The 115,343-nt window shown below is 34.3% G+C and carries 121 protein-coding genes and 1 other RNA gene (2 of these 122 running past the window's edge); 64 read left to right on the top strand and 58 right to left on the bottom strand.

Translation table 11 applies throughout. From position 1 onward, the window contains the following. Together QSV08_RS04355 and QSV08_RS04350 are read right to left on the bottom strand one after the other, a co-directional pair. Positions 1–447, bottom strand: the 5' end (the start) of a protein-coding gene (locus QSV08_RS04355; RefSeq protein WP_324026908.1) for a hypothetical protein. Its footprint begins 678 nt before the window's first position; 447 of the gene's 1,125 nt are visible here — the first part of the coding sequence; the start codon lies at positions 445–447; its stop codon lies off the left edge, out of view. A 32-nt stretch (positions 448–479) separates the two neighbouring features. After that, on the bottom strand, positions 480–2,102 hold the full coding sequence (locus QSV08_RS04350) for an ABC-F family ATP-binding cassette domain-containing protein (protein WP_324026906.1): 1,623 nt from the start codon (positions 2,100–2,102) through the stop codon (positions 480–482). Positions 2,103–2,281: 179 nt separating this feature from the next. Between QSV08_RS04350 and QSV08_RS04345 the strand changes: the two genes are divergently transcribed. Next, positions 2,282–3,664, top strand: a complete 1,383-nt coding sequence (locus QSV08_RS04345; RefSeq protein WP_324026904.1) for a transaldolase — start codon at positions 2,282–2,284, stop codon at positions 3,662–3,664. Between the two features lie 37 nt (positions 3,665–3,701). On the opposite strand, the gene QSV08_RS04340 is transcribed toward QSV08_RS04345, so the two are convergent. Next, the gene (locus QSV08_RS04340; RefSeq protein WP_324026902.1) at positions 3,702–4,508 is read right to left on the bottom strand and encodes an SDR family oxidoreductase; all 807 of its coding nucleotides are present in this window, start codon (positions 4,506–4,508) and stop codon (positions 3,702–3,704) included. Between the two features lie 90 nt (positions 4,509–4,598). Beyond that, an RNA gene (gene ffs, locus QSV08_RS04335) (signal recognition particle sRNA small type) lies at positions 4,599–4,697 on the bottom strand. Positions 4,698–4,830: 133 nt separating this feature from the next. Between ffs and QSV08_RS04330 the strand changes: the two genes are divergently transcribed. The 8 genes from QSV08_RS04330 to QSV08_RS04295 all read left to right on the top strand — a co-directional run bounded on the left by QSV08_RS04330 (position 4,831) and on the right by QSV08_RS04295 (position 12,712). Continuing rightward, positions 4,831–5,886 carry a glutaminyl-peptide cyclotransferase gene (locus QSV08_RS04330; protein WP_324026900.1) on the top strand — a complete coding sequence of 352 codons (1,056 nt, stop codon included), beginning with the start codon at positions 4,831–4,833 and terminating at the stop codon, positions 5,884–5,886. A gap of 4 nt (positions 5,887–5,890) precedes the next feature. Further along, complete coding sequence (locus tag QSV08_RS04325; RefSeq protein WP_282050000.1) at positions 5,891–6,277, top strand: acyl-CoA thioesterase; 387 nt, start codon at positions 5,891–5,893, stop codon at positions 6,275–6,277. A 26-nt stretch (positions 6,278–6,303) separates the two neighbouring features. Then, positions 6,304–7,848, top strand: a complete 1,545-nt coding sequence (locus QSV08_RS04320; protein ID WP_324026898.1) for a hypothetical protein — start codon at positions 6,304–6,306, stop codon at positions 7,846–7,848. A 144-nt stretch (positions 7,849–7,992) separates the two neighbouring features. Beyond that, positions 7,993–8,724 carry a LytR/AlgR family response regulator transcription factor gene (locus QSV08_RS04315; protein ID WP_324026896.1) on the top strand — a complete coding sequence of 244 codons (732 nt, stop codon included), beginning with the start codon at positions 7,993–7,995 and terminating at the stop codon, positions 8,722–8,724. Between the two features lie 139 nt (positions 8,725–8,863). Further along, complete coding sequence (locus QSV08_RS04310; RefSeq protein WP_324026894.1) at positions 8,864–9,040, top strand: hypothetical protein; 177 nt, start codon at positions 8,864–8,866, stop codon at positions 9,038–9,040. Positions 9,041–9,132: 92 nt separating this feature from the next. After that, complete coding sequence (locus QSV08_RS04305) at positions 9,133–11,208, top strand: tetratricopeptide repeat-containing sensor histidine kinase (protein ID WP_324026892.1); 2,076 nt, start codon at positions 9,133–9,135, stop codon at positions 11,206–11,208. Between the two features lie 39 nt (positions 11,209–11,247). Next, positions 11,248–11,916, top strand: coding sequence for a histidine kinase (locus QSV08_RS04300; RefSeq protein WP_324026890.1), 669 nt, complete (start codon positions 11,248–11,250; stop codon positions 11,914–11,916). Between the two features lie 157 nt (positions 11,917–12,073). Next, positions 12,074–12,712 carry a hypothetical protein gene (locus QSV08_RS04295; protein WP_324026889.1) on the top strand — a complete coding sequence of 213 codons (639 nt, stop codon included), beginning with the start codon at positions 12,074–12,076 and terminating at the stop codon, positions 12,710–12,712. Positions 12,713–12,740: 28 nt separating this feature from the next. Here QSV08_RS04295 and glyA read toward each other — a convergent pair whose 3' ends face one another. Next, a complete protein-coding gene (gene glyA / locus QSV08_RS04290; protein ID WP_324026888.1) occupies positions 12,741–14,015 on the bottom strand; it encodes a serine hydroxymethyltransferase in 1,275 nt (424 codons plus the stop codon). A gap of 247 nt (positions 14,016–14,262) precedes the next feature. Here glyA and QSV08_RS04285 point away from each other — a divergent pair, with 247 nt between their 5' ends. Then, positions 14,263–15,447: a hypothetical protein gene (locus tag QSV08_RS04285; RefSeq protein WP_324026886.1), complete on the top strand. Its 1,185-nt coding sequence runs from the start codon at positions 14,263–14,265 to the stop codon at positions 15,445–15,447. Positions 15,448–15,476: 29 nt separating this feature from the next. On the opposite strand, the gene ytxJ is transcribed toward QSV08_RS04285, so the two are convergent. After that, positions 15,477–15,872, bottom strand: coding sequence for a bacillithiol system redox-active protein YtxJ (gene ytxJ / locus QSV08_RS04280; protein WP_324026884.1), 396 nt, complete (start codon positions 15,870–15,872; stop codon positions 15,477–15,479). A gap of 158 nt (positions 15,873–16,030) precedes the next feature. Here ytxJ and clpB point away from each other — a divergent pair, with 158 nt between their 5' ends. Both clpB and QSV08_RS04270 read left to right on the top strand, forming a co-directional pair. Continuing rightward, positions 16,031–18,631, top strand: coding sequence for an ATP-dependent chaperone ClpB (gene clpB, locus QSV08_RS04275; RefSeq protein ID WP_324026883.1), 2,601 nt, complete (start codon positions 16,031–16,033; stop codon positions 18,629–18,631). Between the two features lie 113 nt (positions 18,632–18,744). Next, positions 18,745–19,338, top strand: a complete 594-nt coding sequence (locus tag QSV08_RS04270; RefSeq protein WP_324026881.1) for a TetR/AcrR family transcriptional regulator — start codon at positions 18,745–18,747, stop codon at positions 19,336–19,338. Between the two features lie 65 nt (positions 19,339–19,403). Here QSV08_RS04270 and QSV08_RS04265 read toward each other — a convergent pair whose 3' ends face one another. Beyond that, positions 19,404–21,041, bottom strand: a complete 1,638-nt coding sequence (locus QSV08_RS04265; protein WP_324026880.1) for a PorP/SprF family type IX secretion system membrane protein — start codon at positions 21,039–21,041, stop codon at positions 19,404–19,406. 84 nt (positions 21,042–21,125) lie between these two features. Here QSV08_RS04265 and QSV08_RS04260 point away from each other — a divergent pair, with 84 nt between their 5' ends. Together QSV08_RS04260 and smpB are read left to right on the top strand one after the other, a co-directional pair. Beyond that, positions 21,126–21,668 carry a SixA phosphatase family protein gene (locus tag QSV08_RS04260; protein ID WP_324026878.1) on the top strand — a complete coding sequence of 181 codons (543 nt, stop codon included), beginning with the start codon at positions 21,126–21,128 and terminating at the stop codon, positions 21,666–21,668. A gap of 80 nt (positions 21,669–21,748) precedes the next feature. Continuing rightward, on the top strand, positions 21,749–22,210 hold the full coding sequence (gene smpB, locus QSV08_RS04255; protein ID WP_324026876.1) for an SsrA-binding protein SmpB: 462 nt from the start codon (positions 21,749–21,751) through the stop codon (positions 22,208–22,210). Here the strand turns inward: smpB and QSV08_RS04250 are convergent. Continuing rightward, positions 22,207–22,848 carry a protein-L-isoaspartate(D-aspartate) O-methyltransferase gene (locus QSV08_RS04250; protein ID WP_324026874.1) on the bottom strand — a complete coding sequence of 214 codons (642 nt, stop codon included), beginning with the start codon at positions 22,846–22,848 and terminating at the stop codon, positions 22,207–22,209. The two genes, smpB and QSV08_RS04250, sit on opposite strands and share 4 nt — an antisense overlap. A 146-nt stretch (positions 22,849–22,994) precedes the next feature. Between QSV08_RS04250 and QSV08_RS04245 the strand changes: the two genes are divergently transcribed. Genes QSV08_RS04245 through QSV08_RS04210 form a run of 8 tightly spaced genes read left to right on the top strand, consistent with a single transcriptional unit; the run spans position 22,995 to position 29,679 of the window. Further along, positions 22,995–23,969, top strand: coding sequence for a Gfo/Idh/MocA family protein (locus QSV08_RS04245; protein WP_324028349.1), 975 nt, complete (start codon positions 22,995–22,997; stop codon positions 23,967–23,969). Further along, positions 23,966–24,856 (top strand): 3-hydroxybutyryl-CoA dehydrogenase, encoded by an 891-nt coding sequence (locus QSV08_RS04240; protein ID WP_324026873.1) that lies wholly within the window; start codon positions 23,966–23,968, stop codon positions 24,854–24,856. Before QSV08_RS04245 ends, QSV08_RS04240 begins: the two co-directional genes overlap by 4 nt. 24 nt (positions 24,857–24,880) lie before the next feature. Beyond that, positions 24,881–25,534: a YggS family pyridoxal phosphate-dependent enzyme gene (locus QSV08_RS04235; RefSeq protein WP_324026871.1), complete on the top strand. Its 654-nt coding sequence runs from the start codon at positions 24,881–24,883 to the stop codon at positions 25,532–25,534. 39 nt (positions 25,535–25,573) lie between these two features. Further along, on the top strand, positions 25,574–26,941 hold the full coding sequence (locus QSV08_RS04230) for an exonuclease domain-containing protein (RefSeq protein WP_324026869.1): 1,368 nt from the start codon (positions 25,574–25,576) through the stop codon (positions 26,939–26,941). A gap of 1 nt (position 26,942) precedes the next feature. After that, the gene (locus QSV08_RS04225; RefSeq protein WP_324026867.1) at positions 26,943–27,803 is read left to right on the top strand and encodes an ion transporter; all 861 of its coding nucleotides are present in this window, start codon (positions 26,943–26,945) and stop codon (positions 27,801–27,803) included. Beyond that, positions 27,796–28,716, top strand: a complete 921-nt coding sequence (gene miaA, locus QSV08_RS04220; protein ID WP_324026865.1) for a tRNA (adenosine(37)-N6)-dimethylallyltransferase MiaA — start codon at positions 27,796–27,798, stop codon at positions 28,714–28,716. The genes QSV08_RS04225 and miaA overlap by 8 nt, the downstream gene beginning before the upstream one ends. Then, entirely contained in the window at positions 28,709–29,197 is a 489-nt protein-coding gene (locus QSV08_RS04215; protein WP_324026863.1) for a gluconokinase, read from the top strand. The genes miaA and QSV08_RS04215 overlap by 8 nt, the downstream gene beginning before the upstream one ends. An 11-nt stretch (positions 29,198–29,208) precedes the next feature. After that, positions 29,209–29,679, top strand: a complete 471-nt coding sequence (locus QSV08_RS04210) for a hypothetical protein (protein ID WP_324026862.1) — start codon at positions 29,209–29,211, stop codon at positions 29,677–29,679. A gap of 117 nt (positions 29,680–29,796) precedes the next feature. Here QSV08_RS04210 and QSV08_RS04205 read toward each other — a convergent pair whose 3' ends face one another. From QSV08_RS04205 to QSV08_RS04145, 13 genes are all read right to left on the bottom strand, one after another. Further along, the gene (locus QSV08_RS04205) at positions 29,797–30,510 is read right to left on the bottom strand and encodes a response regulator transcription factor (RefSeq protein WP_073244746.1); all 714 of its coding nucleotides are present in this window, start codon (positions 30,508–30,510) and stop codon (positions 29,797–29,799) included. A 6-nt stretch (positions 30,511–30,516) separates the two neighbouring features. Continuing rightward, entirely contained in the window at positions 30,517–32,100 is a 1,584-nt protein-coding gene (locus QSV08_RS04200) for a sensor histidine kinase (protein WP_324026860.1), read from the bottom strand. A gap of 83 nt (positions 32,101–32,183) precedes the next feature. Beyond that, entirely contained in the window at positions 32,184–32,768 is a 585-nt protein-coding gene (gene coaE / locus QSV08_RS04195) for a dephospho-CoA kinase (protein ID WP_324026858.1), read from the bottom strand. Continuing rightward, positions 32,765–33,730 carry a hypothetical protein gene (locus tag QSV08_RS04190; RefSeq protein ID WP_324026857.1) on the bottom strand — a complete coding sequence of 322 codons (966 nt, stop codon included), beginning with the start codon at positions 33,728–33,730 and terminating at the stop codon, positions 32,765–32,767. The genes coaE and QSV08_RS04190 overlap by 4 nt, the downstream gene beginning before the upstream one ends. Next, positions 33,730–34,737 carry a glycosyltransferase gene (locus QSV08_RS04185; protein WP_324026855.1) on the bottom strand — a complete coding sequence of 336 codons (1,008 nt, stop codon included), beginning with the start codon at positions 34,735–34,737 and terminating at the stop codon, positions 33,730–33,732. Before QSV08_RS04185 ends, QSV08_RS04190 begins: the two co-directional genes overlap by 1 nt. Positions 34,738–34,792: 55 nt before the next feature. Then, on the bottom strand, positions 34,793–35,599 hold the full coding sequence (locus QSV08_RS04180) for an enoyl-ACP reductase FabI (protein WP_073244756.1): 807 nt from the start codon (positions 35,597–35,599) through the stop codon (positions 34,793–34,795). Positions 35,600–35,761: 162 nt separating this feature from the next. Continuing rightward, positions 35,762–37,429: a DNA repair protein RecN gene (gene recN / locus QSV08_RS04175; RefSeq protein WP_324026851.1), complete on the bottom strand. Its 1,668-nt coding sequence runs from the start codon at positions 37,427–37,429 to the stop codon at positions 35,762–35,764. Positions 37,430–37,484: 55 nt separating this feature from the next. Next, positions 37,485–38,378, bottom strand: coding sequence for a DUF4835 family protein (locus tag QSV08_RS04170; RefSeq protein WP_324028348.1), 894 nt, complete (start codon positions 38,376–38,378; stop codon positions 37,485–37,487). Continuing rightward, positions 38,371–39,576, bottom strand: a complete 1,206-nt coding sequence (coaBC, locus tag QSV08_RS04165) for a bifunctional phosphopantothenoylcysteine decarboxylase/phosphopantothenate--cysteine ligase CoaBC (protein WP_324026850.1) — start codon at positions 39,574–39,576, stop codon at positions 38,371–38,373. The genes QSV08_RS04170 and coaBC overlap by 8 nt, the downstream gene beginning before the upstream one ends. A gap of 5 nt (positions 39,577–39,581) precedes the next feature. Beyond that, positions 39,582–39,908 carry a DNA-directed RNA polymerase subunit omega gene (locus QSV08_RS04160; protein ID WP_324026848.1) on the bottom strand — a complete coding sequence of 109 codons (327 nt, stop codon included), beginning with the start codon at positions 39,906–39,908 and terminating at the stop codon, positions 39,582–39,584. Between the two features lie 17 nt (positions 39,909–39,925). Then, the gene (locus QSV08_RS04155; protein WP_324026846.1) at positions 39,926–40,753 is read right to left on the bottom strand and encodes an outer membrane protein assembly factor BamD; all 828 of its coding nucleotides are present in this window, start codon (positions 40,751–40,753) and stop codon (positions 39,926–39,928) included. A gap of 119 nt (positions 40,754–40,872) precedes the next feature. Next, a complete protein-coding gene (gene dapA / locus QSV08_RS04150) occupies positions 40,873–41,763 on the bottom strand; it encodes a 4-hydroxy-tetrahydrodipicolinate synthase (RefSeq protein ID WP_324026844.1) in 891 nt (296 codons plus the stop codon). A 2-nt stretch (positions 41,764–41,765) separates the two neighbouring features. Further along, positions 41,766–42,299, bottom strand: coding sequence for a DUF6913 domain-containing protein (locus QSV08_RS04145; RefSeq protein ID WP_324026842.1), 534 nt, complete (start codon positions 42,297–42,299; stop codon positions 41,766–41,768). Positions 42,300–42,344: 45 nt separating this feature from the next. Here QSV08_RS04145 and QSV08_RS04140 point away from each other — a divergent pair, with 45 nt between their 5' ends. From QSV08_RS04140 to QSV08_RS04085, 12 genes are all read left to right on the top strand, one after another. Further along, entirely contained in the window at positions 42,345–43,130 is a 786-nt protein-coding gene (locus QSV08_RS04140; protein ID WP_324026841.1) for a 5'-nucleotidase, read from the top strand. 1 nt (position 43,131) lies between these two features. After that, positions 43,132–44,037: a bifunctional metallophosphatase/5'-nucleotidase gene (locus QSV08_RS04135; RefSeq protein WP_324026840.1), complete on the top strand. Its 906-nt coding sequence runs from the start codon at positions 43,132–43,134 to the stop codon at positions 44,035–44,037. A 14-nt stretch (positions 44,038–44,051) separates the two neighbouring features. Continuing rightward, positions 44,052–44,501, top strand: a complete 450-nt coding sequence (locus QSV08_RS04130; RefSeq protein ID WP_324026838.1) for a GNAT family N-acetyltransferase — start codon at positions 44,052–44,054, stop codon at positions 44,499–44,501. A gap of 129 nt (positions 44,502–44,630) precedes the next feature. Beyond that, positions 44,631–45,398, top strand: a complete 768-nt coding sequence (locus tag QSV08_RS04125; protein ID WP_324026836.1) for a hypothetical protein — start codon at positions 44,631–44,633, stop codon at positions 45,396–45,398. A 103-nt stretch (positions 45,399–45,501) separates the two neighbouring features. Next, complete coding sequence (locus tag QSV08_RS04120; protein WP_324026834.1) at positions 45,502–46,050, top strand: hypothetical protein; 549 nt, start codon at positions 45,502–45,504, stop codon at positions 46,048–46,050. 290 nt (positions 46,051–46,340) lie between these two features. Further along, positions 46,341–46,502: a hypothetical protein gene (locus QSV08_RS04115; protein ID WP_324026832.1), complete on the top strand. Its 162-nt coding sequence runs from the start codon at positions 46,341–46,343 to the stop codon at positions 46,500–46,502. A 144-nt stretch (positions 46,503–46,646) separates the two neighbouring features. Next, entirely contained in the window at positions 46,647–46,994 is a 348-nt protein-coding gene (locus QSV08_RS04110) for a hypothetical protein (RefSeq protein WP_324026830.1), read from the top strand. An 87-nt stretch (positions 46,995–47,081) separates the two neighbouring features. Next, positions 47,082–47,336, top strand: coding sequence for a hypothetical protein (locus tag QSV08_RS04105; RefSeq protein WP_324026828.1), 255 nt, complete (start codon positions 47,082–47,084; stop codon positions 47,334–47,336). 225 nt (positions 47,337–47,561) lie between these two features. Further along, positions 47,562–48,812, top strand: a complete 1,251-nt coding sequence (locus tag QSV08_RS04100; protein ID WP_324026827.1) for a hypothetical protein — start codon at positions 47,562–47,564, stop codon at positions 48,810–48,812. A gap of 129 nt (positions 48,813–48,941) precedes the next feature. Beyond that, positions 48,942–49,556, top strand: a complete 615-nt coding sequence (locus tag QSV08_RS04095; protein ID WP_324026825.1) for a fumarylacetoacetate hydrolase family protein — start codon at positions 48,942–48,944, stop codon at positions 49,554–49,556. Between the two features lie 245 nt (positions 49,557–49,801). Further along, entirely contained in the window at positions 49,802–50,938 is a 1,137-nt protein-coding gene (locus QSV08_RS04090; protein WP_324026823.1) for a hypothetical protein, read from the top strand. Between the two features lie 234 nt (positions 50,939–51,172). Further along, entirely contained in the window at positions 51,173–52,321 is a 1,149-nt protein-coding gene (locus QSV08_RS04085; RefSeq protein WP_324026821.1) for a helix-turn-helix domain-containing protein, read from the top strand. 8 nt (positions 52,322–52,329) lie between these two features. Here the strand turns inward: QSV08_RS04085 and QSV08_RS04080 are convergent, their stop codons facing one another. From QSV08_RS04080 to QSV08_RS04055, 6 genes are read right to left on the bottom strand one after another with little or no spacing between them, the layout of a single operon-like run. After that, a complete protein-coding gene (locus tag QSV08_RS04080; protein WP_324026820.1) occupies positions 52,330–52,635 on the bottom strand; it encodes a hypothetical protein in 306 nt (101 codons plus the stop codon). After that, complete coding sequence (locus QSV08_RS04075; protein WP_324026818.1) at positions 52,632–53,870, bottom strand: cation:proton antiporter; 1,239 nt, start codon at positions 53,868–53,870, stop codon at positions 52,632–52,634. The genes QSV08_RS04080 and QSV08_RS04075 overlap by 4 nt, the downstream gene beginning before the upstream one ends. 6 nt (positions 53,871–53,876) lie before the next feature. After that, a complete protein-coding gene (gene ligA / locus QSV08_RS04070) occupies positions 53,877–55,868 on the bottom strand; it encodes an NAD-dependent DNA ligase LigA (RefSeq protein WP_324026817.1) in 1,992 nt (663 codons plus the stop codon). 5 nt (positions 55,869–55,873) lie between these two features. Then, positions 55,874–56,455, bottom strand: a complete 582-nt coding sequence (locus QSV08_RS04065) for a TIGR00730 family Rossman fold protein (RefSeq protein WP_324026814.1) — start codon at positions 56,453–56,455, stop codon at positions 55,874–55,876. Next, entirely contained in the window at positions 56,452–57,321 is an 870-nt protein-coding gene (gene prmC, locus QSV08_RS04060) for a peptide chain release factor N(5)-glutamine methyltransferase (protein WP_324026812.1), read from the bottom strand. Before prmC ends, QSV08_RS04065 begins: the two co-directional genes overlap by 4 nt. 2 nt (positions 57,322–57,323) lie before the next feature. Next, a complete protein-coding gene (locus QSV08_RS04055) occupies positions 57,324–57,809 on the bottom strand; it encodes a GNAT family N-acetyltransferase (RefSeq protein ID WP_324026810.1) in 486 nt (161 codons plus the stop codon). Between the two features lie 110 nt (positions 57,810–57,919). On the opposite strand from QSV08_RS04055, the gene ribD reads away from it, so the two are divergent. Genes ribD through QSV08_RS04035 form a run of 4 tightly spaced genes read left to right on the top strand, consistent with a single transcriptional unit; the run spans position 57,920 to position 61,094 of the window. Further along, on the top strand, positions 57,920–58,993 hold the full coding sequence (ribD, locus tag QSV08_RS04050; protein ID WP_324028347.1) for a bifunctional diaminohydroxyphosphoribosylaminopyrimidine deaminase/5-amino-6-(5-phosphoribosylamino)uracil reductase RibD: 1,074 nt from the start codon (positions 57,920–57,922) through the stop codon (positions 58,991–58,993). Continuing rightward, positions 58,986–59,588 carry an HAD family hydrolase gene (locus tag QSV08_RS04045; protein WP_324026809.1) on the top strand — a complete coding sequence of 201 codons (603 nt, stop codon included), beginning with the start codon at positions 58,986–58,988 and terminating at the stop codon, positions 59,586–59,588. The genes ribD and QSV08_RS04045 overlap by 8 nt, the downstream gene beginning before the upstream one ends. After that, entirely contained in the window at positions 59,589–60,473 is an 885-nt protein-coding gene (locus QSV08_RS04040; protein WP_324026807.1) for a DMT family transporter, read from the top strand. Between the two features lie 18 nt (positions 60,474–60,491). Beyond that, on the top strand, positions 60,492–61,094 hold the full coding sequence (locus QSV08_RS04035; protein WP_324026805.1) for an IMPACT family protein: 603 nt from the start codon (positions 60,492–60,494) through the stop codon (positions 61,092–61,094). A 3-nt stretch (positions 61,095–61,097) separates the two neighbouring features. On the opposite strand, the gene QSV08_RS04030 is transcribed toward QSV08_RS04035, so the two are convergent. Beyond that, positions 61,098–61,496, bottom strand: coding sequence for an acyl-CoA thioesterase (locus QSV08_RS04030; RefSeq protein WP_324026803.1), 399 nt, complete (start codon positions 61,494–61,496; stop codon positions 61,098–61,100). Between the two features lie 202 nt (positions 61,497–61,698). On the opposite strand from QSV08_RS04030, the gene dnaA reads away from it, so the two are divergent. Genes dnaA through QSV08_RS04015 form a run of 3 tightly spaced genes read left to right on the top strand, consistent with a single transcriptional unit; the run spans position 61,699 to position 64,311 of the window. Continuing rightward, entirely contained in the window at positions 61,699–63,123 is a 1,425-nt protein-coding gene (gene dnaA / locus QSV08_RS04025; RefSeq protein WP_324026801.1) for a chromosomal replication initiator protein DnaA, read from the top strand. Between the two features lie 12 nt (positions 63,124–63,135). After that, positions 63,136–63,588: a low molecular weight protein-tyrosine-phosphatase gene (locus QSV08_RS04020; RefSeq protein ID WP_324026799.1), complete on the top strand. Its 453-nt coding sequence runs from the start codon at positions 63,136–63,138 to the stop codon at positions 63,586–63,588. Then, positions 63,589–64,311, top strand: a complete 723-nt coding sequence (locus QSV08_RS04015; protein WP_324026797.1) for an SAM-dependent methyltransferase — start codon at positions 63,589–63,591, stop codon at positions 64,309–64,311. Between the two features lie 56 nt (positions 64,312–64,367). Here the strand turns inward: QSV08_RS04015 and QSV08_RS04010 are convergent, their stop codons facing one another. From QSV08_RS04010 to dapF, 4 genes are all read right to left on the bottom strand, one after another. After that, the gene (locus QSV08_RS04010; RefSeq protein ID WP_324026796.1) at positions 64,368–64,997 is read right to left on the bottom strand and encodes a hypothetical protein; all 630 of its coding nucleotides are present in this window, start codon (positions 64,995–64,997) and stop codon (positions 64,368–64,370) included. Positions 64,998–65,144: 147 nt separating this feature from the next. After that, on the bottom strand, positions 65,145–66,188 hold the full coding sequence (gene mltG / locus QSV08_RS04005; RefSeq protein WP_324026795.1) for an endolytic transglycosylase MltG: 1,044 nt from the start codon (positions 66,186–66,188) through the stop codon (positions 65,145–65,147). Further along, positions 66,188–66,712, bottom strand: a complete 525-nt coding sequence (locus QSV08_RS04000) for a GNAT family N-acetyltransferase (RefSeq protein ID WP_324026793.1) — start codon at positions 66,710–66,712, stop codon at positions 66,188–66,190. Before QSV08_RS04000 ends, mltG begins: the two co-directional genes overlap by 1 nt. Then, positions 66,706–67,482: a diaminopimelate epimerase gene (gene dapF / locus QSV08_RS03995; RefSeq protein WP_324026791.1), complete on the bottom strand. Its 777-nt coding sequence runs from the start codon at positions 67,480–67,482 to the stop codon at positions 66,706–66,708. The genes QSV08_RS04000 and dapF overlap by 7 nt, the downstream gene beginning before the upstream one ends. Before the next feature lie 127 nt (positions 67,483–67,609). Between dapF and QSV08_RS03990 the strand changes: the two genes are divergently transcribed. From QSV08_RS03990 to QSV08_RS03945, 10 genes are all read left to right on the top strand, one after another. Continuing rightward, positions 67,610–69,001, top strand: coding sequence for a S1C family serine protease (locus QSV08_RS03990; protein WP_324026789.1), 1,392 nt, complete (start codon positions 67,610–67,612; stop codon positions 68,999–69,001). Positions 69,002–69,117: 116 nt separating this feature from the next. Beyond that, entirely contained in the window at positions 69,118–70,566 is a 1,449-nt protein-coding gene (locus QSV08_RS03985; RefSeq protein WP_324026787.1) for a glyceraldehyde-3-phosphate dehydrogenase, read from the top strand. 145 nt (positions 70,567–70,711) lie between these two features. Continuing rightward, positions 70,712–71,335 (top strand): tRNA (guanine-N1)-methyltransferase, encoded by a 624-nt coding sequence (locus QSV08_RS03980; RefSeq protein ID WP_324026785.1) that lies wholly within the window; start codon positions 70,712–70,714, stop codon positions 71,333–71,335. Positions 71,336–71,367: 32 nt separating this feature from the next. Further along, positions 71,368–71,811: a GNAT family N-acetyltransferase gene (locus QSV08_RS03975; protein WP_324026783.1), complete on the top strand. Its 444-nt coding sequence runs from the start codon at positions 71,368–71,370 to the stop codon at positions 71,809–71,811. Positions 71,812–71,828: 17 nt separating this feature from the next. Further along, a complete protein-coding gene (gene trmD / locus QSV08_RS03970; protein WP_324026781.1) occupies positions 71,829–72,503 on the top strand; it encodes a tRNA (guanosine(37)-N1)-methyltransferase TrmD in 675 nt (224 codons plus the stop codon). A 136-nt stretch (positions 72,504–72,639) separates the two neighbouring features. Beyond that, positions 72,640–72,990: a 50S ribosomal protein L19 gene (gene rplS, locus QSV08_RS03965; RefSeq protein WP_027067287.1), complete on the top strand. Its 351-nt coding sequence runs from the start codon at positions 72,640–72,642 to the stop codon at positions 72,988–72,990. Between the two features lie 643 nt (positions 72,991–73,633). Further along, positions 73,634–75,850: an NADP-dependent isocitrate dehydrogenase gene (locus QSV08_RS03960; protein WP_324026779.1), complete on the top strand. Its 2,217-nt coding sequence runs from the start codon at positions 73,634–73,636 to the stop codon at positions 75,848–75,850. A 113-nt stretch (positions 75,851–75,963) separates the two neighbouring features. Further along, positions 75,964–78,363 carry a TonB-dependent receptor gene (locus QSV08_RS03955; RefSeq protein ID WP_324026777.1) on the top strand — a complete coding sequence of 800 codons (2,400 nt, stop codon included), beginning with the start codon at positions 75,964–75,966 and terminating at the stop codon, positions 78,361–78,363. Positions 78,364–78,366: 3 nt separating this feature from the next. Beyond that, positions 78,367–79,287 (top strand): DUF4249 family protein, encoded by a 921-nt coding sequence (locus QSV08_RS03950; RefSeq protein WP_324026775.1) that lies wholly within the window; start codon positions 78,367–78,369, stop codon positions 79,285–79,287. Then, entirely contained in the window at positions 79,274–79,513 is a 240-nt protein-coding gene (locus QSV08_RS03945; RefSeq protein WP_324026773.1) for a DUF6095 family protein, read from the top strand. Before QSV08_RS03950 ends, QSV08_RS03945 begins: the two co-directional genes overlap by 14 nt. On the opposite strand, the gene QSV08_RS03940 is transcribed toward QSV08_RS03945, so the two are convergent. Next, positions 79,510–80,202, bottom strand: coding sequence for a DUF4294 domain-containing protein (locus QSV08_RS03940; RefSeq protein ID WP_324026771.1), 693 nt, complete (start codon positions 80,200–80,202; stop codon positions 79,510–79,512). The genes QSV08_RS03945 and QSV08_RS03940 overlap by 4 nt on opposite strands. Positions 80,203–80,306: 104 nt before the next feature. Here QSV08_RS03940 and QSV08_RS03935 point away from each other — a divergent pair, with 104 nt between their 5' ends. Then, positions 80,307–81,395: a M42 family metallopeptidase gene (locus QSV08_RS03935; protein ID WP_324026769.1), complete on the top strand. Its 1,089-nt coding sequence runs from the start codon at positions 80,307–80,309 to the stop codon at positions 81,393–81,395. 43 nt (positions 81,396–81,438) lie between these two features. Then, positions 81,439–81,993, top strand: coding sequence for an NUDIX hydrolase (locus QSV08_RS03930; RefSeq protein WP_324026767.1), 555 nt, complete (start codon positions 81,439–81,441; stop codon positions 81,991–81,993). 32 nt (positions 81,994–82,025) lie between these two features. Here the strand turns inward: QSV08_RS03930 and QSV08_RS03925 are convergent, their stop codons facing one another. The 8 genes from QSV08_RS03925 to rpsF all read right to left on the bottom strand — a co-directional run bounded on the left by QSV08_RS03925 (position 82,026) and on the right by rpsF (position 89,765). After that, a complete protein-coding gene (locus QSV08_RS03925) occupies positions 82,026–82,460 on the bottom strand; it encodes an RbsD/FucU family protein (protein WP_324026765.1) in 435 nt (144 codons plus the stop codon). Positions 82,461–82,537: 77 nt separating this feature from the next. After that, a complete protein-coding gene (locus QSV08_RS03920) occupies positions 82,538–83,308 on the bottom strand; it encodes an SDR family NAD(P)-dependent oxidoreductase (protein WP_324026763.1) in 771 nt (256 codons plus the stop codon). A 136-nt stretch (positions 83,309–83,444) separates the two neighbouring features. Next, a complete protein-coding gene (hisS, locus tag QSV08_RS03915) occupies positions 83,445–84,824 on the bottom strand; it encodes a histidine--tRNA ligase (RefSeq protein WP_324026762.1) in 1,380 nt (459 codons plus the stop codon). A gap of 73 nt (positions 84,825–84,897) precedes the next feature. Continuing rightward, on the bottom strand, positions 84,898–85,383 hold the full coding sequence (locus QSV08_RS03910; RefSeq protein WP_324026760.1) for a DUF6495 family protein: 486 nt from the start codon (positions 85,381–85,383) through the stop codon (positions 84,898–84,900). 61 nt (positions 85,384–85,444) lie between these two features. Beyond that, entirely contained in the window at positions 85,445–88,552 is a 3,108-nt protein-coding gene (locus QSV08_RS03905) for a TonB-dependent receptor (protein WP_324026759.1), read from the bottom strand. A gap of 103 nt (positions 88,553–88,655) precedes the next feature. Beyond that, positions 88,656–89,108, bottom strand: coding sequence for a 50S ribosomal protein L9 (gene rplI / locus QSV08_RS03900; RefSeq protein ID WP_324026757.1), 453 nt, complete (start codon positions 89,106–89,108; stop codon positions 88,656–88,658). Between the two features lie 13 nt (positions 89,109–89,121). Continuing rightward, positions 89,122–89,418 carry a 30S ribosomal protein S18 gene (rpsR, locus tag QSV08_RS03895; RefSeq protein WP_027067300.1) on the bottom strand — a complete coding sequence of 99 codons (297 nt, stop codon included), beginning with the start codon at positions 89,416–89,418 and terminating at the stop codon, positions 89,122–89,124. Positions 89,419–89,423: 5 nt separating this feature from the next. Then, the gene (gene rpsF, locus QSV08_RS03890; protein WP_073244828.1) at positions 89,424–89,765 is read right to left on the bottom strand and encodes a 30S ribosomal protein S6; all 342 of its coding nucleotides are present in this window, start codon (positions 89,763–89,765) and stop codon (positions 89,424–89,426) included. Positions 89,766–89,995: 230 nt separating this feature from the next. On the opposite strand from rpsF, the gene QSV08_RS03885 reads away from it, so the two are divergent. Then, positions 89,996–90,688 carry a LytR/AlgR family response regulator transcription factor gene (locus tag QSV08_RS03885; RefSeq protein ID WP_324026752.1) on the top strand — a complete coding sequence of 231 codons (693 nt, stop codon included), beginning with the start codon at positions 89,996–89,998 and terminating at the stop codon, positions 90,686–90,688. Positions 90,689–90,743: 55 nt separating this feature from the next. Here QSV08_RS03885 and priA read toward each other — a convergent pair whose 3' ends face one another. Genes priA through nadC form a run of 4 tightly spaced genes read right to left on the bottom strand, consistent with a single transcriptional unit; the run spans position 90,744 to position 95,465 of the window. After that, positions 90,744–93,200 (bottom strand): replication restart helicase PriA, encoded by a 2,457-nt coding sequence (gene priA, locus QSV08_RS03880; protein ID WP_324026751.1) that lies wholly within the window; start codon positions 93,198–93,200, stop codon positions 90,744–90,746. Between the two features lie 2 nt (positions 93,201–93,202). Continuing rightward, entirely contained in the window at positions 93,203–93,643 is a 441-nt protein-coding gene (locus QSV08_RS03875; protein ID WP_324026749.1) for a DUF2147 domain-containing protein, read from the bottom strand. Next, positions 93,633–94,607, bottom strand: a complete 975-nt coding sequence (locus QSV08_RS03870; RefSeq protein WP_324026747.1) for a YihY/virulence factor BrkB family protein — start codon at positions 94,605–94,607, stop codon at positions 93,633–93,635. Before QSV08_RS03870 ends, QSV08_RS03875 begins: the two co-directional genes overlap by 11 nt. Further along, positions 94,608–95,465, bottom strand: coding sequence for a carboxylating nicotinate-nucleotide diphosphorylase (gene nadC / locus QSV08_RS03865; protein WP_324026745.1), 858 nt, complete (start codon positions 95,463–95,465; stop codon positions 94,608–94,610). 65 nt (positions 95,466–95,530) lie between these two features. On the opposite strand from nadC, the gene rlmH reads away from it, so the two are divergent. Further along, complete coding sequence (gene rlmH, locus QSV08_RS03860) at positions 95,531–96,004, top strand: 23S rRNA (pseudouridine(1915)-N(3))-methyltransferase RlmH (protein ID WP_324026743.1); 474 nt, start codon at positions 95,531–95,533, stop codon at positions 96,002–96,004. Positions 96,005–96,032: 28 nt separating this feature from the next. Here rlmH and QSV08_RS03855 read toward each other — a convergent pair whose 3' ends face one another. The 6 genes from QSV08_RS03855 to QSV08_RS03830 all read right to left on the bottom strand — a co-directional run bounded on the left by QSV08_RS03855 (position 96,033) and on the right by QSV08_RS03830 (position 101,712). After that, positions 96,033–96,851 carry a type IV pili methyl-accepting chemotaxis transducer N-terminal domain-containing protein gene (locus QSV08_RS03855; protein ID WP_324026741.1) on the bottom strand — a complete coding sequence of 273 codons (819 nt, stop codon included), beginning with the start codon at positions 96,849–96,851 and terminating at the stop codon, positions 96,033–96,035. 173 nt (positions 96,852–97,024) lie between these two features. Beyond that, on the bottom strand, positions 97,025–98,917 hold the full coding sequence (gene serA / locus QSV08_RS03850) for a phosphoglycerate dehydrogenase (protein WP_324026739.1): 1,893 nt from the start codon (positions 98,915–98,917) through the stop codon (positions 97,025–97,027). Positions 98,918–99,057: 140 nt separating this feature from the next. Next, positions 99,058–99,846: an alpha/beta fold hydrolase gene (locus QSV08_RS03845; protein WP_324026737.1), complete on the bottom strand. Its 789-nt coding sequence runs from the start codon at positions 99,844–99,846 to the stop codon at positions 99,058–99,060. A gap of 11 nt (positions 99,847–99,857) precedes the next feature. After that, positions 99,858–100,553 carry a DUF3307 domain-containing protein gene (locus QSV08_RS03840; RefSeq protein WP_324026735.1) on the bottom strand — a complete coding sequence of 232 codons (696 nt, stop codon included), beginning with the start codon at positions 100,551–100,553 and terminating at the stop codon, positions 99,858–99,860. A gap of 2 nt (positions 100,554–100,555) precedes the next feature. Beyond that, the gene (locus QSV08_RS03835; RefSeq protein ID WP_324026734.1) at positions 100,556–101,161 is read right to left on the bottom strand and encodes a SatD family protein; all 606 of its coding nucleotides are present in this window, start codon (positions 101,159–101,161) and stop codon (positions 100,556–100,558) included. 98 nt (positions 101,162–101,259) lie between these two features. After that, complete coding sequence (locus QSV08_RS03830; protein ID WP_324026732.1) at positions 101,260–101,712, bottom strand: methyltransferase family protein; 453 nt, start codon at positions 101,710–101,712, stop codon at positions 101,260–101,262. 59 nt (positions 101,713–101,771) lie between these two features. On the opposite strand from QSV08_RS03830, the gene QSV08_RS03825 reads away from it, so the two are divergent. The 5 genes from QSV08_RS03825 (at position 101,772) to QSV08_RS03805 (ending at position 107,575) form a co-directional block, all read left to right on the top strand. Then, complete coding sequence (locus tag QSV08_RS03825) at positions 101,772–102,356, top strand: non-canonical purine NTP diphosphatase (RefSeq protein ID WP_324026730.1); 585 nt, start codon at positions 101,772–101,774, stop codon at positions 102,354–102,356. Further along, a complete protein-coding gene (locus QSV08_RS03820; RefSeq protein ID WP_324026728.1) occupies positions 102,346–102,990 on the top strand; it encodes a DUF4337 domain-containing protein in 645 nt (214 codons plus the stop codon). The genes QSV08_RS03825 and QSV08_RS03820 overlap by 11 nt, the downstream gene beginning before the upstream one ends. 158 nt (positions 102,991–103,148) lie before the next feature. Then, on the top strand, positions 103,149–104,987 hold the full coding sequence (locus tag QSV08_RS03815; protein ID WP_324026726.1) for a DEAD/DEAH box helicase: 1,839 nt from the start codon (positions 103,149–103,151) through the stop codon (positions 104,985–104,987). Positions 104,988–105,061: 74 nt separating this feature from the next. Further along, positions 105,062–105,832: a carboxypeptidase-like regulatory domain-containing protein gene (locus QSV08_RS03810; protein ID WP_324026724.1), complete on the top strand. Its 771-nt coding sequence runs from the start codon at positions 105,062–105,064 to the stop codon at positions 105,830–105,832. 51 nt (positions 105,833–105,883) lie between these two features. Then, entirely contained in the window at positions 105,884–107,575 is a 1,692-nt protein-coding gene (locus tag QSV08_RS03805; RefSeq protein ID WP_324026722.1) for an alpha-amylase family glycosyl hydrolase, read from the top strand. 14 nt (positions 107,576–107,589) lie between these two features. On the opposite strand, the gene QSV08_RS03800 is transcribed toward QSV08_RS03805, so the two are convergent. Genes QSV08_RS03800 through QSV08_RS03790 form a run of 3 tightly spaced genes read right to left on the bottom strand, consistent with a single transcriptional unit; the run spans position 107,590 to position 109,183 of the window. Beyond that, on the bottom strand, positions 107,590–107,955 hold the full coding sequence (locus tag QSV08_RS03800; protein ID WP_324026721.1) for a VOC family protein: 366 nt from the start codon (positions 107,953–107,955) through the stop codon (positions 107,590–107,592). Further along, complete coding sequence (locus tag QSV08_RS03795; RefSeq protein ID WP_324026719.1) at positions 107,952–108,485, bottom strand: SRPBCC family protein; 534 nt, start codon at positions 108,483–108,485, stop codon at positions 107,952–107,954. Before QSV08_RS03795 ends, QSV08_RS03800 begins: the two co-directional genes overlap by 4 nt. A 41-nt stretch (positions 108,486–108,526) precedes the next feature. Further along, positions 108,527–109,183, bottom strand: a complete 657-nt coding sequence (locus QSV08_RS03790) for a TrmH family RNA methyltransferase (protein ID WP_324026717.1) — start codon at positions 109,181–109,183, stop codon at positions 108,527–108,529. A gap of 48 nt (positions 109,184–109,231) precedes the next feature. On the opposite strand from QSV08_RS03790, the gene QSV08_RS03785 reads away from it, so the two are divergent. Beyond that, complete coding sequence (locus QSV08_RS03785) at positions 109,232–109,918, top strand: SIR2 family NAD-dependent protein deacylase (RefSeq protein WP_324026715.1); 687 nt, start codon at positions 109,232–109,234, stop codon at positions 109,916–109,918. Here the strand turns inward: QSV08_RS03785 and QSV08_RS03780 are convergent. Continuing rightward, complete coding sequence (locus QSV08_RS03780; RefSeq protein ID WP_324026713.1) at positions 109,887–110,360, bottom strand: heme-binding domain-containing protein; 474 nt, start codon at positions 110,358–110,360, stop codon at positions 109,887–109,889. The two genes, QSV08_RS03785 and QSV08_RS03780, sit on opposite strands and share 32 nt — an antisense overlap. Before the next feature lie 34 nt (positions 110,361–110,394). Between QSV08_RS03780 and QSV08_RS03775 the strand changes: the two genes are divergently transcribed. The 3 genes from QSV08_RS03775 (at position 110,395) to QSV08_RS03765 (ending at position 113,437) form a co-directional block, all read left to right on the top strand. Continuing rightward, the gene (locus tag QSV08_RS03775; RefSeq protein ID WP_324026711.1) at positions 110,395–110,961 is read left to right on the top strand and encodes an adenylosuccinate lyase; all 567 of its coding nucleotides are present in this window, start codon (positions 110,395–110,397) and stop codon (positions 110,959–110,961) included. Between the two features lie 125 nt (positions 110,962–111,086). After that, the gene (gene purB, locus QSV08_RS03770) at positions 111,087–112,430 is read left to right on the top strand and encodes an adenylosuccinate lyase (protein WP_324026710.1); all 1,344 of its coding nucleotides are present in this window, start codon (positions 111,087–111,089) and stop codon (positions 112,428–112,430) included. Between the two features lie 125 nt (positions 112,431–112,555). Further along, positions 112,556–113,437 (top strand): mechanosensitive ion channel family protein, encoded by an 882-nt coding sequence (locus tag QSV08_RS03765; protein ID WP_324026709.1) that lies wholly within the window; start codon positions 112,556–112,558, stop codon positions 113,435–113,437. 150 nt (positions 113,438–113,587) lie between these two features. Here the strand turns inward: QSV08_RS03765 and QSV08_RS03760 are convergent, their stop codons facing one another. The 3 genes from QSV08_RS03760 to QSV08_RS03750 form a co-directional block, all read right to left on the bottom strand. Further along, positions 113,588–114,397 carry a mechanosensitive ion channel family protein gene (locus tag QSV08_RS03760; protein ID WP_324026707.1) on the bottom strand — a complete coding sequence of 270 codons (810 nt, stop codon included), beginning with the start codon at positions 114,395–114,397 and terminating at the stop codon, positions 113,588–113,590. Between the two features lie 163 nt (positions 114,398–114,560). After that, complete coding sequence (locus tag QSV08_RS03755) at positions 114,561–115,100, bottom strand: DUF4252 domain-containing protein (protein ID WP_324026705.1); 540 nt, start codon at positions 115,098–115,100, stop codon at positions 114,561–114,563. A gap of 62 nt (positions 115,101–115,162) precedes the next feature. Then, positions 115,163–115,343: the 3' end of a DUF4252 domain-containing protein gene (locus tag QSV08_RS03750; protein ID WP_324026703.1), read on the bottom strand. Its footprint extends 362 nt past the window's final position; 181 of the gene's 543 nt are visible here — the last part of the coding sequence; the start codon falls outside the window, past its right edge; the stop codon is at positions 115,163–115,165.

The raw sequence follows: 115,343 nt of genomic DNA, 5'->3' as shown, positions 1-115,343 counted from the left end.
TACAAATTGCTTGTCTTTACCCAATAACTCTCTTTCATATGCAATAGCAGCAAGTTCATTTGAATATGCCATTGCAAGTACATTTATTGAACATGCATCTATATCACTAAATAGGGATACTGACTCTGAAGATGAATCTTCTGCATTAAACCATTGAAATGTTGCTTGACAATTAGTAGTGGAGTAATACCCAATATCGTTTGTTGTACGATATTTTAGAGCATTTGAAGGAATGTTACTAAATGAGCTTACAGTGCTTTTTACAGCAAATTCATCATTCGCAGATGCCACAACAACACCATTTAACTGATTGTTATTTTGTAAAAAAACTGTGTAGTCAACTTGTACGTTAGCAACGATTTCTTCATCAACTTGTTCTGAAGATTTTTCGCATGCGAAGAAACTAAAGGCTAGCACAAAGCAAGCCACATATTTGTAGGTATTCATAAAACAACGATTTGGGTTAATCTATTCTATGCTTAATTAGCGTACATTTTGTTACGCTGATCTTTCAATGTCTTATCAGACATATAATCATCAAACGTTGAATACCTATCAATGTTGCCTTTTGGAGTTAATTCTATGATTCTATTTGCAACAGTTTGCGCAAACTCATGATCATGTGTGGTTAGCATTACAGTACCCTTAAAATTCTTGAGTGAATTATTAAATGCCGTAATACTTTCTAGATCCAAGTGGTTTGTTGGCTCATCTAACATTAATACATTAGCGCGCATTAACATCATTCTACTTAACATACAACGTACTTTTTCTCCTCCAGAAAGAACAGTACATTTTTTAAGCGCTTCTTCTCCACTAAATAACATTTTACCCAAGAAACCACGAATGTAAACTTCTTCGCGCTCTTCTTCTGTTTTAGCATATTGACGTAGCCAATCTACCAAATTGATGTTACCGGTAAAGAAACCTGAATTATCTGCAGGTAAATAAGATTGTGTAGTAGTAATACCCCACTGAAAAGTACCTTTATCTGCTTTTTTATTACCATTTATGATATCATAGAATGCTGAAGTAGCTCTTGAATCTCTTGATATTATAGCAATTTTATCTCCTTTTGCCAAGTTGATGTTTACATTGCTGAACAATGGCTCACCTTCATCGGTTGAAGCAGAAAGTCCTTCAACGTTTAAAATCTGATCACCTGCCTCACGCTCTCTGTCAAAAATAATTGCAGGATACCTACGGCTAGATGGCTTAATATCATCAATCTTTAATTTAGAAAGCATTTTCTTACGAGAAGTAGCTTGCTTACTTTTTGCAACGTTTGCACTAAAACGAGCAATAAATTCTTGTAATTCTTTTGCTTTTTCTTCTGCCTTCTTATTTTGTTGTGCACGTTGACGAGCCGCTAACTGACTACTCTCATACCAAAATGTATAGTTACCAGAATATAAATTCAATTTTCCGAAATCAATATCACCTATATCAGTACACACCGTATCTAAGAAGTGACGGTCATGACTTACTACAATTACCGTATTTTCATAATCTGCCAAGAAGTTCTCTAACCAACTGATTGTTTCATAATCCAGGTCGTTGGTAGGCTCATCCATAATCAATACATCAGGATTACCGAATAATGCTTGAGCCAAAAGTACACGTACTTTTAATTTAGAATCAAGAACTGACATTAAAGTAGGATGCAATTCTGCACTAATACCTAAATTCGAAAGTAATGCCGCTGCGTTGCTATCTGCGTTCCAACCGTTCATTTCTTCAAACTTCACCTGCAACTCCCCTATTCTATCAGCATTTTTATCATCGTAATCTGCATAAAGGGCATCGATTTCTTTTTTGATTTCATAAAGTGGTTTGTTTCCCATAACCACCGCTTCTAATACCGTAAAGTCATCAGCCGAGTTATGATTCTGTTCTAATATTGACATTCTTTTACCTGGCTCTAAATGAACATGACCAGAAGTTGGATCCATTTGCCCAGCAAGAATTTTCAAAAAAGTAGATTTACCAGCACCATTGGCGCCAATAATACCGTAGCAATTACCTTGTGTAAAAGCAACGTTTACTTCATCGAACAACACTCGTTTACCAAATTGAACAGAAAGATTAGAAACAGATAACATAGAAACAAAATTTTAAAAATCCGTGCAAAAATACTGAATTTCTAGGCTTACACTACCTAGTTTAGCATCAAATTCGACAAAAGATTATTAAGTTAGAGGTTAACAACATTTAACTAGCTATTAACAACATCTGGTGATAAGGTTTGTTATTTTTGACTATCACCTGTCCCATATACTATATGATAAGAATTTTACTCTCTGCATCCATAGCCTTATTAATGGGTTGTTCCTCCACAAAAAAAGATTCTGAAACAGTATTGTTTGCTGGTGAAATAGTGAATCCTACGAGTGACCAAGTGGTATTATTAAAAGGCGGTATAAAGGTCGATTCTGCAAAGATTGATGACAAAAACCGATTTGAGTTTAAACTTTCTTCTATTGAAAACGGTTTATATCACTTTAATTTAGCTCCAGAACATCAATATGTATACTTAGAAAAAGGCGATAGTCTTATGGTTAGACTAAATACCATCTATTTTGATGAGTCTTTAGTTTTCTCTGGTACTAATGAAGAAACCAATAATTTTCTACTGGAGTTATTTCTAGCAACAGAAGAAGAAGACTCGGCAATGTATTCTGAGTATTACGAATTAGAACCAATAGACTTCGCAGATAAGATACGTTCTTTAAGACAAGACAAAGTTGCTATATTAAACGAGTTAAATTCAGAAAATCAAATTTCTGAAGAAGCAATTAAGTTATTAACTGGTAGTATAGATTACACGTATAATAGATATAAAGAAATTTACCCCTTTCAACATAAAAGAAAAACTGCTGAGGAAAATCTTCATGATTTACCTAAGGACTTTTACTCGTATAGAAATCAAATAGATTACGGGGATCATACATTGACCTATCTTAGACCTTACTACGATTTCATGAAGGCTCATTTTGGAAACTTATCATATATGAGTTGTAAAAATGAATGCCAGAACGCTCATGAAGACGAAAGCAAGCAATTACATTACAAGAAACATAAATTACACCTAATTGACAGTCTTGTTATTGAAAAAGAATTGAGAGATAATCTTTTTAGAAATGTAGCATTTGACTATTTATTAAAGAAAAAAGATGCACCTGAAAACACAGAAATATTCTTAACTGAATTCAAGAAAGTTTCTAAAAACAATATGCATTTAGAAGAAATTGAAAACCTTTATCAAGGTATTGCAAATCTTCAACCTACAAAGGTTATTCCCGATTTAAAGGTGATGACCTTCAACAATCAAAGCAAAACATTAACTGAAATTGCAGCAAACAAAAAAGTTTTATTTTATTTCTGGTCTGGCACTAACAAAAAGCAATACTTAGATATATTTAAACGAGTTTCTATCCTTAAAGAAAAGAAACCTGACCATGAGCTTATCGGTATTAATATTAAAACCGATTATGACCAATGGAAAACTATTATAGCTACGCTTGGTGTAGATTCTTCATCACAATATCATAGCAATGATTTTAAAGAGCTTACCGAGAAATTAGTACTCTACCCTATGAATAAAGCTATTATAACTGAAAATGCAGTAATAGTTGATGGCTTTTCTAATATCTACAAGAACTAGTAAACTAAAATTTTTCTGTAGAATTTACTCTAAATTGTTACGAACTATGACCTTCAAGCAATTTCTCAAACCAAAGACCTGGTAATAAATTCTTGAGTGTTAAAGAGAATTTTTGAATAAATGAACCCACCTTATAATGAGGTTTAGGATTTTTAGTCTCTATAATTTTAGCAATCTTCTTAGCCACATCAGCTGGATTACCACCACTATCCACATCTGCATCAATAGCTTCTAGAGTATTCTTATAAGCGTTTCTGTAAGCTGAATTTTCATATACAGGAGTATGATATCTACCTGAAGCAATATTAGTAGCAAAATCGCCAGGCGCCAATGTTGTAAGCTTCACACCAAAAGCTTTAGTCTCCATTCTGTAACTCTCGGTTACAATTTCTAATGCTCCTTTTGATGCTGAATAGATTCCTCTAAATGGCAGCCCCATATAACCTGCAATAGAAGTTATATTAACAATAAGACCATCTTTCTGCTCGCGCATAACGGGCAAAACATTGTTCATTACATTTAAGGGTCCGTTGAAATTGGTAGCAAAGGCTTTTAAAACTTCTTCGTGAGGGGTTTCTTCCATTGGTCCAGTTATACCAACGCCTGCATTATTAATTAACACATCAATTCTAGTTTCAAGTTTAAGTAATGATGAAATACAACTTTTTATGGTTTCTTCATCTCTAACATCCATCTCTAAAAGTGGAAAATGTGAAAATGAAGGATATTTACTTTTGCTACGTGTTGTACCGTAAACATTATACCCTTTTTCCTTTAAATGAATGCCTATTGCTTTGCCAATACCTGAAGATCCACCTGTAATTAGTACTACTTTTGTTTTCATTTTATAGAAAATAAGCGATGCTAAACGTTATATAGAATTGGTTTTGAACATGTTACCTTAAATTTAAAAATCTCACTTTAAGGCACAAAAAAAAGGCAAGCTACCTACATCGCACCGCTACGACCATATACCCTTGCTGTGTTCCCACCCTGGGGGATTCTACAGGAGCTGGTCGTGTAGGACTTGCCAGGTGCAAATATACAATCTTTTAAAACTTTGACAATCCTTTAGTTTCTAATTTTTATGAATTAAATTGCCTATTAATAACAAGAAACCCTTCTTGTACTCACGTATTACATAAACTTAAACACCCGTTTTCTTAATGAAAATTGCAAACTTTTTCTGTATCGTACTTATTACCAGCTTATTTACCGCTTGCGGCAGTGGCAATCAAAAACCATCATCTCTATTCGAAATTAGCTTAGAGAAAAATGTAAATCAAGTTCATCTGAACCAAGAAATCGGTGTTAGTATTAAAAATAAAAAGGAAAAACAGATAGAAAGCGTTGAATATAGCATTGATGGCACCAAAATTCCGGTCAATAATGATAAAATAAAAATTGATTTACCCACATTAGGAAACAAAATTCTAACGGCAAAAATTACTTTTGATGGTGAAACCGTCGATATCAATAAAAATCTGAAAGTACTTTCTGATAAAGCTCCTGAAATTTATACTTATACCATCATCAATGAATACCCACACGATACTAAAGCGTATACACAAGGCTTAGAATTTCATAATGATACCCTATATGAGTCTACAGGAAAAAAGGGACAGTCGTTCTTAAGAAAATTAGATTTTAAAACTGGAGAAGTTTTTGAACAAATAGATTTAGACGAAACTTATTTCGGAGAAGGCATAACCATATTAAACAATAAAATCTATCAGCTTACATGGCAAAGCGGTCTAGGTTTTATATATGATTTAAACTCTTTCAAAAAATTAGACAATTTTCAATACGGAAAAAGTCGTGAAGGCTGGGGATTAACAAACGACGGCTCTAAAATTTTTAAAAGTGATGGCACAGAAAAAATATGGTTTGTGAATCCAGATACGATGACGGAGGAAGGCTATATAGAAACAGTAACCAATTCATCAATATTTAATTCAGCCAACGAATTAGAATATGTAGACGGAAAAATTTACGCCAACGTTTATCAAAAACCAAGTGTTATGATTATTGATAGTAAAACAGGCGCTATAGAAGGTGTTATCAATTTTAGCGGTTTAAGTGAAATCATTACCAAAACTGAAAATTGGGATAAAACAAATTACGTGCTAAACGGTATAGCGTATCACCCAGAACGCAAGACCTTTTTTGTTACCGGTAAGTTCTGGGACAAAATGTTTGAAGTGCAAATAGAGAAAAAGTAACAATATGGCATTTCAAAAAGAGATTGTTGTTTCGCATGACGATTTAGACGATTTAAACCATGTAAACAATGTACGTTATGTACAGTGGATACAAGACATTTCTAAAGAACACTGGCAAACAGTAGCAACTGCAAAAATGCAGCAAGATGTTATTTGGGTAGTATTAACTCATCATATAGAATATAAGCGGGCAGCAGTATTAGATGACCCAATTGTTATATCTACACACATAGAATCTAGCTCTGGTGCTAAATGTGTTAGAATTGTAGAGATGAAACACGGCACTACCAACAAATTACTGGTTAGATCAAGTACAGAATGGTGTCTTCTTGATAGTAAATCTTACAGACCAATACGAATTCCTGAAGAGATCAAAGAAATTTTCCTTTAATTTAGATGCTGTAAAACCATTTTAGCGTGCGCCTTAGAATCTTAACTGTACTCACTATTTTATTTATTATTCTATGGAGTGCCTCTTGTAGAAAAGATTTTGAATACGCCCCAAGTAACGGTCATCTCTCATTTTCTAAAGACACGGTTTACCTAGATACCGTTTTCTCTAATATTGGTAGCAGCACCTATACAATAAAAGTCTATAACGATACTAAAGATGATATCATTATACCTACTATTACTCTTAAAAATGGTGTTGAAAGTTTTTACAGATTAAATGTTGACGGAGTTGCGGGCAAAGAATTCGAAAACATTCCGCTTTACGCTGAAGACAGCCTTTTTATTTTAGTCGAAACAACTATAGAGATTAACGATAACACACTAAACGAGCTCTTATACACTGATGCTATTCAATTTGATAGCGAACCCTTTCAACAATCTGTTGAATTAGTGACCTTAGCAAAAGATGCTATATTACTATATCCTAATATAAACCAGAATAACAGCACAGAAGCTATTGTGCTTTATAATGATGAATCAGGAAACCCAATTGAAATAGAAGGCTTTACAGTTCCTAATGAACATTTAAATTTCACAAAAGATAAATCTTACGTTATCTATGGTTACGCCATTGTGCCAAACGGACATGAACTTATTATTGATGCAGGTGCGCGTGTACATTTTCATCAGAATTCTGGAATTTTAGTGCAAAATGGGGGCACGATTAGTATAAACGGAGAATTAAGCGAAAATGAAGAGCTATTAGAAGGAGAAGTTATTTTTGAAGGTGACAGACTTGAAACCGAGTTCAACAATATACCAGGGCAATGGGGAACAATTTGGATAAGTGCAGGGAGTAAGAATAACTCCATTAATCATTTAACTATTAAGAATGCTGAATTAGGCTTATTTGTTGAGGGAAAAGAGAATGATCCAGAAGAAACCTTGTCCATAACAAACAGCCAGATAGTTAATAGCTCTAGATATAATCTCTGGACTAGAAATGCCCACGTAAATGCTGCCAATATCGTATTAGGTAGCGCAGGTAGCTCTTCTCTTTATATAGAGAATGGTGGTAATTACTCATTTACGCATGCAACAATTGCTAACTATTGGAACAAAGGGTTTCGATTTAATGCTAGTTTAGCTATTAGCAACACTTCGATTACCAACTCAAATATCGGATTTGATTTATTGACTGCAGATTTTAAGAACTGTATCATCGACGGAAATAGCACTAATGAAATTTTGCTTCAGAGCAATAATCAAAATTCTTTCAACTTCAGTTTTCAAAATTGTTATATCAAATTCAGCGAAAATCAATCTTCCGTTGAAAATAATATATTTTACGATTTCGAAGATGAAGCCCACTACCCCAATGTTATTTTAAATGGAGAATTGGATTATTTTCGTTCATTCGATAATGATTTTAGAATTGGGCTAGATTCTGAAGTCATCAATAAAGGTGACTTAAATATTGCGAATTCAATTCCGTTAGATATTATAGGAACAACAAGAATTCTTGAGCCAGATTTAGGGGCTTATCAAGCAATCGAGAAAGATTTTTAATCATAATACGAGAATAAATGAAAGATTTTTCTCTCACAAGTCCCGTAAACACTCATTTTATCAACATGTCCTCTCTTTTTATAAGGACATTCTAGGTCTTCTTTTTCTTACCTATGTTTAATTTCGTAGTATACGTTATTTCATTTGAATTATACTTACACCATAATCGACTCTGATGCTGTTTCAAATTTGCAGTTGCATGCATTTTTGGATGCATATGGTGACTTTGAATGTATAAACACTACCAACACCCCTTCAGACGGATTAAATGATATTTTAAAGTACGCTCCAGATATTGTTTTTATCAATCTTAACAATGACTATTCATCTGTATTTTTAATGGTTACTGAAATTCACCAATATATGAATCAGCTACCTATTTTAATTGGTATTGCATCTACAAAGAATTACGCGTACGATGCCATTAAAAATGGATTCTTCGATTACTGGCTACAACCATATAATGAATTCGATATTCGCAAATCATTATTGAAACTGCAAAAAAGAATGCCAAAAGAGAAGGCGCCCGCTACTATATGCCTAAAATCTTACAACGATTTTCAATACCTAAATACAAACGATATCCTCTACTTAAAGGCAGATAACAATACTACCGAATTTTTCATGAAAGACGGTACAATTATCAACGCCTATAAAACGTTAAAGACTTTTGAAAATACTTTGCCCGATAATTTTATGCGTGTTCACCAAAGTTATATTGTAAACACGAGTTATGTATCTCGTATCAACTTCGGAAAATCTATCTGCGCAATTAAAGCGGTAAACGAGAATATTCCTTTTTCAAAGACATACAGAGAGAATATGAATAACCTTAAGAATATTCTGTCTAAAAACACCTTTTCTTCTTTAAATTAAAGAATTCTCTCACAACTGGTTCGTTTACTAACAGAATTGGGTCATCTACTTAAGACTTAAAATATTGCCTTCGTTGCTCAACGAACAGTAGTACTTTGGTTGTATCATAAACCAAAAACCCCTAAAAAACAGAAACAGTATGAAAAAAATAACAAGTATTTTAGCAGTTGCCGTAATGACAATAGGTATGGCAACATCAATTATTCAAAACACAGCTAATGACTTTGATTTCATGAACGATATTTCAAAAGCTTTAACTTGTAATGATTGTTACATGCCACCTGCAGATAGAAAACCGCCAAAAGGTATTGCATAAATAAGCTCTATAAAACAAAAATAGCCTTTAACAATCATGTTAAAGGCTATTTTTTTATACCTTGGTTTTTAATCCTTATAAAATCATTTTTTTTGAACAAGTCTTATTTTTACATAATAATACTCTTTCTACTTTGCCTCAGTTGTTCAAAAACAAAACCTGAAAAGGTAATTCAAGAAACACCTACAACTTTAGACAGTATTTCGGTCTGGGCATCTGAAAGCAATAAACCTGAAATAAAAAAAGAAGATAAGTTAGCCTTACAATTAAAAGCATTTAATCTTGCTAAAAATATAGGCAATGACTCTCTAAAAGCGCTATACTTCTCAAACCTTTCTTACAACAACAATTTTATTACTGATAGCTTATTATTCAGGAAAGTAAATAAACAAGCCATTTTGCTTAATAAACACATTAAAGATTCATCTGCTATTGGCAATGCCTATTGGGATTTGGCATTTTTTTTTGAAAGATATAATGTTAAGGATAGCGCCTTTTACAATTATTCAGAAGCATTAAATATTTTTGATGTCATAGATGATAAATCTAGCATTGGACAAATGTATTTGAGTATGGCAGTCATTCAAATGAAAATCAAAGATTATATAGGCAGCGAAGCAAATGCCGTAAAAGCTATAGAAAATTTCAAGTCGATTGAAGACAATAAAAAACTATCTGATTGTTATAATCTTTTAGGTATAGTTTTGAACGATTTAGAAGAATATGACAAATCACTATCCTACTACAAAGAATCATTATTTTATCTAAACAAGACTCCCAATTTCAATATTAGCGAAGCCACTATTATAAATAACATTGGAGTAACCTATAGAAACAACGCACAGTACCTGCAAGCGATTGAAAATTTTGAAAAAGTTTTAAGCACGAATAACCTGTTTGTAAAAAACTCCAACCTTTACGCCAAAGCAATAAGCAACCTTGCTACTTCTAAATTTTACAACAAAGACACCATAGATGTTGAAAATCTTTTAATCAAAGCAATTGAAATTAAGCAGAAAGATAATGACCTAGGTAGCTTATCCTCAAGTTATTATAATTACGCAGAATACAAGGCTTTCGCTAAAGACACTATAAGTGCAGTAATCAAAGCCAAAGAATCTGAAAGGTTAGCCTATGCTGGAAATTCAAATGAGCAGCTTTTAAAAACATGGCAATATTTAGCAATCTTAGACAAACAATATGCTACGGACTATTTTAAAAAGTTTACTACACTTAATGATAGCCTACAAAAAGAAGACCGTAAGCAGCAAAATAAATTTGCCCGCATACGCTTTGAAACCGATGAATTTATAGCTGAAAATATAGAGTTAGAAAGTGAGAAAGAAGTGCTCTCAAAACAAAAGCAAATTTGGATTGGTATTGCCACCGGATTCTTTTTACTTGGTCTTTCTGTCTATATCATAATCAATCAGCGTGCAAAAAATCAAAAACTTAGGTTTGACCAACAGCAGCAAGCAAACAACCAAGAGATTTTCAATTTAATGTTAATGCAAAAACAGAAAGTTGATGAAGTAAAACGACTCGAACAAAAGCGAATATCAGAAGAGTTACATGATGGTGTACTTGGAAAAATGCTTGGTGCCCGAATGATATTAACAGGCTTAAATAAGCGTGCTACCGATGAAGCCATTCAAGAAAAATCTAAAGCACTCGGATCATTACAAGAAATTGAGAATGAAATACGATCAATATCTCACGAGTTAAGCCATAGTGCTTATCAAAAAATAAATAATTTTACAGATTCTGTTGAAACCCTACTTGCAAACAACAAAAATGCAAACATTAAAACTATCTTTCATTTTAACGAAGATGAAAATTGGGATAGCTTAGCTGGCGATATTAAAATTAATGTGTACCGAATAATACAAGAAACGTTTCAAAACGCTATTAAACACTCTAAATGCACATACTTCGAAGTTACCTTCTATAGAAACGACGATCAATTCAATATTATCATGAGCGATAACGGTATCGGTTATAATATTAATAAAGGTAAAAAAGGGATAGGCATTAGAAATATTACCTCTAGAATGGATAAACTAAAAGGAAGCTTTCATATAGATTCTACTGAAGGGCAAGGCACTACGATCTCCCTTAATATTCCAGTAAATTTAGGTATTAAAAAAACTGTCGATAATAATACCTAATATAAAAACGTTTAGTAAATTACAATAGAATCGTAATTTATGAACACTGTACGAATTTTAGCGGTAGATGATCACGAAATGACTGCTCTTGGATATAAATATATTCTTGAGGATTCTGAATTTACCGACTTTAATGTTAAAGTCGAAATCGCTACAAGTTTCGAAAAAGGTAAAACCAAAATTGAAAACTCTAAGCGGGCCGTACCTTACGATGTTATTTTATTAGACATTCAATTATTCTCGCCAGAATCTAAAGATCCCAGAACAGGTATTGACCTGGGCATTGTAGCCAGAACTGAAGTACCCAATTCAAAGGTGGTATTCATGTCTTCGTACAGTGACAATTATAGAATAAACAACATTTTCAAAACTGTAAACCCAGATGGGTATATGGTTAAATCTGAAATTGATGAAATGTCGCTTAAAACTATGGTAGAAACTATTGTAAATAATTCACCTTACTACACTGCTAGTGCATTATCTGCCATTCGCCGAAGAATGTCTACCAATATTGTTATCGATGAACAAGATCAAAAGATTCTATATCATCTTTCTCAAGGCATACACACAAGAGATATTGCCCCATTAATTGGTTCTGCCAATACTACGGTAGAAGCTCGAAAAAGGCAACTAAAAGCACTCTTTGATGTTAAAAATGGAAACGACCTTGCCTTGATAAATGAAGCAAAAACACGGGGCTTTTTATAAATAACACCCTTTGTCATAACTTTCTGAAAATCATATGTTTATGATTTTTTAAATCATTTTATCATAATATCCTCCGAAATTCTAAGGTTTTCCTAAGTCAAATTGCAAAGTGAGAAAAGTATCTTTAGGTTAAAGAATGCTATAAATTTCCGCCTTTATGCCTTTTAACTACGAAAACTTTATTAATAATTCAAAACTAGAATACACTAAAGAAATTTCTGGTATCGATGAATTTCTAAGTGCTATTGGCTTTCATTACTTCTCTAATGTAAAGCTTAACAACAAGCATATTACCTTTAATTCTATTAGTTTAGTTTTAGAAGTTTCATGTAATTTAGATTTACTTGAATTACTTGCTCATTTCAACACAGGTAGATGGGGAAATAGCGGAAAAGAAGATTCTCCTTTACATATTGCATTAGAGACTCTTGATATAAAAAATCAATATAACATTGATATTGAAGAACTTACGTTATTCTTAAACGACACTAGTATTGTTATAAAAAGAATTTATGACAGGAGTATATCAACGCAATTAAATGATATTTTAAAACAAATAGCATTTAATTATGTGTTTTTAACGAGAGGACTTACTCAAAAACCTTATGAAATTTTTGTTCCAATATTCGAAGATTATATTGAGAATATAGAAGCTGAAGACGAGCAAATAAATATAGCGCCAAAATCTTATTCAGAATTTTGGGGCATTTACTTAGATAAAGATGATGAGGCTTCTATTTACGACGTAAATAAGAATACTTATGTTAGTGGTGATTTAGAGTTTTTATCAGAATAAAAACTCTAAATCAATTACTAACTTTTAGTTATGCATTAAAAATTGGTCTTGTATTCATCATTGCATTAACCTTCTCTTTCACTTCTTTTATAATAGTTTCATTTTCAGGATTTGTAATAACCTGATCAATAAAATCTACTACTTTTTCCATATCGCTTTCAACTAAACCTCTAGTGGTTATTGCTGCTGTTCCAAAACGAATACCAGAAGTTACAAATGGAGATTTATCATCAAAAGGCACCATATTTTTGTTAGCCGTAATATCTGCTAAAACCAAAGCTTTCTCAGCATCTTTACCAGAAATATCTTTATTTCTAAGATCAATCAGCATCATGTGATTATCTGTACCATCAGAAATGATATTGTAACCTCGTTTTACAAAAGATTTAGCCATTGCATCGGCATTTGTCTTTACCTGAGCAATATATGTTGCATATGATTCTGTCAACGCTTCACCAAAAGCAATTGCCTTACCTGCGATAACATGTTCTAATGGACCACCTTGATTTCCTGGAAAAACAGCTAGGTCTAACAACGCAGACATTTTTCTAAGATTTCCGTTTTTAAGTTTGATACCAAACGGATTTTCAAAATCAGAACCCATCAATATTAATCCTCCTCTTGGTCCTCTTAACGTTTTATGAGTTGTTGTGGTTACAATATGACAATGAGGAATCGGGTTATTCAAAAGTCCCTTCGCAATCAATCCTGCAGGGTGAGAAATATCTGCCAATAAAATAGCATTCACACTATCTGCAATCTTACGAAAACGCTCAAAATCCATATCTCTAGAATATGCAGAAGCTCCAGCTATAATAAGCTTTGGCTGTTCTTTTGTAGCTACTTCTTGAATTTTATCATAATCTAACCTTCCAGTTTCTTTATCTACCCCGTAAAACACCGGGTTATATAATCTACCTGAAAAATTAACAGGTGAACCGTGTGTTAGGTGACCACCATGAGATAAATCGAATCCTAAAATTTTATCGCCTGGCTGTAAACAAGCGTGATATACTGCTGCATTAGCTTGAGAACCTGAATGAGGTTGCACATTTGCATAAGCCGCACCAAATAGCTCTTTTGCTCTATCAATAGCCAACTGCTCTACTTTATCAACTACTTCGCAACCGCCGTAATATCTTTTACCAGGATACCCTTCAGCATACTTATTTGTAAGTACTGAGCCTTGAGCTTCCATTACCTGAGGACTAGTAAAATTTTCAGAGGCAATTAATTCAATGCCATTGATTTGACGTTGTCTCTCTTCTTCAATTAAATTAAAAATAGTGGTGTCGCGTTGCATGATGATATTTCTTTTAAATAAGTTGCAAAAATACAAATAGCGTATCTATTGAAATGCAAAAAAGAGTACAAACACATAACTTATTTATTAAAATAAGTTAATAACTATACTGTTATACCATATCAAAAAAATTAGAGATTATTGCATCTCACCGAAAATATACTATTCCTTATCCTATTACGTTTAATAATAACCCTTTTATGGCACGGCTGTTGAATAGCTATTATAAATCATAAAAATAATAGACATGAAAAAATTTCTACTATTTAGTTTTATCGGGCTACTACTTTCATGTAGTGGCGTCAAAAAAACGCAGGAGGCTCTGAACTCTGGTAATTACGAGACTGCAATTAATAAGGCAGTAATGAATATTGCAGAGAATAAGACTAAAAAAAGCAATCAGCAATATATAGTTCTTCTTGAAGAAGGGTATAAAAAAAATACCGAAAGAGAGTTGCAACATATTAAATTCCTTAAAAAGGATGGTAACGCTGCAAACTATGAAGAGATTTTTAACGCCTATGGTAGATTAAAATCTATTCAAGAGCGAATTCGCCCGTTACTGCCGTTACAAATTCAAGATGAAGGCAGAAGAGCGCAATTCAGCTTTAAGAATTATGATGATGATATCATCGCTGCAAAATCTAAATTATCTGAGTTTTTATACAACAAAGCAAATACACTTTTAACTGACGCTAACTATAAAGCTGATTTTAGAAATGCATACAATGATTTAAATTATTTACAGGAAATAAATCCGAATTATAAAGATGTAATATCTAATATAGATGAAGCATATCAAAAAGGCTTAGATTATGTTATTGTTGATATGACAAACAATACAAATCAGATAATACCAAAAAGGCTAGAAGATGAACTTTTAAATCTGAATACATACGGACTGAACTCTAACTGGACAGAATACCATACGAACAGAATACAAAATCAAGTGTATGATTATCAAATGGAAGTTTCTTTTCAAGACATAAACATCTCGCCTGAACAAATTAGAGAGAAACAAATTAGCAAGGAAAGACAAATTAAAGACGGTTATACTTTTGTAGAAGACCGCAATGGCAATGTAGTTTCTGACAGTTTAGGCAATAGTATTAAAGTTGACAAATTTAAAACGGTACGCTGTAATTTTTATCAGTTTACGCAGTTTAAAAGTGCACAGGTAACTGGTGTCGTCAATTTTATAGACTTAAAGAAACAACAAAAAATAAATCAATATCCATTATCTAGTCAATTCGTATTCGAACATATTTATGCTAATTACGATGGCGATAAAAGAGCATTAGATAATGACTTGGTTTCTCTTTTACAACTCGCAAGGGTACCATTCCCCAGCAATGAACAAATGGTTTATGATGCCGGTGAAGATTTAAAGAATAATCTTAAAAATATATTGAACAATCAAAGTTTTAATTAAAAAAAAGCCCCGTTATTACGGGGCTTTTTTTATATGTATTGTTCTAACTTAATGTCAGATATGGCATTGTGTGAATCATGCACTACCACTGCCCCATTCTTTACTATTAATAATTGAGGAGATTGATGCATAACACCAAACTCAGCAGCAACGGCATTAGAAACATCTCTATTGGCCAACAAATCTAAAAAGTAAAGATCCATTTGCCCTTCTTCTAGCCCATAACTACTTTTAAACATATTCAGCACCATTCTACTGATTCCGCAAGATGTGGAGTGTTTGAATATTACTTGTGGTCTACTACTAGACACTTCTTTAATATCATTTAATTGTGCTACGGAGTTTAGAGGTATCCACGGTATGCCTGATGATTTTTTTTCATCACCACTGTTAGAACCTCCAAATAAACCACCAAATATTCCCATAAAATTCTTAATTTAATGTTGTCAATTCAATACAACCTAACTGACTAAATGTCAGTCTATATTTTAAATTTTCAGCCATTTTGTCCTGAAAATCTAATTGGTAAGATTGTTGAATACTAACTATCAAAAGTATTACAATTAACTAAAACCTAAAGAATATGAATATAAATAATTTCACTATAAAATCACAGGAGGCTATTCAACAAGCCCAGCTGATTGCCCAAAATAACGGACATCAGCAAATTGAAAATGAGCACATATTTAAAGCGCTTACCGAAGTTGAAGAAAATGTAATGCCCTTTTTAATTAAAAAGCTTGGGATTAATTTTTCTCTAGTTCAACAAATTATAGAAAAAGAACTTTTAAGCTTTCCAAAAGTAGAAGGTGGTGAATTACAATTTTCTAGAGAAGCTAGTAAGACTTTAAACGAAGCCAGTATCATCGCCAAAAAAATGGAAGATGAATATGTTTCTATAGAGCATCTATTTTTAGCGATCTTAAAATCTAAAAGTAAGATAGCACAGATTTTAAAGGATCAAGGTGCAACCGAGAAAGACTTAATGGCAGCGATAGACGAATTGCGTAATGGCGACAAGGTTACCTCTCAAAGTGCCGAAGACAATTATAACTCGCTTAACAAATACGCTAAAAACCTAAATGAATTAGCAGATAGCGGTAAATTAGATCCAGTAATTGGGCGTGATGAAGAAATACGTAGAATTCTACAAATTTTATCAAGACGTACTAAAAACAATCCTATTCTAGTAGGTGAACCTGGCGTGGGTAAAACTGCTATAGTTGAGGGTTTAGCACATAGAATTATACAGGGCGATATTCCTGAAAACCTAAAGGATAAAGTAATTTACTCTTTAGATATGGGCGCTTTAATTGCCGGTGCCAAATACAAAGGTGAATTTGAAGAGCGACTAAAAGCCGTTATCAAAGAAGTTGTAAGTGCCGATGGTAACATCATCTTATTCATTGATGAGATACATACGCTTGTTGGCGCAGGTGGTGGACAAGGCGCAATGGATGCCGCTAATATTTTAAAACCAGCTCTTGCAAGAGGCGAATTAAGATCTATTGGAGCAACCACATTAGATGAGTATCAAAAGTATTTTGAAAAAGATAAAGCTCTTGAAAGAAGGTTTCAAAAGGTGGTTGTAGATCAGCCAGATACTGAAAGTGCTATTTCTATACTTAGAGGTATTAAAGAAAAGTATGAAGCGCACCATAAAGTACGTATTAAAGATGAAGCGGTCATCTCTGCTGTAGAGTTATCGCAACGGTACATAACCAATAGATTCTTACCAGATAAAGCTATTGACCTTATGGATGAGGCCGCATCTAAACTTAGAATGGAAATTAATTCTAAGCCTGAAGAGCTTGATGTGCTTGATCGTAAAATTATGCAGATTGAAATTGAAATCGAAGCGATCAAACGTGAAGATGACAAGCAAAAGCTTAAGGTATTAAATTTAGATTTAGCAAACATAAAAGAAGAGCGAAACGAAATTTTTGCGCAATGGGAAAGTGAAAAATCTGTAGTTGATAACATTCAACAGACAAAACTTGACATTGAAAATTTTAAAGCTGAAGCTGAACGCGCCGAACGAAATGGCGACTACGGTAAAGTAGCAGAAATTAGATACGGAAAAATTAAAGAAGCGCAAGAAAGCTTAACGAAGCTACAAGATGATTTAGCAGAGCAACAACATGCGGGTACTTTGATTAAAGAGGAAGTTACCAGTGATGATATTGCAGAAGTAGTTGCTAAATGGACAGGCATACCTGTTACTAAAATGTTGCAAAGTGAACGCGAAAAGCTATTGAAACTTGAAGAAGTACTGCACAAACGCGTGGTAGGTCAAGAAGAAGCTATTGAAGCAGTTTCTGATGCTATACGCAGAAGTAGAGCCGGACTCCAAGATTCTAAAAAGCCTATTGGTTCGTTTCTTTTCTTAGGAACTACAGGTGTTGGTAAAACGGAGCTTGCAAAAACACTGGCATCGTATTTATTCGATGATGAGAACGCAATGACTAGAATAGACATGAGCGAATATCAAGAAAGACATTCGGTTAGTAGACTTGTAGGTGCACCTCCAGGATATGTAGGTTATGATGAAGGCGGACAATTGACTGAAGCGGTTCGTAGAAGACCATATTCTGTTGTGCTTTTAGATGAGATTGAAAAAGCTCATCCAGACACGTTCAATATCTTATTACAAGTATTGGACGAAGGTAGATTGACCGATAACAAAGGTCGTGTTGCAGATTTCAAGAATACAATTATTATCATGACCAGTAATATGGGTAGCGATATTATTCAAGAAACATTTGAAAACGCAGTAGATGTTAATAGTGCTGCAGAGACCGCCAGAGTTGAAGTTCTTGGTCTTTTAAAGAAAACTGTTCGACCTGAGTTTATAAATAGAATCGATGACATTGTAATGTTTACACCTTTGACCAAAGATAACATCAAAGAAATTGTAGGACTACAACTGGAAAGTTTAAAGAAAATGCTAGACAAGCAACAAATTACTTTAGACGCTACAGAAGAGGCTATCGATTATTTGGCTGAGAAAGGTTACGACCCTCAATTTGGTGCAAGACCAGTTAAAAGAACTATTCAAAAAGAAGTTCTAAACAACATGTCTAAAGCATTACTTAGTGGTGAGATTAAAGCTGACAGCGTTGTTTTACTTGATGCCTTTGACAATAGTTTAGTTTTCAGAAATCAAGAGGAAATTACAGTCTAAAATTTAAAATTTTGATAAAAAAGCGTTCATATTAAATATATGGACGCTTTTTTTTATCAACAGTATATACCATACAGTATAGATTATTTATATTCGCATTAAAACAGTCTATTATGTCGACCAAAGCCGAAAGAACTACTGCATTTATTATTGAGACTGTCGCACCTGTATTTAATAAACACGGGTATGTAGGCACAAGTATGAGCGATTTAACCGATGCCACTAATTTAACTAAAGGTGCATTATACGGTAATTTCGAAAATAAAGAGGCATTAGCATTAGCTGCCTTCCAATACAACAGAAGCTTACTACTTACCGCCATTGATGAGCATTTATCAATTGAGGGTAAGGCTATGGCTAAAATTGAGAATCTTATTGAGTTCTATAAAAAGTACGACATATTCACTATGCATATGGGTGGCTGCCCCATATTAAACGTTGGTATAGATGCGCAACACAACAATAAACTACTCGCTGCCGCAGCAAAAGAAACAATAAAGGATATTGAAGGAAAAATAGCCTTGGTCTTTGAAAACGGAATCAATAAAGGAGAGCTTAAACTACCGGTTTCTCCACTACAATTCTCAAAACAATTATTTACGATTATTCAAGGTGCCATTGCAATGGCTACGATCACAAAAGACCGTAAATACCTACTGAATACGGTAACGTATTTAGATGTATTAATTAAAAGAGAATTGAAGTAAACCTTTCTATTACGCTTTAGCATGTTCTAAGCGAATGCACACTAACTAGCTAATAGTTAGTTTTACTACTCCCCCGTCACTCTAAATATCCAGATTTTATCGGTGTACTTCCCGCCTAACTTGGAGTCTCTAGCTTCTCTAGCATCTTTAATGAAGTTGTATTTAGCTAGATAAACATAATTATATTTATTCTTTTGTCTAAAGAACGATTTAGCATTGATTCCCTTTTTCTGCATATCTGCTAAGAAAGCGTCTAAATACTTCTTAGTTCCGAATACATTGGCAATTAAGTAATAACCAGGCTCTAGAGAACCTTCTTTGGTTACTTCTTCATATTTCTCGCCAGCTTTAACTTTTACTACTTCATTTTTCATTGCCAAGGCTTCACTTTGTGCAATTGAATCCTGTCTTTGTTGTTGCGCTAGCGCTACAGCAGCTGCTTCTTTTTTCATAACCGCTGCTATAGAATCTTGTTGCCTTTGTTGTTTTAAGGCATTTGCAGAAGCTAATGCTTGTGATGCCCTTGCATTTTCTACAGAATCTCTTTTTCTTCTGATATCTCTTTTTGATTCTTTTACTACCAAATCAGATTTTCTTGAAGCAAGCTGAATTGAATCTTTTAATCTATTACTTTCAATAAGTGCTAAACGCTCTTGCTTTTTAGATTCACGCTTTAAAGCCAACTTTTCAGCCTTTGTTAACTCATTAGAAAGTACTTCTTTCTCTTCTTGCTTAACAAGTGCATTTTCTTTTTGCTTTTCCTCTCCAGCAATTAATTGTTCTTCGAGTTTTTCTTCAGGTGTTTGAAGTGTACCTAACTTATATGATGTTACCAATTCGAAAGAAGGATCTTGACCTTTTAAATCTGAGCTAGTACCCACTTCAATTAGCGCACCAAAAGAGAACCGCTTAAAGAATCGACCTCCAACACCTCCTGAGAATCCGTAAAAACTATTGTAACCTGCCTGTGCCCAATATTTATTAGTTGTTAATAAACCTGTTAAACCTACTTGGTTATCTAAACCCGGTATTGTCTTGTAATATATCATAGGTTTTAAAACCGAACTGTCATCTGTACTTAAAACACTAACCGGAATATCATAACTTACCAAAGCCTGAAACATTCTATCATCAGGACTAGAGTTACGTTCATTTGAAGTGAAATTATAATCGAATAAGTTTTCTGAGACTAGACCAATATTAAATTTATCAATGCTCAAATTAACACCTGGTGCCATTTGTAGAATAAAATCATTCTCTGCAGTAGTCTGTAATGGGTTAGGTATAAAAAAGCGATCGTCTGCCAACTTCTGTTGAAAAGCAAATACGTTTAAACCAACACCTAAAATAACACCTTCACTCAATTCTATGGTATGAGCATAGTTAAGAGCTGCACCGGTATTCAAGAAAATTCCTGTATTGTGTTGAAAAAAACCAACACCGGCAGCAGAAACATCATTAAGTCTTGTTGTGTAATTTAAAAATAACGAAGTTGGATCACCGTCATAAGATTGCCATTGCCATCTAGCCCACAAAGCTACTGAAGAAGGGTTATTGCGATCTAAACTATAAGCAGGGTTTATCAAGCTCCCGTTATACTCCGTGAGGTTTTGTTGCCTAAAATCAGTAGGTAAAACGACCTCTTGAGCCTTAAGACCTAGAACTACAAATCCGATAAGAAGCGCCCCACAAAAATTTTTCATATGCAAAAAAACAAAAAATAGACTATTTATAGTACTATTTTGAAGTAATTTTAGTTATTAATTTAATACACCAAACATAATTTCATGAAAGCATTCAAATTTGTTCTTTTTATTTTGCTAGCAATCAATCTTTCTTGCAAAGATGAACCAGTAATTGATAGATCCCAAGAACAAACTTCAATTTCTACATTTTACCTTATTAGACATGCAGAAAAGGACAGAAGTAATCCTGATGATTCTGACCCTGAGTTAAACCAAAAAGGATTAGGTAGAGCTATGCATTGGGCAGAAATTCTTGCCGATACAGAATTAAACGCTATTTATTCTACTGACTACAATAGAACAGCAATGACTGCTGCACCGACTTCTGTAAAGCAAAATATCGATGTTCAATATTACGACCCTAGTATGATCGATATTGCACAATTTAAAACAGACAATTTAAATAACAACGTTTTAGTTGTTGGTCACAGCAACACTACACCTGAGTTTGTTAATAAATTAATTGATGAGCAAAAGTATTTTGATATTGATGATAGTGAGAACGGAACACTATTTATTGTCAAAATCATCAATGGTACATCTTCGGTAGAAAAACTTATTTTCAATTGTAACTGTCCCGATTAATAGTTCCATCTTTTAATAACACCAGCAATTAGCTTTAAAAGGCTAAGACATTCTTTTAATTGTTCTTACTTTTGCCTAAGATGCAGAATACAATAAACATTAAGAATAAAAGAGCTCGTTTTGAATATGAGCTTTTAGATAAATTTACCGCAGGTATCGTTCTTGCAGGTACTGAGATTAAGGCTATACGAGAAGGTAGAGCTTCTATCTCAGAGAGTTTTTGTGAGTTCAACGATAGAGATGAGCTATTTGTAATTAATATGCAAATAGATGAGTATTCTCATGCATCTCATTTTAACCATAAACCTAAGGCAGAGCGTAAATTACTTCTACAAAAAAGAGAGCTTAAAAAACTCAGCAAAGAAGTAAACACATCTGGTTTAACCATTGTTCCACTTCGTGTATTTGTTAATGAAAGAGGTTTTGCAAAAATGCAGATTGCATTGGCAAAAGGTAAAAAGCTTTACGATAAAAGAGAGTCTATCAAGGACCGAGACAACAAGAGAGACCTTGATCGTATTAAAAAAGATTTTAATAATTAATTTTTATTTTCTAGTAAAGGCACAAATCTAAAAGACCCGTATTCAGTTTTCGTGAATTCTTTTTCTGTGGTTCTCACAAATAAGGTCATTATTTGTTCTTCAAAACCAATAGGTATTACTAACCTACCTCCTACTTTTAATTGAGCTAATAATGCTTTTGGTACTGCTGGTGCACCGGCAGTTACTATTATACGATCAAAAGGTGCTTCTTTTGGTAAGCCTTTATAACCATCGCCAAAAATTACTTGTTTAGGTCTATAACCCATCTTCTTAAAAAAGAGATTCGTTTTCTTGAATAGCTCTAACTGTCTTTCAACAGTATACACTTTAACCTTTAGTTTTAAAAGAACAGCTGTTTGATACCCACTACCCGTACCAATTTCCAAAACTTTTTGTCCGGGTTCGATTTCTAGCAATTCCGTTTGAAAAGCAACGGTGTATGGATGTGAAATTGTTTGGTTTGCAGCAATAGGAAACGCTTTGTTTTGATAGGCATGCCCCTCAAAACTACTGTCAATAAATAAATGTCTAGGTATCTCTCTAACGGCATCTAGCACTTTTTTATCAGCTATTCCTTTGTCTATCAATACTTGCGCTAAATGGTTGCGCATTCCCCTGTGTTTTAAGGTATCTTTCAATGGTAGTCGGTTTGTCCTTCAAAGTTAACAAAGTTCTTCTAACGACGGAAGAAGCAACGAAAACTAATCTTTATTTTTTATAAAATTGAAATACAGCATAGGATAAAAGTACCTAACTATGCGTATTTTTGGGGAAAACGAAACAAATGCTAAAAGTTGGTGTTTTAGGAGCTGGGCATCTAGGTAAAATCCACCTTAGACTTCTAAACGAATCTAAAAAATATGAACTGATAGGGTTTCACGATGCCGATAGTTCAAACGGAGAAAAAGTAAGTTCAGAATTCGGGTATACTTATTTCAAAAACCTCGATGATTTAATTGATGCCGTTGATGTTGTTGATATCGTAACTCCTACTCTTTCACATTACGATTGTGCTAAAAAGGCTATTGAAAAAAGTAAGCATATTTTCATCGAAAAACCTATCACTCATACTATAGAAGAAGCTAATTCACTTCTTGCCTTAGAAAAAGAATACGGAGTGAAAGGACAAGTGGGACATGTAGAACGTTTTAACCCTGCTTTTACTTCTGTAAAAAACGCTATCAAAGAACCGATGTTCATTGAAGCACATAGACTGGCTGAATTTAACCCTAGAGGTACTGATGTGCCTGTAGTTTTAGATTTAATGATTCATGATATCGACGCTATTTTAAGTGTTGTAAATTCTGAAGTTATACAGGTTAATGCTAGCGGAGTTTCAGTTATTAGTCAATCGCCAGATATTGCAAATGCCAGATTAGAGTTTGCAAATGGTTGTGTTGCTAATTTAACAGCTAGTAGAATTTCTTTGAAAAACATGAGAAAATCGCGCTTCTTTCAAAAGGACGCCTATATCTCAGTAGATTTTCTAGAAAAGAAGGTTGAAGTTGTAAAAATGAAAGATGCCCCAGAAGCACCGGGAGATTTCGACATGATTTTACAGAATGCTGAAGGCATTAAAAAGCAGATTTATTTTGAGAATCCGTCTATAGAAACCAACAATGCCATTTTAGATGAACTCGAATCTTTTGCCGACGCAATCAACAACGATACAACCCCAGTAGTAAGTTTAAAACAAGGTACACAAGCACTAAAAGTTGCTTTACAAATTATCGCAGCATTTAATCCAAAGAAAATATGAATACAATAGCAGTTATAGGCGCAGGTACAATGGGTAACGGTATAGCCCACGTATTTGCTCAAAACGGATTTCAGGTTCACTTAATTGATGTTTCTAAAGAAGCCTTAGATAGAGGTCTTGCTACCATAGCCAAGAATTTGGACAGAATGGTAGCTAAAGAAAAAATAACTACATCTGATAAAGAGAATACACTATCGAATATCAAATCTTTTACAGAATTGAAAGCGGGTGTATCAAAGGCTGATCTTGCCATTGAAGCTGCCACAGAAAATGTGACCATCAAGTTAAAAATTTTCAAAGAGCTTGATGATGTTTGTGATGCAAATACCATTTTAGCCTCCAACACTTCTTCTATTTCCATAACTCAAATAGCTGCTGCAACTAGTAGACCTGAAAAGGTTATTGGAATGCATTTTATGAATCCTGTTCCGATTATGAAATTGGTAGAGATTATTAGAGGTTACAGCACTTCTAACGAAACAACTACTGCTATTATGGAGCTTTCTAAGAAATTAGGAAAAACTCCGACCGAGGTTAACGACTATCCCGGTTTCGTTGCAAACAGAATTTTAATGCCTATGATTAATGAGGCTATTGAAACCTTACATCATGGCGTTGCAGGTGTTGAAGAAATAGACACAGTAATGAAATTAGGTATGGCACACCCTATGGGACCGCTACAGTTAGCAGATTTTATAGGATTAGATGTTTGTCTATCTATATTGAATGTGATGCATGATGGATTCAAAAACCCAAAATACGCTCCATCTCCCTTACTAGTAAATATGGTAATGGCAGGAAAAAAAGGAGTAAAATCTGGAGAAGGTTTTTATGACTACGCTGAAAGCAGAAAAGCTGAAGTAGTATCAAGCCAATTTACAAACTAGAAGCATTTAAGAATTCATAGTTATATGTCTATAAAAGAAAATCTATTAACCATTAAAAAGAACATTCCCGATACAGTAACTTTGGTTGCCGTATCGAAAACGAAACCCATGTCATACATTCAAGAAGCGTATGATGAGGGACAACGTGTTTTTGGAGAAAACAGAGTTCAAGAAATGACTGAAAAGTGGGAGAATATGCCAAAAGATATTGAATGGCATATGATCGGACATTTACAACGTAACAAAGTCAAATATATGGCTGAATACGTTTCTTTGGTACACGGTGTTGATAGCCCTAGATTATTGGCAGAAATAAACAAACAAGCAGAAAAACACAACAGAGTTATTTCATGTTTATTACAAGTACACATTGCAGAAGAGGACACGAAATTCGGGTTTAACGAAGAAGAACTACTTGATTTAGTAGCTAACGAAGAATTCAAAGCTTTCAAAAATGTGAAAATCGTAGGGTTAATGGGTATGGCAACCTTTACCGATAACATGGATCAAGTGCGTAGAGAATTTGCTAGCCTTAAATCACTCTTCACAAAACTTAAAAGTAATTATGCTGATTTTACTACCCTTTCTATGGGTATGAGCGGGGATTATAACATCGCAATTGAAGAAGGCAGCACCATGGTACGTATAGGAAGTAGTATCTTTGGGTCAAGAAATTAATATCTAAAACATTACCACCCATAAATTATATTATAATACATGTACGCAATTTTAGATATTGAAACTACTGGAGGAAAATTTAATGAAGAGGGAATCACTGAAATTGCTATTCACAAATTCGACGGTCAAAAAGTAGTTGACAAATTTATAAGCTTAGTAAATCCTGAGAGGGACATACAACCATTTGTTGTTAAACTTACTGGCATCAACAGTAAAATGCTTAGAACAGCGCCTAAATTTTATGAGGTAGCAAAGCGTATTATCGAAATTACAGAAGATACAGTTATCGTAGCGCACAATGCCCAGTTCGATTACCGAATTTTGAGAACAGAATTTAGACGTTTAGGTTATAATTTTGAACGTAAAACCCTTTGTACTGTTGACCTTTCTAAATTATTATTACCCGATGCAGAATCTTATAGTTTAGGAAAGCTAGTTAGATCATTAGGTATACCCGTAAGTGATCGCCACAGAGCTAATGGTGATGCCCTGGCAACCATCAAATTGTTTAAATTATTACTTGCCAAAGACTCTGAAAAAATTATCATAAAAGATACTATTAGAAAAGAAACCCAAGGTGAGCTCTCTGAAAAACAATTAGATATTGTAAGAGATTTGCCGAATAAAACGGGCGTCTTTTATATGCATAATAAAGATGGAGATATTATTCACCTCAGTAAATCGAGTGATATAAAAAAGAGGGTCAATCAAATCTTCACCAAAACAAATGATAAATCAAGAAAGCTAACTAAAGACACTAAAAAAGTTACTTTTGAACTTACAGGTAATGAACTAGTTGCCATTTTAAAGGAACACGAAGAGCTATTAAAGCTTAGACCTAAGTATAGTACCATTCCTAAAAAAAGAATGTACAGTCATGCCATTTGTAAAAGCGTAAATGAAAACGGTTATTTCTCGTTAGAAATTAAACCTTACAGAGAATGCAAAGAGCCACTAGGGCTTTTTAACGGAGTATTCAGTGCCAAGAATTATTTATATAAAATTACGAAAGAGTTTGACTTATGCGAGAAAGTAAACGGTATTAGCGAAGCTCGAAATAATTGCTCTGGGTATGACGAAGGCAACTGCAAAGGTGCATGTATAAATAAAGAAGATGTAGAAGAATACAATAAACGTGTTATAGCTGCAACTGCCAAAAACAATATTAATGGTAAGAATATTGTGGTAGTAGATAAGGGGCGAGAAATTGGAGAACAAAGTGCTATTTTAATCAAAAATGGCTCTTTGGTCGGATTCGGATTCTATGATCTTAACTATCAAATAAATAATATTCATATCTTAGAAAGCATAATCACCCCTATGAACGGTACTCGCGATGCTAATTATCTTATTGAATCTTATTTAAGAAAAAAAAGAGTACTTAAAATAATAGAAATAAACGATTAGTTTGAAGGAAGACGAAAAACTATCACCCTGGAAACGTAAAATTCATGAAATAATTTATGAAGCAGATACCCCTATGGGTAAATTCTTCGATATTGTTCTTTTCGTTATTATCATTTTCAGTGTTATTCTAATCATGCTCGAAAGTGTCAAAGCTATCGATGCCGAATATCATGAAATTCTTTTTGTATTAGAATGGATAGTCACCATCTTCTTTACCATTGAATATATCGCTCGTATTATTTCTATTAAAAAACCAAGCCATTATATTTTTAGTTTTTACGGAATCATAGATTTCCTATCTACCATTCCGTTATACATATCTTATATTTTTGCAGGATCACAAGTTCTTTTGGCCGTTCGTGCATTTAGATTACTACGTGTATTTCGTATCTTAAAACTTGCTCGTTTTCTTGGGGAAGCCTCGCAATTAAAAAGAGCCTTAAAAGCCAGTAGAGCAAAAATTACCGTTTTTCTATTTGCCGTACTTATTGCTTCGGTGATGATGGGTACGCTCATGTACCTAATAGAAGGTGATGAAGCTGGATTTACTAGCATACCCACAAGTATCTATTGGACCATCGTTACACTTACCACAGTAGGTTATGGCGATATTGCACCAATTACCCCACAGGGGCAAGCAATTGCTACTATTATTATGCTCTTAGGTTATGGCATCATTGCCGTACCGACAGGGATGGTTACAGCTGAATTTTCAAAACAAAACCAAGAAGACACATCTAATTTAAGGGATTCTGGTAAATACGTACACATAAACACTCAATCCTGCCCAACATGTAGCAAAGAAGGTCATAGAGACGACGCTACTCATTGTTATAATTGCGGATCCATATTAAATGAATAAAATACTTATATCGGTAGTAGGCCCTACAGCCATTGGTAAGACCAAATTGGCAATACTTTTAGCCCAGCATTATAAAACAGAAATCATATCAGCTGATTCTAGACAGTTTTTCAAAGAAATGAATATTGGTACTGCTGTACCTAGTTCAGAAGAGCTAGCGCAAGCTGATCATCATTTTATACAGCACAAAAGCATTACAGAAGAATACACCGTCGGTGATTTTGAACGGGAAACTATTCAAAAACTATCCGACCTTTTTAAAGTACATGATGTAGTAATTATGGTTGGTGGTAGCGGACTTTATGTAAATGCAGTTACTGATGGCTTAAACACCTTTCCTGCAATAGACCCATCTATTCGTGAAAAGTTAAATTTAGAACTAGCTGAAAATGGTATAAGACCACTACAAAAGAAACTAAAGCAACTAGATCCTATATATTTTGAAAAGGTAGACATCTATAATCCTCAAAGAGTTATTAGAGCATTAGAAGTTGCTATTGGTAGTGGCAGCCCCTATTCTTCGTTTTTAAACAAACCAAAAGCAGATAGAGAATTTAAAGTCTTATCTGTCGGACTGAAAGCTGAACGCCCCTTAATATATGAACGTATTAATGAACGTGTAGACTTAATGTTCGAAGCCGGACTCTTAGAAGAGGCAAAAGGATTGTTATCGCACAAAGATTATAACGCCTTGCAAACGGTTGGTTACAAAGAGCTTTTTAAGTATTTTGACGGTGAATGGACTTTAGATTTTGCTATATCTGAGATTAAGAAAAACACCCGAAGATTTGCTAAAAGACAATTGACGTGGTTTTTAAGAAACAAAAATACTCAGTGGGTTGAATATGATTACGACCCTAAAACACTATTACCTGAAATTGATACTGATATTGAAAATTTAAAAAATGGTTAAAAAACAGATCTTATTTTTAATGGGAGTTTCAGGTAGCGGAAAATCTACTATTGGTAAGCTACTGGCTGATAAATTACAATTCCCATTTTTTGATGGCGATAGTTTTCACCCAGAAGCGAACGTTAAAAAAATGAAAGAAGGTCACCCATTAAACGATAATGATCGCCAGGGCTGGTTAGAAAAACTCAACGAAGTTGGTATTGAAAACTTATCTACTGGTGCGGTGATTGTATGCTCTTCCCTGAAACAAAAGTATAGAACCATACTAGGCAAAAACCTAGAGAATAATCATCAATTTGTTTATTTAGAAGGTAGTTTTGAGCTTATCAACGCTAGATTGAGCGAACGAAAGAACCATTACATGCCTGCGGGATTATTACAGTCTCAATTCGATGACCTTGAAACTCCCTTAGATGCCCTTACAGTTTCTATCGATCAAACTCCCGATGAGATTGTGAGCGATATTATAGAAAAGCTATAGCTAATTGAACAATGAGCAAACAAAGATCATATGAAGATGAATCTAAAAAACTTGTAATTGCAATTGATTTAGCTATTGAAGCATATATCAATGTGACTCCAAAAGAATGGAAAAAAAATAATATGGATCATGTAGTTTCTCTGCACAAAGAATGGAAAAATGATGTTATCAATCCAAAGCCCCAATTTAAGAATTTAGCTTCTTTGAAATATCATACTCAAGACGTTTTTACTTATTTTCAAGATGGTAGCGGAGAGACTGTTGAATACTTTTGGAGAAAACTTGAAGAATCAGAATTAGATTATAAAAGAGAAAATAAACTAAAAAAAATAATTGAAAGTGGCAAAATTAAAGGTCGAATCGAATACGATTATGTAACTGATATTATTGCGGTCGCAGAACAAGTTGGATTAACATCAAACAAGGAAACCATAGAACTAAGCAAAATGCTTGAAGAATATCAATCTAAAAAGAAAAAATAAGTAACAAGTGTAAGCGCAAAGTTCATATCTCTTGAAAAACGAAACATATACAAAAAATTATAAAAACAAAAAAGCATCCGAATAGGATGCTTTTTTTATACTTATTCTTGTTGAAAATTACTCTCCTTCAGTCTTTACAACCAAACGGAAACCTTCACCGTGAATATTCAATATTTCTACCGTATCATCAACTTTCAGATATTTACGCAACTTAGCGATGTAAACATCCATACTACGAGATGTGAAGTAGTTATCGTCTCTCCATATTTTAGTTAAAGCTAATTCTCTTGGCATTAAATCATTTTCATGTAAAGCCAATAGACGTAACAATTCATTCTCTTTAGGAGAAAGCTTAATTGCCTCGGTATCTTTATATTTCAAGAATCTCAATTTAGAATTTAAGTGGAAACCACCTATTGTAAATTCAAATTTCTTGCTATCCGCTAATCCGTTAGAAGCTTTTCTTTGAAGAATTGCTTTTAATTTCATTAGTAATACTTCAGAATCAAAAGGCTTGTTCAAATAATCATCTGCACCAGCTTTATATCCTTTAAGAACATCTTCCTTCATTGTTTTTGCCGTCAAAAAAACAATTGGAACATTCTCATTCTTCTCACGAATTTCTTTCGCTAATGTGAAACCGTCCTTGTATGGCATCATAACATCTAAAATACAGATATCATAATTATCTTTTTTGAACTTCTCAAAACCTTCCATTCCATTCTTCGCCAAAGTGACATCGAAGTCATTCATTGACAAATAATCCTTCAATACAATCCCAAAATTCGGGTCATCCTCTACTAAAAGTATTTTCTTGTTTATTGTTTCCATATATTTTTATATTAACGGCAGTTTTATGTAAAATGTACTTCCTTTTCCTTTTTCACTTTCGGCATAAACTTCGCCTTGGTGGTCTTCAACTATTTTTTTAACGTAAGACAATCCTAATCCATGTCCTTTTACGTTATGTATGTCTCCTGTGTGCTCTCGATAGAATTTTTCAAATACTTTCTTAACCACACCTTTACTCATACCAGCACCTTGATCTTGTACTTTAATAATAATATAATTTTTAGCTCTTTCTGTAAACACATCTATTTTAGGTGCCTCTTCAGAATACTTAATCGCATTATCCAACATATTGACGATTACATTGGTAAAATGCATTTCATTTGCTAAAACTTCACAACGCTCGGCATCTAAATGTGTATGAATATATCCGCCTCTATCATCAACTATTAATTGTACATGAGTGATAGCATCTTCTATTATGTCGTGAACATTAACCCTATCCTTACTAATATCAAGTTGATTTTTTTCCAACTTAGATATTCGCAATACATTTTCTACTTGAGCATGCATTCTTTTATTCTCATCGCGAATCATCTGTAGATATCTTAATACCTTTTCTTGGTCGTTAATTATCTTCGGATTTCTAATTGCCTCAACAGCAAGATTAATAGTCGCAATCGGAGTTTTAAACTCATGCGTCATATTATTTATGAAATCTGTTTTTATTTCAGATATCTGTTTTTGACGTATTAACTGATAAATAGCTCCAGCATAAGCTACCACAATTATTATAGTAAACAATAACGAAAGCATTGCTAGACCCAATATAGATTGTACCAAGAATCGCTTTTTCTTAGGAAAGGAAATTAACAAATCGAAATTTGAAACTCCCTCATAATCTACGAACATTGGTGATCTATAGATATTCGCTTCTGCATATTTAAATTTAGAGGATTTTACTTTGGTCGGCAAACCATTGCTATACACTCCATATTCAAATGCTATATCAACTCCTCTATTTTCCAACTCTCGTTGTAAAAGCAACTCAATTTCTTGTTTAGAGACGCGCTTATGAATTGGAACACGCTTGGCATAAACCATAAAAACATCTTCCATGGCAGCTTTCTCCATTTTATTAAGTCCTCCGATTTTTTCAAATCTTTGAATTGGATTTAAACGTGGTGTGTCGTCCTCTAAGTCAATATCTGCTCTAAAAATTGAAGTCGTACGCTTACTGGTATAACTTTTAATGATGGTAGTATCTGCACCATCACTACTATCAAAGAACGTAGACGAAATACCATAATCCTCTTCTAAAATACCGTGTTCATACAGTAAAATTTCATTAGAATTGACATCTCTATCAATAAAGAAAAAATTAGTAAGCTGAGTACCTTTTAGCTCTCCTCCTGCACTATCCTTCGCGTGTAAATACCTGTCAAAATAATTTTTAGATTCTCTTTCGGTAATCTTATTGGTGACGCTGTTCAATGCTTCAGAAACACTGCTAGAGAATTGTTCTTCCCCGCTATCTATGGATTTACTAATCCAGAAACTTTGAACGAAAATCAGACCAATAAGTGAAAGGCTCATTAAAATCACTAAGAGCACAAATAACTTTTTGTTCATTGGGTGTTAAAATTAAAGATTTAACAGTTAGAGGTCAGTACGTTTAACCTAACCTTAACAAAAATGTTAAAATTGCTAAATAACTAACAGTCAGTAAGGATAGATGCGTGAACTTGAAGAACTTTTTCTCTAGTTCTTTCCAAGTCGATATTTTCGATAATAAAATTAGCTAATTCTAATTTGATTTCATCATCAAGCTGATTATTCATACGAGCTTCAACCTGCGCTCTTGTACTATTATCTCTGCTCAACACTCGTTCGATGCGTACTTCTTTTGGGGCAGTTACCAAAATTACGTCATCATATAGCTCTTGCGATTTATTCTCAAATAACAATGCCGTTTCTTGAATTACATAACATGAGTCTTGCTCTTTTATCCAATCTATGAAATCTTGCCTTACTACCGGATGTACTATATTATTGAGTTCTGCTAATAACTCTGAATCATTGAAAACTTTCTCTGCTATAAACGGTCTGTTCAGCTTTCCTTCCTCATAGGCTTCTTCCCCCAACAACGCTACCAATTGCTTATTGATAATCTTTGAAGTGTTCATTAAATACTTTGCACGTTTGTCTGAATCGTAAACCGGAACGCCTAGTTCTTTAAACATAGTAGCAACAGTAGACTTACCACTTCCTATTCCCCCTGTAAGACCAATTACTATCATTCTCTTCGGAGTATAAATTCGACTTCGTTTGTACTCATTACAGCATTATTTAATGTTCTTGGGTATTTCACTAATTTTACAGACAATCTATTTTCTGTCTCTTTGGATATTTTGGCGTAATCTGCCTCTACAGAAAAATCTTCTATTTCTAATTGTTTCAAATGCTCTAAAGTGCCCTGGCAACGAACTTCAACAATTTCTGGAAAAGTACGAACCTTTATATTTTCAGGTAAATTAATAACATGAACAGGAACTTTAATGACCTGTTCAGAAAATTTAACCACCTTACCAGAAACCATTACTTTTTGTTTAGAAAATGTAGTTCCTTTTAATTGCTTTGGTAATTGCAATGCAATTTCATTTGAAAAAGAGCTATTTACATTGTCTGATTTAAACAACACAGTTCCTATTTGATTTATAGTGTCTATTTGACTCTTAGGCCCTGATAGCTGAATAGAATCTGGCACAACCTTAATACTACCTTCAAGAATGTGATTGGTTGCAAAAGTCATTTCTATTAGTGCCATAACAGGTACTTTCTTTGTCTCTAAAGATGTAAAATCGAAATATATTGCGTCGCTATCAAAATCGGTCAGCGTGCTATAATTATTAAGTTGAGATTCTAATTGAATTCTAATTTGGTCAGCCGTTAGATAATAGCTATCATCTTTATGCATCACCTTACTGACATCTAATTGAATACGCTTAGGTTTCAATTCATACCCTAAAAACTGGAATCCTGCTGCTTGTAGACGTACTTGAATTTCATCTTTGGGCGTATTTGCCAATAAGAATTCTTCTGGAATATTAATATATTCTACTTGAAAAGTGGTGTTATTGGTATAGGTAAGTGATAATTTATTAATTAGCCAAGCGAGTGATGCACACAACAAGAACACAAGAAAGACTTTTACCTTTCTTTTCTTTAGTCCTGTCTTAATCCACTCTAATAAACGTTCCATCAGTTCACTCTAAAAAATAATTTCGGAAAAATTTCCTCTGGCTTTTTTCCTGAAGAATTAATATACAAGGTTGATTTTAAAAATCCGCACCCATATCCAAAAAATTGTATCGCAGTTGCCACTAAAGATAGAAAGGCTACTTTTAAATTACCAGTTTTTCGAAGGGCATCTATGAACAATAGCAGAAAATATAAAAAGTAAAAGTACAATGGCAGCATAAACCCCACTATTGCCAATACAATCGAAATCAATAACCCTAAGCAAAACACAGTCGGAAACCAATACGTGATCTTCTTTGTTTCTGGATGCCACTTATTTAAAATTGGGCGCACCATACCAAATTTGTTTACCTGAATGTAAAACTTGTTCCAGTCTATTCTTCTCTTATGATAAACAAATGCTTCTGAAATTAATTTTGTTCTATACCCCTTATTCCAAATACGTATGGTAAGGTCTGGATCTTCACCTGGGTGAATATTTCCGTATCCGCCTACGTTTTCAAAAGCTTCTTTAGAAATACCCATATTAAAGCTTCTGGGCTGAAATTTATCTACTGCTTTTTTTCCACCACGAATTCCGCCAGTGGTTAAAAAAGAGGTCATGGCATAATTAATTGCTTTTTGAACGGTAGAAAAAGATTCATGTGCTGCATCTGGACCACCATAGCAATGCACATAATCTTCTTGTAAACTCTTTTCTGCTTCCACAAGGTATTGTGGCGGTAAAATACAATCAGAGTCTAAGACTATGAAGTAGTTACCCTTTGCCCGAGACATTCCGTAATTACGAGAATCACCAGGACCAGAATTAGGCTTTTTATAATATGAAATTGCCAGAGCATCTACATACTCACCTATGACTTCTTCAGACGAAATGGTAGATCCGTCTTCGACGATAACCACCTCAAAAGTTTTGTCATAGGTTTGTAAACGTAGACTGCCCAACAGTTCCTTAATTTCGTTGGGTCTATTGTATACAGGAATGATAAAAGAAAACGATAAGTCCATTATTACCTTCCTTTAATGAATAGGATCCAACAAAATTGGAAAATTAAAATTATGATTAAAACTTCTCAATAACTTCTTGACTAACCCCTGTATTAGAGAAGCCACCGTCATGAAACAAGTTTTGCATCGTCACTTTTCTTGTAAGGTCAGAGAATAATGTTATGGTATAATCAGCACAATCTTGAGCTGAAGCATTACCTAACGGAGACATTTTTTCAGCATAGCTGATAAAACCATCAAAACCTTTTACTCCTTGACCTGCAGTAGTTGCAGTAGGTGACTGAGAAATCGTATTTACACGAACATTCTTTTCTTTACCAAAGAAGTAACCAAAACTACGAGCAACAGACTCTAAATATGCTTTGTTGTCTGCCATGTCATTATAATCTGGGAATGTTCTTTGTGCTGCCATATAGGTCAACGCTACAACACTACCCCACTCATTCATAGCATCTGCTTTGTAAAGCGATTGTAATACTTTATGAAAAGAAAGGGCTGAAACATCCCATCCTTTTGCTGTGAAATCATATTTCTCATCTGTGTAAGCACGACCTTTACGTACGTTAACCGACATACCGATAGAATGCAATACGAAATCAATTTTTCCTCCTAATATTTCAACAGCCTTTGCTACTAAATTATCCAAGTCTTCAACACTTGTTGCATCTGCTGGTATAACTTCTGAACCGGTTTCTTTAGCCAATTCATCTATCTGTCCCATTCTCATGGCAATTGGGGCATTTGTCAATACAAAAGTACCACCTTCTGCGTGTACTGTTTGTGCCGTTTTCCATGCAATAGAATTTGCGTCTAGTGCTCCAAAAATAATTCCCCTTTTTCCTTTTAATAAGTTATATCCCATGCTGGTTGATTCTATAGTTAGATTTAATATATCAAAGATATCTAAAATATGTTAATAGAGAATTGAAGTGTTGCTTAAAAACCCTAAAACAACAGTCTTAATTCAAGTAAACAAAGACTTGATTGCTATTAGACCAATTGCATATTTTAAAAATGGCGTAATTTATATACTTGAAGAAGCGCTCAAAAGTTCTTTTGCATGTGCCAATGCAGAATCTGACAAATCTTTTCCGCTTAACATATGAGCTAATTCCACTACCCTTTCTTCATCTGTCAATTGCTTTAAATTCGTCATGGTACGCTCTTTACCTTCCGTTTTAAAGACTTTAAAATGGTTATTACCTTTTGATGCAACTTGCGGTAAGTGAGTAATAGAAAAAACCTGTAAATCGGTACTCATATCTTTCATGATATCTGCCATGCGGTTAGATATCTCCCCAGACACACCTGTATCGATTTCATCGAACATGATCGTTGGTAGTTTTTCATACTTAGCCAGCATTGCTTTAATCACCAACATTATTCTTGACAATTCTCCACCAGACGCTACTTTTTTCAATTCACCGTAGCTACCACCTCTGTTTGCCGTGAACAAGAATGAAAGTTCATCTTTACCCGTAGCAGTAAATTCTTTTGCCGTACTTAGTTTTATTTCGAATGATGCACTCGGCATACCCAACAACCCTAAATCAGATTCTAGTTTTTTCTTTAATTGCGGAATTACGGAATTACGCTTTTTACTCAAAACAACTGCTTGCGCTTCTAAAACTGCTTCGAGCTCTTGAATTTCTTTTGTTTTTGATATTATTTTGTCATCCAAATTAGCCGTTTCAAAAACTTTATCTGCAAGGTCATTCTTAATAATAATCAATTCAGCTATATCGCTAACATTATGCTTTTTCAACAAATTGTATAGCAGCTGTAATTTATTATTCACTTGCTCTAATTGATCAGGGTTCGCCTCTACCCCTTCTTGCAATCGTTGCAATTCTGAACTAACATCATCTAATTCTATCAGTACGGATTTTACACGCTCAAACAAATCATTATAGTTCGATCCAAAATCGATTAATTTCGAAAGTGATTGACGCATTTCTGTCACTAAAGGCAAAACACCAATTTGCTCGTCATTAAACAACTGATCTCCTTTTGACAGTTGCTCCATAATCAACTCAACATTGTTTAGTTGCTCATACTCTTCTTCCAACTCTTCAATAACCCCAGCTTTCAATGGTGCCTTTTCAAGTTCTTCTAACAAAAAGGTATTGTAATCTTGTTCTTTATTGGCAGCACTTTGAACTTCAATAAGTTTATCTAGTTCTTTTTGAGCTTTACGATAGGTCTTTAAGCCTTTTCTATATTCTGATAATCGTTTCTGGTTGTTTGCCAATGCATCGACCAATTTCAACTGAAAGTCGTTTTCGGTAAGCTGCATGGTCTGATGCTGAGAATGAATATCAATAAGATTTTCCCCTAAGGTTGATAAAACACCTAAAGTAACGGGAGTATCATTTACAAATGCTCTTGATTTACCACTAGGTAAAATCTCTCGTCTTATAACTGTACTATCTTCATAGTCCAAGTCATTTTCTTCAAAGAAACTTTGGAGTCCGTACGTGTCTATTTTGAAAGTTCCCTCTATAATACATTTTTGATCTTTAACTCGCAAAGAGCTTAAATCTGCACGTTTACCTAGCACTAAAGATAATCCGCCAAGTAAAATAGATTTACCTGCACCTGTTTCACCGGTAATAACCGTGAAACCTTTATTGAAGTCTACTTCTAGATGATCAATTAATGCGTAATTAGAAATGGAAAGGGTTGATAGCACGCGTTAGAATTTTAGATTCACAAAGGTAATCTATAATTCCGTTTTGAAAAATGGTTCAATATTTAATATCGTTCCAGGTAGTTGCGTATAAAGGTGCTATTTTATTGAGGGTTTCCTTAAGCTTTACGATGTCGACTTTTGGGCCATCAGAAAAAATATTTTTTATCTCTTCTGATTTTGCATCAAAGAAAGTAGAAATCAAAAATGCATTTGGTCTTCTATTGATCATCGTCTGAAACAAATTCATCGTACCGGCAATCACTTGCTTGCCCGTACTATTGTTATCAGGTAATATGTCAAGCCCTTTTCTATGATAGTTGTACATCGCAATACGATATTCTCTATAGGTATTTGACAAAAGGTTATCTATCAATTCAAATCTACTTCTGTTAGAATCTGCAGATTGGCTCCATCCGGCAGAATTACTACCTTGAGCTTGGGTTACAATATTCTGTGCCTTTCTATAAAAATCTGTTCCACCTTCTAATGCAAAGGTATCTGCATCTAAGCCTAATATTACATAAACATAATATGCCATTACACTTACCAAATTAGATTCGAACTGATTTTCATTAAAAATTAAAGGCTGAAACTCAATATATTGAAAATTGAACGCATTGTCTTTATAATTAAAAACCGGCGATGAATATGAGGTATTATAAACTGGTCTAGAAGATTGTATTTGAATATTACCACTAAAATTATTTGATTCGTAAGAGGTAATGGTAATGAACATTTGGGCATTTACCCTTTCGTTCTCTTTGTACACTCTATTTGTCCACTTCGTTTTATTGATAAAATCGTTCAACGAACGTTCTAATGTCTTAAAAACTTGTTGCTCACCACGAGATAGTTGGTCAGAATTGACCGTAACTGCACAAGTTAATTCTTGAGCATTTGTAACTAAACTAATAAAGGTAAAAAGTAATAGAAATACAGCCTTACGCATACCGTCTTTTAATAATTTCATTGAAGATATCCACGGCAACTTCTGCCTTGGTCTTTAGTTCAAACGTAGTAATGTCAGAATTGGTATCTATAAATGAAACTTTATTGGTAACGCCGCCAAAACCAGCACCTTTATCTCGCATAGAATTCAATACGATGGCGTCTAAATTTTTTCGCTTTAGCTTACCTTTTGCGTTTTCAATTTCGTTTTCAGTTTCTAAGGCGAAACCGACCAAGAATTGATTTTTTTTATGATCCCCGAAGGTTTTTAAGATGTCTTTATTCTTCACCAATTCAATAGTGAAGTTTTCTTCGGATTTTTTAATCTTTTGTTCTGCTACGGTCTTAGGTCTATAATCTGCTACAGCTGCTGCACAAATTACAATGTCTGAAGTTTCATAATACATTTGAGCGCTATGATACATATCGTCTGCAGACACCACATTGATAACATGAATGTTATCGTGTGTAACAGTTAAATGTGTAGGCCCAGTTACTAAATAAACTTCTGCACCTAGACTTGCCGCTGTTTTAGCGAGTTCAAACCCCATTAAGCCTGAGGAGTGATTTCCTATGAAACGAACAGGATCAATTGCTTCGTAAGTCGGACCTGCAGTAATCAAAACTTTTTTACCTGATAATGGCAATCCATCAGATAACTGCTTTTTAATAAAGCTTATAATATCTTCTGGTTCTGCCATTCTACCTTCGCCATGTAAACCACTAGCAAGCTCGCCGCTTGTTGCCGGTATAATCATGTTACCAAAAGAAGTAAGCGCATCTAATGAACTCTTGGTACTTGGGTGCTTGTACATATCAAGATCCATTGCCGGAGCAATAAAAACCGGACATTTAGCCGATAAATAGGTAGCCATTAAAATATTGTCGCAATTACCCGTTGCCATCTTAGACATGGTATTCGCCGTAGCTGGCGCAATGACCATTAAGTCTGCCCAGAGTCCCATTTCTACATGATTGTTCCAGTCGACAGTATTGCCTTCTGTCTTTACAAAATCAAGCACTACCGGGTTTTTAGCCAAAGTGGCTAAGGTAAGTGGGGAAACAAAAGAGCTGGCGCTATCGGTAAGTATGACCTTAACGTTAGCGCCAGCTTTTATAAATAAACGAACCAAGAATGTTGTTTTATAAGCGGCAATTCCTCCTGTAATTCCTAAAAGAATATTTTTGCCGTTCAACATATTTCTTAAGCGTCTTTTTCTGTGTTTCTATGGTAGATTTTATCAGTCAACCACTCTTCTACCGCCATTGCGTGTGGCTTAGGTAATTTTTCGTAAAACTTAGAAACTTCGATCTGCTCTTTGTTTTCAAAAACTTCTTCTAAACTATCGCTGTAAGTAGCAAACTCTTCTAATTTCTCTAAAAGTTCTTTCTTAATTTCAGAATTGATCTGAACAGCACGTTTTGCAGCGATTGAAATAGCTTCGTAGATATTTTCAGTAGGTGCATCAAACTCATTACGATCAATAGTTACCGTTGATACAGCTGCTTTAGAGTTTTTTAAATCGTTCATATTCATAATTAAATTATTTATTTTGATTCAACGGCCTGCGCTTGCATGCGTTGTAATTCTTTATCAATTTTTTCAATTAAATCTGTAGCTTCTTTATCAAACTTAGATTCTGGAAACTGCTTTTTCATTGTTGCATGAGCAGACTTGGCATTTTTTAAACGCTCTTCTTTTAATTGCTCAAAACTATTTACCGCCATGTGCGTTAATGCTTCTACCTTAATAAACATTGCTTCTTCTCTAAAAGGAGAACCAGGGTTATCTGATACAAAATTATCGCTCGCCGCTACTGCAGATTTAAGCATATCATAATTGAACTCGCCCAATTTATTGTACTGCTTCAATATCTCAAACGCCTTTTCTTGTTTTTTTGTTGTAAGCTCTTGCGCCATACTATTGGCTTCTGCATAAAACTCAGATTCAGAATATGTGTTAATGAAATTCTGCAATTTCAATAACGCCTTATCGGTATCGGTCTGATCTAAAGAATATTCTGGAGATAACATATAGAAACTTTTAGCTCCTAAAAAAGTAGCCTCTACTGCCTTATCACTTTTTGGATATGATTTTACAAAACGCTCAAACTGATAGCCTGCCATATTGTAATCTTCTCGCTGAAAGTAGCTGTTAGATAAAAAGAACATAACACGCTCGCCTTGAGGTTTACCTACATATTTAGGTGCTATCTGCTCAAGCAATCTATTAGCTCTTCTAAAATCACCTTCTTCATAGAAAGTTTCGGCCATATCGTATTTGGCTTTTACATCATCGTTCTTAAGTACTTTTTGGTACTCGCTACACGATTGTAAAGCAATGGCAATCAATAGTATTGGGAAAACTCTCCTCATTTTAAAAAACATTTTGCAAAATTAGTGATTATCAATGGATTTAAAAAACATTTTAAACCAATAAAAATACAGGCTTTACAGCACACGAATGTCCTACTAAGTGAAGATTTAACGAATATTTATGCTGGTATGCGTATCATAGATTCCATAAATGAAACAATTTTGTGCTTTAAGGCATCACTCGCTGTAATCAATGGTAATCTTACAAAAGGCTTTGCAAGACCTAAGTATTCAAAAATAACTTTGATACCTGCTGGGTTTCCTTCTTCGAAAATCAACTTCATACCATCTTGCATTTTATAATGATAGCTATAGGCTACTTCGGTATTACCATCTAATCCTTCGTGCACCATTTTAGAAAATTCTTCTGGCAAACCTTGACCGATTACAGAAATTACACCGTCACCACCAGCAACTATAGTTGGCAATGCCGTAATATCATCCCCAGAAAGCACTAAAAATCCTTCTGGTCTTTTTGATATTAGTTCTTGCACCTGGGTCATATCGCCACAAGCCTCTTTTACTGCTACTATATTATCAAATTTCTTCGCCAGGCGTACAACAGTTTCTGGTAACATATTGCTACCGGTACGGCTAGGTACATTATATAGTATTATGGGTAATGGCGATGCTTTAGATAGCGCTGCGAAGTGCTGATAAATACCTTCTTGGGTAGGTTTATTGTAATATGGAGAAACAGATAGAATAGCATCGTAAGCAGATAAGTCTGCTGTTTGAAGTTCTTCTACCAAGGCCATAGTATTGTTACCCCCAATACCTATTACTAAGGGCAAAGCACCTTGGTTCGCTTCTTCTACGGTATGCATTACCAATTGCTTTTCTGCTTTTGAAAGGGTTACAGATTCGGCAGTAGTACCTAATACCACTAAGTAGTCTATATTACCTTCAATATTATAGGCCACTACTTTTCTAAGAGCTTCAACATCTACCGTACCATCTTCTTTAAAAGGCGTAATTAACGCTACACCTGCTCCCCTTAAATCTCTCATAATTAAATCTCTTTAAAAATGCCCAAGTACTTTTTCAATTCTTTTTTAAATATTTGAAAGTCCTTTAACGGCGTATCTAACATTAAATCATTGTAAGTCGGACCCAATTCTTTAAACCCGACTCTTAAACGAGCTTTTGCCTTTACTGACATTAAATTCAACAGAAGGCTATCCTCATTATAATAATTCACTAAAAGGTCATATTCTCTTCCTAAAAACTCAAGGGCATAACTGTTTTCTATTTCACCGTTCCATCCTAAATCTTTATCTGAAAAAACAGGAGTGGCATATGGTGAGTTTTTATCATAAAAACGCTTATATCCAATAATTTTAACCGCATTGGGATGCAACGATAGCTCTTCTTGAAACTGAAAAAACAATTCAGTTTTCTCAAACTTATCTAGATCCACAATACAACCTACAGAACGTATTCCCTTACTCTCACGCGTTACAGCAACTGGTGTTGCCACCAACTGTTTTAATATCTTACGGCCAGATTTCCGTTTAAACTTGTCCTTAATTCCTTTTAAAAACATGTATTTTTACATTTTGACAAATGTAAATAATATCCCTGCAACTCTATGGCGAAGTTAAAACACTTTGGTATTTTAAAAATAAAACATTTTGTTATATTTTTAACATTGCTCAATTTAGCATCTTGCAAAAACAACCCTGAGCAACTAAAAGAACTGACTGGCAAGCAGATACCTATCGACACAAGTTTTACTTCAGTTGATAGTATTCAAAAATTTATTCAGCCTTATCATGATCGCGTCGAAAGTATTTTAGACAGTACTTTGGCATATGCACCTTTTGTAATCACTAAAACCGATGGCAAATTCAATACTACTGCAGGTAATTTAATGGCAGATATTGTATTAAGCGAAACAAACCCCATATTCAATAAACGCACTGGGCATACTATTGATCTGGTATTATTGAACCATGGCGGTATTCGATCTATTATATCTAAAGGTAATGTCACTTCTAGAACTGCGTATGAAGTAATGCCTTTTGAAAATTCGGTAGTAGTCGTAGAACTTAAAGGCAGTGCCCTATTAAAGATGGTCGACTACCTCATACAATCTAAAAGAGCGCACCCTGTTGCCGGTATACAGCTTATTCTAAATAAAGATAACACGGTAAATACTTTTACTATTAACAGTAAAACTGTAGATAAAAACAAGTCTTATTATGTTGCTACATCTGACTACCTTGTTACTGGTGGCGATAATATGAACTTTTTTAAAGAAGCACTTTCTAAAACAGAAACCGATTATAAGATACGAAATGCCATGATAGATTTCTTTTCTAAAGTGGATACCCTTGCCCCAAAAGTAGATTTAAGATACTATCAATTACAGTAAAATGGAAAGAAGAAAATTTATACGAAATACTGCCGCATCGTCTAGTCTACTGACTCTTGGTGGCTTGGGTTTAAACTCTTGCAATGTATCTACAAAAAAGCATATTACTATTTTACATACCAATGATGTACATAGTCATATAGATGCTTTCCCTAACGATCATGCAGATTTCCCAGGGTTGGGCGGTTTGGCACGTAGAGCAGGTTTGGTAGATAGTATTCGTAAAGTGAACCCGCATACATTTCTTTTCGATGCCGGTGATATCTTTCAAGGTACTCCATACTTTAACTTTTATGGTGGTGAACTAGAATTTAAATTAATGAGCATGCTTAATTATGATGCGACCACTATTGGTAATCATGATTTTGATAATGGTATTGACGGATTATTAGCTCAAATGCCTTACGCTAAATTTAATTTTATCAGTGCCAATTACGATTTCTCTAATACGGTTTTAGATGGATTAACACAGCCGTATAAGATTTATGAGAAAGATGGAATTAAAGTTGGTGTCTACGGATTAGGAATTAAGTTAGACGGACTGGTTACAAAACAACTCTATAAAGAGACCGTATTTCTTGACCCTTATGAACTGGCAACCGATATGGAGATCAAACTTAAGAATGAGGAAAAGTGCGATTTGGTTGTTTGTCTTTCTCACTTAGGATATGAATATAGCACTGAAAAACCCGATGATTTAAAACTTGCCAAAAGAACTAAATACACCGATTTGATCATTGGCGGTCATACCCATACATTTTTAGATAAACCTACAATTGTAACGAATGCTGCTGAGCGTGATGTATTGGTAAATCAAGTTGGATGTTTTGGCGTGAACCTTGGTCGTATCGATTTCTATTTTGACAACAGCACTGTTAACGCGAACGGATACACTATTAAAGTCTAAAAAAGAGACCTCTTATGCTTTACTATAAACGTCACTCTAGCGATAACCAAAACTTCAAAGAATTAGTAGCGCTACTTGATGCAGACTTGGCATTACGAGATGGAGACGAGAATACTTTCTATGCACAATTTAATGGTATTGATGCGTTGAAAAACTGTGTTGTCTTTTATACTGATGAAACCCTTGTTGCTTGCGGAGCTTTCAAAGAATTCAACAAAGACTCGGTTGAGATTAAACGCATGTACGTACAACCAGATTTTCGTGGTAAAGGAATTGCCTCAAAAGTACTCGTAGTATTAGAAGAGTGGGCAAAAGAATTGAATTACACCTACTCCGTCTTAGAAACAGGATTGCGCCAGCCTGAAGCCATTGCACTCTACAAAAAGAATAATTACACAATTATTGATAACTACCCACCGTATGAGCTGATGGAGAATAGTGTTTGTTTTAGAAAGGTGTTGTAACTTATCCACTAGTATTAAGTTTTCTGAATGGCGTTAAAATAAGCGTTCGAAGAAAAACGTATATTTATTATTATCTCACTTACACATATTTGTATGTTGCCCGCTATTTTTAATAAAAAACACTTTATAATGATTTTACTTCCTGCTTTGGCATTATTGTCTTGCGGACAAAACTCATTTGAAAAGAAATTAAATGGAAAGTGGTACGGTAGGGAAAATGATGGATTTACTAGATTCTATTTTTACCCTGATAGCTTAATATCTATGGAATGGAATACACAAAATGTAAAATGGACCGCGAACGAATCAAAAATTGAATTTGATTATATTGAACAGTGGCCCTATCAAACTTTTATAAAGGATACGACAGCAATGATTTTAGAATATGCCCTATCAGATAATAACAATACCCTATCTTTTATTAAAGTTAAAGATTCAAATATGGGACGAAATTTCAATTTAATTCGAGCAGATAATTATTTTGAATTCCTAAGCAAAATAAGTGGTGTACCTTTCAAATTACCATATGATAACAAAATTCAAAGGATAAAGTTAGAAGGAAGTTACGGGCTAAAATTTTTTATCGAAAATACTAATGGCAAAACAACTATAGTTTCGGAATTTGGAAATGGAATGGATTATATTAACAAAGACGTTATCAATTTTAAACGAAATCTTCAACCACTAGATAGATATCATCAGAGAAAATTAGAATCTGAAATTCATTTTAGAATTTTTGCTGACAAGTCAATTTCTGATGAAGAAATTGAAAAACTGATTCAAAAAATCCCCGAAAGCGAAGTAAAAAAGGTCTTTAGAATTTACGAAAGTGAAAATTATTACAATTTCGAAACTTTAGCAGGAAAACCAATTAAAACAATTGCTAACAAAAAATAAGCGAATTGCGGATTATGCTGCTAAATCGAATGGTCTGTATTTATTTAAGAAGTCGCTAATCTCGATAGCTATCGGAAATGTTAGGTCTGGTATAAGAAAACATATGAATAGAATATTATACATTTTACTAATTATCGGATTGTATTCCTGCGGTGTAAATCATAACACCAAAAAGAAAACAGAAAACGTAGAAACTAAAAAATCAACCACTACTCTTAAAGACTTTGAGTTTCTTCAAGATTTTGAGAAAAATAAAACGAAATTTATAACTGATACTATTCAACTTTACGACCATTCTACTGATGGAGGTGATTTAGTGATTTTTCAAAGCAATAACTTTGAATACGATGTATTAGACTTTTGGCTATACGGTGAAACTGGTAAACTGAACTATACCTATTGGACGAAAAAAAATCGAAATACCGAATTCAAGTTCGTACGACAACTGGCATACGATTATGACAGACCTTATTACGAAGAAAATTACAAGACTGACTCTACAATTTATTATCTATCATATTCTGATTCAAAGACACGATTATTTGACATTAATAATTCAGAAATCATAAATCCTGAACAGGTTGTAAAAATTAAATTAGAACTGGAAACATTTTTCAGAGATGTAACTAAGGGAATTGAAATAATAAAATAAATATCTCCAGCACATGGTTACTTCGCCGAACCGAACAATTCAAAACCTTAAAACTAAATATGAGCTATACTGTTTACATTCAAAAATTTGAAAATGGAGATGCTGCAAATATTGATTTTAAGGAACTCGAACAAATATTATCTAAATATGGAAAAATTGAATCTGGTAATTTTGATTAATTTACAAGATAATAAGAAGTTCAATATACTTTTAAAACCTTAATAAACATCAATGCAACTATTCTAATATAAAAACGTTCGAGATATTAAATAGACCATAGAATACTACTGATGAAACATCATTTTGGAGATTTTTTAGATAGAACAGGCGACTATTGGACAAAAATACCCAATAGAGACAGATTTGCGTTCATAGCAAATTTCGAAATTGGTAATAAAGAAGAAGTCAAAATCTTAACCATTGGCAAAAACCAAGAAAAGGAACATTGGTAGCAAATATTTGATTGTCCAAACCTTGAAGAACTAACTTTAAACGACCCTAGCAAAGAACAAGTTCAAGCTATTAGAAAACTGACACATCTTAAAAGATTAAGAGTTACTTTTTTTAGAGCAAAAGACATTGATTTTATTGGTGATTTGTACAATTTAGAAGAGTTAATTCTTGAATATGTTTCTGGATTTTCAGACCTTTCTCCATTAAAAAAGTTGACAAAACTTAAATCTTTACACTTCGAAAATCTTAGAAAAGTTAAAAATTTTGATGGGCTATCAGGCATTAAAAGTTTAAGATATTTATACATAAACGGAACTTTAGATTGGAAGCAACCTATTGAGAATTTTGAATTTTTAAAAGGACTACCAAATCTTGAGGTTTTGGCTTTAATTTGGGTTATTAATAAAACTGCTTACCCTGCTTTTGAGCCTATTGCAACTTTAAAAAAACTTAAGAAAATAAATATAATTAGTAATATGTTCGCTACCTAAGAATTTGCTTTTTTAGAGACAGCATTACCAAATATAGAGGGTGCACTTTGGGAGCCTTTTACAAAAGTAGTACATGGGTATTGCGATGTGCTTTATCTTCCCAAAAAAGATTTCCGCTCAAAATTATCTGAAGAAATTCTAAAGAAAGAACATACTGAGGTTTCTATAAACCATGAAGGTAGAAGAATTATCAAAGACCCTAACCCTGGTTATTTTGAGTTTTTAGGCAAGGGTGCAGGTAAAGTAAAATGCAATAACCCTAAAGCTGATGAGAAATGTTTAGAATTCAAAAGCAGATATGAAGAAATGAAAAAGGATGCGCAAGTTTTAATAAAACAGTAAATCTCAAATAATGGTACTACTCTAGTTATGCATATAATTAAAAACAAATGTAATGCAAGAACAACTTAAGTTGATCAAGCAAAGTAACTTGAAGAAAAAATTAGCACATAAAATCTGTATTAAATAATAAAGACATTCATCAATACAACTATACCCAAACTATAACTTTAAAAATGCTGATGTAACATTTTCAAAAACTGGTTATCTATTAATGAAAACCAAACAATGAAAAACATTTTAGTAGTTCTAGTAGCAGTCATCTCACTTCACTCCTATTCGCAAACAAAAATTGATTACTTAGAAAATAATCGATTTGATATGACGGAATCAAATTTTAATTTCCCTCAAAAAAACTTCAACATCATCGGTTTTGGTGCTTACCATGGTAGTGTAAAAACTGAAACTGCAGAACACGCCTTGCTTACTTCGCTAACTAAAGCTGGTGCTGTTGAATATTACTTACCCGAAACAGATTTTAGTCTTGGGCATTTCTTTAATACATACTTACAAACTGGTGACACCTTGTTACTAAAAGATTTAGTAAGTAATTACGGTGCTAGAGTACCACAAGAGCAAAGTATTGAAACTTATGAAAAGTGGAAAAGCATTAAGAACCTCAACGATAAACTCCCAGAAAAAGACAAATTGACCGTTGTGGGTATTGATCAATTAGTGACCTACAAATACACTTCTAAACACTTATTAGAATTAATACCTACTAATACGATTAAAGATACAGCTGTACGTAATTTAGAACAGATGGTTGCCTTAGACACCACAGATTATTCGCCTTACTACGATAGTTACTCTAAAAGTGTGCTGAAAGCCTTAGTAGCATCCTATGAGGCAAATACTGAAACGTACTCAAAGTCCATTAAAGATACTTTTGCTTTTAATCACATTATGCAAGACTTGAAGTATTCTTTTAATCCTAAAATCAACCGAGAAGAAGTGATTTTCAATAATTATGTTCACTTAGACTCCATTTACAATTTCAAACAAAAACCTCAATTTCTAAGGTTTGGTTTTTTCCATTTAGAGAAACAGAGAGAGGGCAATAATCCGTCATTTTTTACCAGATTAATAGAAAATAATATTTATCCACGCGATAGGGTAATTTCGGTTATTGGCTACTTTACAGAAAGTCGTGTGCTTTGGGACCATGTGTATGATGACAACGGAGAATATCTCTCTTTCACTACCGAAGGTGGATTCGGAATCGGAGATTATGAGAAAGAGTATTTTCTCGGCATTGAGCACTTAAAAAAGGCTAAATTATCTGACATGACCTTATTCCGCTTAAATACTAGTAATACGCCGTACAGTGCTGGAATGCCAGATTTGATAGAGATTGTGATGACAGATGATACCTCAAATGGAGAAGCCGTAAAAGGAAAATCTACCACAGAGTTTATCGATTATGCCATTTTAATTTACAATTCAAAAGCGAATACGCCAATTGAAGAGATGAAATAATTTTGCTACAACGTGAAGTCTTCAAACAAAAAGTAGCTTTAATGTGATTTCAAGTAAAACACATTACTATACTTGCCATAATCATTAATTTTACTGCGTAAAACAAAATAACACACTAACACCAGAATTATGAAAATTATAGGCATAGGAAAGAATTACGTAGTTGATAAATCTGAAATAGATGGATTAAAGAATGATGTACAACTCATTTTCACAAAGCCCGATTCTACCCTAGTTACAGATAGTAAAGATGTCGCATTCCCTGCTATTACCAACCAGCTAATCTATGAAGTTGAATTAGTAGTTAAAATTGGTAAGACTGCTAAAAATGTCTCTTTAGAAGAGGCAAACTCATACATTTCTGAAATAGGTATCGGTATTGACTATACTGCAAAAGATGTACTTACAGCGAGTAGAGAGAAAAAAGGTCCGTGGGCTTTGGCGAAAGGTTTCGATGGCGCTTCGCCTATTGCAGGTTTTAAACCGGTAAGCGATTTTCCTGAATTAGATAATATCAATTTTGATTTAGTAATCAACGGAGAAAAGAAACAAGTAGGTAACACAGGTTATATCATTTATAACTTTGCTGAAATCATCAGCTTTGTTTCTACATTCATGACCTTGAACCCTGGTGACATGATTTTTACAGGTACACCAGCAGTGGGTGCAGGTGAGATATTTAAAGGTGATCATTTACAGGCTTCTATTGAAGGAGAATTATTATTAGATTTTAAAATGGTATAAACCTTTGTTATAAATTATATACTAAGCCGGACATCCATTATGGAGTCCGGTTTTTTTTATGAAAGGCTTATTTCAAATCAACTAAATTGGTTAACCAAAATGGAAATTAATCTTCAACTTTTTAACTTACAATAAATTACAGAAAATTCTTCAAAAACTTAATGAATAACTAAATAAATTACAAGCATTAACGTTATGTAAAAGATTGATTTAGAACCCAATTTTTTAAACCTTAACCCACTACTATGCTTAAAACATTCAATTATTTTATTTACGTAACAGCCTTTATCTTTCTAACATCTTGTAGTTCAGAAGATTCAGAACCAGAACTAGAGTTTGTAGATTTTGAAATGACAATTTCAGAAGTAGAATTTACTTCAGCAAATATTAGAATGAGCGGAAGATATTCTAGTGAGAATAGTATGCTTCTGTATCGAGAAAAAAATTCAAACGATTCTTATCAATCAATTCCTTTAGAAGGTTTTTATGCCACCTTAACCGGCTTAGAAAAAGCAACTACTTACGAAGTAAAAGTTGAGGTTTCTAATAACAGCAACAGCCTAGATAGTGAAACGTATTACTTTACTACTAAAGCAGTTGAAATTGATTATGAAAAATTATTATCTGATGATTTAGTAGGTTATATAAACAATGCAGAAATGTTTGCGCATGGTAATAAGAAAATTGTAATACATGCCGAAGGTTTAAGTGACTATACAGACGTTGCGCTATACCTAGTAAATGAAGACAGAACTGATAGTTTAAAAATGACCTCAACCATAGTCGCAGATTCTTTGAGCTTTACAATACCAGAAGATTTTGTATCACAATCACCAAGAGAAGAATTCAAGAAAATGTATATTGGTTTAGAGATTAATGATACTTACCAATACCTATTGAATAAACATGCTTGGATCAATCAAATTAGTGGTCATACCGTTTCTGGGGATGATGGTCTATTAAAACTTAAAATATTTAATACTAAACCAAATATTAAATCTTTAACTGTAGTTGGACCTTACGACAGTGGGTGTTTCAATTATACAAAACTTCATTTTATTGGTGAGTATTTAGGTTATTGGGATGAGTATTATTGGACTCCTGAAAGTGCCTCTATCAATATTTACGACGCCAACGGTGAACTATACGTTTCTTTATTACAAGATTATGATAATTATACGACTGAATGCGGTAAGCTTTATTTAAGTATTGTAAGTCAACAAGTACTTGATGAAGGGCTATTTCGCTATCATCAAAGAAATGTGGCTACTGCCGAAATATATAAAATGCTTGATGGCGATTACACAGCACAATTGACATTTAATTTTAGTGATGGTCAATTGCCTGTAGAATCTAATATATTTGAGTTTACTGTAGAGTAATTTACTTACACAGCATTTAAATGCTAATATTATTACACCATATCATCTAATTCTGTTTAGTAGATATGGTGTTTTTATTATCGAGAATACACTTAATAAAACTACTATACAAATACTCTCTTACGCTATCATATGTATATACTACATTAGTTTAAAAGTCAATTTAACTATATCTTCCTACTTATTAAATTGTAAATTCGTACGCTATTTTTTACTGTTTTTAAAAATTATTGAATGAACATTGTTTTTCTGTTAATTGCAATCTTCGGATTTATTTTAACTACTGTACTACTTCTAAAGAAAAATGTAAATAAATTACCTCAGCAATTTCTTGCTTCTTTTTATTTTATTTTTTCCATCTACAACCTTCAAACCTACATTATTACTGATGGATTGTTGACTCAATTTAAATGGTTTTACTTTTGGCCACTCTTAATCTATAGCGTAATAAGCGTACCTGTATATTTCTATTTTAAAACAGTTATGGACGATAAGTTTACGTGGAAATGGCAATACATTTTACTATTTATTCCCTTTCTACTAAGCGTCATAGATGTTGCCATTGTTTTTTCTAAACCAGCATCCTATTATAATCAGATTGTAGAAGATGCTATTACTTTCCCGAAAGAGCGATTTAATGCACAATACGGTCTACTAAGCCTAAATGAACACTATAGCTTACGTCATTTATGGCAATTAATATACCTACTATCTCTACTACCGTTGTTAAGACGATTTTTAGATATAAACCCAAATGATAAACTAAAGGTTATTCTTAATAGATGGCTGCTTTTGTTTTATACGTCATTAACCCTAATGGCTTTTATTACCCTATTTTTTGGTATTGAGCGAATGTTAGGTATCAATACTTTAAATGTATCTAACACAAGTTTATATAGTTTACAGATTATATTATTTCTAGTTTTGTTATTAATAAGCATAGCTCCCTTATACTTCCCTTCTATTCTCTACGGATTTCCAAAAAATCAATTGTTGGTTTCATCATCTATTTCAAATGATAAAAATTCAAAAATACAGATGTACGGATTAGATAATCAGGAACTAAATAATTCACTAACAGCTATCGAACAACAGGAAGCATTTCTAAAACAAGGTTTCAATCTAAAAGCGTGTGCAGAGCTTTTACATGTGCCGCCATATCATGCCGCCTATTTTTTCTATGAGACGAAAGGCATCAGTTTTACTTCTTATAGAAACAAAATTAGAGTAGAAAAAGCTAAGCAGCTGATTGATTCAGGATTTCTAGAATCGAACGATCTATATACTCTTATTTCCGCATGCGGATTCAATAGTAAAAGTGATTTCGAGAGAACTTTTGAAAGATTGACAACTACTAGTTACAATGTATATCAATTAAGGTAAAGTAATATCTAGGCATTATGTTCTATGATATATTCTACAATTACCTTAAGCTCTTCGTCTAATGTAATTGTTGGATATTCTTTTTTCGCCAAACGATACCAATAACCCGCATTAAATCGATCACCTTCTTTTCTGTGTAAATAAGCATGTAACCTACTGCCCAAAGTGTTGTGCATATCTTGAGCTATGTTATGCGAAGCTTCCCAATCTCCCTTGGCATCGTACCATATCGATTTTAGTCCGTCTGACCATTCTTTCGGAACAGCAGATAGTTCTAAGCTCTTTTCAAATTCAAGATAGGTCTTCGGTTTCATTTTACAACTCTTTTAATAAGCTTCTCTACTGTTAAGCCTTGCCCTATAATAGAGAATACCACTACTATGTATGTTATGACCAAAAATGCATCTCTATGCATTTCATCAGATAAACCTAATGCTAATGCTATAGATATACCACCACGCAATCCGCCCCAGGTCATCACCAAATTAGTTCTAGGTACAAAGTCTAATTTCTTTTCAAAGAATTTAATAGGTAGTAATAGTGACAAATAGCGACAAATAAGCACAAGTGGAATTGCCAGTAATCCGGCAATTACGTATTCTGTTTTAAAGGATAATACGAGCATTTCCATCCCAATTAAAACAAATAGAAGTGTGTTCAAAAGAATATCTAATAACTCCCAAAATTTATCTACATAGGTTTCTGTAGTTTCTGACATAGCAGAATTACGTACCGTATCATTACCTACTACCAAACCTGCTGCAACCATTGCCAATGGAGCAGATAAATGGAATTTCTGTGCTATCAATGTACCTACCATAACGGTAGCTAAGGTGATGATTACTTCTATATCATAATCATCTATAGATTTCATAAGTTTCCATGTTCCCCAACCTAAGGCTAGACCTAATGCCAACCCACCAATGACCTCAACTCCGAAAAGTTCTAAGATATCTAACGGACTAACAGCTACTTCAGTGGCAGATGCCAGTTGAAAAATGGTTAAGAAAACAACTACTCCTACCCCGTCATTAAACAATGATTCGCCCACAATTTTAGTCTCTAATTGCTTTGGTGCTCCTGCCTTCTTCAATATTCCTAATACTGCAATTGGATCTGTAGGTGAGATTAATGAACCGAACAGTAGACAATAGATAAAAGAGATATTCATTCCTATCAATTGTAATAAATAATACATGCTCGTACCTACTAAGAAAGTTGACACCAACACACCTAAGGTAGAGAACACCAATATAGGCCAACGTTGTACTTTTAATTGTTCAAAATTGGTATGAAGTGCCCCTGCGAACAACAGAAAGCTCAACATAATATCTAGCAGTACAGCTTTAAAATCTATTTGGGTAATGATGTATCGTTCTGCATTAATTAAGGTGTCATCAATATAGCCTATTAAAAAAACGACCAAAGTAAATAGTATTGTAATCAGCATTAAGCCAATACTATTAGGTAGTTTTAGAAAACGCGCATTTATATAGCCGAAAATTGCCGATAGAAATACTAATACTGAAATTATTGTAAAAACGTCCATAGTTGTTTATGCTAACATGTTTATAAAATCTTGCTCACTGATAATCGGTATTTCTAGCTTCTCTGCCTTGGTACGCTTGCTTGGTCCCATTTTATCACCTGCTATCAAGAAACTAGTTTTTGATGATATAGAAGATCCTACTTTACCTCCGTTATCTTCTATTTTCTTTTTAAGCTCATCTCTACTTAGAATCTCAAACACACCTGATACTACAAAGGTTTTACCCGCCAACATATCGGTCTGGTTTTCTAACTTCTCGGCAGATATTGCCAATTGTACGCCGTAACTACGTAATCTTTCTATAGCATCGATATTCTTCTCGTTCGCAAAAAAGTCAATAACACTCTGCGCTATACGCTCTCCTATTTCATCTACAGATGTTAAGTGCTCTAGGGTAGCTTCTTTTAAAGCATCTATATTTTTATATGCTTTTGCCAATTTCTTAGCGACCGTCTCCCCTACAAAACGAATACCTAAAGCAAATAGTACACGCTCAAAAGGTACTTGTACCGATTCTGATACACCTTTGACTAAATTCTCGGCGGACTTCTCAGCCATTCGCTCCAACGGCAACACATCTTCTTTTGTCAACTTATACAAATCGGCATAATCATCTATCAAACCTTCTTTAAATAGTAATTCTACGGTCTCACCACCTAAGCCTTCAATATCCATCGCCTTTCTAGATATGAAATGCTGAATACGACCTGTTATCTGTGGCGGACAACCATATTCGTTCGGACAGTAATGTTTGGCATCACCTTCTGAACGGGTCAACTCTGTTCCACATTCGGGACATTGATGTATATACTCCGTAGGTTTGGAATCTGCAGGTCTTTTGGTTAAGTCGACAGCTATAATCTTCGGAATGATTTCTCCTCCCTTTTCTACAAATACGGTATCACCAACTCTAATATCTAATTTTGCTATTTGATCTGCATTGTGCAACGAAGCTCTTTTTACTGTTGTACCTGCCAATAACACGGGCTCTAAATTAGCTACGGGAGTTATAGCCCCTGTTCGACCAACCTGATACGAAATTTCATTTAGCGTAGTAAAGACTTGTTCCGCCTTAAACTTATACGCCATTGCCCAACGTGGTGATTTTGAAGTAAACCCAAGTTCTTCTTGATTCTGAAGACTATTTACTTTGATCACTACACCATCAGTTTCATAAGGTAATTCGTGACGTTTCACATCCCATTCTTCTACAAATGTCATAACTTCATCTGTAGTCTGGCAAAGCTTTGCCACTGTAGGTACTTTAAAGCCCCATTCACGAGCTTTCTCTAACATATGAAACTGAGAGTCTATATTCAGGTTTCTACCTACAATGCTATACAACAGACACTCTAATGGTCTTTCTGCAACAGCACTACTATCTTGAAGCTTTAAACTACCAGATGCTGTATTTCTTGGGTTCATGTACGGGTCTTCCCCATTTGCTACTCGCTCTTCGTTCATTTTTATAAATCCCTCGAACGGTAAAACAATCTCTCCTCGTATATCGAACTTATCTGGGTAATCTCCCTTTAGCTGTAACGGAACCGATTTAATGGTTTTGATATTATTGGTAACATCATCTCCTTGTATTCCGTCGCCACGGGTAACTGCTTTTACCAACTTCCCTTTTTCATAGGTTATGCTGATAGATGCACCATCGTACTTTAACTCGCACGTAAATGCAACAGGCACATCGCCTAGGTTTCGCTGTATACGTTTCTCCCAATCTTCTAAGTCTTCCTTGGAATAAGAGTTGTCTAGAGAGTACATACGTTGCTCATGAACTACAGTTGCAAAATTCTTGGTAATCATGCCACCCACACGTAGTGAAGGGGAACTGGCATCATAGAATTCTGGATGCTTTGCCTCCAGCTCTTGCAATTCTTTCAATTTCATATCGAAATCATAATCAGAAATGGTCGGGTTATCCAACACATAGTAATTATGATTATGCTCGCGTAATTCTTTTCTTAGTGCTTCTATTTTTGCCTTCATATACCTTAAAGCTGCTCTTTATTAATCCATTTTGGTGTTGGTAACGGAATGTAATTTTCCATTTTCTCTAACAACGAATCTATATCATCATCTACCAAAATAGTATTTATATGTTCTTGTTTTACAAATCCTTCGCTGACCATGTCGTGCATCATCTTTAAAAGAGAATCGTAAAAGCCGTTTGTATTTAATATTCCTATCGGATATTGATGTAGCCCCAATTGTGACCAAGTCAACATTTCAAAAAATTCTTCTAGTGTCCCAAATCCGCCAGGTAGCATTAGTATTCCGTCAGATAGGTCATGCATTTTCAATTTACGTTCATGCATATTTTGGGTAACGATTAATTCTGTTAACCCTTCATGAACCACTTCTTTCTTTCTCAGAAATACAGGAATGACACCGACTACCTTTCCGCCATTGCCCAATACTCCTTCAGCTACTTTACCCATGATGCCTATTTTGGCTCCGCCATACACCAGCTGAATAGTTTTCTTTGCGAAAGTCTCTCCCAATTCATATGCCTTCGACCCATATACAGAATCGACACCTTCACTACTACCGCAAAACACTACTATACTTTTCATTTTATTATTCCTTTTATCATGCGGTCATTGCCAAACATATCTTTTCTTAATTCAATAGTCTTGAAATTAGATTTTTCTAATAACTGCTTAGTTTCTTTACCCAAATACTGATTGATCTCTAAATACAAACAACCTTTTTCATTCAAGTGTTCAGCTGCAAAATTAACTACTGAACTATAAAATTTTAATGGGTCTTCGTCTGGTACAAAAAGAGCCAAACTAGGTTCGTGGTCTATGACATTATTTTGCATTTCTGCTTTTTCTAATTCTCGCACATATGGCGGATTAGAAATAATGATATCAAATTTTTGATCTAACTCTTTTACTGAGGTTTCCGTATTCAAAGACAGCATATCTGCTTTAAAAAACTTTACGTTAGCACCATGCAATCCGTTATTTTCCTCAGCTACTTTTAAAGCATCCGTAGAAATATCTAATCCGAATACTTTTGCATCCGTCAGGTTTTTATCCAAAGAAATAGGAATACAACCGCTACCCGTACCCATATCTAAAATGGTCAGTGCTTTTGCTGTATTCTTATGATCATCTAAAATCCAACGAACCAACTCTTCGGTTTCTGGCCTTGGAATTAATACATACCCATTGACCTTAAAATCTAGGTCCATAAAATATGCTGTACCGATAATATGTTGAATAGGCTTCTCTAATTTTAATTCAGATAAGGCTTGAAATATAACAGTCTCCTGTTCTTTATCAATAACCAGCTCTGGCTGAATTACCAAAACAAAACGTTCTAAATCAAAATAATGCTCAATGAGTAAATAGAAGAAACTATTGACTTCTTCTTTACCATAGATAACATCTAATTCTGAATGATATATATTGTTGATTTCTCTTAAAAGCACAGTTAAAATGTTTTAAGCATAAAAACAGGACAAGAATAATGACCTGTATCTCCCATTCTGTCATCGATATATTCAAATCCCATTTTCTTATATAATTTTTGTGCAGCCTCCATATTTGGCATGGTCTCTAAATAGCAGGCATCAAAACCGTATTCTTTGGCACGCTCTAAACAAACCGTAATCATTTTATGACCTACACCTTTACCTCTGGCCTCTTTTAAAAAGTACATTTTCTGAAGCTCACTCACATTACCTTCATAATTATCTAACTGCGCAACACCTGCACAACCTAAAATAGAACCATTAGCCTCCGCAACAAAATAAGTTGCCTTAGATTTCTCATAATGCTCGAACATTTGATCTAATGAGGGATCTTCATAAGCCGTACCTACTTTTGGCACACCTAAGTCTGCCAACACTTGCCGTATAACTTTGGCTACTTGTGGATTATCTTGCTTTCTAATTTCGCGGATCACGACATTTTCCATATCAATAAGGCAATAGGTTTTAAAGTACTATTTTTGAGGTGTGAAGATACGTGATATGCATATAATGTTAAAGTTTGATGTCCATTAATAATCTAGATACCAACAATTCGATGCCGTTACACAGAGATGCGCTTTCTGCAGATGAAACATTTATGCTTCGTTGTTTACAGATAGCAAAGAACGGATTAGGTACTACCGCGCCCAACCCAATGGTTGGTGCCGTAATTGTGCATAATGGTAAAATTATAGGCGAAGGATTTACTAGTGCCTATGGTGGCTCTCACGCTGAGGTAAACGCTATTAACTCTGTTTCTGATGTTTCCCTTTTAAAATCATCTACCATTTATGTAACCCTAGAACCTTGTTCTCATTACGGTAAAACTCCGCCTTGTGCAGATTTGATTGTTAAAATGGGAATACCCAAGGTTGTCATCGGATTGAAAGATCCACATGAAAAGGTAGCTGGTAACGGAATCAAAAAATTAGAAGCTGCAGGATGCATTGTTCAAGTAGGTATTCTGCAAAAAGAATGTAAAGAACATCATAAACGCTTTCTCACCTTTTTCACTAAAAAAAGACCATATCTAATTTTAAAATGGGCAGAAACAGCTGACGGATTTATTGCTCCCGAACCTTTGAAACGAGGAGAAGAAAAGAAGCCTTATTGGATCACTAATACCAAATCGCGACAGTTAGTACATAAATGGCGCAGTGAAGAGGCTGGTATTTTAGTAGGTACAAATACGGTCTTAGCTGACAATCCGCAATTAAACCTAAGAGATTGGGCAGGCAAAGCACCTACACGAATCGTTTTAGATAGAAGCCTAAAGATCTCTAGAGATTATCACGTTCTTGACGGAAAACAAAAGACCATTATCTGCACCGAAATAACAGATAACAACTCCCATTTAGAAGGAGTAACTTATAAAATCATCAATTTTAATTCTGATGTACCGCAACAGCTATGTAATATAATGCATGAAGAGCAGATACAAAGTGTCATAATTGAAGGCGGCTCACAAACACTGCAAAGTTTTATTGATGCTAACCTGTGGGATGAAGCTCGAATTTTTAAAGGAGCAACCAACTTCACAAAAGGTATCGCTGCACCAAAAATTAAAAGACGCACCCAACAACAAGTTCAAATTTTAACCGACCAACTAACCGTATTACGAAATGATTAAAAACATCATATTTGATTTTGGTGACATATTCATCAATCTAGATAAGCAAGCTCCATTATTAGAAATGGCAAAATTCGGATTCACTGAATTGACTCCTGAATTAGATACCATTTTCAAAAACTATGAAATGGGTTTAATGGAGTCCGATGAATTCGTGAATCAATTACAAGCTATTTTCACTAATGTTACCAAAGATCAAATTAAAGACGCATGGAATTCTATTATTTTAGATTTCCCTGAGGACAGACTTAAATTCATTGAAAAACTAAAAAGCGATAATCAGTACCGATTGTTCTTGTTAAGTAATACAAATGACTTGCACATAGACAAGGTAAAAGAATCAATGGGATTGGAACGTTTCAATAGATTCAAAAATTGCTTTGAGGTTTTCTACCTATCTCAAGAAATGAAAATGCGTAAACCTAATGCTGATATTTATGAGTTCGTCTTAAACGAAAATGAATTAAATGCAAATGAGACCTTCTTTTTAGATGATACTAAAGAAAATACTGATGCCGCCGCTAAACTAGGTATACATTGCTGGAATCTTCAAGTAGGTAAAGAAGATGTTCTAGAAACTTTAAGCCATATCTAAATGATATATTTAGCGTTTAGCATTCTATTTTCAAGCTTAATTTTTGTCATTTTTAAATTGTATGCCAAATATCAAGTTCAAACGATATATGCCATAATTACCAATTATTTTATTGCTTGCACCGTAGGTATCATCTATTATAATGAACCGATAAACCTTGCTGAAATACCACAAAAAAGTTGGTTTTGGGGAAGTATCGCCTTAGGTCTTCTATTCATACTAATATTTAACTTGATGGCTGCGACTTCTCAGAAACTCGGAGTATCTGTTGCCTCGGTTGCCACAAAAATGTCACTTACCATTCCGGTTTTATTCGGAGTTTTCTTCCACAAAGAGACACTCAGTATATTAGAAGTTATAGGTATTCTCTTAGCCCTACTAGCCGTTTATTTTACCTCATTAAAAAAGCAAAAAGTGAAAGCTGAAAAATGGGCTTTCGCATTACCTGTTTTGGTTTTTCTTGGTTCGGGAACTATAGATACCAGTATAAAATACTTTCAAGATGCGCATATGCCCGAAGAAGAATATGCCTTATTCTCTGCAACAGTCTTTTTATCTGCAGGGATTTTCGGATTATTTTTCATCGCATTCAAATCTACCCAACAGCGACTAAAAGTAAATTTCAAAAACATTATTGGCGGTATTTGTTTAGGTGTACCTAATTACTTCTCTATCTTTTTTTTACTTAAAGCGTTACAACACCCAACATGGAACAGTGCTTCTGTTTTCACTATTAACAATGTAGCTATTGTAATGTTCTCTACGCTATTGGGTATTATACTGTTTAGAGAGCGCCTAACGGTCAAAAATTGGTTCGGAATAGGATTAGCTATATTTAGCATTGTTCTGGTCGCATTTGGTCAGCAACTAACTACTTTCATTTAAAAAATTACAATTACATATATGGACGCTTATAAAACAATCTCTAAACCATCTGAACCTATTATGTTCAAAGAGCGAAAGAGTAAGTTTTACGGCTATTGCTTTCCGGTTACTGATGAAGACACCATAAAAGAACATATAGAAGCACTTAAAAAAGAATATCCCACAGCTAACCACGTATGTTACGCTTGGCAAATGGGTATTGAAACAAAATCTTATCGCGCAAATGACGATGGCGAACCAAACAACTCTGCCGGTATGCCCATTTACGGTCAGTTGCAGTCTTTTGATGTTACGAATACCTTAGTTGCGGTTGTTCGTATTTTCGGTGGAACTAAATTAGGTGTCGGCGGATTAATTAGTGCTTACAAAGAAGCCGCAAAGTTAGCTTTAGAAAATTCTAAAATAGTTACCAGAGTTTTACAACAACAACTTTCGGTAACTTTTGAGTATTCAGAAATGGACATTGTAATGCGCTTGGTAAAAAAACACCAACTGAATATTGTATCTCAAGATTTACATCTTAAATGTAAAATGATTCTGTCTATCAATAAAAGTGATTTCAAAGAGACCATGAAACTTTTAAAGGCACATCACAAATTAGAAATTAAAGAAATCGAATAGTTTCTAATAGTCTAATTTATCTAAAAGTAATTGCGGACATCTAGTAGGTCTTTTGCGCTTCATATCCATAAAAACTAAAACTGTATTAGCCGTTGCCAATAATTCTCCCGCCTCATTCGTAATTTCATAGTCAAATTCTATTCGAACAGCAGGTTTTTTCTTCAAAATAACTTTAACAGTTATTAAATCATCATACAAAGCTGACTTTAAATATTTTATTGATAAACTAATCACAGGAAGCATAATTCCGCCAGCCTCCATGCTTTTGTAAGAAATACCTAGCGACCTTAACCATTCAACTCTTGCCAATTCTAAGTATTGAGCATAGTTGCCATGATAGACAACGCCCATCTGGTCGGTTTCACTATATCTAATTCGAAAAGAAATTTCGTTTGTACGCATTTATTTGAAGTAAAAAGTATATATTTAAAAGCTCCCCTATTGAGTAAGCGAACATGAGAAAAAAAAAGGTCAAATTCAATGACAATCGATTTTTTTTTTCAATAATTTGTTCACATATTTGCCCAAGTTGAAAGAGAACCTATATTGATTTTTTATAATCGCCTATAGCTCAACGCTAACCATTAAAAGTATAAAATTTATTATGAGTGTTACTGCAAATTCCGTATGGAAAAACTGTTTGGGTTTTATTAAGGATAATATCCAACCGCAGGCATTCAAGACTTGGTTTGAGCCGATTAAACCGGTAAAACTATCTGAGAACGCATTAAGTATTCAAGTACCAAGTAAATTTTTTTACGAGTGGCTAGAAGAACATTATGTTAAACTTTTGAAAGTTGCTCTTACTAAAGAATTGGGAGAATCTGCAAAGTTGGTGTACATGATTAGAATGGAAAACACCTACGGAAATAAAGAACCTTTTACTGAAAAGATTCCGAGTTCAAACAGAGGCGCCATGGCAGCTCAAGAAATGGATGTTCCTATCAAATCTAAAAATCCTGAATTACGTAATCCGTTTGTTATTCCAGGCATTAGAAATATCAAGATAGAATCTCAGTTAAATCCTAATTATAATTTTGATAACTTTTTAGAAGGTGATTCTAACCGTTTAGCAAGATCTGCCGGTATGGCGGTAGCTAACAAACCTGGTGGTACATCTTTTAATCCGTTATTAGTTTTCGGTGGTGTTGGTCTTGGTAAAACACACTTAGCTCATGCTATTGGTGTTGAAATAAAAGATAAATATCCTGAACGTACCGTTTTATATATTTCTGCAGAGAAATTTACGCAACAGTATATAGAGTCTGTTAAGAAAAATACCAGAAATGATTTTATTCATTTCTACCAATTAATAGATGTATTGATTATTGACGATGTACAATTCTTATCAGGTAAATCTGGTACGCAAGATGTATTCTTCCATATTTTCAATCATTTACATCAAAATGGAAAACAAGTAATACTGACTTCAGATAAAGCGCCTGTAGATATGCAGGATATCGAACAACGTTTACTTTCTCGTTTCAAATGGGGATTATCGGCAGAATTACAGAGTCCTGATTATGAAACTAGAATCTCTATCCTAAAGAACAAGTTATATAGAGATGGTGTTGAAATACCTGAAGACATTATAGAATATGTTGCTAAACATATTAAAACAAATATTAGAGAACTAGAAGGTGCCATTATTTCTTTAATCGCACAGTCTACCTTGAACAAAAGAGAAGTTACTATTGAGCTTGCACAACAGGTTGTAGAAAAGTTCGTGAAGAATACCAAACGCGAAGTTTCTATTGACTACATACAAAAAGTAGTTTCTGATTACTTTGAAATGGATGTGGCTACTTTACAGTCTAAAACTAGAAAAAGACATATTGTACAAGCAAGACAATTAGCTATGTTCTTTGCGAAGAAGTTCACCAAAGCTTCATTAGCCAGTATTGGTTCACAAATTGGCAAAAGAGATCACGCTACTGTTTTACACGCATGTAAAACTGTTGATAATCTTGCCGAAACCGATAAGCAGTTTCGCAAATACATAGATGACTTAACTAAGAAATTTTCTTAAAACTTACGTTGCATGAAGGTGTTGATGGTTTGCCTAGGTAATATATGCAGGTCTCCATTAGCAGAGGGCATTCTAAAAAGTAAAGTTGATGCTACCAAAATTTATGTTGATTCGGCAGGCACCGGCGGTTACCATATAGGCAATGCCCCTGACCCGAGATCAATTAAGGTAGCGCATGAGCACGGCTTAGACATAAGCGCTCAAGTTTGTAGAAAATTTACCGTTTCTGATTTCGATTCTTTTGACCTCATTTATGCAATGGACAAAAGTAACTACACCAATATCATAGGTCTCGCAAGAAATAATGATGATGCAAAAAAAGTGAAGCTTATTTTAAATGAAATAAGTTCTACAGACAAAGAAGTTCCTGATCCATATTATGATGCTGAAGACGGATTTGAACATGTTTTTCAAATGATTGACCAAGCTTGCGATAGCATAGCCGCAAGATTACAAAGCAAATAGATGAGCGTACAAAACGGAAAAATAGGAAAAGTATATTTAATACCTACAACATTAGGTGATATGCCACCTTTAGAGGTTTTACCAATTTCAATTAAGCAAACGATTGAGAAATTAGACCACTACATCGTTGAAAACGAAAAAACCGCTCGCCATTTCATAAAAAAAATAAGTCCTAGAAAATCTCAGCCTAGCTTAAAGCTTTTTGCATTAAACAAGTTTACCGAAGCAGCAGAGATTCCTAGTTTTCTAAACCCTTGTTTAGAAGGTTTTGATGTAGGTATACTTTCTGAAGCCGGTTGCCCAGGAATTGCAGATCCTGGTGCCGCTGTAGTTAAAATAGCCCATGATAAGAATATTCAGGTTGTTCCGTTAGTTGGGCCATCTTCTATTCTTTTAGCATTAATGGCAAGTGGCATGAACGGTCAAAACTTTGCTTTTAATGGCTACCTACCTATTGATGGTTCTGAGCGAAAAAAATACATTAAAAACCTAGAACGTAAATCAAAAGAAGATAACCAGTCGCAGGTTTTTATAGAGACTCCGTACCGCAACAATAAAATGCTAGAAGAGCTTATTAAAACTTTAGCTCCGAGCACAAGAATTTGTGTGGCAGCAGATATTACATTGACAACCGAATACATTAAAACAAAAACTGCTATAAATTGGAAAAATGAAAATGTAGATCTACATAAAAGACCTGCTATTTTTATTATTCAGGCATAAAAAAAACCTTGACAAACAAATGCCAAGGTTTCCTATTTTCATATCTACTTAAATTCTTAAATTCTCGGATTTCGTTTTGCCTCTACCATAGAAGTATCATAACCCGCAAATTTTTTCATATAGTTTGAAATACTAGTACCGTAACCATCTGAAATCTCCATTCGACCGTGAGACCTTAGATATAGTTTTACGTTACCTGGTCCGGCTAAATGTGCTGCAGCTAGAATACCAGATTCCGTTACCTGAATACCATTCATTCTAATACCTACATAACGCTTAATATCTCTTCTTAAAATCCACTTGTTTCGAGATGTGTTAACTTGAAATACTTTTTCTTGTAACACAGGATTTCTTAAAAAACGATTACCGTCATAAACACCAACTAGCTCTAGCGTACCTAGACCAAATTGATATTTTCCCAAATACCCGTAAGTATTAGTGACAAAATAATTGCCTTGAGATTCTTTAAAAGCTAACGCTTCTTTAAAACCTATAAATTGACTACCAAGAAAGGGGGGAGCGATTTGATAATTTGCCAATATAGCCTCTTCTTGAGGATAAGAAACCATAAAAGATTCCTTCACTTTTAACTGCTTAGGCACTTCAACCGTAAAAGATTTAAACCCATAACCAGATAAAATAAAAATCGCAATAAGAGGACAACTTGCTAATATCCATCTTCTCATATCATATATTTCTTAAGACTTACAGCGATTACTATTTGCTTGCTTAAATTTCTGCGGCAAAGGTAGACCTGAAATTATAAGAGTTTAAGAAGGTTCTGTTAAAAGAATACAGATTTAGTTAAGAAGTTCTAAAATTCGGATGAAAGCTTACCTATTGATTTTCTGAGCATTAATCCATCGGATGTACTGTGCTTTATTTCGGTTGTGCTGCGTTAAATTCTCTGCAAACATATGATAACCGAACTTTTCAACATTTGCTACAAAGTAGTAGTAATTATGCTTTTTCGGGTTCAAAACAGCATCTATAGCCGTAATATCAGGCATTGCAATTGGTCCCGGCGGTAGACCTGCATATTTGTAAGTATTGTAAGGAGAATCCATTTCTAAATCTTTATACAATACTCTTTTTATAACGGTATCGAAATTGCCGGTCTCTTTCTTTATGGCGTAAATAACAGTAGGATCCGCCTGTAATAACATCCCCTTTCTCAATCTATTTAAATACACCCCAGCAACAGTAGGTCTTTCATCTACCTTTGCCGTTTCTTTATGCACAATTGATGCTAAAGCAATTACTTCATTCGGCTTTAAACCAAGTGCACTTGCCTTCTCTTTACGAGTATCAGTCCAGAAACGATTATATTCTTTCAACATTTTACCTCTAAAAGATTCTACAGATGTGTTCCAAAAGAATTCATAACTATTAGGTATGTAAAGCGATATTTTATTGGCATCATCAAATCCGTTAGCCTTCAAGAACTCTAAATCATCGAACGCCGCAACGAGCGATATGCTATCAGCTTCGATCTGACTTGCAATTCTACCTGCCAGATCATTAATACTTTCTTGATTATTGAATGATACTTTTACCGGTATATTCCCGCTTCGCAATGAGTTTACTATCTCATTGTTATTCATTCCTTTACCTATCTTATATTTTCCCGCTTTTATGTTGGATAAATATCCTTTTCTATCTGCAGCAGCCTCAAATGAATCAAAATCTTCTAATACAGAAGAAAGCTGATCTTTTAAATTATCTATTGTTGCACCGGTAGGAATATATACAACTGCCTCTTCATTATCAAAATTTGTATTCGGAGTAAAAAAAGTACCATAAAATGTGTACCCAAAAATTCCACCTCCAATTAAACCTAAAAGCACTACACCTAATAAAATACGCTTGATGTTCATTAACTATTTATTTTTTGCAATAATATTTCATTCTTATAGGTATCCTTAAAACGTACCCAATCTTTCTTCATTCCAATTTCTTGAAAACCTAACTTTTTAAACAAATGCAAGCTTGGCGCATTTTCCTCTAAAATATTGGCATAAACCTGCCTTAAACCCAAAACTTCAAACAAGTAAGTACACAGCAATGTTATTGCTTCTGCCCCTACTCCTTTATTTCTTTGATTTTTATCTAGTATAATAATACCAATACCCGCACGCTTATGATTAGGTTCAAAATCAAAAACATCAATTAAACCTAGAGCTTGGTCCTCTTGCGAACAGATAACCAAACGCAATTGCTTGACATCATAAATATCTCGATGAGCACTATCTAGATACAGCTGCAGCACATCTTTAGAAAATGGCGTTACCGTGCCGCTTACTTCCCAAACATCAGTATCATTCTCAAGTGCGTACAGAAAATCGAGGTCTTTTTGTTCTAAAGCCCTTAGATAAATCTGCTTTCCTTTTAATGTTACCACGTTAGCTCTCCTTTATATACTTGTTTTGCTTCACCTTTTAAATAGATATTACTATAAACCCCTTGATCTTCTTCAAAAGTTACTTCAAGATTACCCCCAAGTGCATTTACTGCAATAGTTTTATTTTTAGTATTACCTAAATGATACATACTCAAAGCAACTGCCGTTACCCCTGTACCACATGATAAGGTTTCATCTTCAACACCACGTTCGTAAGTTCTAATATCAAATCCGCCTTCAGCATTGGCTTCTACAAAATTAATATTACTCCCTTTTTCTCCGTAAATACCATAACGCATGCGCGCCCCTTCTTTGACAACATCAAAAGACTTTAATTCCTTCACCATTTGAACATGATGTGGCGAACCCGTATTCATAAAAAGTGCACTAGATTTCTCTTTTACCTCACTAACATCTGTCATTTTGAGACTTACAATAGCACCAACAATTGTTGCTTCGTGCAAACCATCTACAGCTATAAATGTAGTATCCTTCTTAATTATGCTAAGAAAATGAGCAAAAGCAACGATACATCTACCGCCGTTTCCACACATACTCCCTTCATTTCCATCTGCATTAAAATAGACCATTCTAAAGTCGGTAGCCTCGTCATTCTCTAACAAAATAAGTCCGTCAGAACCCACTCCGAATCTCCTATGACAGATTTTGGCGATTAATTTGGTATCGCCTTTTGGAAATTGCCCATTGCGATTGTCTATCATCACAAAATCGTTACCTGTACCTTGATATTTATAAAATGTGTTTTCCATGAGATAATAAAGACTCAAAGATAGCACATAATTAGGTTTTCATTGGTAGTTAAAAAGTAGTTAAACGCTTATGGAATAGCATAAAAACGAGTAATTTTGTGCAGAATACGTTAAAACTTTAATGAATATGAAAAGATTAGCAAGTCTCTTGTTCGTATCTGTTTTTGCTGGTGCAATTACATTGGGTGCTTACAAACTGTTTTTCGAGAAAGAAAATTTCACCATTATTAGTCAAGAAAATAATGATGGTGTTATAAATGCTAGCTATACCCCAACATCTGCAAGAGGTGCAGGTATAAATGAAGTTGATTTTACAACTGCTGCAGAAAATACAGTTAATGCGGTAGTACACGTTAAAAACATTACCCTTAGCAAAGGACCCACAACTATATTTGACGTTTTTTATGGTACAGGTAGAACTGCCGTACCACAAGTCGGTACCGGATCGGGAGTCATCATTTCATCTGATGGATATATCGTAACCAACAATCATGTAATTAATAAAGCCACTCAATTACAAGTAACCTTAAACAATAACAGAACGTATAATGCAGAGCTTATTGGTACCGATCCAAATTCTGACATTGCACTTATAAAGATTGACCCAGATGAAAAGCTGCCTTATTTAGCCTTTGGCGATTCTGATCATACCAAAATTGGCGAATGGGTATTAGCAGTAGGAAACCCGTTCAACCTTACATCAACCGTAACTGCTGGTATTGTTAGTGCCAAAGCACGTAATCTTGGTAAAAATCAATCTTTTATACAAACTGATGCTGCTGTAAACCCAGGTAACTCAGGTGGTGCACTAGTTAATACTAACGGAGATTTAGTAGGTATAAACACTGCGATTACATCACAAACTGGATCTTATGTTGGATATTCTTTTGCCGTACCTAGTAATATTGCCAAAAAAGTAGTTCAAGATATTTTGGAATACGGCAATGTTCAGAAAGGATTTATGGGCATAAGTCCTGCGCCAGTAAACACCAGGGATGCTATTGAAAAAGGAATCAATAATATTGACGGCGTATTTATAGAATTGGTTGAAGAAGAGTCTGCCGCACAAGAAGCGGGAATTGTTGTCGGTGATATTATTAAAAAAGTCGACGAAATAGATGTGCATAAATATCCTGATTTAACTGGATATCTTTCCACAAAAAGACCTGGAGATACTTTAGCTTTTGTTATTGATAGAGACAAAGAACTACTAACGCTACCGTTAGTTTTAAAAGAAAGACAAGCCTTGGTTGTACCTGAAATGGGCTTGGAAGTAAGAAACCTTACCGAACATGACAAGAAGGTGTACAAAACAACATCGGGAGTAAAAATCACTGGTGTGCCTGAAAGATACAGAGGTTATGGTTTATCTGAAAAAGTAATTATTAAGGTAGACGATCATGAAATAGGAAATATTGACGATGCCTATACTGCGTTTGGTAGTATTTCTAAATATGGAAAAACAGTTATCGTCATGGTAGGTTCAAACGGAGAGCGAGATCGATTAATCTTTCAATAAAATAAAGTTTAAAAAATACGGCCTTCGCAAAAACGAAGGCTTTTTTTTGAAAAATATTTATTTTAAGTGGTTAATTTTTCTAGTTTTGTGCGAATTATAAAAATAATCAACTAATTATGGCTCCACAGACCACATTTGAAAAAGAGCTGGCATTTCAAGCAGACCGTAGAAAGGCTACGACTGAATTTATCAAAATCGTAAGTGATTTATGGTATGATAAATCTATTGAAATTGTCCTTTTTAAAAATCAGGTTATTGACAAAAATGTAAGTGACATTATTCATTTACATGAGTATGCTGGTGAATTTGTACAAAAACCAATATCAATTTTTGATTCGGTTGAAATTTTACGCGCTATCTCAGACATGCTTTTACCACCTTCTAAATTAGATATTGGTAAATTAACGTATGAATACCATTCTGACACCAACATCTTAAACAATGTAAAATCTTTTGTAATTGATAAATTACAATCTGCACAAGATTTTAAAAGCATTGAACCGAAAGATGTTGTGTTATACGGATTTGGACGTATTGGCAGATTAGTTGCCAGAGAGTTAATGTCTAAAACCGGTAAAGGAAATCAATTACGATTAAGAGCAATTGTAGTAAGAGGCAAACCAAGTATTGAAAATCTTGAAAAAAGAGCCAGTTTATTAAGAACAGATTCTGTTCATGGTATTTTTAACGGTACGGTAAAAGTAGATTATGCGAACCTTAAACTTATTATAAACGGCACTACGGTACATGTTATCTATGCGAACATGCCAGAAGAAATTGACTATACCGAATACGGAATTAAAGATGCCTTGGTTATTGACAATACCGGCGCATTTAGAACTAAAGAACAATTAGAAAGACACTTACAAGCAAAAGGAGCATCAAAAGTACTATTAACGGCACCAGGTAAAGAAGTTGCGAACATTGTACATGGTGTAAACCATTTAGAATACAGTCCTGATGAAACTGAAATATTTTCAGCTGCCTCATGTACCACAAATGCCATCACTCCTATTCTAAAAGCTATTGAAGAAACTTTAGGAATCGAAAAAGGTCACCTAGAAACTATACACGCATACACTAATGACCAAAATTTGGTCGATAACATGCATAGTAAATACCGAAGAGGTCGCGCAGCTGCTCTAAATATGGTAATTACTGAGACCGGAGCAGGAAAAGCTGTAACAAAAGCTTTACCGTCTTTAAAAGGTAAATTGACATCTAACGCTATTCGAGTTCCAGTACCTAATGGTTCTTTAGCTATTTTAAATCTTGATGTAAACCAAAAAACATCTCTTGAAGGTGTGAACAGCATGATTAAAAAATACGCTCTTGAAGGAGACTTGGTAGAGCAAATAAAATATTCGTTAGATAAGGAATTGGTATCATCAGATATCGTTGGCACCTCTGCCCCATCTATTTATGATAGTATGGCGACAATTGTATCAGAAAGCGGTAAAAACATTATTCTGTACATCTGGTATGATAACGAATATGGCTATTCACATCAGGTAATTCGCCTAGCAAAGTATATTGCCAAAGTTCGTCGTTTTACTTATTATTAATTTTTAAAAATTATGACATCTATTTATCAATATGCTACGTAGTTAAATAAAGGTTTTTTAGCTTTGTTCTTTATTTTATAATTCGACAATTATAAAGTACTTTAGTCAACTCTAAATTATTCAAATTAACCTAAGAATCTATTACATGAAATTCTATAGAATACTTTTACTACTGGCATTGCTTTTAGCTAGTAATGTACAATTTGCTCAAGACACTGAAGAAGAGGATGATAAACTGTCTTTAGACGAAGGTCCTATTAGTAATCAATTCGATTTTATTGCCAAGCGTTCAGGTAATTATAGAGCTGACGGTATTAGATATGAAGTGGTAAAAGAAACCAATCTTTTTAAGATTCGTAAGAATGTTTTAGATTCTATCGCTGCCATGAATAAAAAAACAGGCGAGCTTAAGTCGACAATTGCTGAACATGAAACTACTATTACTTCCTTAAATAATAAGTTAGAGGAAACGACAACTAATTTAGGTGCAGTAACCGAAGAAAAAGATAGTATGTTTTTTCTAGGTTTACCCGTTTCTAAAGGAACATATAATTTTGTTCTTTGGATGATTATTGGCGGACTGTTTCTAACACTAGGCTTATTCATCTATAAGTTTAGAAATAGTAATATTTTGACTCAAGAAGCGAAACAAAATCTTTCTGAGCTAGAGGTTGAATACGAAGATCACAGAAGAAGATCCCTAGAGCGCGAGCAAAAAGTCAGTAGGCAACTACAAGATGAGATAAATAAACAGAAGAAAACTAAATAATTAAAAGCTCCTTAACGGAGCTTTTTTTTGATATGAAAAGTATACGTAGAATTACAACAACCGATATTACTGATATCATTCCTCTTTTCGATGGGTACCGGGTATTTTATAAGATGGAATCAGATACCGATGCTGCCGCCAAATTTTTAAATGAGAGAATTACAAAAGAAGAATCTATCATATTCGCGGCATATGAAGGCAACAAGGCTATCGGTTTTGTACAACTGTATTACACCTTCTCTTCTGTCAACCTACAAAAATCTCTTGTTCTAAATGATTTGTTTGTTGATGCTAATTACCGAGGAGCGTCTGTTGGAGAACAATTACTGCTGAAAGCACAAGAATTTTGCAAGAAGAATAATTTCAAAGGACTCGCATTAGAAACCGCCATTGACAATCCGGCGCAAAAATTATATGAGAAATTAGGATGGGCGAAAGATTACCACGCTTTTCATTACTTTTGGCAGGTTAAATGATGATGCAAATTCAAAAGATGCGAATAGATATTATTACCGTATTACCAGAGTTACTTACCAGCCCCTTTGAAGCTTCTATATTAAAGAGAGCTATAGAAAAAGGATTGGTAGAAGTACACTTTCACAATCTTAGAGATTATACCGAAACGAAATACCGAAATGTTGATGATTATCAATTTGGCGGCGGAGCCGGAATGGTGCTCATGATAGAACCAATAGACAAATGTATAACTGATCTAAAATCGCAACGCGAATATGACGAGGTTATATATATGACTCCCGATGGCACAACATTAAACCAAAAAATGGCTAATACCATGTCATTGGCAGAAAACATCATTATTCTCTGTGGTCATTATAAAGGTGTTGACCAACGTGTTAGAGATGCTTTTATTACCAAAGAAATATCCATTGGTGATTATGTGCTTTCTGGCGGAGAGTTAGGTGCAGCAGTACTTTGCGATTCTATTATTAGATTATTACCAGGAGTATTGAACGATGAAACTTCTGCCCTAACAGATACTTTCCAAGACGGATTATTAGCACCGCCTGTGTATACGAGACCTGCGGAATACAAAGGTATGAATGTGCCCGATATTCTATTAAGTGGCAATTTCGGAAAGATTGAAGAATGGCGAGAAGATAAGGCGTACGAGCGTACAGAAAAACTGCGTCCGGACTTACTTGAGTAGTCTAATTTTGAATATTAAAGAAAAACCACATAAATGCTTGTGTGTTTTAATTTAAATATTATTTTTGCACCCTGTTAGAACAACCTCTGACGATAATCGTGAATGTTGCTTTAATTTAATTCCAATTAACTATACAATGGAATCATTAATAAAATTTGTACAAGACGAGTTCGTAACTAAAAAAGAATTTCCAAAATTTTCTTCTGGTGACACAATTACTGTGTACTACGAAATTAAGGAAGGTGAAAAAACGAGAACTCAGTTCTTTAAAGGAGTTGTAATACAACGTAGAGGTTCTGGTTCAACAGAAACTTTTACTATCCGTAAAATGTCAGGTACTGTTGGTGTTGAGCGTATCTTCCCAATTAACTTACCTGCACTTCAAAAAATTGAAGTTAACAAACGTGGTAAAGTACGTAGATCTAGAATTTACTACTTCCGTGAATTAACTGGTAAGAAAGCTAGAATTAAAGAGATAAGAGGATAAATTTCTCTTCCTAAATATTACAAAGCACCGTTTCATTTTGATCCGGTGCTTTTTTTATGAACAAAAGTTAATAACCCATGTTCATAATGTGTTGATTAATAAAAGTTTACAAAAATAAGGTTTGAATTACTTTTTTTTGTAAATTAGAGTGTGGTTAAGAAATAGAAATTAGAAAATATTCATTTTTTCGCCATTACGAAGTTTACGTTCTATCGTATTGCTGTTTGACCGATTCATTTAATGATAATTAAATGAGGTAAATTTTAAGCTTATTAGCTGTCGCTCTTAAAACTTAAAGTTAATTGAATTTTAAAAAAACTATATACTAGGTTTTTAATCTTCGATGAAGACAACAAAAAAGAAATGATGTGTAGATGTTAGGTTACGTACTTGAGAATCGAAAAACATTTTAAACGTTGAATTAGTGAAGCGGGTGCAATCAAGGGTTGCCGTTTTAATGAAAAATTAAAACAAACTGTCCGTAAACTTTTTCTAAAAAGCCATATCATTGTATGCGTACATTGATATGGCTTTTGTTATTTAACAAATCTTCCTTCTTAGTCTTAAATATAAAGCCCACTCCCCGCTTTCAAACTTTTAGAAAATCGTATATTTGTTCCGCTTAAATTAAAACAAACCGCAAATGTCCAAAATTTTTTATACCAAAACAGACGAAGCGCCTGCATTGGCTACAGTGTCTTTTTTACCGATTGTAAAAGCGTTCACTAAATCTTCAGGAATTGAAATTGAAACTAAAGATATCTCTTTAGCTGGTAGAATAGCCGCTACTTTTCCCGAGTTTTTAACGAAAGAACAACAGGTGTCCAACGATTTGGAAGAATTGGGGAATATGGCTAAACAGCCTGAAGCGAACATTATCAAATTACCTAACATCAGTGCTTCTGTTCCTCAATTGAACGAAGCTATAAAAGAATTACAGTCTAAAGGTTATAAATTACCTAGCTACCCAGATGAGCCTAAGAACGATGAGGAGAAAGAAATTAAGGCGAAATACGATAAAATAAAAGGTAGTGCAGTAAACCCGGTACTACGAGAAGGTAACTCTGACCGTAGAGCGCCTAGAGCTGTAAAGAATTACGCAAAACAAAATCCGCACAGTATGGGTGCTTGGAGCTCTAGCTCTAAAACTCATGTAGCTACGATGGGTGACGGTGATTTTCAAGCTAATGAGAAATCATTAACATTGAATGATGCCACATCTGTTCAAATAAAATTAGTTTCAGAAGACTCTGAAACTATCTTAAAAGACAAATTAGCTTTATTAAAGGGTGAAATTATTGACGCCACTGTATTGAGCAAAACAGCTTTACTTGATTTCTTAAGAAAAGAAATCAAAGATGCCAAAGACAAAGGAGTTCTTTTCTCTGTGCATTTAAAAGCTACAATGATGAAAGTTTCTGATCCAATTATATTTGGACTAGTTGTTGAAACTTTCTTGAAGTCCGTTTTTGACAAATATGCTGATACATTTGATAAATTAGGTATTAGCCCTAATGATGGTTTAGCTAGTTTATATCAAAAAATTGAAGAACTTCCTGCGAGCGAAAAAGATGCTATCAAAAAAGATTTAGATGAAGCACTTGCGAACGGACCTGATTTGGCTATGGTAAATTCTGATAAAGGAATTACCAACCTTCACGTACCTAGCGATATTATTATTGATGCTTCTATGCCTGCAATGATCAGAAATTCAGGTCAAATGTGGAATAAAGAAGGAAAAGCTCAAGATACAAAAGCTGTTATACCAGATAGCAGCTATGCTGGTATTTACTCAGCTACTATAGATTTCTGTAAAGAACACGGTGCTTTTGACCCTACAACTATGGGTACGGTACCAAATGTTGGTCTTATGGCTCAAAAAGCTGAGGAATACGGATCTCATGATAAGACTTTTGAAATTAAAAAAAGCGGAAAAGTTCAAGTTATTGACCAAGAAACAGGCAAGGTTTTAATTGAGCACCCAGTAAGCGAGGGTGATATTTGGCGTATGTGCCAAGTAAAAGACGCTCCTATTCAAGACTGGGTAAAATTAGCAGTATCAAGAGCTAAGGCTACTAATGACCCTACTATATTTTGGTTAGATAAAAATAGAGCACATGATGCCGAGCTAATCAAAAAAGTAAACACTTACTTAGCCCAAGAAGATACTAAAGGCTTAGACATTCAAATAATGTCACCTCTTAAGGCTACTGAGTTTACTTTAAAAAGAATGAAAGCCGGTAAGGATACTATTTCTGTATCTGGTAACGTATTACGTGATTACCTAACTGACTTATTTCCTATTTTAGAAGTAGGTACTAGTGCAAAAATGTTGTCGATCGTTCCTTTAATGAATGGTGGCGGACTTTTTGAAACTGGTGCGGGTGGTTCTGCTCCAAAACATGTAGAGCAATTTTTAGAAGAAGGTCACCTTAGATGGGATTCTTTAGGTGAGTTTTTAGCGCTAGGAGTTTCGTTAGAATTCTACGGTGAGAAAAATTCAAATGCAGCTGCTAAAATTCTTGGGGATACATTAGACAGTGCAACTGAGAAATTTTTACTAAATGATAAATCACCTTCTAGAAAGGTAAAAGAAATAGATACAAGAGGTAGTCATTTCTTTTTAGCTAAATATTGGGCAGAAGCATTAGCATTGCAAGATGACAGCACTGAATTGAAAGCGATATTTTCAAAAGTAAGTACTGAAATTAATGAAAATGAATCTCAGATTCTTACTGAATTAATCGACGCTCAAGGTTCTAAACAAGACATTGGCGGTTATTACAAACCAGATCCTATTCTAGTTGAAAAAGCTATGAGACCAAGTACAACTTTAAATGGTATATTAAACTCCATTTAATTATATAAATTGAATTAAAAAATACCCTCAACGAAAGTTGAGGGTATTTTTTTTGACTTATAATTAGTTGTAGGAGTATCTCCTATTTCTAAGTATTTTTACAAAAAAAATTGATGAAAGGATATTTACCATTTATTCTTATCTCGCTGTTATGCTTCTCTTTTTCATCATGGGGGCAACAAAAATATACGTTAAGTGGTTCAATAGCTGAATCTAGCAGTAACGAAACGCTTATCGGAGTTACCGTTGCCATACCTGAATTAAGCACTGGTGTCACTACAAATGAGTATGGTTTTTACTCCATTACATTACCCGAAGGCACGTATACGATTCTAATTAGTTATTTAGGTTTTGAAGATGTTCTACAAGAAATAATCCTTACCGAAAATAAGCGTATTGATTATTTACTTGAAGAAGAAGCTGAACAGCTAGAAGAAGTTGTCGTTACCGAAAATGTGGAAAAGATGGATATCAGAAAACCACAAATGAGCGTCAATACACTATCGGTTGGTACCATAAAAAAAATACCGGTAATTCTTGGTGAAGCTGATGTTATTAAATCTATTCTATTGCTTCCGGGGGTTACAAATGCAGGTGAAGGTGCTTCTGGCTTTAATGTTCGTGGTGGTGCTGCAGATCAAAATCTAATTCTTTTAGATGAGGCTATTATCTTTAATTCATCACACTTATTCGGATTCTTTTCCGTGTTTAATCCTGATGCTATAAAAGATGTAAAACTCTACAAAGGTGGTATTCCAGCTCGTTACGGTGGTAGAGTTTCTTCTGTTCTAGATATTTTTCAAAAAGAGGGAAATAGTAAGGAGTTTAAAATGAATGGTGGTATTGGTGCCGTAGCGAGTAGACTTTTAATCGAAGGTCCTATAAAGAAAGATAAAGCTGCTTTTCTTATTGGCGGTAGAGCTTCGTACGCACATCTTTTTCTACCCCTTTTTGATGTTGATAATACAGCTTATTTCTATGATCTAAACACTAAGCTGAATTATAGATTAAACGATAAAAACAATATTTTTCTATCTGGTTATTTCGGTAGAGATGTATTTGGCATCAATGATAGCTTTGTCAATACTTACGGTAATACCGTTGGTAACTTTAGATGGAACCATTTATTCTCTAATAAGCTTTTCTCAAACCTATCACTGATTTACTCTGATTACTATTACGGATTGAAATTAGATTTCGTAGGATTCAACTGGAATTCAGGCATCCGTAATTTCAATATCAAATACGATCTAAAACATTATGCTACCGATAAGTTACAGGTAAATTACGGAGTCAATAATGTGTACTATCAATTTAATCCAGGTAAAATAGAACCAAGTAATGCAGAATCAGGAATTGTCGAAGAACAACTAATTCAAAAATACGCCAACGAATTTGCAGCCTATGTAGATTTTGAACACCGAGTTACCGATAATTTAAGCCTGGGTTACGGTTTACGCTTTAGCCACTTTATGAGACTTGGTCAAGATGAACTGAACGTCTATACCAATAACAATCCTGTTGATTTCGATCCTTTTTTGCTGATTTATAAAGAAGCAGAACCTATTGATGTTATAAACCCTGGCAGAGGAACCACAATATCGAACTTTAGTAATTTTGAACCGAGAGCATCTTTATCTTACACCTTAAACGAGACCAGTTCTATAAAAGCTAGTTATACAAGATTAGCTCAGTATTTACACCTACTTTCAAACACAAGCTCCCCTACTCCTTTAGATGTTTGGACACCAAGCGGACCGTTTACGAAACCTCAATTATTAGATCAGTATGCCTTCGGATACTTTAAAAATTTAAAGGATGGAGATTACTCGGTTGAAACGGAGGTTTTCTATAAAGATGTTCAAAATAGAATAGATTATATCGATGGTGCTAATTTAATTGCGAACAATGCCATAGAGCAAGTAATTTTAAATGGAGAAGCTCGTGCTTACGGTTTGGAGTTTTTGTTACGTAAAAACGAAGGTAAATTACAAGGTTGGTTAGCATATACATTATCTAAATCTGAGCAACGCACCCCTGGTAGAGCTTCTACCGCAGATGACGGCCGAAGTAATTTAGAATCAGGTATTAATTTTGGCAATTGGTATAACACCCCTTACGACAAAACACATGATGTGTCTTTGTTCGTAAATTATGATGTAAATGAAAAATGGAGTGTCAGCAGTAACTTCACCTACCAAACAGGGCAACCGACCAACTACCCAATAGGTCAATTTGAATTTCAAGATTTAACGGTGCCCTATTATGGTCTTCGAAACACCCAAAGGCTACCAGCGTATAATCGTCTTGATTTGTCCGCAACATTAACACCAAGAAAGAATAAGAATAAGAAAATAAAAGGAGAATGGGTATTTAGCCTTTACAATGTTTATAACAGAAGAAATGCAGCCTCTATTAGCTTTAGACAAAATGATGATACCGGTGTCAACGAAGCTGTTCGTACTTCTATTTTTGGTGTTGTGCCTGCTGTTACCTATAACTTTAAATTATAAGCTATGAAACGTTATTTGTTATTATTGCTAACTATTACGTCTTTCATTTCTTGTGAAGACGTTGTTGATATAGAGCTCCCTGAAAATGAAACTAGACTTATCGTAAACGGTGTTATTAGAGTTGATGAAACACAAGAGTATCTACCTATAGAAATAGCGGTTTCTGAGAGTAGTTCTTTCTTTGATGAAAACACTATTGCATCATTAAAAAGCGCTACTATATATTACGGAACCCCTAGAGAAGATGCCCCCGAAATATTAGAAGGTGGCGGTATATCAAACTTAGCAGAAGTTGAACCTGGTAGTGGAAAATGGGTGCCTGACCCTTCTTTTGATAGTGATCAGCGAATTAGAGTTAGTAGTATTAATGAGGGCGATGTGTTTCAATTAATTCTAGAAACAGAAGAAGAGCGTTATTTCGCAACCACAACTTACGTAAAATCGGTGCCAATAGATTCGCTGGTTCAAGGTGACGAAACACTTTTTTCAGGTGATGAAACAGAGGTTATCGTAACCTTTACAGACCCTGACGAAAGTGATGATTTTTATCTTTTAGATTTAGATTTCGGAGAATTTCTGGTAACCGAAGATGAATTTTACCAAGGTCAAACTTTTGTGTTTTCATACTTTTATGACAATGATTTAGAAATAGATACAAGCTCAGTGGTAGATATAAGTCTTTTAGGAGTAGATGAATCATTTTATAATTACATGAACCAAATTATTGTTCAGTCTGGTGGCGACCAAGGTCCCTTTCAAACGCCAGCAGCAACAGTACGCGGCAATATTATAAATATTACAGGCATCGATAATAACGAGGTTTTTGATAATGTAGAAAGATCGGATAATTTTGCCTTGGGTTATTTTGCAATAATTGAGGAATACAAGGATAGTATAATAATTACAAACGATGAGACGAACTGATAAAGACATGCTGGTAACCGGCTTAAAACGCCTAGCCATAACAGTGGTATTAATGTTTACCGCGCCTATAGTATTGTATCAAGCATTTAAAAATCAAGAGAACTTTTTATTCTGGCCTGTTTGTATTGTTGGGATAATTCTGGGATTCTTCGCCGTTAGAACAGGCTTTAAAGGTATAACGACAATAATGGATTCTATGTTCGGTAAAAAAACAAAATCATCTTAATCTTTAGGCACTTTAGTTGTTCTCTTCCATTTATTATACAACTTATCATAATCGTAATCAAGAACGGTTTCTTGCCTCTCTAGCTTACCTTTAGAAAAGGCACGTTGCAATATATCTTCTATTAAATAGTCTTCTTCTATTAAATCAGGATGAAATTCTTCCTTTATACTAATACTAAAAAGCTTCGCTGTAGTATTGTACCAAAAGGCGCGCCAGCCATTGCGTAAGTCTTTAACCAAGTCAAAAGCAGTTGTACCAGTTTGTCTATAAATTAACTTCACTAGAATTTGACCTTCGGTACGTGTCAACTTTTTCAATTCTTCAGAAAACTCCTCTTCAATAAACTTCTGTACTTTTTTGGTGTATTTCTTTCGCTTTCTATTATTCTTCATATCAGCTAAACTATCGTTCAACTCTACCAGACGTTCAGCAGCCATTTTTGCATACGGATATACCTTCTGCGTCTTTCTGCGCAAAATGTAATACCGCAATTTATCGTCATAAGATGAAAACTTAAGCTTACCGAATACATAAGCCTCTTCTAAGGCAATTGAACTTTGCACCAAAGAATCACCAGCAACAATAATCATCTTTTCTGTAATAGAATCGAGTTCTTGTTCTGGAACCTGGGCATTGCAAATAGAAATACCGCTGAAGAGTAAAAAAAGAAGTAAAAAGTTATATTTCATTACCATGAGCTAAACAAAAGTCTTGCCAAAATTAACGATTATTAAAGAAGGTTATTATTAATACAACGCTAATATTCTTAAGTTTGTATCTTAAACTTACATTGATGACTGATAAAAAAATAATTACCAAAAAGTCTCAAGACTTTTTTGAAAAATACTTGAATAATGCTGCCCCTACAGGATATGAGTGGGAAGGGCAAAAAATATGGATGGAATACCTAAAACCTTATGTAGATACATTCATTACCGATACATATGGTACTGCTGTAGGTGTTATAAACCCTGATGCCAAATACAAAGTAGTTATTGAAGGTCATTCTGATGAAATTTCTTGGTATGTAAACTACATTACCGATAATGGTTTGATTCATGTTATTAGAAATGGCGGAAGTGATCATCAAATAGCTCCATCTAAATGGGTAAATATTCATACAAGCAAGGGTATTGTAAAAGGTATTTTTGGATGGCCAGCAATACATACTAGAAAGGGACCTAAAGAGGAAACTCCGAAAATTGAGAATATTACTGTTGATGTTGGTGCCACAAATAAAGAAGAAGTAGAAAAACTTGGTGTTCATGTAGGTTGTGTTATTACTTACCCAGATGAGTTTCAAATTCTTAACAAGAATAAATATGTTTGTAGAGCGATAGATAACCGTGCTGGTGGATTCATGATTGCTGAAGTTGCTCGTTTACTTCATGAAAATAAAGTGAAGTTGCCATTCGGACTTTATATTACCAACTCTGTTCAAGAAGAAATAGGTTTACGTGGTGCAGAAATGATTACACAGACCATAAAGCCTAATGTTGCCATAGTAACAGATGTTTGTCACGACACTACTACACCAATGATCAACAAAGCGATACAAGGTCATACCGAAATTGGTGCTGGTCCGGTTATTTCTTATGCGCCTGCAGTTCAAAACAAATTGCGCGAACGTATCATTAAAACTGCTGAAGATAACAAGATACCATTTCAAAGAATGGCTGCATCTAGATCTACTGGTACAGATACAGATGCTTTTGCCTACAGTAATGGCGGCGTTGCTTCTGCATTAATTTCTTTACCATTGCGCTACATGCATACAACTGTAGAAACGGTTCATAAAGATGATGTGGAAAACGTTATTCGTTTAATTTACGAAACACTCTTAACAATTAAAGACGGAGAAACTTTTAGCTACTTCGATTAAATTTATATAATCCCTCTTTCATCGGAGGGATTTTTTTTGCGCTATGGATGAATTAATTGACATTTTAGATGCTGAAGGCAACATGACTTTTACGACTGCCATGAAATCTGAAGCACATAAAAATGGATGGTTTCACCAAACGGTCCATATTTGGTTCTATACTTCGGATGGAAAAATTTTACTGCAGCAACGCGGGAAGAATAAAGATGTATATCCGTTATTGTGGGATATATCTGTTGCAGGACATATTGGCGCTGGTGAAAATATTATAACATCTGCCTTACGAGAAGTACAAGAAGAAATAGGATTGACAATAGCCGCTTCAGATTTAGAAAAAATAGGAATTTTTAAATCCATAAAAAATCATTCTGAAACTTTGAAAGATTATGAGTTTCATCACACGTTTATAGCTGAACTAAAATTGCCATTTAATGCACTTCAAAAGCAAGATAGCGAGGTCGAAGCCTTGAAATTAGTCTCAAAAAACCAGTTCGGCACTGAGTTAAAAGACGTTTCAACATATAACTATGTACCTCATGACACTTCTTATTATGAAACTATACTTGAAGAAATATCAAATAGATTAAATAGCATTTAGAGAGTAATACTTCCGAAAGGAAAAAGAATTAATTAAAATCCGGATTCTTCAGCCATCTTAACGACACCAACTGTTAAGATTAAATTAGCGAAACGACGCTGCTCACCTGTCTGTATTATTAAGGTCGTATTTTTATCTCTAATTTTATCATAGAAAGCCCAACGTTCCATTTCATCCCAAGTTACATCGCCAAGTAATTTTTTATAGGCATCGTGAATTTCAGCGTTTGCTTCTGCAGGTTTGTCCATAACAATTGCGCCTTGTACCGGGCAAACTTCTAAAATACCTTCCAAAACAGTAAGTGCATCTAACAATCCGGGTTTAAAATTAAGGTGTACTGTTGTAGAATTCGGACCGCTCATTGCACCAACAGGCAAATTACCATCTGCAATAACAACTTGCGCAAAATGACCTGAACGCCCAAGCGCTTCCATAATTGTTGGATGAATAACCGGTGTCTTAAGCATAGTTCTAATTTTAAAAAATGAGAATAAAACGCTAGTTGGTAATAACAAACTAGCGTTCTTTAAAGTTTAATGAAATATTACATGTTATAGACTCCGCCATTGATATCAAGCGTAGCTCCAGTAATAAAGCCATCATATTCAGAGGCTAAATACAACACAGCTCTAGCTACATCATCGGCGTTACCCGCTCTTTGAATAGGAATACCTTTTGTAGTTTCTGCTGCAGATTCTTTGGTTGTATGTGTATTGTGAAATGAGGTACCTAAAATCAGTCCTGGTGCAACAGCATTTACTCTTGTACCTTGAGGACCTAATTCTGAAGCAAGTGCCCTAGTGTAGGTTAAAATAGCGCCTTTACTAGTAGAATAAACCAAAGATCCTGGGTGACCTCCTTTACGTCCTGCCAATGAAGCCAAGTTGACAATGCTACTATTTTCATTTTTAGCTAAATATGGTGCTGCAGCTCTTGTTACGAACATCATTGATGTAAGATTAATATCCATCACCTTATGCCAAAATTCAGTTTCCATTTCGCTTAGCATTTTACGCGCAACTAATGAACCTGCATTATTGATCAAGACGTTAAGACCTCCTAAAGCTTCAATTGTTTTCTCAACTAATGAATTAGCATCTTCTTCTTTTGTTAGGTCTCCACTTATTGCTATTGCCTTTAAACCCTTATCTATTGCGTATTTTACTAATTCATTTGCAGTATCTGCACTTGAAAAATAATGAATAGCAACATTGGCGCCACTGTCGATAAAATGCTTGGTGATTGCTTCTCCAATTCCCTGAGCACCAGCGGTAATGAGTATATTTTTTCCAGATAATTTGTTGCTATTCGCCATAATTTTCAATTATAAATCTTGATTTCGTTTTGATTTTGCGCCATCTCTATCATACAATCAAAAACTGCACAACCAGATTGGTTAACCAAATATAATCAAAAATGACTCAGTAAAATAGTATCTGATTTTAAAGTACTTAACTTAAAAAAGTAACAAATTGAGAAACATTGTCTAAACTATACTCTTGTTGTGAGCCTTCGTTCATGTTTTTAACGATGAAGGAATTATTGCTCAACTCTTGCTCCCCTATTAAAATGACATAAGGTACATTGCGGTTATTAGCATATTTCATCTGCTTTTGCATCTTAGCACTTGAAGGATAAATATCTGCTTTAACACCCGACTTACGTAACTGACTTACCAGTTTTAAAGCTGCCATAGCTTCTTTATCTCCAAAATTGACACATAATACTTGAAGTGATTTATCTATTGCTTCTGGAAAAAGATTTAAATCTTCCAAAACCAAATAAATACGATCTAGACCAAATGAAATACCTACTCCGCTTACATTCTTAAGTCCAAAAATACCGGTAAGGTCGTCATAGCGACCGCCACCACCTATAGATCCCATTTTCACACCTTCTGGTGCAGCAACTTCAAAAATGGCTCCTGTGTAATAATTTAGTCCGCGCGCAAGGGTTACATCAATCGATAAATTAGCAGATTGCAAACCTAAAACAGCTATCGTTTCTAAAATAAAACGAAGTTCTTCTAATCCTTTTTTACCTTCTTCAGAATCTTTTAGAAGTGCATCTAAACGCTCTAATTGCTCTTCATTAGTACCTTGAGGTAAAAATAATGGAGATGCTTTTTCAATAGCTTCCTCAGAAATTCCTTTAGCAAGCATTTCTTTTTTAACGCCGTCCTCCCCTATTTTATCTAACTTATCAAGTGCTACGGTAAAATCTATCAATAAATCTTTAGCTCCGATAACTTCTGCTATACCAGCTAAGATTTTTCTATTGTTCATTTTTATGGTTGCACCTTCCAATTTTAATTCGGAAAATACAGCATCATACAATTGAATTAATTCTACTTCTTGTAATAAGGAATCTGACCCTACGACATCAGCATCGCATTGAAAAAATTCTCTAAACCTTCCTTTTTGTGGTCTATCTGCTCTCCATACCGGTTGAATTTGATAGCGTTTAAAAGGAAAATCCAACTCATTTTGATGCATTACTACATAGCGTGCAAACGGCACTGTTAAGTCGTATCGCAATGCTTTTTCTGTAATTTTCGGTGCAATACTGTTCGATTTTTTATCAGCATAAGTGGCATCATCTACCTTGCTAATAAAATCGCCAGAATTTAAAATCTTAAAAATTAATCGATCACCTTCTTCTCCATATTTACCCAACAACGTATCTGAATTCTCAAAAGAAGGAGTTTCAATTGGCTGAAAGCCATACGTTTGAAAATTCCTTTTTATGATATCAAAAATATAATTACGCTTTGCTATTTCTGATGGATTAAAATCGCGAGTTCCTTTTGGTATAGATGGTTTCTGTGCCATTAATTTTTTATTGTATTACAAATATAGCCTTCAAATAAGTAAGGCAATATTTCAATAGTATGAATATTAGATTTTAATTGTTTTGAGCAGTACCGATTACTTTTTCGAACCACTTGTACAAATCTCCCTTAGTAATTACCGCACCTTGTTGTAACAACAAAAACTTATCTACATTCTTATCATCGGTATATGCTTTTGCTGCGGTCAAATATTCTACGAAGTCTGATTGCCAGTTTCTTTTAAACCAGTCAAAACCAACTGCTGTAGTTAAATCAATTTCTGGGTTCATCACTTTTACCGATATCAGTTTCATCTCTTTATCGGTTAAATGAAATAGGTGCATTTGCTTATCTGAAATATTCTCTAAATAAGAAACCTTGCTCAACACTCCTTCCCAAACCAAATCGCTAAAAACGTCTAGTTCTTCTTCCGCTACTTTTGGTTTATCTTTTTTTATCGAATCCCACTCATCACCCGTAATAGATTGTGTCGCCAGAAAATTAATAAATTCTGGATGCAATTCTTCCAATTGCTCTTTTGTTAGCCTCGTATATTTCATTTTGCAAAAATAAAAAGCCCTAACATATTTGTTAGGGCTTTTACAACTTAATTTTAAAAACTTAGAAGATATATCTCAATCCTACTTGTGCTTGCCATCTAGATAACAAACTAGCATCATAACCAAACGTTTGAGTTAACTCTGGACTAAACGTATATGTTGGTATACTTGTACCTGGATCAACAGTTACACCTACTGGCTGAATGTTGTTTGGTTGTTGCACCAATCCCCAATCAGAACTGATCATATTACCAATATTCAATACATCAACACTAAATTGAATTGTATTTGTTTTACCTTCAGATACCGTGATTTTATAATCTTGTAAGAACTTTACATCCCATCGACCTCTCCATGGTGCTAAAGCTCCGTAACGCTCTGCATATTGCCCTCTACGATCACTTAAGTAATCATCTTGAGCAATATAAGTATCAAAAGCAGCACCTTGACCAGCTCCTGCAAATTGCATTTGACCTATTTCAGCCGATGTTGGTACATAAATCAAGTCATTAATACCTGATCCATCACCATTAATATCACCACCATAGGTATAATTAAATCTACCACCTTGAGCATATTCAAAGAATGTAGAAAGTGTAGTTCCCCATTTACCATTATCGTATTCCCAATTTTTACTAGCTACACCAATAAATCTATGCTTATCTCCATATTTAGAAGGAGCCAAAACATCTGCATTTGCATCGTTTATAACCGGATTACCCGCAAAAGCATCTGAAGTAATCTCCGCTTCAATCGAGTTTACATCTTTAGCATCTAAATAGCTATATGCCAACATTGCATACAAACCTTTATCAAATGTCTTTTGAGCTTTTAATGACGCGTTCCAAATTCTACCCTTATTTGAGTTTGTAAAAACGTAAGGTCCTGCTCCTAAACCAAAGCTATTTAATAAATCGCCAGCGGTATATGTGGCTCTTGTATCAACCCCAGATAAATTACCGGAAGGAGACGTCAATGCCCAGTTCTGTACATGCGGACCATTGATATCTTTAGTATAAGACAAATCTGCCGTAAGCACCATACCATTATCTAAACGCTTATCTGCACCTAAATTAGTTCTCCAAACTTGTGGAAACTTGTAGTCTGGATCAACTGCTTGCAAGAAAAATACATCTGGTGATGAAATTTGATTTCCTAACCATACGAACGGGAAACGACCTGTAAACAAACCAGATCCACCACGTAATTGTAATGATCTATCTCCGTAAACATCATAGTTAAAACCTACTCTTGGTGAAATCAACCAATCATTAGAAGGCATTTGAGTGTTGTCTATAAAAACCGTTTCACCTGTATTTGGATTTTGGTAAGGCTGATCTGCAATAACAAAACCTCTGTCTATTACATCTTGTGCTTTTGTTGCTGAATCAAAAAACAACGGCTTATCGAAACGAACACCGTATGTTAATTTAAATTTCTCATTTACATTCCACTCATCTTGAACGTAAAATGCTAATTGACCAACATTAGTTTCAGCTAAAGCCCAACCTTCACCATCTGGCACAGCATTGTTAGCGTTAAAAGTAGCGCGTGGACCGGCGAAATTATAAGTTGATGCATCGAAATCTGCAATATCAACACCACCGAATAAATCAAAACCGTAAGCGGTTAAGTTAAACGAGTTATCGAACATGAACTTTTCTAATGAAAAACCTACTGTATACGTATGATCACCTTTATAAAAATTAAGGTTGTTAGTAATTTGAATTACTTTTTGATCTAATTTGTTATTTACTGAAAATGGCTCATGACCAGCAATTATATAGTTAGAACCATCTTTTGTAATATTTATAGAAGGAGCTGGGGTAGAAAACGGACTTCTAAAATCGTTAAAATGAGTATACCCTACTTGCAACTTGTTAGAAGCGGTTTCTGATAAAGTTGAGTTTAATTCAACTTGAATAGATTTAAGCTCATTGTTTATTTCATATCCTGAATTCTGAAATTGCAATGTATTTGCATTCGGACCTCTAAACTGTATTGCTGTTGGGTGAGCTGGTTTTTGTTTAGATGCATTCAAGAAGTTATAAATAACTGCTAAACGGTTATTGTCATTAATATTCCAATCTAATTTCAAAAGACCTTTTGTAGATTCAGCATCATGTGTAAACCCTTGATAAGCACCTGGATCATAACCTGCCGCTAATAATTGATTTTGCACATTAATTAAATCGCTTTCTAAAACTCTAGATTCGTTTATTGCTCCTGAGCCTGTATTAGGCGCCCAACCATTAGTACCTAAATCTGTACGTTCGTCTTTTTCAAAGTTGGCGAAGAAGAACAATTTATTTTTTACTATTGGACCACCAATACTAACACCGTATTGACTTTGATCCAATTTAGGCTTTACAATCTCATCGCCTTTAATTTTACCACCGGTCATATCTTCATTTCTGAAGAAACCATATACTGTACCGTGAAATTCGTTAGAACCACTTTTAGTCACTGCATTTACAGAAGCTCCCGTAAATCCTGATTGCGTAACATCATATGGCGCTGTAGATACTTGAATTTGCTCAATTGCATCTAACGATATTGGTTGAGAATCTGTTTGACCACCTGGTGTAGCCGCATCTAATCCGAAAGGATTATTAAAAATAGCACCATCTAAAGAGAAATTATTAAACTGATCATTTCTTCCTCCGAAAGAATTACCACTTGCCGTTGGCTCTAAACGTGTAAAATCTGCAGCAGAACGTGAAATAGTTGGTAGACGTGTTAATTCTCTTCTACCCACACTAGTTTCTGCACCAGTACGGTCGCTACTAAAAGTACCCGAACGATCAGAAACTACTGTAACTTCGTCTAATGCCTGACTTTCACCTGCTAATTTAATATCAACATTGAAGGTTTGCCCTAATGACAAATTAACATCGGTAAGTTCGTAAGGTTTAAAACCTACATACGAGATTTCAATTTTGTAAGGACCACCAACACGAAGGTTTAAAAGGTTGAATCTACCATCTTCATTGGTAATTGATCCGTACTTAGTACCTGTTGGTGTGTGGACAGCGACAATATTTGCGCCAAATAGTGGTAGATTTTGGTCATCCATTACTAAACCTCTAATATTAGAGGTAGTAACCTGACCGTAGGTTGCGCCTACAAAAAGCAGCAGCAATACTTGAAAAAACAAGTTGTTTTTCATTTTTATTGGTTTTGAGTTATTTATGAGTTCTTTAACAAAAATACCAATAAAAAAAGAGCTATGCAGGCATAGCTCTTTCAAATTTATCAACTTAGATAGTTAATTATTTTTTATCGGCAACTACTTCGAAACCAAAATCAACAATCACCTCGCGGTGTAATCTAATTTGTGCGTTGTAAGGTCCAGTTCTTTTAACTGCACCACCTAAAATACTAATGAATTTTTTGTCGATTGCATGACCTTCTTTTTCAATTGCAGCAGCTAAATCACCATTAGTAACAGAACCGAATAATTTATCGGCAGCACCAGTTTTAGCAGTGATTTTTAATTCTAAAGCTTTTAATGCTTCTTCTATTTTCTTAGCAGCATCAACAACTTTTTTCTCTTTGTGTGCTCTTTGCTTTAAGTTCTCAGCTAAAACTTTTTTAGCAGAAACAGTAGCCATAGCAGCTAAGCCCTGAGGTATAAGGAAATTTCTTCCGTAACCGTTCTTAACATTTACTACGTCGTCTTTAAAACCTAAATTTTGTACGTCTTCTTTTAATATAAGCTCCATGATTCTTTTCTTATTATTTTAATAAATCAGCAACATATGGCATTAACGCCAAATGACGAGCTCTTTTTACTGCTTGTGCAACTTTTCTTTGATACTTCAATGAAGTTCCAGTAAGTCTTCTTGGTAACAATTTACCTTGCTCGTTTACCAACTTCAATAAAAAATCAGCATCCTTATAATCTACGTACTTAATACCAGATTTTTTAAAACGACAATACTTCTTCTTAGTGTTGGTTTCAATGTTTAATGGAGTAAGATACCTGATCTCTCCATCTTTCTTTCCTTTTGCCTGTTGTTGTAATGTTGCCATAATACTTAAGCTTTAGCGGTTTTGTTTCTTGTTCTTCTTTTTTCTGCCCATGCAACAGCGTGCTTGTCCAACTTAACGGTCAAGAAACGCATAACACGTTCATCTCTTCTAAACTCCTGTTCGTAAGGTGTAATTACCTCACCAGTGTTAGTAAATTCAAACAAGTGGTAAAAGCCACTCTTTTTGTTTTGGATAGGGTAAGCTAATTTTTTTAGCCCCCAATTCTCTTTAGCTACCATTTTGGCGCCATTGTTAATTAAGAAATCTTCGAATTTCTTAACTGTTTCCTCTATCTGAACATCAGATAGAACGGGATTCAAAATGAAAACAGTTTCGTAATGGTTCATATTATATTTGTTTTTAAAGATTGCAAAAATAGATATTTTTTTAAAATAATTATAAGAAATACGAATATTCTTCGTTATTAAGTGGTAACAACATTAAAAATTAATCCAAATCTTAAATATATCATCATTACCAATTACACGATCAACAGTGCATTGTTCACATCTTTTGTTGCAGTTCAGCATGTTTTTTCGGTTCTTTGTCGATGATTTAACCCCACAAATCAACCCTTATGAAGTTAAGAAGTATCATCGTTGACGACTCATCTATGCAAAGGATGGCCGTTGCCAAGTTGGTAAACAATCATCCGAATTTGACTATGGTAGCTGAATACAGTAATGCTATCGAGGCTAAAAATGGAATCAAGAACCATGAGATCGATCTTATTTTTCTTGATGTTGAGATGCCAATTATCACAGGATTTGACCTACTCGAGTCCCTAGAAAACAGTCCTCAGGTAATTTTAATTACCGGTAAACCAGATTATGCACTTAAAGAATTTGACTATGACGTAACGGATTATTTACATAAACCGATTACCATGGCACGTTTTGACGCATCTGTTAAAAGAGCTGTAGCGAACTACGAACAATTGCACAGAGTCAATGAAGACGAAGAGCACATTTTCGTGAAGAGTAACCTAAAGAAAAGAAAGGTTATTTTAAATGATATTAAGTGGATTGAAGCACTTGGTGACTACATAAAACTAGTAACTGATGAAGCTAATATCGTAATCTTATCAACAATGAAGTCTTTTGAAAAGCAATTGCCAGAAGATAAGTTTTTAAGAATTCACAAATCATACATCATCAATCTTGAAAAGGTTGAAAAATTCAACAGTAAAAACGTTGAAGTTAGCGGTAGATCAATACCTCTAAGTAGAAATAAAAAGACAGAACTAGCCGAAGCGCTAAGTAACGTATAATATATGGTATAATTTTACTTTCAAAAAAGACCGCTACTTAGCGGTCTTTTTTAGTTTATATATGGTCTACATTATAGATTACCCTAACACTTCTATACATTGCCACTGCTTTAAACGATTTTTCTATTCGTCTAATATTTGCTTTCGTCTGCGGCAATGAATGTGTTTTCTGAACTTTAATTACAATATGTTTTAAATACTGATTTCTAATTCTTGCCACTGGCGGATATTCAGGGCCTAAAACGGTACCACCAAAATTAGTACGTAATGCTCCTGCAAACCAATCTGCAGCTTCATTCAGCACATTGTAATTTTTATGCTTAAATGTTACTTTAATAATTCTATTTACTGGCGGATATTTAAATTGCTCTCTTTCATACAGCTGCTCGGTATACATACCCTCATAATCACTAGTAGTTACTTGTTTTAATATTTGATGATATGGATTATAGGTCTGTATAACAACGCGACCTCTTTTTTTGGTTCGCCCTGCCCTACCCGATACCTGCGTTAATAATTGATAGGTTCTTTCATGAGCGCGATAATCCGGAAAATTCAATAACGAATCTGCATTCATAACTCCTACTAAATTCACATTTCTAAAATCGAGACCTTTAGTAATCATCTGTGTACCCACCAAAATATCTAACTCGTGTTGCTCGAAAGCCGTAATTATCTTTTCATAACCGTGTTTGCCCCGAGTAGTATCTAAATCCATTCTACCAACTTTAGCTTCTGGAAATAATGCTGAAACCTCTTTTTCTATCTGCTCGGTACCAAAACCTTTAGTATCTAAATCTGGACTGCCGCATGCAAAACAAATTTCTGGCAATGCTGTATGATGACCACAGTAATGGCAACGTAATTGATTTCTATATTGATGATATGTTAAACTTACATCGCAATTTGGGCATTGTGGCGTATGACCACATGTTAAACACTCCATTAAGGGCGCAAAACCACGTCTATTCTGAAAAAGTATGATTTGCGCACCGTCTTTTAGAGTTTCTTCCATTTCCATAAAAAGACGCTCAGAGAAATGACCTTTCATCTTTCTTTTTCTTGAAGCTTCTTTTATATCTACCAACTCCATTTCTGGCATTAGCACATTACCATAACGCCTTGTTATTTCCGCGTAACCATATTTACCAGTTTGTACATTGTAATAACTTTCTACACTTGGTGTTGCCGAACCTAACAGAATACTTGCCTTATGTAAATGACCTAATACTATTGCAGCATCTCTAGCATGATATCTTGGTGCCGGATCAAATTGTTTAAAAGAACTCTCATGTTCCTCATCTACAATGACCAAACCTAACTTACTAAAAGGTAGATACATTGCCGAACGTGCACCTATTACCAATTGCGCTTTAGGTTTTGACTGTAAAACGTTTTGCCAAACCTCTACACGCTCTTGAACATTATATTTAGAATGGTAAATAGCAATTTTTTCTCCAAAATACTCTTGTAGCCTACCTATAAGTTGCGTGGTTAGGGCTATTTCTGGCAATAAATACAATGCCTGCAACCCCTTTTCAAGACATTCTTCTATCAGTTTTACATAAACTTCAGTTTTACCCGAAGAGGTAACCCCTTTTAATAAGATAACTTTATTGGCTTCAAAAGAAGCTTTTATATCTAATAAGGCTGTTTCTTGATATTCATTTAAATCTTTAGTATCAGAATTATCTGGGTCACCATCATAATTGACTCTATCGGTCTTAATAAAATACTCCTCTAAAATTCCCTTATCGACTAGAGATTTTATTACCGCTTTAGAGGTATTGCTAGATTTTTCAAGTTCAGAAACCTTAATCGGATTTTGACTTTTTCCCTGTAATTGAAATAAGGACAGTACTACTTGACTCTGCTTTGGCGCCCTCGTAAGTGAATTTAATAATTCTTCTAATTTTTCATCGGATGTATGCTCTGCACCCAATTTAACATACCGAACCAACTTTGGCTTGTATTGATCATACACTTCTTCTTTTAAAACAATTACTTTTTTCTCTAATAATCGTTGAAGAATAGGTAATACATTTTTACGGTCTATTATAGAAGAAACTTCTTGAACCTTTAGTATAGCTTGATGTTGCAATGCTTCGAATACTAAAAACTCATCATCTAAAAGTTCATTTTCATCGATTTCGTATTCTGTATTTCTAAGAACTAAGGTTTCACTTTCTAATAAAAAAGCACTAGGTAGCGCACTGCGTACCACTTCACCCAAAGTACACATATAATAAGAAGCTATCCATTCCCAATGTTTAAGCTGGGTCTCATTTACAATTGGGTATTCATCTAATAGCTCATGAATTTCTTTTGCCTCATAGACTTCTGGCGGATTATTATGAATGCTTTGAACTAGCCCAGTATATATTTTAGATTTACCAAATGGTACCGCAACACGCATACCAGGTTTCAGCAATGCCGCTTCTTCTTCAGTTACACTGTACGTAAAACTTTTCTCTAGCGGAATAGGTAATATTACATTAATGAAGTTTGCCATAGTTATCCCTCCACACGTATCCATGTTTGGGTTCTGTAGATAAATGCCAAATACCCGCGCACTTTTAACTCATCTTCATTTTCTGGATTTAACCATATCTTAAAACGAAAAGTCATCGCTTGTTCTGGATCAAATAATCGTTTACCCTTCCATTCTCCATCTTCATGCAACTCACCGTCAGTAATAATTTCCATACCGGTTACGGGCTTATCTTTTAATTCTCCATCGCATTTATCACAAATCCTTCCTTCTTGTCCTTCTTCCAAAATCTTAACGACTTTGCCATACATTTTCCCTTCTTTCTTATAAATTTCAATTACGCCTTTTGGTAAACCTGTGCGGTCATCAATAGTTTTCCACTTACCAAAAACGGACTGAGCAGAAATGCTCATTGTAATAAATACTGTGAATAGAATAGTTAATTGTATGCTCTTATTTATCATTCTTTTTTGTGATTTTACGTAATGTATTCAGCGATGCGTTCAGCTCGAACCCAAGTAGCAATATATTAGAATTTAACCATATGTAGACCATTAATATCAATAATCCTCCTAACGCCCCATATAATTCATTATATCTGGCGAACTTTTCAACATAAATTCCGAAGAGATATGATGTTAATAAAAACAAGGTAGTTGTCATTAAGGCTCCAAAAGAAAAAAACTTTGCCTGCTTACCTTCTCTCGTACCAAAATAATAAAGTATTGCAGTAGTAAAATAAGATAGAATTATAAAGAATAATACTTTAGCAATTTGCACACCCACTACTTCGTCTTCACCCAAAATATAACCGCCTTGCTTTGCAGCAAACTCAGACAAATACCCTAAGACATAAAATTCAAAGTATATATACGCTACAAACCCTACTATAATTAATATTGCCAAAATTAAACCGACCATCAAAGCATATAAATATTGCCTAAAGAAATGTCGTGTTAAGTCGATGTGATACGATGTTTCAAAACCTCCAAAAATGGAGTTTACACCGTTCGCAATAAGAAATATCGAAAGTAAAAATGCTGATGACAATAGACCTCCTCTTTTTTGATCTTTTATCTGCTGAAACACTTCTCCAAAATAATCACCGGTGGCACTTGGTAAAAATGACTCTAAAAACAACTGGAACTGGACATCAAAATCGCCATGCTCAATACTTATGTAGGACACCAAAAAAGGCACCAAAGTCACCATAAAAATGATTAATGGAAATAGTGCCATAAATAGACTAAAGGCGATAGCACTGGCTCGCGTTGACAATGTACCTCTTAAAATACCAAGCACATACATTTCTATAAGGTCGTAAACAGAAAGCCCCTCAAAACCGGGCAGCCTGATTTGTTTTAAAAACCTGACCAACCAATTTACAATAGGAATTTTTTCTAGCTTTTCTTCGACCTCTAAAGACATCTACACCGCTTTTAAACTCAAATCTAAATTATAAACCGAATGTGTTAATGCACCCGATGAAATATAATCTACACCGCATTCTGCATAATCTCTAATCGTTTTTTCATTAATACCGCCCGAAGATTCGGTTAAACAAGTATTACCAATTAATTTTACAGCTGTGCGCGTATCTTCATAATTGAAATTATCTATCAATATTCGATACACACCTTCTGTCTCTAAAATTTCTTTGATTTCGTCTAAGTTTCTTGCCTCAACAATAATCTTTAAATCGCGACCTGTTTCTTTCAAGTAGTTTTTAGTCTTATTGATTGCTTTTGTAATTCCGCCAGCAAAATCGATATGGTTATCCTTTAACATAATCATATCGTACAATGCGAATCTGTGATTTTCTCCACCACCAATTTTTACCGCCCACTTCTCTAGCGCACGAATACCTGGTGTTGTTTTTCTGGTATCTAGAATTTTTGTACCAGTACCTTTTAACAGATTAACGAACATATGGGTTTTGGTAGCAATAGCACTCATTCTCTGCATTGCATTTAATACCAAACGCTCAGCTTTTAATATGCTTTGAGAACTACCTTCAACATAAAACACGATATCGCCATGACTTACCGGCGTACCATCTTTGATCAGTACTTCTATTTTCAAATTAGGATCAACAAAATAAAACACAAGCTCAGCAAAATCTACCCCAGCAATGATTCCTTCATCTTTTACCAATAATTTTGCTTTACCAGTAGCAGTATCAGGAATGCAAGCCAACGAACTATGATCACCATCACCAACATCTTCACGAATGGCATTTGCTATGATTAATGTAATCTCTTCTTTAAATTGTTCTTCTGAAATCATATGTATTAAATCTATTGTATTGCTAATTTACAAATCCATTTGCGAAATTGATTTACTTTTGGCATATGACTATAAAACTTTTAGCTATTGGCAAAACCGATAGCTCTCAACTACAAGAACTCATTGAGGTATATCAAAAGCGATTACAACATTATATCAATTTTGAAATTGAACTCATACCTGATTTAAAAAAGACCAAAAACTTATCTGAAGATCAGCAGAAAGATAAAGAAGGCGAACTTATTCTTAAAAGATTAGCACCTACAGATGTTCTAATTTTATTTGACGAAAAAGGAAAACAGTATACGTCAGTTGAATTTTCGACCTTTTTACAAAAGAAGATGAATTCGGGTATTAAACAATTAGTTTTTTTAATTGGTGGACCTTACGGATTTAGCAATGAAATCTACGCTAAGGCTTCTGGAAAAATAAGTTTATCAAAAATGACCTTTTCTCACCAAATGGTGCGCTTATTTATAACCGAGCAAATTTATAGGGCATATACAATTCTAAAAAACGAACCCTATCACCATCAATAAATAATGCAATAAAGAGTAATGAGATACACTACGCTTGTTTCTCTAGTGATTTAACCATATTCTCAGAAACACCTTCTAAATCGGTTAGTTCTTCCATTAGAAAAGAGATGAGCTCCTCTTTATGCTCGACATTTTTTTCAATCTTTAGCACATGATTATAGTTCTTTATATTTTTCATGTGCCCATTAAAAGCATGTGTTTGATGCCACGCTATTTCTTTTAATTTCTGATTTTGAATCGTTATTTTTTTTATCGACGGATTAATGAAAAAGAAAATCTCAAGGATCAATATCAATAAAGAAAACACTGCAAGCTCTAATTCTATAATCATCAGCGTTTTAATATCTTCTTCTGCAGCTTTTTGCAATTGATTTACAATGATATCCATTACTACAAGAAACTTATTTGTCTCGGATGAGAGCTTTTCTAAATCAACTGATTCTAATTGATTAAAATCATTTGTTGCTTCTAAAATGAAGTTTAGATGTGGTTGTAACCTATCAAAGTTTTTCTGAATTTCATCATTGTCTAATACCGGAATTCCGGTTGCATCATTACCTTCTTGCAATGCTGCATTTGCATTTGAAAATTTTGTCATCGCCAAACGCAATTGTCCGTAGTCGCAAGTACTATACCTACATTCATATACACTCTTAACAATAGTCTGCGACAACATTCTTTGCCTACCCGCAACATTTATTCTCAACGCATCTTGGCGCTGCCTGGCTAAAGAGTATTGTATTATAGATTGTATAACAATAGTCAATACAATTACTGTAAAAACCAGCAGATAATAGTTATTGAAACTTTTACCAGATTTTAATTTCGATAAAATCTTTTTCCACATAATTAAAGATATTTCCTACAAAATATAATTGTACCATTACCATAACATTGTAGAATTAAAAATGTTGTAATAAATAGTATAAAACTGATCACAAAAAAAAGTGCAAGTTTCTCAACTTGCACTTTAGATATTAAAAAACTTACTCTTATTGATTTTGAAAGCCTCTACAAAATCTAGTATAGCACTCTAAATTTGATGGTATTTTCAACTTTTCTCAAAGCCTTAATGACATCTTTGTTGTACTCTTTATCTAAATCTGTAATTACATAACCTACTTCATTATCAGTAGACAAATATTGGCTATTGATGTTTAACTCGTACTCAGCTAATACCTTATTGATTTTAGCCATAATACCCGGTACGTTCTTGTGTATATGTAAGAATCGGTGAGATTTATTCTGTTTTGGTAAACGAATGTTCGGGAAATTAACGGCATCAACTGTGTTACCAGAATTGATATAATCCATTATTTTATTAGGAACGAAATCTGCAATATCTCGCTGCGCCTCTTCTGTACTACCACCAACATGCGGAGTAAGAATTACATTAGCAAAACCTTGTAATTTTGTATGGAAATCTCCATTACTAGCTGGCTCATCTGGATAAACATCTACTGCCGCACCACCAATATGACCGTCTTTTAATCCTTCTGCAAGGGCATCGATATCAACTACAAAACCTCTAGAAAGGTTTATTAACATAGCACCTTTCTTCATTTGCTTTATTTCACGGGCACCAATGAAGTTTTTGTTCGCTTTATTATCATCTATATGCAATGTAACCACATCAGATACATTTAATAAATCTTCTAGCGTATTACATTTTACCGCATTACCTAAAGCTAATTTATCATCTACATCATAATAATAAACACGCATACCCATGGCTTCTGCCAAAACTGATAATTGCTTACCAATGTTACCATAGCCTACTATACCTAAGTTTTTACCACGAACTTCTCTTGACCCTGCAGCTGTTTTTTGCCATTGCCCTTCATGAATTTCTCTACTACGATCAAATACACTACGCATTAACATAATGATTTCACCTATAGCCAATTCTACTACAGACCTTGTATTACTGTAAGGGGCATTGAAAACTACCACACCTTTCTTCTTAGCAGTATCTAAATCTATTTGAGTAGTACCGATACAAAAAGCACCTACTACCAATAATTTATCGGCAGCATCTAAAACGGTTTGTGTAACCTGTGTTTTAGAGCGGATACCAAGCACGTGAACGCCCTTGATTTTTTCTAGCAGTTCTTCTTCAGATAAGCTATGTTTAATCAATTCAACGGAAAAACCGTCTTCTGACAAATTATCGAATGCAGCTGTGTGCACATTTTCTAATAATAGAACCTTAATTCTATTCTTTGGATACGAGATATTTCTTGGCAACTTGTTCACAAATAAAAATTCATCTAAACTTGGTGTAACATAATCCGCATTACTAGCGGCTTTTTCTCTATGCACGTTTTCGGTATATGCAAAAAACTTATGTGCTATACCTGCTTCGCGCATTACATAATCACTGTAACCATCTCCAATCACCTGAACTTCTCCGTCCAAATTCATTTGCTTTAAGCAATCAATTTTGCCATTATGCTGAGATAGCACATTCTTTTCATCGAAACCGATGATATTACCTTCTTCGTCGAATTTAAACGTATTTGCATACACTCGATCAGATGGTATATTATATTCTTTTACAATAGGATCAATAAACTCTTTAAAACCGCAGGATATTACATAAATATCATCTGCATACTTTTCAAAAAAATCTTTATTCGCAGCTATAGACTTAGATATTTTATTTCTAAGGTTATCAACCAATCCGTCTAAATCTTCTTTTCTGGCATTTAACAACTTAATTCGACGCTCTAAAGACTCGGTAAACGAAATATCACCATCTATACCTAAATTGGTGATTTCCTGTATTTCTTTAATAACCTCGTCTTTGTTAGATCTTCCTTCTAAAGTCATTTCGGCAAGAACATCTAATGCTTCTACCCTAGTCAACGTACTATCGAAATCAAAAACGTATTTTCTATTAACTTCTACCATTATTCTCTTTTGGTTGGATAAGAATTTTTGTTATTAAAATAAGAAGCAAAAGTAAAAATTTAATTTATCCTGATAAATGATATCTTGTAAATAAAACAAAAAGGTTATGTTATGATGCAAATTGACAAAATGACAATCATTTAATCTAAAAATTGAAGAACAGCTAATGAGAACCCTACAGTCTTATATGTGCCATTATGATCCCCAGGCACTCTTTTTAAGCTACCGTTTTTAAAGGCTTTACTTAATTCTTCTGCATTTCCATTATCATTATCTTCATCACCACAAATTACCATTACATCAATCTCAATTTTATTTAACTCGCTTATAGTAGTTACAGGTTGAAATTTTTGCTGCAAATGTAATGAGCGTAAATCTGCATTAATAGATCTTGCATAGTCTACCGCACCTTTGGTCATCTCATTTATATCGCCATCAAAGGCTTTTGCGAACATAATTCTTCTATCCCAATCGGCATTTGTAAAATCTATACCCATACCGCCTAAAACCGCTTTCTCTATACTATCGTCTTTTGTCAGTAATTTTGCCAACACAATACTTCCTCTTGAATAACCGACAGCTTTGTATTTCTCAATATTTAAATGATTCATCAATAACAACACATCTTTTACTTCGGCATTGTCTTGATACGCTTCTTCAATTTGAGGTTTATCTGAATCTCCATTACCACGTAAATCGGGAATAATCACGCGATAACCAGCATTCAGCAACCCTTTCTTTAAAGCTGTTTTATCCCAAGACTTTCTAGAATTTATAAATCCGTGTAATAACAATACCACATCTCCACTACCCTCATCGGTATATGCGATTTGTGTACCGTCAAAAGATTCGAATTTGCCTGATTGGGAACTAACTACCTGAGATAAGGTTATTAGCAATAAACAGAATAAAAAATACCGTAATGACATTATGCTTTTATTTAAGATATATACAGAAGACCCGCCAAGATTGCTAAGCCAAAACTTACTAAAGTACCTATCAAAATATACTCCGTTAGCTTTCTATTATTGCGCTCTTTAAGGTCATTGAATCTAAAAACAGATTTCGCAGCTATCAACAAGCCAATAACTTCCCACCTACCTATTACTATAAAAATCAAAACGAATAGTCGTTCTATCATACCAATATACTTACCTGCATTTGGTAGCGATTTATGGTCCGTCTCAATCTGATTAGACATTCCCTCTAAAATCATACCCATAATAATTGCTGCGGGATAGGTTACAAAAACAATGGCAGTAACTAAATACCAGTCTAAATTTTCGAATAACGATATGGTATGAGCATATAAATCTGTGTAAAAAGCACAGCAATATATGACTAGTATATGCAAAATCTGATCGATAAAAAACGGAATGCTTTTACTCTTAAATAAATCATTTGAATATAATTTCAGTACATCAATGACAAAATGAGCTATAGTTACTATTAGGGCTATTTTCCATAGCGATAAATCCCATAGAAAAAGCATATACAAAGCAAAATGCAATAGCACATGCAGGTACAGAAACTTAGATTTTATCTTATTCGATTGCTTGTGAAGCACCCATCTTGTAGGTTGTAAAACAAAGTCCCCTATTAAATGAGCCAATACTAGTTTTATAAAAATCAACATATTTATTTACTGGTAATTAATTCTTTGTAATATGACAATACATCTAAAACCAAATCTAATCTTGCTCTTTTTAAACGCTGACTTACGGCAGACTGTTTAATACCTAATTGTTGTGCAATTTCTTTTTGTGAATAATGCGGGTAGTCTAATGACAATGTTACTATTTCTGCAGAAACTACACTCCAATCATCCATAAAATCTAATGCTAAGCGTAACATTAAATTTAAAGTTCGATCATTTTTAGTTTCTCCTGTTGCAATACTAAGGTTTATTTTACTCTCTTTTAATGTTTCGAAGTTACGACCAGATCGCTGGTATGCAGGTCCGTTAGACTCGGTCACGCCTGTGCCAACATAAGTTTCTAGACCTATACCGACCCCCATTCTTACATCTAAACCTTTTATGGTTTTCAGCATTGCTTTTATTCGAATTGCAGTAAATAAAGCATTTCTCTCGGTGACTTTTAACTGAAACTCATCGCCACGATATATCTCCCAATTCATTGGCGACGCACCAAATTGGTTAAAGTAATTCTTCAACATATCGATCCATTGCGAACTAGGATGCTTTTCAGAATTAATAATATCTCCGGTAATTATGGCTATCATGATTATTAGTTAAAACGCTAATATATTAAATTATAAGCTAATTGATTAATATTTATTGATATTAACGCAGTGATTAATTATAGATAAATAAAAATTACTTAAAACCAACGCCTTGTTAAGATACAATAATCTTTAAAAGAACGCCCAAATTTTTCTAAGAGAATTCGTTCTTCTGGTATAATTTGAAATCGATTCATATACCCTACAAACCCCGCAGCGATCAGTGTATTGAAAGCATTTCCTAAAAATATACCTAAAGCCAACAGTATAAGAAGCAACGCTAAATACATAGGATTGCGAGAAAACTTAAAAATTCCGCCAACAACTAAATTAGAAGCTTTATCTGGTTTTGTTGGATCTATGGTCGTACTTGCTCTTTTAAACTGAAACAATGCCAGTACACCAATTACAATACCAATACCCACTAAAATTTTAGTAAACAACATTCTACCATAAAAATCAAAATAACCTATTGGTAAAAATTCTGCCAATAGATACATCATCAATCCGAAACACAAAAACACTAAAGCCGGTGGTACTTTTAACTCCATTTTATAAAATTACTACTTTTGCTGATGTAAATTGACAAACTAGATTTCAAAATGTTCCCATGAAGCTTGTATTCGCCACCCACAACCAAAACAAATTAAAAGAGATTCAGCAATTAGCACCATCATATATCGAACTAGTTAGTTTAGATACAATTGGTTGCAACACCGATATACCTGAAACTGCCAACACCCTAGAGGGTAATGCAAGAATAAAAGCAGATTATATAACAAATACATATCAACTACCTTGCTTTGCAGATGACACCGGTCTTATAGTAGATTCCCTCAATGGTGAACCGGGCGTATATTCAGCAAGATATGCAGGTACAGAAAACGACTCAACCGCTAATATGGACAAACTATTAGCTAACTTAAGTGATAAACAGAATCGAAATGCTTACTTCAACACTGTAATTGCCTTAAACTTAAATGGTAAAACCCATATATTTGATGGAAGCATACACGGCGAAATTATAGAAACAAAAAAAGGGGATAACGGATTTGGTTATGATCCAATCTTTCAACCAAACGGTTATGAAGAAACTTTTGCGCAATTGCCTTTATCCATTAAAAACAAAATAAGCCACAGAGCTCTAGCATTTAAAAAATTGATTACCTATTTAAATAGTATTCATGATAAATAAAAAAGACAACGGCGAAACTGTAGTCGTATCAGTAGCCTCAGAACGAGCAGAAGCTATTGGTGGTGTACTCATTGCTTTATTTGCCGCGCTTATGGCAATATCACAAATGGTGAATGGCGAATTAGAAGAAGAAATGATGATTGCCCACAACAATGTAGTGAGCTATTCTAGTTGGTACCAGTCTAAAAGTATTAAAGAAAGCTTGAAAGAAAGTGAACTTGACTACTTAAGCACCTTAATTGAAAGCGGTATTGTAAAGGAAGAAAACAGACCGGTAATAGAACAAAGAATAGCTATTGTAAAAGATAAAATAGTAAAGTACGAATCAGAAAAAACAGAAATCTTACTAGGGTCTGAACATGTAGGTGAAGAAAACTGGGTTCAAGACATAGAGGGTGAAATGGGTATTATTACCGGAGTTAAACAATGGGAAAAATTGACCCGAACCTATGATTTCGCAACCAAAAAATTCGACTATGCATTACTATTTTTTCAAATATGTATTGTACTTGGCGCCGTTTGTATCATAATTTATGACAGCCCAGTGCTACAAAAAGGGCTAATTTTGCTTATGATTATCTTTGGTATTTCGGGTACTTTCCTATCTATATATGGGTATACGCTAGCTCCGTAATATTACTTTCTAATAAATTATCCTGATTCAATTATTAGCAGTACCTTTGCCGCTTAATTAACGCCGCTAGTATAGCATGTGTTGCCCTGAGTCTAAATAGGTTATATACGATAATCGCTCTATGCAACATTCATATTTGCGATTTAGTAAACATATTTATGACAAAGTTTGAAGCACTGGGACTGCAGAAGTCCTTATTAGATGCTATTACTGATTTGGGTTTTGAAACCCCATCAGAAGTTCAAGAAAAAGCAATCCCAATTTTACTGGAAGGTGAAACCGATCTAGTTGCCCTAGCGCAAACAGGTACAGGTAAAACTGCAGCATTCGGATTTCCATTAATTCAAAAAATTGATAGTAATAGTAGAACCACACAAGGTTTAATACTATCACCAACTCGTGAGCTATGCTTACAGATCACGAAAGAAATGCAAGCGTATTCTAAATACGAACGTAATATCAATGTAGTTGCCATTTATGGTGGTGCAAGTATTACAGACCAAGCAAGACAAATTAAACGTGGTGCACAAATTATTGTAGCTACCCCTGGTCGAATGAAAGACATGATCAGTAGACGTCTTGTCGATATCTCTAATATAGATTATTGTATTCTAGATGAGGCTGATGAAATGTTGAACATGGGCTTCATGGAAGATATCAAAGATATTCTTTCTGGTACGCCCGATGAAAAATCAACTTGGTTGTTCTCTGCAACTATGCCTAGAGAAGTAGCTACTATTGCTAAAAAATTCATGCATTCTCCACAAGAAATTACAGTGGGTGCAAAAAACTCTGGAGCATCAACCGTACAGCATGAGTATTATGTTGTTGGTGGTAGAGATCGTTACCCAGCTTTAAAGAGATTAGCAGATACAAATCCAGATATATTTTCAGTTATTTTCTGTAGAACGAAACGTGATACTCAAAAAGTTGCCGAAAACTTAATCGAAGACGGTTACAACGCAGGTGCTTTACATGGAGATTTAAGTCAAAACCAAAGAGATTTGGTAATGAACTCTTTTCGTAAAAGACAAATTCAAATGCTTGTAGCAACTGATGTTGCTGCACGTGGTATTGATGTTGATGACATTACACATGTTATCAATTACCAATTACCAGATGAAATTGAGACGTATACCCACCGTAGTGGTAGAACAGGTAGAGCTGGTAAGTCTGGTATATCTATGGTTCTTGTTACTCGTGGCGAACAACGCAAGATTAAAGCTATAGAGAACAAAATCAATCAAAAATTTGAATTGAAAAAAGTTCCTTCGGGAATGGAAATTTGTGGTATTCAATTACATCACTTAGCAAATAAAATAAAAGATACTGAGACCAATTCTGACGTTGATCCTTATTTACCTGAAATCAATGAGATTCTAGAAGGTATAGATCGTGAGGAATTAATAAAGAAATTAATCTCTGCCGAATTTACAAGGTTCTCTAACTACTATAATAAGTCTAAAGATTTAAATTCTTCTGACAGTGGTAGAGATAGAGAAAGAAGTGATGGCCGAAGAGGTGGTGAAATACCAACTAGTGGTGCTGTTCGTTATTTCATAAACGTTGGTGAAAAAGATGGTTATGATTGGATGACCCTTAAAGACTTCATTAGAGATACTGTAGGACTTGGACAAGAAGATGTCTTTAAAGTTGATGTAAAGGAAAGTTTTTCATTTTTTAATACTGAAAGTGAATCTACTGAACAAATACTTGAAAAATTTACAGAGTTTAAAGTTGATGGAAGGTTTGTCAATGTAGAAGTTTCTAAAAACCCCGGCGGTGGCGGTGGCGGAAATCGCAGAAGCGGTGGAAGCGGCGGCGGCTTCAGAGGAAAAAGAAGCAGCGGTGGCGGAAGAAGAGATGATGACCGTGGCGGAAGAGGAAGAAAAGAAGGTAGCTCTGAGTCTAAAGGCAGAAGACGCGACCGTAGCGAATCTAGCAGTCCTAACTCCGGAAAAAGACGTAGCACCAAAAGAAAGGGAGATTTCTTTTAGTTAATTGTATATTAAAAATACGCTTCGGCGTATTTTTTTTGTTTTGTTTGCAAATTAATTATGCTGTCAGTACAATGAAATACTTTTTATCGCTTACTCTTATTTTTCTTTCACTAATAGGTTTCTCTCAAGAAACAGAAGAAGGTCAACGCCTTAGTGCCGTTGTTATAAACGCCCAATCTGATGAACCTCTCGAAAGCGTACACGTTGTTAACTTGAACCAGGTTTTTGGAACAATCACCAATGAAAAAGGTGAGTTTTCAATTACTGCTGCAGTAAATGACACTCTTTACTTCTCTTTTCTTGGTTTTAAATCACAGAAAATTAGGGTAACGAACGATATGTTCAAATTTGAAAATACCGAAATAGCACTAACAGAGCTTGCTTATGCTCTAGAAGAAGTTATTGTTAGACCTTATCAGCTAACTGGGTACTTAGAAATCGACGTAAAGAACCTTCCAATTAACAATGCCTACCAATATAGTATATCGGGCTTAGGCGTTAGCTATGAAGGCGGTAATAAAAACCCTAGCGCTGTTACAAAAGTATTGGGTGCCATTCTAAACCCTGCAGATTTGTTGCGCAACCTCTTTGGTAAAAAACCTGCGCAAATGCGTAAGCTTAGACAAATGAGAGAAGACGAAGATATTCGTAATCTACTTGCGTCTAAATTTGATAGAGAAACACTTACAGAATTCCTTCAATTAGAAAAAGTAGATATTCAAGATATTCTAAATAACTGCAATTACTCCAAATCTTTTATCACTACAGCCAATGATCTTCAGATACTTGACGCCATTAGCAGCTGTTATGAAGAGTATAAAGTTTTGAATAGAAAGAAATAATATTTTTTAAAGTGAAATCCTTGTTATAGTTTTATTGCAAATAACAGGGAAATGAAAAACGTATTCTTATTAGGGCTATTATCTATAGCATTGATTTCTTGCCAACCTAAGAGCAAAGAAAAATCAGAAACTATTGCTGTAGTTAAAGATTCAGTTGAAACCCCTAAAAAGAACCCCAATTTTCAATGGGAAGCTGCTACCGTTTATTTTCTTCTTACAGACCGATTCAATAACGCAAATACAGCTAACGATCTAAATTTTGAGCGTGACGAAGAAACCGGAGAACTCAGAGGTTTTTTAGGCGGAGACATTCAAGGTATTACAGAAAAAATTAAAGATGGCTATTTCACAGATCTTGGCGTAAATGCCATTTGGTTTACTCCCGTTGTTGAACAGATTCATGGTGCTACCGATGAAGGCACCGGTAATACGTATGGCTATCATGGCTATTGGGCAAAAGACTGGACAACTCTTGATCCTAATTTCGGAACCGATAAAGACTTAGATACGCTAATAAAAACCGCCCATGAAAATGGAATTCGAATTTTATTAGATGTTGTTTTAAATCATACGGGGCCAGTAACCGAAGAAGATCCTGTTTGGCCAGAAGAATGGGTGCGCACCTCCCCTACTTGTGAATTTACTACATACGAGAATACTACTGCTTGTACATTGGTTGCGAATCTACCTGATATTTTAACCGAATCTGATGCTACAGTAAATTTACCAGATGCTCTTCTTGCAAAATGGAAAAGCGAAGGCAGACTTAGTCAAGAATTAGATGAACTAGAATTATTTTTTGACCGTACAGGTCACCCCAGAGCACCTCGCTTTTATATTATTAAATGGCTAACCGATTACGTTAATAAATATGGTGTTGACGGATTTAGAGTTGATACTGTTAAACATGCCAATGAAAACTCATGGGCAGAATTATACAAAGAAGCATCTATTGCTTTTGAACTTTGGAAAAAGAAGAATAACGACAAGGTATTAGACGACAACCCTTTCTACATGGTTGGTGAAGTTTATAATTACGGAATTTCTGGCGGACAAGAATTTGACCTTGGTGACAAAAAAGTAAACTATTTCGATAACGGATTTAAAAGTCTTATCAATTTCGAATTAAAGACGGATGCCAAAAAGGATTATGAAACTATTTTTACCAAGTATAGCAAATTACTGCACACCACTTTCAAAGACAAAAGTGTTTTAAATTACCTTACTTCTCATGACGACGGTCAACCTTTCGACCAAGAAAGAACCGATCCAAAAAGAGCTGCAAACGTATTATTGCTTACACCTGGCGCTTCTCAGATTTATTATGGTGATGAAACTGCTCGTAGTTTAGTAATAGAAGGTACGCAAGGCGATGCTACCTTACGTTCGTTTATGAATTGGAATGAGCTAGGCAGTCTACCAAAAACAAAAGAAACCTTAAGCTATTGGCAGAAATTAGGAACTTTTAGAAATGACCACCCATCTATAGGTGCTGGTATTCATAAAAGGATTTCAAAAGCCCCATATGTATTTAGCAGACACTTTACTAAAGATGATTATGTCGATAAAGTAGTTATCGCATTAGATGCGCCGAAAGGAAAAAAATCAATTTCAGTTAAGGGTATTTTTGGTGATGGCACAAAACTATACGATCGCTTTTCTGAAACTGAAGTAACGGTTGACAAAAACAAAGTGTTGTTGGATAATGACTTTGAGGTTGTCTTGTTAGAACTTAGTAATTAGAACTTTTATTTATATCAGGCATTAGAATGCACTGCAATTCTATTGCCTTCGGTATCTTTTAAAAGCCCCATAAATCCGTGTCCGTCACCAATTTCGGTTTTGAGCTGTAATACTTGTCCGCCTGCTTTCTCAACTTTTTCCAAAACTATGGCAGCATCATCACATCCTATGTAAACAAGCACCCCAGCATCCATACTAGGCTTGTATTGCTCATGCTGAACCAAGGCGCCATTTGCCTGACCAATAACTTGCTTATCTGGAAAAAGGCCCATTACAAATTCCCCGAAATTATTAACTGTAATAGTAACATCTAATATAGATTCATAGAACTTTTGTGCTCGCTCCATATTTGCTACCGGTATTTCAAACCATGCTATCATAATTGACCATTTAAATTATGTTTAAGATTTTGTAATCCTTGTTCGAAGTCTTTACCAACCATTTTATCCATAGACATAAAAAGCATCATTATACTCATTGGGAACTTGTTCGTACCAGTGAATCCCCAAGTAACAATACTTTTATTTACTTCATGCTCTTCAAGAGTCATATAACAATCAGATTGCGACTTGTAAGGTTTTAAGAAACGTAAATCTTGTTCTATACGCTCACCTTCTACTATTCTAGTAATTTCTTGTTCGCCTTCACCGACATCTTTATTTCCGCTCCAGTGGCTTGTTGCCCCAACTTCACCATCAACACCGGTAAAGGTAAGGTCCATATTTGGATCCTTTTTAGCCCAAGGAGACCATTCTTGTTGCTTCTTCAAAAACCTTAAATGCTCCCAAACATTTTCTGGTGAATGTTCTAATTCTATACTTCTCGATACCTTATAACTTTTGGGAGCTATTAAGGCCAGAAAAATAATCAATGTCACTATTACTCCGAGAATTATGAATACGGTATACATCGGTCATCTAATTAATTGTTGATTAACAAGTTAGTTAAAATTTAATTATCAGACTTATATCGCTCTAAAATGTCATCGATACTCTTTATTGACTTTTTAGTCCAATTTAATCGTCTTTCCAACATTTCTTCATCTGTCAATTTCCAATCTACACCCGAAGCTTTTAATTGCGTGGTTAAATGCTGAAGTATAATGGCGGCAGAAACAGAAATATTAAGACTCTCGGTAAAACCAACCATAGGTATTTTTAAATAGGCATCTGAGTTTTCTAAAACATAATCGCTCAATCCATTTTTCTCCGTCCCAAAAAATAAAGCCGTTTTACTATCCAGTTTAAAATCTTGTAATAGCGAGCTATCTGCATGCGGACTAGTAGCTACAATTTTATATCCTTTTTCTCGTAACGAATCAATTACTTGTTTTGAATTTTGATACCGTTTTATATCTACCCATTTCTGAGCTCCCATGGCAATTTCCTCATCTAAATGTTGACCGTTTCTGTCCTCTATCAAATGCGCAGTCTGAACACCAAAAGATTCACAGCTTCTTACCACTGCACTTGTATTGTGCATTTGAAATACATCTTCTACCGCTACAGTCAAGTAGTTTGTGCGTTCAGCCAATATATCAACAAAACGCTGTTTTCTATTTACTGAAATAAATTCTTCTAAATATGCTAAAAGGTTCACATCAATCATGCCCCCAAGATAAGAAAAGTATATTTTTATACATATTATAAAAAACTCATGAAGAACATAGTGGTATTAACAGGTGCGGGAATTTCTACCGAAAGCGGATTAAAAACGTTTAGAGATGCTGATGGATTATGGGAAGGTCATGATGTTATGGAGGTTGCAACACCTGAAGGATTTCAAAACAATCCGGAATTGGTTTTAGAGTTTTACAATCAAAGAAGAAGGCAATTGCTAACTGTTGAACCTAATGCTGCACACAAGGCATTGGTTACTTTAGAAGCACATTTCAATGTTCAGATTATAACTCAAAATGTAGATGACTTACACGAGCGTGCCGGTAGTTCTCAAGTTCTACATCTTCATGGCGAATTATTAAAATCAAGAAGTAGTAATTCTACCAATGAAATCTTTGATTGTAAGCAAGATATTTTACTAGGCGACACCTGCAAAAATGGATACCAAATGAGACCTCACATTGTTTGGTTTGGCGAGGCTGTGCCATTATTAGAAGAAGCAATTGCGATTACCGAAAAAGCCGACTATTTAATTATCATAGGTACTTCTATGCAAGTATACCCAGCTGCAAGCCTAATCGATTTTGTAAATTTTTCTACACCAATATATTTTATTGACCCAAAGCCTGCGATATCAAATTCTCAAAAAAATAATTTGACTATTATTACCGAAACCGCAGTAGCCGGAACTCCTACTTTGGTTGCTTCCCTAATTGATAAATAATTCGAGTCTGCCTTACCCACTCTACCAATTTATTAACTTCATTGGCAGTAAGCTCTGTGTCTTTATGAAATAAGGTGTATTGAGATAATGGCATGTTTCCATCAACGACTTCCTCTTCTATCTCCTCTAATAAATGATCTTTTTTATCTAAAGAATAATTTTCCCATTCAGAAAAATTTAAATGTTCTTTACCTTCCTTAACGTGATCTGCTAGCAAAAATGAAACGGGAGCAATATTATTATACCACGGGTATTTTGTATTGTTACTATGGCAATCGTAACAAGAAGTTTCAAAAATATTTTTAAGTTCTGGCGATGGGTTCGTCTGCTTTATAAAAGCCTCTGTATGATTACCTGCAGCTATATTTTTTGTAGGACTGAAAAACTGCATGGCAACAAACACAACTACAACACCTAGGCTAATTTTTTTTAGTAATTTCATATTTGGGGAAAATGAAAATTAAAGATACAATTTTATGACCAAGGTAGAACTTTATGAAGCATTGAATTATGTAAATGCTTCAAGAGAAAATCGTATTAAAATGGCGTCTAAAATTGAAGATAATCTTCATTTAATTCCTATTCTCATTGAAATAACCAAAGAAGATGCAGACCCCATATCATGCAAAGCGGGTTGGGTTTTAGAAAGTATTGCAAAAATTAATCTAATCCCAATCATAACGAACATCGATGTATTTACAGAATCGTTAAAACATATTTCACTAGAATCTTCTGTTCGCCCAGCTTCAAAAATTTGTCAGTTGTTGGTGATAAACGAATTTTCAAAAAAGTCAGAAAAGCCAAAGCAAAATTTAACTACAAATCATTTGAAAACCATTACCGAAGCTGCTTTTGATTGGCTGATCGGTGATTATAAAGTTGCCCCAAAAGCATATTCAATGACAACCCTTTTACTAATAGGTAGAAGAATAAAATGGATACATCCAGAATTACAACAAATACTTAAACAAAACTACGAGAGCAGCAGTGCTGCATACAAAGCTAGAGCAAGAATGACCTTAAAAGTTCTAGAAAAAAAGTAGTGCATTTAAGGAGCTTCGATAATTGTTCATTAAATCATTGTAATTGACCATAACTTAAAGCATTTATGGTTTTAAACTTTGATACGATTAGGTATATTTGCCCCTTATTAATTTAACCAATCATTATGTCTCTTAATGCACTAAATGCCATTTCACCTATTGACGGTCGTTATAGCTCTAAAACCAAATCTTTATCTGCTTACTTTTCTGAAGAAGCACTAATAAAATATAGAGTTAGAGTAGAAATAGAGTACTTTATTGCACTTTGTGAAATTCCTTTACCACAACTTTCTTCATTTGATACGTCAAAATTTGATACCCTTAGAAAAATTTACCTTGATTTTTCTACTGAAGACGCCGAAGAAATTAAAGAGATAGAGAGAACAACCAATCATGATGTTAAGGCAGTTGAATACTTTATTAAAAAGGCTTTCGATGCTTTAAATTTATCGCAATATAAAGAGTTTATCCATTTCGGATTAACTTCTCAAGACATCAATAATACAGCTATTCCGCTTTCTATTAAAGATGCAATGAACGAGGTATATGTACCTCAATATTTTGAGTTACTTGAAAAATTAGATGTATTGACTTTAGAATGGGCAGACATACCAATGTTGGCAAGAACACATGGTCAGCCAGCTTCGCCTACTCGTTTAGGTAAAGAAATTATGGTTTTTGTCGTTCGTTTAAAAGAGCAATTTAATTTATTGAACGATATACCAAGTGCTGCAAAATTTGGTGGAGCTACTGGTAATTTTAATGCCCATTTAGTCGCCTACCCTTCGATAGATTGGAGAGCTTTTGGTCAAGAATTCGTACAAGAAAAATTAGGTCTTCAACATTCGTTCCCTACTACTCAAATAGAACATTACGATCACTTGGCTGCCTTATTTGACGGACTTAAACGCATCAATACCATTGTTTTAGATCTTGATCGCGATTTCTGGACATATGTGTCTATGGATTATTTCAAACAAAAAATAAAAGCTGGCGAAGTTGGATCATCGGCTATGCCACACAAAGTAAATCCTATCGATTTTGAAAATTCTGAAGGTAACCTTGGTATAGCAAACGCTATTTTTGAGCACTTGTCGGCTAAATTACCAGTATCGAGATTACAAAGGGATTTAACCGATAGTACGGTTCTAAGAAATGTTGGTGTACCATTTGCCCATACTATTATTGCTTTTCAATCTACTTTAAAAGGATTGAACAAACTGCTTTTAAACAGAGTGAAGTTTGAGCAAGATTTAGAGAATAACTGGGCTGTTGTAGCAGAAGCTATACAAACTATATTGAGACGCGAAAGCTACCCTAACCCATATGAAGCTTTAAAAGGACTTACGCGTACCAACGAAAAAATCAACAAAGATTCTATCGCAAACTTCATAGATACCTTAGAAGTATCTGATGAAATCAAAAAAGAGCTGAAACAAATATCACCTAGTAACTACACTGGTATTTAGAGTTGTTTTAATGCATTAAAACTTTTCTTTTGTTCATATACATCATATCGCCCGTTTCGGGCGATATGCATTTTAGATTGTGGCTTAAATCGTATATATTTCGATTGAACCCAAACTAAAAACGTATGCAAATAAATTTCTCAGTTGAAAAATCAGTAAGTAATTTATGGGATAAATTAGACGGTTGGTTAGAATCAATTATCTTAAAATTACCAAATTTAGCCATGGCAGTTTTGGTGATGTTCTTATTTTACTTCTTGGCAAGAGGAATACGTAAAATTCTTAAACGAACCATTCTTAGAAAAATATCGCAAGTCTCTATTCAAGAAATAATAGCCAAAGTGGTATTTGTTGCTATAATCTTAATCGGCTTTTTTATAGCATTAGGTGTTTTAGACCTTGACAAGGTTTTGACTAGCATATTAGCTGGTGCAGGTGTTGTTGGTCTGGCAATTGGTTTAGCACTGCAAGGAACTCTTAGCAATACTTTTGGCGGACTCATACTTTCTTTTATGCCACAGCTTAAAATCAACGATTTTATTTCTGCGGACGGTGTATCGGGTTTTGTAACGGAAATTAGTTTAAGAAACATCATCCTTAAAAAACCAGATAACAATGTGGTAGTTATCCCTAACTCTAAATTTATTGAAGGTTCTTTCACGAATTATTCTATGAATAATAGAAATAGAATTTTTGTAAACTGTGGTGTTGGCTATGAAAGTGATTTACAAATGGTAGAAGATTTGACAGTGAAAATCTTAACGGATAATTTTAAGCAGAATAATGATGAATCGGTAGAATTCTTTTTTACCGAATTTGGAGATAGCTCTATTAATTTTATGGTACGTTTTTGGACAGACTGCATCAATGTTAAACAGGAGCAAGCTGCAAGACATAAAGCCATCAAAATCATTAAGAAACATTTTGATGAGCGTGATATCAATATTCCGTTCCCAATTAGAACATTGGACTTTGGAAAAAACAATCTACAAATTGCAAGAGAATAACAAAACTTGAAGCAAGCCACTTAGTGTTGATAAAATCTACCTTTTATTTTCAAGGTAAGCGTCTGAGCATATAAATCTCGATTATCGAGTAAAATTAAAAGCCCGTTGAGCAAGTTCAACGGGCTTTTTACTAACTAACTAGACTAAATATTATTTATTGATTTGAACTTCGTGCGGGTAAGGAATTTCAATACCTGCAGTATCCAATGCTTTCTTAGTACCTTCAATGGTTGCAAAATAAACATCCCAAAAATCTTCTGGCTTACAGAAAGGACGAACTGCAAGATTTACAGAACTATCTGCCAATTCAGAAACATTTACTGAAGGAGCTGGATCTTGTAATACCAAAGGGTTTGCCTTTAACATTGCCAATAACACATCTTTTGTTTTTTGCAAATCAGAATCATAAGCTACACCTACCGTTGTGTCAACTCTTATTTTACCTTCTGCAGTATAATTTATTATGTTACCATTTGCCATTGCACCATTAGGAACAATTGCTAACTTATTTTCTGGTGTTACCAACTTAGTTGTAAAAATCTCGATTTCTTTTACATTACCCAGAACACCTTGTGCTTCTATTAAATCTCCAATTTTATAAGGCTTGAATATGATAAGTAAAACACCACCTGCGAAATTTGAAAGAGAACCTTGCAATGCAAGACCTATTGCCAAACCAGCTGCTGCGATAACTGCTGCAAAACTTGTAGTTTCAACACCTAATGTTGAAATAACAGTAATGATTAAAAATATTGTAAGTGCCCATTTCGCTAAATTCAGCAAAAATTTCTTTAAAGACTCATCGTACTCTTGCTTGGTCATGCCTTTATTTGCTACACCAATCAATTTTTTAATAACCCAAGAACCGATTATATATATTAAAATGGCCATCAGAACCTTTGGTCCATATTCCATTGCCATTCCAATTCCTTTGTCAATCCATACTTGTGTGTTTTCCATTTTAAAATGTTTTTTTAGGTTGTTTGTATATTACTCTCACTTATTATGACACCAATTTTATTGATTGGTCACATTGAAAATTTATACAAACAACTACAAACGCAAACAAAAAGCCCACTACATTTACGTAGTGGGCTGTATATCTATTAGTTAGAATTAAAACTTAGCCTTTCAATAAATCTCCAAGTTTCTCTAATCCTTTACCATTAAAATCAGATTTTTCCATAGCTTTTATTAATTGAACAAAACTAGCAGGGTTCATATCATCACCTAGTACACGAACCAGAATTAATCCTTTTTCATCATTATCTCCATAGATTACTAACTCATCTATTGAATCATCATCTCCTTTTAACTGCAAGGTAGCTTTACCCATTGCCGTATTTATTTTCATAAGCTCACTATAATCATCATCTTTTAAAATTGACTTTATAGTTGCTTTTTGAGCTTGATAATCAGCTTCGTTTGTGTCCTTTTTTTGAAATGCTAATACATTTAATTTTTTAAGTGACGAGGCCGCTTTCATCTCTGAATCAGTCAAATTTGCCTTTTCTAAATCTAAAAGACTAGAAGGCAAATCAAAAGACATGAAATTTGGATTCTCTGCACTTGAAATATAATACTCTTGCAAACTCTGTTCTGATGAGCACGATGATATGGTAAAAACTAATACCAACATCATCATAAAATATACTTTTTTCATATTATTCTTTTTAAATTATAAAAAGGTCTCCCAATGAATTAGAAGACCTTTTTCAAATATGTTTATTTGCCCGATGCTTTGTTCAAATCTTTAGGTAAATCCATTTTATTGGTCAAAGTACCTATCTTATTTAAATCGATATCACCGGTAAGGCTCACTAATACTGTTTCAAGTTTTCGACCGTTATGCCCCACATCTACATTCTCTAAACCACTAACGAACATTAATAATTCTGATACGTGA

It is taken from the genome of Maribacter sp. BPC-D8, from assembly GCF_035207705.1.
In the GTDB taxonomy this organism is placed as follows: Bacteria; Bacteroidota; Bacteroidia; order Flavobacteriales; family Flavobacteriaceae; genus Maribacter.
This window is presented reverse-complemented; position numbering and strand designations above follow the sequence as displayed.

Excerpts from the sequence above, each read along its gene's own strand:
- QSV08_RS04350 (WP_324026906.1), bottom strand. The coding sequence starts at position 2,102 with ATGTTATCTGTTTCTAATCTTTCTGTTCAATTTGGTAAACGAGTGTTG.
- QSV08_RS04345 (WP_324026904.1), top strand. The coding sequence starts at position 2,282 with ATGATAAGAATTTTACTCTCTGCATCCATAGCCTTATTAATGGGTTGT.
- QSV08_RS04340 (WP_324026902.1), bottom strand. The coding sequence starts at position 4,508 with ATGAAAACAAAAGTAGTACTAATTACAGGTGGATCTTCAGGTATTGGC.
- QSV08_RS04330 (WP_324026900.1), top strand. The coding sequence starts at position 4,831 with ATGAAAATTGCAAACTTTTTCTGTATCGTACTTATTACCAGCTTATTT.
- QSV08_RS04325 (WP_282050000.1), top strand. The coding sequence starts at position 5,891 with ATGGCATTTCAAAAAGAGATTGTTGTTTCGCATGACGATTTAGACGAT.
- QSV08_RS04310 (WP_324026894.1), top strand. The coding sequence starts at position 8,864 with ATGAAAAAAATAACAAGTATTTTAGCAGTTGCCGTAATGACAATAGGT.
- QSV08_RS04300 (WP_324026890.1), top strand. The coding sequence starts at position 11,248 with ATGAACACTGTACGAATTTTAGCGGTAGATGATCACGAAATGACTGCT.
- QSV08_RS04295 (WP_324026889.1), top strand. The coding sequence starts at position 12,074 with ATGCCTTTTAACTACGAAAACTTTATTAATAATTCAAAACTAGAATAC.
- glyA (WP_324026888.1), bottom strand. The coding sequence starts at position 14,015 with ATGCAACGCGACACCACTATTTTTAATTTAATTGAAGAAGAGAGACAA.
- QSV08_RS04285 (WP_324026886.1), top strand. The coding sequence starts at position 14,263 with ATGAAAAAATTTCTACTATTTAGTTTTATCGGGCTACTACTTTCATGT.
- ytxJ (WP_324026884.1), bottom strand. The coding sequence starts at position 15,872 with ATGGGAATATTTGGTGGTTTATTTGGAGGTTCTAACAGTGGTGATGAA.
- clpB (WP_324026883.1), top strand. The coding sequence starts at position 16,031 with ATGAATATAAATAATTTCACTATAAAATCACAGGAGGCTATTCAACAA.
- QSV08_RS04270 (WP_324026881.1), top strand. The coding sequence starts at position 18,745 with ATGTCGACCAAAGCCGAAAGAACTACTGCATTTATTATTGAGACTGTC.
- QSV08_RS04265 (WP_324026880.1), bottom strand. The coding sequence starts at position 21,041 with ATGAAAAATTTTTGTGGGGCGCTTCTTATCGGATTTGTAGTTCTAGGT.
- QSV08_RS04260 (WP_324026878.1), top strand. The coding sequence starts at position 21,126 with ATGAAAGCATTCAAATTTGTTCTTTTTATTTTGCTAGCAATCAATCTT.
- smpB (WP_324026876.1), top strand. The coding sequence starts at position 21,749 with ATGCAGAATACAATAAACATTAAGAATAAAAGAGCTCGTTTTGAATAT.
- QSV08_RS04245 (WP_324028349.1), top strand. The coding sequence starts at position 22,995 with ATGCTAAAAGTTGGTGTTTTAGGAGCTGGGCATCTAGGTAAAATCCAC.
- QSV08_RS04240 (WP_324026873.1), top strand. The coding sequence starts at position 23,966 with ATGAATACAATAGCAGTTATAGGCGCAGGTACAATGGGTAACGGTATA.
- QSV08_RS04235 (WP_324026871.1), top strand. The coding sequence starts at position 24,881 with ATGTCTATAAAAGAAAATCTATTAACCATTAAAAAGAACATTCCCGAT.
- QSV08_RS04230 (WP_324026869.1), top strand. The coding sequence starts at position 25,574 with ATGTACGCAATTTTAGATATTGAAACTACTGGAGGAAAATTTAATGAA.
- miaA (WP_324026865.1), top strand. The coding sequence starts at position 27,796 with ATGAATAAAATACTTATATCGGTAGTAGGCCCTACAGCCATTGGTAAG.
- QSV08_RS04215 (WP_324026863.1), top strand. The coding sequence starts at position 28,709 with ATGGTTAAAAAACAGATCTTATTTTTAATGGGAGTTTCAGGTAGCGGA.
- QSV08_RS04210 (WP_324026862.1), top strand. The coding sequence starts at position 29,209 with ATGAGCAAACAAAGATCATATGAAGATGAATCTAAAAAACTTGTAATT.
- QSV08_RS04205 (WP_073244746.1), bottom strand. The coding sequence starts at position 30,510 with ATGGAAACAATAAACAAGAAAATACTTTTAGTAGAGGATGACCCGAAT.
- QSV08_RS04200 (WP_324026860.1), bottom strand. The coding sequence starts at position 32,100 with ATGAACAAAAAGTTATTTGTGCTCTTAGTGATTTTAATGAGCCTTTCA.
- coaE (WP_324026858.1), bottom strand. The coding sequence starts at position 32,768 with ATGATAGTAATTGGTCTTACAGGGGGAATAGGAAGTGGTAAGTCTACT.
- QSV08_RS04190 (WP_324026857.1), bottom strand. The coding sequence starts at position 33,730 with ATGGAACGTTTATTAGAGTGGATTAAGACAGGACTAAAGAAAAGAAAG.
- QSV08_RS04185 (WP_324026855.1), bottom strand. The coding sequence starts at position 34,737 with ATGGACTTATCGTTTTCTTTTATCATTCCTGTATACAATAGACCCAAC.
- QSV08_RS04180 (WP_073244756.1), bottom strand. The coding sequence starts at position 35,599 with ATGGGATATAACTTATTAAAAGGAAAAAGGGGAATTATTTTTGGAGCA.
- QSV08_RS04170 (WP_324028348.1), bottom strand. The coding sequence starts at position 38,378 with ATGCGTAAGGCTGTATTTCTATTACTTTTTACCTTTATTAGTTTAGTT.
- coaBC (WP_324026850.1), bottom strand. The coding sequence starts at position 39,576 with ATGTTGAACGGCAAAAATATTCTTTTAGGAATTACAGGAGGAATTGCC.
- QSV08_RS04160 (WP_324026848.1), bottom strand. The coding sequence starts at position 39,908 with ATGAACGATTTAAAAAACTCTAAAGCAGCTGTATCAACGGTAACTATT.
- QSV08_RS04155 (WP_324026846.1), bottom strand. The coding sequence starts at position 40,753 with ATGAGGAGAGTTTTCCCAATACTATTGATTGCCATTGCTTTACAATCG.
- dapA (WP_324026844.1), bottom strand. The coding sequence starts at position 41,763 with ATGAGAGATTTAAGGGGAGCAGGTGTAGCGTTAATTACGCCTTTTAAA.
- QSV08_RS04145 (WP_324026842.1), bottom strand. The coding sequence starts at position 42,299 with ATGTTTTTAAAAGGAATTAAGGACAAGTTTAAACGGAAATCTGGCCGT.
- QSV08_RS04140 (WP_324026841.1), top strand. The coding sequence starts at position 42,345 with ATGGCGAAGTTAAAACACTTTGGTATTTTAAAAATAAAACATTTTGTT.
- QSV08_RS04135 (WP_324026840.1), top strand. The coding sequence starts at position 43,132 with ATGGAAAGAAGAAAATTTATACGAAATACTGCCGCATCGTCTAGTCTA.
- QSV08_RS04130 (WP_324026838.1), top strand. The coding sequence starts at position 44,052 with ATGCTTTACTATAAACGTCACTCTAGCGATAACCAAAACTTCAAAGAA.
- QSV08_RS04125 (WP_324026836.1), top strand. The coding sequence starts at position 44,631 with ATGATTTTACTTCCTGCTTTGGCATTATTGTCTTGCGGACAAAACTCA.
- QSV08_RS04120 (WP_324026834.1), top strand. The coding sequence starts at position 45,502 with ATGAATAGAATATTATACATTTTACTAATTATCGGATTGTATTCCTGC.
- QSV08_RS04115 (WP_324026832.1), top strand. The coding sequence starts at position 46,341 with ATGAAACATCATTTTGGAGATTTTTTAGATAGAACAGGCGACTATTGG.
- QSV08_RS04100 (WP_324026827.1), top strand. The coding sequence starts at position 47,562 with ATGAAAAACATTTTAGTAGTTCTAGTAGCAGTCATCTCACTTCACTCC.
- QSV08_RS04095 (WP_324026825.1), top strand. The coding sequence starts at position 48,942 with ATGAAAATTATAGGCATAGGAAAGAATTACGTAGTTGATAAATCTGAA.
- QSV08_RS04090 (WP_324026823.1), top strand. The coding sequence starts at position 49,802 with ATGCTTAAAACATTCAATTATTTTATTTACGTAACAGCCTTTATCTTT.
- QSV08_RS04085 (WP_324026821.1), top strand. The coding sequence starts at position 51,173 with ATGAACATTGTTTTTCTGTTAATTGCAATCTTCGGATTTATTTTAACT.
- QSV08_RS04080 (WP_324026820.1), bottom strand. The coding sequence starts at position 52,635 with ATGAAACCGAAGACCTATCTTGAATTTGAAAAGAGCTTAGAACTATCT.
- QSV08_RS04075 (WP_324026818.1), bottom strand. The coding sequence starts at position 53,870 with ATGGACGTTTTTACAATAATTTCAGTATTAGTATTTCTATCGGCAATT.
- ligA (WP_324026817.1), bottom strand. The coding sequence starts at position 55,868 with ATGAAGGCAAAAATAGAAGCACTAAGAAAAGAATTACGCGAGCATAAT.
- QSV08_RS04065 (WP_324026814.1), bottom strand. The coding sequence starts at position 56,455 with ATGAAAAGTATAGTAGTGTTTTGCGGTAGTAGTGAAGGTGTCGATTCT.
- QSV08_RS04055 (WP_324026810.1), bottom strand. The coding sequence starts at position 57,809 with ATGGAAAATGTCGTGATCCGCGAAATTAGAAAGCAAGATAATCCACAA.
- ribD (WP_324028347.1), top strand. The coding sequence starts at position 57,920 with ATGCCGTTACACAGAGATGCGCTTTCTGCAGATGAAACATTTATGCTT.
- QSV08_RS04045 (WP_324026809.1), top strand. The coding sequence starts at position 58,986 with ATGATTAAAAACATCATATTTGATTTTGGTGACATATTCATCAATCTA.
- QSV08_RS04040 (WP_324026807.1), top strand. The coding sequence starts at position 59,589 with ATGATATATTTAGCGTTTAGCATTCTATTTTCAAGCTTAATTTTTGTC.
- QSV08_RS04035 (WP_324026805.1), top strand. The coding sequence starts at position 60,492 with ATGGACGCTTATAAAACAATCTCTAAACCATCTGAACCTATTATGTTC.
- QSV08_RS04030 (WP_324026803.1), bottom strand. The coding sequence starts at position 61,496 with ATGCGTACAAACGAAATTTCTTTTCGAATTAGATATAGTGAAACCGAC.
- dnaA (WP_324026801.1), top strand. The coding sequence starts at position 61,699 with ATGAGTGTTACTGCAAATTCCGTATGGAAAAACTGTTTGGGTTTTATT.
- QSV08_RS04020 (WP_324026799.1), top strand. The coding sequence starts at position 63,136 with ATGAAGGTGTTGATGGTTTGCCTAGGTAATATATGCAGGTCTCCATTA.
- QSV08_RS04015 (WP_324026797.1), top strand. The coding sequence starts at position 63,589 with ATGAGCGTACAAAACGGAAAAATAGGAAAAGTATATTTAATACCTACA.
- QSV08_RS04010 (WP_324026796.1), bottom strand. The coding sequence starts at position 64,997 with ATGAGAAGATGGATATTAGCAAGTTGTCCTCTTATTGCGATTTTTATT.
- mltG (WP_324026795.1), bottom strand. The coding sequence starts at position 66,188 with ATGAACATCAAGCGTATTTTATTAGGTGTAGTGCTTTTAGGTTTAATT.
- dapF (WP_324026791.1), bottom strand. The coding sequence starts at position 67,482 with ATGGAAAACACATTTTATAAATATCAAGGTACAGGTAACGATTTTGTG.
- QSV08_RS03990 (WP_324026789.1), top strand. The coding sequence starts at position 67,610 with ATGAAAAGATTAGCAAGTCTCTTGTTCGTATCTGTTTTTGCTGGTGCA.
- QSV08_RS03985 (WP_324026787.1), top strand. The coding sequence starts at position 69,118 with ATGGCTCCACAGACCACATTTGAAAAAGAGCTGGCATTTCAAGCAGAC.
- QSV08_RS03980 (WP_324026785.1), top strand. The coding sequence starts at position 70,712 with ATGAAATTCTATAGAATACTTTTACTACTGGCATTGCTTTTAGCTAGT.
- QSV08_RS03975 (WP_324026783.1), top strand. The coding sequence starts at position 71,368 with ATGAAAAGTATACGTAGAATTACAACAACCGATATTACTGATATCATT.
- trmD (WP_324026781.1), top strand. The coding sequence starts at position 71,829 with ATGCGAATAGATATTATTACCGTATTACCAGAGTTACTTACCAGCCCC.
- rplS (WP_027067287.1), top strand. The coding sequence starts at position 72,640 with ATGGAATCATTAATAAAATTTGTACAAGACGAGTTCGTAACTAAAAAA.
- QSV08_RS03960 (WP_324026779.1), top strand. The coding sequence starts at position 73,634 with ATGTCCAAAATTTTTTATACCAAAACAGACGAAGCGCCTGCATTGGCT.
- QSV08_RS03955 (WP_324026777.1), top strand. The coding sequence starts at position 75,964 with ATGAAAGGATATTTACCATTTATTCTTATCTCGCTGTTATGCTTCTCT.
- QSV08_RS03950 (WP_324026775.1), top strand. The coding sequence starts at position 78,367 with ATGAAACGTTATTTGTTATTATTGCTAACTATTACGTCTTTCATTTCT.
- QSV08_RS03945 (WP_324026773.1), top strand. The coding sequence starts at position 79,274 with ATGAGACGAACTGATAAAGACATGCTGGTAACCGGCTTAAAACGCCTA.
- QSV08_RS03940 (WP_324026771.1), bottom strand. The coding sequence starts at position 80,202 with ATGAAATATAACTTTTTACTTCTTTTTTTACTCTTCAGCGGTATTTCT.
- QSV08_RS03935 (WP_324026769.1), top strand. The coding sequence starts at position 80,307 with ATGACTGATAAAAAAATAATTACCAAAAAGTCTCAAGACTTTTTTGAA.
- QSV08_RS03930 (WP_324026767.1), top strand. The coding sequence starts at position 81,439 with ATGGATGAATTAATTGACATTTTAGATGCTGAAGGCAACATGACTTTT.
- QSV08_RS03925 (WP_324026765.1), bottom strand. The coding sequence starts at position 82,460 with ATGCTTAAGACACCGGTTATTCATCCAACAATTATGGAAGCGCTTGGG.
- QSV08_RS03920 (WP_324026763.1), bottom strand. The coding sequence starts at position 83,308 with ATGGCGAATAGCAACAAATTATCTGGAAAAAATATACTCATTACCGCT.
- hisS (WP_324026762.1), bottom strand. The coding sequence starts at position 84,824 with ATGGCACAGAAACCATCTATACCAAAAGGAACTCGCGATTTTAATCCA.
- QSV08_RS03910 (WP_324026760.1), bottom strand. The coding sequence starts at position 85,383 with ATGAAATATACGAGGCTAACAAAAGAGCAATTGGAAGAATTGCATCCA.
- QSV08_RS03905 (WP_324026759.1), bottom strand. The coding sequence starts at position 88,552 with ATGAAAAACAACTTGTTTTTTCAAGTATTGCTGCTGCTTTTTGTAGGC.
- rplI (WP_324026757.1), bottom strand. The coding sequence starts at position 89,108 with ATGGAGCTTATATTAAAAGAAGACGTACAAAATTTAGGTTTTAAAGAC.
- rpsR (WP_027067300.1), bottom strand. The coding sequence starts at position 89,418 with ATGGCAACATTACAACAACAGGCAAAAGGAAAGAAAGATGGAGAGATC.
- rpsF (WP_073244828.1), bottom strand. The coding sequence starts at position 89,765 with ATGAACCATTACGAAACTGTTTTCATTTTGAATCCCGTTCTATCTGAT.
- QSV08_RS03885 (WP_324026752.1), top strand. The coding sequence starts at position 89,996 with ATGAAGTTAAGAAGTATCATCGTTGACGACTCATCTATGCAAAGGATG.
- priA (WP_324026751.1), bottom strand. The coding sequence starts at position 93,200 with ATGGCAAACTTCATTAATGTAATATTACCTATTCCGCTAGAGAAAAGT.
- QSV08_RS03875 (WP_324026749.1), bottom strand. The coding sequence starts at position 93,643 with ATGATAAATAAGAGCATACAATTAACTATTCTATTCACAGTATTTATT.
- QSV08_RS03870 (WP_324026747.1), bottom strand. The coding sequence starts at position 94,607 with ATGTCTTTAGAGGTCGAAGAAAAGCTAGAAAAAATTCCTATTGTAAAT.
- nadC (WP_324026745.1), bottom strand. The coding sequence starts at position 95,465 with ATGATTTCAGAAGAACAATTTAAAGAAGAGATTACATTAATCATAGCA.
- rlmH (WP_324026743.1), top strand. The coding sequence starts at position 95,531 with ATGACTATAAAACTTTTAGCTATTGGCAAAACCGATAGCTCTCAACTA.
- QSV08_RS03855 (WP_324026741.1), bottom strand. The coding sequence starts at position 96,851 with ATGTGGAAAAAGATTTTATCGAAATTAAAATCTGGTAAAAGTTTCAAT.
- serA (WP_324026739.1), bottom strand. The coding sequence starts at position 98,917 with ATGGTAGAAGTTAATAGAAAATACGTTTTTGATTTCGATAGTACGTTG.
- QSV08_RS03845 (WP_324026737.1), bottom strand. The coding sequence starts at position 99,846 with ATGTCATTACGGTATTTTTTATTCTGTTTATTGCTAATAACCTTATCT.
- QSV08_RS03840 (WP_324026735.1), bottom strand. The coding sequence starts at position 100,553 with ATGTTGATTTTTATAAAACTAGTATTGGCTCATTTAATAGGGGACTTT.
- QSV08_RS03835 (WP_324026734.1), bottom strand. The coding sequence starts at position 101,161 with ATGATAGCCATAATTACCGGAGATATTATTAATTCTGAAAAGCATCCT.
- QSV08_RS03830 (WP_324026732.1), bottom strand. The coding sequence starts at position 101,712 with ATGGAGTTAAAAGTACCACCGGCTTTAGTGTTTTTGTGTTTCGGATTG.
- QSV08_RS03825 (WP_324026730.1), top strand. The coding sequence starts at position 101,772 with ATGAAGCTTGTATTCGCCACCCACAACCAAAACAAATTAAAAGAGATT.
- QSV08_RS03820 (WP_324026728.1), top strand. The coding sequence starts at position 102,346 with ATGATAAATAAAAAAGACAACGGCGAAACTGTAGTCGTATCAGTAGCC.
- QSV08_RS03815 (WP_324026726.1), top strand. The coding sequence starts at position 103,149 with ATGACAAAGTTTGAAGCACTGGGACTGCAGAAGTCCTTATTAGATGCT.
- QSV08_RS03810 (WP_324026724.1), top strand. The coding sequence starts at position 105,062 with ATGAAATACTTTTTATCGCTTACTCTTATTTTTCTTTCACTAATAGGT.
- QSV08_RS03805 (WP_324026722.1), top strand. The coding sequence starts at position 105,884 with ATGAAAAACGTATTCTTATTAGGGCTATTATCTATAGCATTGATTTCT.
- QSV08_RS03800 (WP_324026721.1), bottom strand. The coding sequence starts at position 107,955 with ATGATAGCATGGTTTGAAATACCGGTAGCAAATATGGAGCGAGCACAA.
- QSV08_RS03795 (WP_324026719.1), bottom strand. The coding sequence starts at position 108,485 with ATGTATACCGTATTCATAATTCTCGGAGTAATAGTGACATTGATTATT.
- QSV08_RS03790 (WP_324026717.1), bottom strand. The coding sequence starts at position 109,183 with ATGATTGATGTGAACCTTTTAGCATATTTAGAAGAATTTATTTCAGTA.
- QSV08_RS03785 (WP_324026715.1), top strand. The coding sequence starts at position 109,232 with ATGAAGAACATAGTGGTATTAACAGGTGCGGGAATTTCTACCGAAAGC.
- QSV08_RS03780 (WP_324026713.1), bottom strand. The coding sequence starts at position 110,360 with ATGAAATTACTAAAAAAAATTAGCCTAGGTGTTGTAGTTGTGTTTGTT.
- QSV08_RS03775 (WP_324026711.1), top strand. The coding sequence starts at position 110,395 with ATGACCAAGGTAGAACTTTATGAAGCATTGAATTATGTAAATGCTTCA.
- purB (WP_324026710.1), top strand. The coding sequence starts at position 111,087 with ATGTCTCTTAATGCACTAAATGCCATTTCACCTATTGACGGTCGTTAT.
- QSV08_RS03765 (WP_324026709.1), top strand. The coding sequence starts at position 112,556 with ATGCAAATAAATTTCTCAGTTGAAAAATCAGTAAGTAATTTATGGGAT.
- QSV08_RS03760 (WP_324026707.1), bottom strand. The coding sequence starts at position 114,397 with ATGGAAAACACACAAGTATGGATTGACAAAGGAATTGGAATGGCAATG.
- QSV08_RS03755 (WP_324026705.1), bottom strand. The coding sequence starts at position 115,100 with ATGAAAAAAGTATATTTTATGATGATGTTGGTATTAGTTTTTACCATA.